General features: G+C 68.9%; 96 protein-coding genes, 1 tRNA gene and 1 pseudogene (1 of these 98 cut by a window edge). 44 read left to right on the top strand and 54 right to left on the bottom strand.

All coding sequences use genetic code 11. The annotated features are described in order from the left end of the window. Together EXE42_RS06150 and EXE42_RS06145 are read left to right on the top strand one after the other, a co-directional pair. Positions 1-649: hypothetical protein (locus tag EXE42_RS06150; protein WP_206750715.1), on the top strand; the 649-nt coding region annotated here is incomplete at its 5' end. Continuing rightward, complete coding sequence (locus EXE42_RS06145) at positions 649-1,158, top strand: hypothetical protein (RefSeq protein WP_137706107.1); 510 nt, start codon at positions 649-651, stop codon at positions 1,156-1,158. The genes EXE42_RS06150 and EXE42_RS06145, both read left to right, overlap by 1 nt. Here the strand turns inward: EXE42_RS06145 and EXE42_RS06140 are convergent. From EXE42_RS06140 to EXE42_RS06130, 3 genes are all read right to left on the bottom strand, one after another. Next, positions 1,117-1,767: a hypothetical protein gene (locus EXE42_RS06140; RefSeq protein ID WP_137706106.1), complete on the bottom strand. Its 651-nt coding sequence runs from the start codon at positions 1,765-1,767 to the stop codon at positions 1,117-1,119. The genes EXE42_RS06145 and EXE42_RS06140 overlap by 42 nt on opposite strands. Before the next feature lie 77 nt (positions 1,768-1,844). Further along, on the bottom strand, positions 1,845-2,180 hold the full coding sequence (locus tag EXE42_RS06135) for a repressor phrH2 (protein WP_137706105.1): 336 nt from the start codon (positions 2,178-2,180) through the stop codon (positions 1,845-1,847). Beyond that, positions 2,181-2,510: a helix-turn-helix transcriptional regulator gene (locus tag EXE42_RS06130; protein WP_137694916.1), complete on the bottom strand. Its 330-nt coding sequence runs from the start codon at positions 2,508-2,510 to the stop codon at positions 2,181-2,183. A 356-nt stretch (positions 2,511-2,866) separates the two neighbouring features. Here EXE42_RS06130 and EXE42_RS06125 point away from each other — a divergent pair, with 356 nt between their 5' ends. From EXE42_RS06125 to EXE42_RS06110, 6 genes are read left to right on the top strand one after another with little or no spacing between them, the layout of a single operon-like run. Next, positions 2,867-3,172, top strand: coding sequence for a helix-turn-helix transcriptional regulator (locus EXE42_RS06125; RefSeq protein WP_137706104.1), 306 nt, complete (start codon positions 2,867-2,869; stop codon positions 3,170-3,172). Then, a complete protein-coding gene (locus EXE42_RS06120) occupies positions 3,172-3,429 on the top strand; it encodes a hypothetical protein (RefSeq protein ID WP_137706103.1) in 258 nt (85 codons plus the stop codon). Before EXE42_RS06125 ends, EXE42_RS06120 begins: the two co-directional genes overlap by 1 nt. Continuing rightward, positions 3,426-3,701 (top strand): hypothetical protein, encoded by a 276-nt coding sequence (locus tag EXE42_RS06115; RefSeq protein WP_137706102.1) that lies wholly within the window; start codon positions 3,426-3,428, stop codon positions 3,699-3,701. The genes EXE42_RS06120 and EXE42_RS06115 overlap by 4 nt, the downstream gene beginning before the upstream one ends. Further along, on the top strand, positions 3,698-3,862 hold the full coding sequence (locus EXE42_RS18515; protein ID WP_158293696.1) for a hypothetical protein: 165 nt from the start codon (positions 3,698-3,700) through the stop codon (positions 3,860-3,862). The genes EXE42_RS06115 and EXE42_RS18515 overlap by 4 nt, the downstream gene beginning before the upstream one ends. Next, the gene (locus EXE42_RS20605; protein WP_255510179.1) at positions 3,859-3,987 is read left to right on the top strand and encodes a hypothetical protein; all 129 of its coding nucleotides are present in this window, start codon (positions 3,859-3,861) and stop codon (positions 3,985-3,987) included. Before EXE42_RS18515 ends, EXE42_RS20605 begins: the two co-directional genes overlap by 4 nt. 26 nt (positions 3,988-4,013) lie before the next feature. Further along, positions 4,014-5,075, top strand: coding sequence for a site-specific integrase (locus EXE42_RS06110; RefSeq protein ID WP_137706112.1), 1,062 nt, complete (start codon positions 4,014-4,016; stop codon positions 5,073-5,075). A 290-nt stretch (positions 5,076-5,365) separates the two neighbouring features. Here the strand turns inward: EXE42_RS06110 and EXE42_RS18510 are convergent, their stop codons facing one another. Continuing rightward, the gene (locus tag EXE42_RS18510) at positions 5,366-5,506 is read right to left on the bottom strand and encodes a hypothetical protein (RefSeq protein WP_158293497.1); all 141 of its coding nucleotides are present in this window, start codon (positions 5,504-5,506) and stop codon (positions 5,366-5,368) included. A gap of 148 nt (positions 5,507-5,654) precedes the next feature. On the opposite strand from EXE42_RS18510, the gene EXE42_RS06105 reads away from it, so the two are divergent. Next, entirely contained in the window at positions 5,655-5,873 is a 219-nt protein-coding gene (locus EXE42_RS06105) for a DUF2892 domain-containing protein (protein ID WP_092922030.1), read from the top strand. A 37-nt stretch (positions 5,874-5,910) separates the two neighbouring features. Here EXE42_RS06105 and EXE42_RS06100 read toward each other — a convergent pair whose 3' ends face one another. Beyond that, the gene (locus tag EXE42_RS06100) at positions 5,911-6,849 is read right to left on the bottom strand and encodes an SDR family NAD(P)-dependent oxidoreductase (protein WP_137706101.1); all 939 of its coding nucleotides are present in this window, start codon (positions 6,847-6,849) and stop codon (positions 5,911-5,913) included. Positions 6,850-7,106: 257 nt separating this feature from the next. Here EXE42_RS06100 and EXE42_RS06095 point away from each other — a divergent pair, with 257 nt between their 5' ends. From EXE42_RS06095 to EXE42_RS06065, 6 genes are all read left to right on the top strand, one after another. Then, positions 7,107-7,289, top strand: a complete 183-nt coding sequence (locus tag EXE42_RS06095; RefSeq protein WP_092922033.1) for a hypothetical protein — start codon at positions 7,107-7,109, stop codon at positions 7,287-7,289. 46 nt (positions 7,290-7,335) lie between these two features. Then, positions 7,336-7,572 (top strand): hypothetical protein, encoded by a 237-nt coding sequence (locus EXE42_RS06090; RefSeq protein ID WP_092922035.1) that lies wholly within the window; start codon positions 7,336-7,338, stop codon positions 7,570-7,572. A 248-nt stretch (positions 7,573-7,820) separates the two neighbouring features. After that, a complete protein-coding gene (locus EXE42_RS06085; RefSeq protein WP_137706100.1) occupies positions 7,821-8,165 on the top strand; it encodes a hypothetical protein in 345 nt (114 codons plus the stop codon). Between the two features lie 85 nt (positions 8,166-8,250). Then, positions 8,251-8,637, top strand: a complete 387-nt coding sequence (locus EXE42_RS06080) for a nuclear transport factor 2 family protein (protein WP_092922041.1) — start codon at positions 8,251-8,253, stop codon at positions 8,635-8,637. Between the two features lie 77 nt (positions 8,638-8,714). Beyond that, positions 8,715-9,452 (top strand): SDR family oxidoreductase, encoded by a 738-nt coding sequence (locus tag EXE42_RS06075; protein ID WP_137706099.1) that lies wholly within the window; start codon positions 8,715-8,717, stop codon positions 9,450-9,452. 274 nt (positions 9,453-9,726) lie between these two features. Then, positions 9,727-11,019 (top strand): MFS transporter, encoded by a 1,293-nt coding sequence (locus EXE42_RS06065; RefSeq protein ID WP_092922047.1) that lies wholly within the window; start codon positions 9,727-9,729, stop codon positions 11,017-11,019. Positions 11,020-11,174: 155 nt separating this feature from the next. Here EXE42_RS06065 and EXE42_RS06055 read toward each other — a convergent pair whose 3' ends face one another. Further along, positions 11,175-12,347 (bottom strand): alanine--glyoxylate aminotransferase family protein, encoded by a 1,173-nt coding sequence (locus tag EXE42_RS06055; RefSeq protein ID WP_092922050.1) that lies wholly within the window; start codon positions 12,345-12,347, stop codon positions 11,175-11,177. 175 nt (positions 12,348-12,522) lie between these two features. Between EXE42_RS06055 and EXE42_RS06050 the strand changes: the two genes are divergently transcribed. Continuing rightward, complete coding sequence (locus tag EXE42_RS06050; protein ID WP_137706097.1) at positions 12,523-14,043, top strand: ATP-binding protein; 1,521 nt, start codon at positions 12,523-12,525, stop codon at positions 14,041-14,043. 42 nt (positions 14,044-14,085) lie between these two features. On the opposite strand, the gene thrS is transcribed toward EXE42_RS06050, so the two are convergent. Continuing rightward, the gene (gene thrS, locus EXE42_RS06045) at positions 14,086-16,062 is read right to left on the bottom strand and encodes a threonine--tRNA ligase (RefSeq protein ID WP_174549005.1); all 1,977 of its coding nucleotides are present in this window, start codon (positions 16,060-16,062) and stop codon (positions 14,086-14,088) included. 187 nt (positions 16,063-16,249) lie between these two features. Here thrS and EXE42_RS06040 point away from each other — a divergent pair, with 187 nt between their 5' ends. Continuing rightward, positions 16,250-17,230, top strand: coding sequence for a PLP-dependent cysteine synthase family protein (locus EXE42_RS06040; protein ID WP_092922059.1), 981 nt, complete (start codon positions 16,250-16,252; stop codon positions 17,228-17,230). Positions 17,231-17,278: 48 nt separating this feature from the next. Here the strand turns inward: EXE42_RS06040 and EXE42_RS06035 are convergent, their stop codons facing one another. Together EXE42_RS06035 and EXE42_RS06030 are read right to left on the bottom strand one after the other, a co-directional pair. Next, complete coding sequence (locus EXE42_RS06035; RefSeq protein WP_092922062.1) at positions 17,279-17,701, bottom strand: CoA-binding protein; 423 nt, start codon at positions 17,699-17,701, stop codon at positions 17,279-17,281. A gap of 82 nt (positions 17,702-17,783) precedes the next feature. Further along, positions 17,784-18,383 (bottom strand): recombinase RecA, encoded by a 600-nt coding sequence (locus EXE42_RS06030; protein ID WP_092922065.1) that lies wholly within the window; start codon positions 18,381-18,383, stop codon positions 17,784-17,786. A gap of 345 nt (positions 18,384-18,728) precedes the next feature. Here EXE42_RS06030 and EXE42_RS06025 point away from each other — a divergent pair. The 5 genes from EXE42_RS06025 (at position 18,729) to EXE42_RS06005 (ending at position 27,243) form a co-directional block, all read left to right on the top strand. Then, positions 18,729-18,803: transfer RNA gene (locus tag EXE42_RS06025), tRNA-Arg, on the top strand. Positions 18,804-18,993: 190 nt separating this feature from the next. Continuing rightward, a complete protein-coding gene (locus EXE42_RS06020) occupies positions 18,994-20,235 on the top strand; it encodes a hypothetical protein (RefSeq protein ID WP_092922068.1) in 1,242 nt (413 codons plus the stop codon). A gap of 46 nt (positions 20,236-20,281) precedes the next feature. Next, positions 20,282-22,864 carry a PD-(D/E)XK nuclease family protein gene (locus EXE42_RS06015; protein ID WP_137706096.1) on the top strand — a complete coding sequence of 861 codons (2,583 nt, stop codon included), beginning with the start codon at positions 20,282-20,284 and terminating at the stop codon, positions 22,862-22,864. Further along, entirely contained in the window at positions 22,861-25,752 is a 2,892-nt protein-coding gene (locus tag EXE42_RS06010; protein WP_137706095.1) for an exodeoxyribonuclease V subunit beta, read from the top strand. The genes EXE42_RS06015 and EXE42_RS06010 overlap by 4 nt, the downstream gene beginning before the upstream one ends. A 126-nt stretch (positions 25,753-25,878) precedes the next feature. Then, a complete protein-coding gene (locus EXE42_RS06005; RefSeq protein WP_137706094.1) occupies positions 25,879-27,243 on the top strand; it encodes an MFS transporter in 1,365 nt (454 codons plus the stop codon). 27 nt (positions 27,244-27,270) lie between these two features. Here the strand turns inward: EXE42_RS06005 and EXE42_RS06000 are convergent, their stop codons facing one another. Beyond that, positions 27,271-28,380 carry a radical SAM protein gene (locus EXE42_RS06000; protein ID WP_137706093.1) on the bottom strand — a complete coding sequence of 370 codons (1,110 nt, stop codon included), beginning with the start codon at positions 28,378-28,380 and terminating at the stop codon, positions 27,271-27,273. Between the two features lie 90 nt (positions 28,381-28,470). Further along, the gene (locus EXE42_RS05995) at positions 28,471-28,899 is read right to left on the bottom strand and encodes a DUF2249 domain-containing protein (protein ID WP_092922083.1); all 429 of its coding nucleotides are present in this window, start codon (positions 28,897-28,899) and stop codon (positions 28,471-28,473) included. On the opposite strand from EXE42_RS05995, the gene EXE42_RS05990 reads away from it, so the two are divergent. Then, a complete protein-coding gene (locus EXE42_RS05990) occupies positions 28,898-29,638 on the top strand; it encodes a helix-turn-helix domain-containing protein (RefSeq protein WP_137706092.1) in 741 nt (246 codons plus the stop codon). The two genes, EXE42_RS05995 and EXE42_RS05990, sit on opposite strands and share 2 nt — an antisense overlap. A 41-nt stretch (positions 29,639-29,679) precedes the next feature. Here EXE42_RS05990 and EXE42_RS05985 read toward each other — a convergent pair whose 3' ends face one another. From EXE42_RS05985 to EXE42_RS05940, 10 genes are all read right to left on the bottom strand, one after another. After that, positions 29,680-30,672, bottom strand: a complete 993-nt coding sequence (locus EXE42_RS05985) for an ABC transporter permease (RefSeq protein ID WP_092922089.1) — start codon at positions 30,670-30,672, stop codon at positions 29,680-29,682. Then, the gene (locus tag EXE42_RS05980; protein ID WP_137706091.1) at positions 30,669-31,484 is read right to left on the bottom strand and encodes an ABC transporter ATP-binding protein; all 816 of its coding nucleotides are present in this window, start codon (positions 31,482-31,484) and stop codon (positions 30,669-30,671) included. Before EXE42_RS05980 ends, EXE42_RS05985 begins: the two co-directional genes overlap by 4 nt. Then, on the bottom strand, positions 31,481-32,989 hold the full coding sequence (gene nosD / locus EXE42_RS05975; protein ID WP_137706090.1) for a nitrous oxide reductase family maturation protein NosD: 1,509 nt from the start codon (positions 32,987-32,989) through the stop codon (positions 31,481-31,483). The genes EXE42_RS05980 and nosD overlap by 4 nt, the downstream gene beginning before the upstream one ends. Next, positions 32,979-33,797: a hypothetical protein gene (locus tag EXE42_RS05970; protein WP_092922098.1), complete on the bottom strand. Its 819-nt coding sequence runs from the start codon at positions 33,795-33,797 to the stop codon at positions 32,979-32,981. The genes nosD and EXE42_RS05970 overlap by 11 nt, the downstream gene beginning before the upstream one ends. A 4-nt stretch (positions 33,798-33,801) precedes the next feature. Further along, positions 33,802-35,721 carry a TAT-dependent nitrous-oxide reductase gene (gene nosZ, locus EXE42_RS05965; RefSeq protein ID WP_092922101.1) on the bottom strand — a complete coding sequence of 640 codons (1,920 nt, stop codon included), beginning with the start codon at positions 35,719-35,721 and terminating at the stop codon, positions 33,802-33,804. A 266-nt stretch (positions 35,722-35,987) separates the two neighbouring features. Next, positions 35,988-36,518 carry a halocyanin domain-containing protein gene (locus tag EXE42_RS05960; protein WP_092922104.1) on the bottom strand — a complete coding sequence of 177 codons (531 nt, stop codon included), beginning with the start codon at positions 36,516-36,518 and terminating at the stop codon, positions 35,988-35,990. 127 nt (positions 36,519-36,645) lie between these two features. Continuing rightward, the gene (locus EXE42_RS05955) at positions 36,646-37,188 is read right to left on the bottom strand and encodes a DUF2249 domain-containing protein (RefSeq protein ID WP_092922107.1); all 543 of its coding nucleotides are present in this window, start codon (positions 37,186-37,188) and stop codon (positions 36,646-36,648) included. A gap of 94 nt (positions 37,189-37,282) precedes the next feature. Next, entirely contained in the window at positions 37,283-37,969 is a 687-nt protein-coding gene (locus EXE42_RS05950; RefSeq protein ID WP_092922110.1) for an alpha/beta hydrolase, read from the bottom strand. Further along, entirely contained in the window at positions 37,966-39,030 is a 1,065-nt protein-coding gene (locus EXE42_RS05945) for a VOC family protein (RefSeq protein ID WP_137706089.1), read from the bottom strand. Before EXE42_RS05945 ends, EXE42_RS05950 begins: the two co-directional genes overlap by 4 nt. 86 nt (positions 39,031-39,116) lie before the next feature. Next, on the bottom strand, positions 39,117-39,482 hold the full coding sequence (locus EXE42_RS05940) for a hypothetical protein (protein WP_092922116.1): 366 nt from the start codon (positions 39,480-39,482) through the stop codon (positions 39,117-39,119). A 124-nt stretch (positions 39,483-39,606) separates the two neighbouring features. Between EXE42_RS05940 and EXE42_RS05935 the strand changes: the two genes are divergently transcribed. Together EXE42_RS05935 and menD are read left to right on the top strand one after the other, a co-directional pair. Continuing rightward, positions 39,607-39,993, top strand: a complete 387-nt coding sequence (locus EXE42_RS05935; protein WP_137694786.1) for a DUF5830 family protein — start codon at positions 39,607-39,609, stop codon at positions 39,991-39,993. Positions 39,994-40,077: 84 nt separating this feature from the next. After that, positions 40,078-41,985 (top strand): 2-succinyl-5-enolpyruvyl-6-hydroxy-3-cyclohexene-1-carboxylic-acid synthase, encoded by a 1,908-nt coding sequence (gene menD / locus EXE42_RS05930; protein ID WP_137706088.1) that lies wholly within the window; start codon positions 40,078-40,080, stop codon positions 41,983-41,985. A 26-nt stretch (positions 41,986-42,011) separates the two neighbouring features. On the opposite strand, the gene EXE42_RS05925 is transcribed toward menD, so the two are convergent. After that, a complete protein-coding gene (locus EXE42_RS05925) occupies positions 42,012-42,461 on the bottom strand; it encodes a hypothetical protein (protein ID WP_092922125.1) in 450 nt (149 codons plus the stop codon). Between the two features lie 180 nt (positions 42,462-42,641). Here EXE42_RS05925 and EXE42_RS05920 point away from each other — a divergent pair, with 180 nt between their 5' ends. Next, the gene (locus EXE42_RS05920; protein ID WP_174549006.1) at positions 42,642-43,469 is read left to right on the top strand and encodes a DUF2797 domain-containing protein; all 828 of its coding nucleotides are present in this window, start codon (positions 42,642-42,644) and stop codon (positions 43,467-43,469) included. Then, a complete protein-coding gene (locus EXE42_RS05915; RefSeq protein WP_092922128.1) occupies positions 43,466-44,125 on the top strand; it encodes a trimeric intracellular cation channel family protein in 660 nt (219 codons plus the stop codon). The genes EXE42_RS05920 and EXE42_RS05915 overlap by 4 nt, the downstream gene beginning before the upstream one ends. Before the next feature lie 48 nt (positions 44,126-44,173). On the opposite strand, the gene EXE42_RS05910 is transcribed toward EXE42_RS05915, so the two are convergent. From EXE42_RS05910 to EXE42_RS05895, 4 genes are all read right to left on the bottom strand, one after another. Further along, on the bottom strand, positions 44,174-45,220 hold the full coding sequence (locus tag EXE42_RS05910) for an ABC transporter permease (RefSeq protein ID WP_137706087.1): 1,047 nt from the start codon (positions 45,218-45,220) through the stop codon (positions 44,174-44,176). Further along, entirely contained in the window at positions 45,213-47,225 is a 2,013-nt protein-coding gene (locus EXE42_RS05905) for an ABC transporter permease (protein ID WP_137706086.1), read from the bottom strand. Before EXE42_RS05905 ends, EXE42_RS05910 begins: the two co-directional genes overlap by 8 nt. Next, positions 47,222-48,226 (bottom strand): ABC transporter ATP-binding protein, encoded by a 1,005-nt coding sequence (locus EXE42_RS05900; RefSeq protein ID WP_137706085.1) that lies wholly within the window; start codon positions 48,224-48,226, stop codon positions 47,222-47,224. Before EXE42_RS05900 ends, EXE42_RS05905 begins: the two co-directional genes overlap by 4 nt. A gap of 127 nt (positions 48,227-48,353) precedes the next feature. Further along, on the bottom strand, positions 48,354-48,869 hold the full coding sequence (locus EXE42_RS05895; RefSeq protein ID WP_092922140.1) for a CNNM domain-containing protein: 516 nt from the start codon (positions 48,867-48,869) through the stop codon (positions 48,354-48,356). A 447-nt stretch (positions 48,870-49,316) separates the two neighbouring features. Here EXE42_RS05895 and EXE42_RS05890 point away from each other — a divergent pair, with 447 nt between their 5' ends. Beyond that, a complete protein-coding gene (locus EXE42_RS05890; protein ID WP_092922143.1) occupies positions 49,317-49,775 on the top strand; it encodes a polyketide cyclase in 459 nt (152 codons plus the stop codon). Positions 49,776-49,812: 37 nt separating this feature from the next. On the opposite strand, the gene EXE42_RS05885 is transcribed toward EXE42_RS05890, so the two are convergent. Then, positions 49,813-50,295, bottom strand: a complete 483-nt coding sequence (locus tag EXE42_RS05885; RefSeq protein ID WP_092922146.1) for a VOC family protein — start codon at positions 50,293-50,295, stop codon at positions 49,813-49,815. Between the two features lie 173 nt (positions 50,296-50,468). Continuing rightward, positions 50,469-50,918 (bottom strand): DoxX family protein, encoded by a 450-nt coding sequence (locus tag EXE42_RS05880; RefSeq protein ID WP_092922149.1) that lies wholly within the window; start codon positions 50,916-50,918, stop codon positions 50,469-50,471. 69 nt (positions 50,919-50,987) lie between these two features. On the opposite strand from EXE42_RS05880, the gene EXE42_RS05875 reads away from it, so the two are divergent. Together EXE42_RS05875 and EXE42_RS05870 are read left to right on the top strand one after the other, a co-directional pair. Then, positions 50,988-51,368 carry a helix-turn-helix domain-containing protein gene (locus tag EXE42_RS05875; RefSeq protein ID WP_092922152.1) on the top strand — a complete coding sequence of 127 codons (381 nt, stop codon included), beginning with the start codon at positions 50,988-50,990 and terminating at the stop codon, positions 51,366-51,368. 340 nt (positions 51,369-51,708) lie between these two features. Beyond that, positions 51,709-52,194, top strand: coding sequence for a hypothetical protein (locus EXE42_RS05870; protein WP_092922155.1), 486 nt, complete (start codon positions 51,709-51,711; stop codon positions 52,192-52,194). A gap of 10 nt (positions 52,195-52,204) precedes the next feature. Here EXE42_RS05870 and EXE42_RS05865 read toward each other — a convergent pair whose 3' ends face one another. Continuing rightward, positions 52,205-52,483, bottom strand: coding sequence for an acylphosphatase (locus EXE42_RS05865; protein WP_137706084.1), 279 nt, complete (start codon positions 52,481-52,483; stop codon positions 52,205-52,207). Between the two features lie 83 nt (positions 52,484-52,566). Between EXE42_RS05865 and EXE42_RS05860 the strand changes: the two genes are divergently transcribed. The 5 genes from EXE42_RS05860 (at position 52,567) to EXE42_RS05840 (ending at position 59,702) form a co-directional block, all read left to right on the top strand. Next, positions 52,567-54,054, top strand: coding sequence for a phosphomannomutase (locus EXE42_RS05860; RefSeq protein ID WP_092922159.1), 1,488 nt, complete (start codon positions 52,567-52,569; stop codon positions 54,052-54,054). Positions 54,055-54,265: 211 nt separating this feature from the next. Then, positions 54,266-55,399, top strand: coding sequence for a BMP family protein (locus EXE42_RS05855; protein ID WP_092922161.1), 1,134 nt, complete (start codon positions 54,266-54,268; stop codon positions 55,397-55,399). Positions 55,400-55,679: 280 nt separating this feature from the next. Further along, a complete protein-coding gene (locus tag EXE42_RS05850; protein WP_092922163.1) occupies positions 55,680-57,356 on the top strand; it encodes an ABC transporter ATP-binding protein in 1,677 nt (558 codons plus the stop codon). Beyond that, positions 57,353-58,657, top strand: coding sequence for an ABC transporter permease (locus EXE42_RS05845; RefSeq protein WP_092922165.1), 1,305 nt, complete (start codon positions 57,353-57,355; stop codon positions 58,655-58,657). The genes EXE42_RS05850 and EXE42_RS05845 overlap by 4 nt, the downstream gene beginning before the upstream one ends. Next, entirely contained in the window at positions 58,650-59,702 is a 1,053-nt protein-coding gene (locus tag EXE42_RS05840; protein WP_092922167.1) for an ABC transporter permease, read from the top strand. The genes EXE42_RS05845 and EXE42_RS05840 overlap by 8 nt, the downstream gene beginning before the upstream one ends. 41 nt (positions 59,703-59,743) lie before the next feature. On the opposite strand, the gene fer is transcribed toward EXE42_RS05840, so the two are convergent. After that, on the bottom strand, positions 59,744-60,544 hold the full coding sequence (fer, locus tag EXE42_RS20655; RefSeq protein WP_137706083.1) for a ferredoxin Fer: 801 nt from the start codon (positions 60,542-60,544) through the stop codon (positions 59,744-59,746). Positions 60,545-60,702: 158 nt separating this feature from the next. On the opposite strand from fer, the gene EXE42_RS05830 reads away from it, so the two are divergent. Together EXE42_RS05830 and EXE42_RS05825 are read left to right on the top strand one after the other, a co-directional pair. Then, positions 60,703-62,073: a geranylgeranyl reductase family protein gene (locus EXE42_RS05830; RefSeq protein ID WP_137706082.1), complete on the top strand. Its 1,371-nt coding sequence runs from the start codon at positions 60,703-60,705 to the stop codon at positions 62,071-62,073. Positions 62,074-62,076: 3 nt separating this feature from the next. Beyond that, positions 62,077-62,526 (top strand): Rieske 2Fe-2S domain-containing protein, encoded by a 450-nt coding sequence (locus tag EXE42_RS05825; RefSeq protein WP_137706081.1) that lies wholly within the window; start codon positions 62,077-62,079, stop codon positions 62,524-62,526. A gap of 517 nt (positions 62,527-63,043) precedes the next feature. Here EXE42_RS05825 and EXE42_RS05815 read toward each other — a convergent pair. The 7 genes from EXE42_RS05815 to EXE42_RS05785 form a co-directional block, all read right to left on the bottom strand. Further along, complete coding sequence (locus EXE42_RS05815; RefSeq protein WP_137706079.1) at positions 63,044-64,324, bottom strand: amidohydrolase; 1,281 nt, start codon at positions 64,322-64,324, stop codon at positions 63,044-63,046. A gap of 394 nt (positions 64,325-64,718) precedes the next feature. Continuing rightward, positions 64,719-66,047: an OFA family MFS transporter gene (locus EXE42_RS05810; protein WP_137706078.1), complete on the bottom strand. Its 1,329-nt coding sequence runs from the start codon at positions 66,045-66,047 to the stop codon at positions 64,719-64,721. Further along, positions 66,034-67,149, bottom strand: a complete 1,116-nt coding sequence (locus EXE42_RS05805; RefSeq protein WP_092922179.1) for an ABC transporter ATP-binding protein — start codon at positions 67,147-67,149, stop codon at positions 66,034-66,036. Before EXE42_RS05805 ends, EXE42_RS05810 begins: the two co-directional genes overlap by 14 nt. Beyond that, positions 67,146-68,357, bottom strand: a complete 1,212-nt coding sequence (locus EXE42_RS05800; RefSeq protein WP_137694435.1) for an ABC transporter ATP-binding protein — start codon at positions 68,355-68,357, stop codon at positions 67,146-67,148. Before EXE42_RS05800 ends, EXE42_RS05805 begins: the two co-directional genes overlap by 4 nt. Continuing rightward, positions 68,354-69,274, bottom strand: a complete 921-nt coding sequence (locus EXE42_RS05795) for an ABC transporter permease (RefSeq protein WP_092922183.1) — start codon at positions 69,272-69,274, stop codon at positions 68,354-68,356. The genes EXE42_RS05800 and EXE42_RS05795 overlap by 4 nt, the downstream gene beginning before the upstream one ends. Further along, positions 69,274-70,227, bottom strand: a complete 954-nt coding sequence (locus tag EXE42_RS05790; RefSeq protein ID WP_092923237.1) for an ABC transporter permease — start codon at positions 70,225-70,227, stop codon at positions 69,274-69,276. Before EXE42_RS05790 ends, EXE42_RS05795 begins: the two co-directional genes overlap by 1 nt. Positions 70,228-70,293: 66 nt before the next feature. Beyond that, entirely contained in the window at positions 70,294-71,979 is a 1,686-nt protein-coding gene (locus EXE42_RS05785; RefSeq protein WP_158294263.1) for an ABC transporter substrate-binding protein, read from the bottom strand. Positions 71,980-72,190: 211 nt separating this feature from the next. Here EXE42_RS05785 and EXE42_RS05780 point away from each other — a divergent pair, with 211 nt between their 5' ends. Next, positions 72,191-72,937, top strand: a complete 747-nt coding sequence (locus EXE42_RS05780; protein ID WP_092922187.1) for a helix-turn-helix domain-containing protein — start codon at positions 72,191-72,193, stop codon at positions 72,935-72,937. 35 nt (positions 72,938-72,972) lie between these two features. After that, a pseudogene (locus tag EXE42_RS05775) lies at positions 72,973-73,466 on the top strand (hypothetical protein); the annotation flags it as partial. 182 nt (positions 73,467-73,648) lie between these two features. Here the strand turns inward: EXE42_RS05775 and EXE42_RS05770 are convergent. Beyond that, positions 73,649-74,173, bottom strand: a complete 525-nt coding sequence (locus tag EXE42_RS05770) for a pyridoxamine 5'-phosphate oxidase (protein ID WP_092922189.1) — start codon at positions 74,171-74,173, stop codon at positions 73,649-73,651. Positions 74,174-74,289: 116 nt separating this feature from the next. Between EXE42_RS05770 and arcS the strand changes: the two genes are divergently transcribed. Then, positions 74,290-76,131, top strand: a complete 1,842-nt coding sequence (gene arcS / locus EXE42_RS05765; protein WP_137706077.1) for an archaeosine synthase subunit alpha — start codon at positions 74,290-74,292, stop codon at positions 76,129-76,131. 31 nt (positions 76,132-76,162) lie between these two features. Here arcS and EXE42_RS05760 read toward each other — a convergent pair whose 3' ends face one another. Beyond that, positions 76,163-77,773, bottom strand: a complete 1,611-nt coding sequence (locus EXE42_RS05760; protein WP_137706076.1) for a SufS family cysteine desulfurase — start codon at positions 77,771-77,773, stop codon at positions 76,163-76,165. Between the two features lie 40 nt (positions 77,774-77,813). Here EXE42_RS05760 and EXE42_RS05755 point away from each other — a divergent pair, with 40 nt between their 5' ends. Then, positions 77,814-78,455, top strand: a complete 642-nt coding sequence (locus EXE42_RS05755; RefSeq protein WP_092922195.1) for a type 1 glutamine amidotransferase — start codon at positions 77,814-77,816, stop codon at positions 78,453-78,455. Positions 78,456-78,530: 75 nt separating this feature from the next. On the opposite strand, the gene EXE42_RS05750 is transcribed toward EXE42_RS05755, so the two are convergent. The 4 genes from EXE42_RS05750 to EXE42_RS05735 all read right to left on the bottom strand — a co-directional run bounded on the left by EXE42_RS05750 (position 78,531) and on the right by EXE42_RS05735 (position 83,500). Then, positions 78,531-80,075, bottom strand: coding sequence for an MATE family efflux transporter (locus EXE42_RS05750; RefSeq protein WP_137706075.1), 1,545 nt, complete (start codon positions 80,073-80,075; stop codon positions 78,531-78,533). 98 nt (positions 80,076-80,173) lie between these two features. Further along, positions 80,174-80,614, bottom strand: a complete 441-nt coding sequence (locus tag EXE42_RS05745) for an EamA family transporter (RefSeq protein WP_092922199.1) — start codon at positions 80,612-80,614, stop codon at positions 80,174-80,176. Between the two features lie 30 nt (positions 80,615-80,644). Continuing rightward, positions 80,645-82,435 carry a histidine kinase N-terminal 7TM domain-containing protein gene (locus EXE42_RS05740; protein ID WP_137694430.1) on the bottom strand — a complete coding sequence of 597 codons (1,791 nt, stop codon included), beginning with the start codon at positions 82,433-82,435 and terminating at the stop codon, positions 80,645-80,647. Positions 82,436-82,534: 99 nt separating this feature from the next. Further along, complete coding sequence (locus EXE42_RS05735; protein WP_137706074.1) at positions 82,535-83,500, bottom strand: hypothetical protein; 966 nt, start codon at positions 83,498-83,500, stop codon at positions 82,535-82,537. A gap of 178 nt (positions 83,501-83,678) precedes the next feature. On the opposite strand from EXE42_RS05735, the gene EXE42_RS05730 reads away from it, so the two are divergent. Continuing rightward, positions 83,679-84,446: a VOC family protein gene (locus EXE42_RS05730; RefSeq protein WP_092922208.1), complete on the top strand. Its 768-nt coding sequence runs from the start codon at positions 83,679-83,681 to the stop codon at positions 84,444-84,446. A 33-nt stretch (positions 84,447-84,479) separates the two neighbouring features. On the opposite strand, the gene EXE42_RS05725 is transcribed toward EXE42_RS05730, so the two are convergent. The 9 genes from EXE42_RS05725 to EXE42_RS05685 form a co-directional block, all read right to left on the bottom strand. Then, positions 84,480-87,326, bottom strand: a complete 2,847-nt coding sequence (locus EXE42_RS05725) for a PAS domain S-box protein (RefSeq protein WP_137706073.1) — start codon at positions 87,324-87,326, stop codon at positions 84,480-84,482. Between the two features lie 129 nt (positions 87,327-87,455). Next, positions 87,456-87,917, bottom strand: coding sequence for a Zn-ribbon domain-containing OB-fold protein (locus EXE42_RS05720; protein WP_092922214.1), 462 nt, complete (start codon positions 87,915-87,917; stop codon positions 87,456-87,458). Further along, positions 87,914-89,080 (bottom strand): thiolase domain-containing protein, encoded by a 1,167-nt coding sequence (locus tag EXE42_RS05715; RefSeq protein WP_092922217.1) that lies wholly within the window; start codon positions 89,078-89,080, stop codon positions 87,914-87,916. Before EXE42_RS05715 ends, EXE42_RS05720 begins: the two co-directional genes overlap by 4 nt. A 118-nt stretch (positions 89,081-89,198) precedes the next feature. Next, the gene (locus EXE42_RS05710) at positions 89,199-89,951 is read right to left on the bottom strand and encodes a proteasome assembly chaperone family protein (RefSeq protein WP_092922220.1); all 753 of its coding nucleotides are present in this window, start codon (positions 89,949-89,951) and stop codon (positions 89,199-89,201) included. 97 nt (positions 89,952-90,048) lie between these two features. Continuing rightward, positions 90,049-90,231, bottom strand: a complete 183-nt coding sequence (locus EXE42_RS05705) for an RNA-protein complex protein Nop10 (RefSeq protein WP_137694424.1) — start codon at positions 90,229-90,231, stop codon at positions 90,049-90,051. Between the two features lie 36 nt (positions 90,232-90,267). Next, positions 90,268-91,068: a translation initiation factor IF-2 subunit alpha gene (locus EXE42_RS05700; RefSeq protein WP_092922226.1), complete on the bottom strand. Its 801-nt coding sequence runs from the start codon at positions 91,066-91,068 to the stop codon at positions 90,268-90,270. An 18-nt stretch (positions 91,069-91,086) separates the two neighbouring features. Continuing rightward, positions 91,087-91,260, bottom strand: a complete 174-nt coding sequence (locus tag EXE42_RS05695) for a 30S ribosomal protein S27e (protein WP_004595868.1) — start codon at positions 91,258-91,260, stop codon at positions 91,087-91,089. A 2-nt stretch (positions 91,261-91,262) separates the two neighbouring features. Further along, on the bottom strand, positions 91,263-91,544 hold the full coding sequence (locus EXE42_RS05690) for a 50S ribosomal protein L44e (RefSeq protein ID WP_092922229.1): 282 nt from the start codon (positions 91,542-91,544) through the stop codon (positions 91,263-91,265). Positions 91,545-91,663: 119 nt separating this feature from the next. Further along, positions 91,664-92,338, bottom strand: coding sequence for a cyclase family protein (locus EXE42_RS05685; protein ID WP_199240735.1), 675 nt, complete (start codon positions 92,336-92,338; stop codon positions 91,664-91,666). Positions 92,339-92,495: 157 nt separating this feature from the next. Here EXE42_RS05685 and EXE42_RS05680 point away from each other — a divergent pair, with 157 nt between their 5' ends. After that, a complete protein-coding gene (locus EXE42_RS05680) occupies positions 92,496-94,646 on the top strand; it encodes a S9 family peptidase (protein WP_137706071.1) in 2,151 nt (716 codons plus the stop codon). A 63-nt stretch (positions 94,647-94,709) separates the two neighbouring features. On the opposite strand, the gene mce is transcribed toward EXE42_RS05680, so the two are convergent. After that, a complete protein-coding gene (gene mce, locus EXE42_RS05675) occupies positions 94,710-95,096 on the bottom strand; it encodes a methylmalonyl-CoA epimerase (protein ID WP_092922238.1) in 387 nt (128 codons plus the stop codon). Between the two features lie 118 nt (positions 95,097-95,214). Here mce and EXE42_RS05670 point away from each other — a divergent pair, with 118 nt between their 5' ends. Beyond that, positions 95,215-96,018: a formate/nitrite transporter family protein gene (locus EXE42_RS05670; protein WP_092922241.1), complete on the top strand. Its 804-nt coding sequence runs from the start codon at positions 95,215-95,217 to the stop codon at positions 96,016-96,018. Positions 96,019-96,067: 49 nt separating this feature from the next. Here EXE42_RS05670 and EXE42_RS05665 read toward each other — a convergent pair whose 3' ends face one another. After that, positions 96,068-96,221 carry the 3' portion of a methylmalonyl-CoA mutase gene (locus EXE42_RS05665; protein ID WP_137694421.1) on the bottom strand. The gene runs 1,520 nt beyond the window's last position, so 154 of the gene's 1,674 nt are visible here — the last part of the coding sequence; its start codon lies beyond the right edge, outside the window — the gene reads right to left on this strand; its stop codon occupies positions 96,068-96,070.

Here is a 96,221-nt window from a genome sequence, read left to right as displayed (position 1 = left end):
GGTCAGTGTCCGTAAAGCTAGCTCGGATCTTTCTCAGTGGGAGTCATCCCTACCGGGCTTGTCGAACGGACAACTCGTTATTACCTCGGTCGAGGTAACTGATGTTGTCCCGCTGTTCGAAGAATATCCATATAGCGATCAGCAAATTCTCAAAGCTCAATTCAAATACGAAACAACGAATCCCTTTGATGAGTCTGTGAAGAGGGAATACTCCGGAGAACTTTCCTATCGAAGTGGATCCGACATCATACTAGTGAGTACAGAGTCGGATACGCCATCCAGTGGAGAGATCATACAAAAACTGGGGAAAATTCTACCTGAAAATGTCGACATCTACCCCGGTCTGTTTCCCACTAGACAAGCTATCTGGAATTTCATAAAAGAAGCTGATGAGGTGTTGGAAGTCGAGGTTCTGTATAACGGAGAGATACGTTCGCATAGCGAGATTGACGATCTTAATCTCGCAGACATAGCGGGTGAATATATTGTAGAGAGAGCAGACATCGTATTTGAAAGAAATAAACAGAATATATTGGTTACATACGCCGATGACTCCCTTAACATACAGAACCAGGGAGAAAAAGGTGAAATCAATGATGATACAGAATTCATCACCCAGATATTTGAAAGAGAGGTTATTAATAAATAATGGCACCTGTCGAATCGATCTCGATAAAGACACCAGCTATTACTGACGGTGGCTCCTGGGGAGAGGGCAATGATGGCTCTGGAAATGGTGGATTTGGAAACGGAATTAGTATTGGGATAGATCCCCTGATAGATGGAGAAGAAGACGAATCTGATGAAGACAGTTCTAACAGGGATTTAGTCCGTATATATTCTGAAGAGAGTGGACTGGTAGGCCGCGCAAAGATTACATTTGTCGTTCCAAATGCCTGTGGGGATTTACCAATCTATTTCGAATCGGAAGGACCTCTATATTCAGGTGTTAGGGGTACCAAACATTCAACATTTGACACTGGTTCAAGAGTACTAAATCTACGTACCAACGAAGCCCTCTCGGATGGTGGAATCTTAGAAATTAGGGCTAACACGGAATACCTACCAAGAGATCGGTATTTACTCACGATATCGGATGTTAGGGCACAGGAGGTGCTAGAAGAAGTGGAATTGGTCAAGAATGCCGCCGTAGAATGATATAGCAAACTCGATCAATTGATAAAGCCACATTAGCCCATCCAGTATCGGTCCCCCAATGAATGATAACACAGTAACTGTAGCTCCAATAACGGCGATTAGTTTTAATTTTGTACCGTTTTCCTCCTGCCAAGAGTTTACATGGAAAGACGCCTCCTTATAATCCTGCCCAATATTCCCTTCTGTATCTTGGTATGTGAAAGTAATCGGAATTGTATAATTTCCAGGTCTAGCATCGTTCTTTGTTTCTAGCCTAACTAACAGTGGTGGGTTATGCCCATGATTTTTTTCACCACCGATTCTCCCAAATTCTTCCGATGAATCAGACGACATATCATATTCGAAGAGAGAGTCACTCAGTCCAATGGAGTATCCAACATCTGACGAACTTTCACTATTCACGTTGAGATCTCCGTTATCTATCACCGTTTCAACAAATTCACTCCCTCCCTGTTTGAATACATCACCAAATGGGAACTGAATATGAAGTTTATTATGCTCTATTTCTCCATTTCCAGAGAAATATATACTAAGATACAAATCCTCTCCACGGTCCAAGTGGGGATCTTCTATAATGGGGGTGACACTGAATTGAGCTAAGTCTGTCATTGAAACATACAAACACAACCCAGTAAATTAATCTTAACTTCGTCTGCCGGGTTTATGATATTGTTCTAAAATATATCTCAGAATCCTGCCCACCAGTCCGGTCGCGTCGCATGCGGCGGTCGCGGGTTCGGCACGGGCACATCGAGACTCGGGTCGACATCTTCGCTCAAGAATAATTCTCCCCATGTTGTGATCGACCATTTGACCTCAAAGCGACCATCAACGATCTCGCGCTCGTATTGCTCCACGAGCTCGGCATCCGCCAGCACTTCGCACCGGTCACTCACGCGATTCTTACTGATCCGTCCACGAATATCGAACGCGATCTCCCACGCATCCGCATCGCCTCCATCAGCGAGCCGCTCTAGAATCCGCTCATCGAGACCGCCCATCCATGGGACAGAATCGCGCATTCAGGTCGTGCCTCCATTCGAGGCCTCGCCGTTCGTCGGGTCCTGCGCTTCAACGGTCTCGCTGTCGTCGTCGATGTAAGTCCAATTCTCGGTGTCGAGCCGACCGTCGAGGTACGCCTCACCGTCGTCAGTAATGATGTAGACACCGTTTCCTAAGTGTTTAACAAGGCCATTTTCAGTCAATTTCTTACACCGACGGTGGACCTGCTGGCGAGAATATCGAATTGGACCTTCCCGCTTCATTTTCGCAGGTGATCCGGATTCGTGTTCAGATAGATACTCTAGAATACGGTCATCAACCGCAGTCATCCAATTTCCCGCATATCTCATATGTCTCTTTCTTGTATCAAGGTCTATATTACGGTCGTATATCTCACCAAAGCACCACCGTTACTTTGAAGTTACAAGGGTGTTTCTGAGCAACCACGGAGCCCGAGTGACGAACCCTCGGCTAGTGAGAAATTGTAGGAATCCCGACCGCGGTGCTGGAACACCCGGCCGGGTCGGGTTCTGTGCTGAAACCACAGAACCATGCTGACGATGGCAACTGCGGGGCTTAAGCCCTGCGTGACGAGCGGAGAATCGAGCGAAACCGACGGCGGCTGCGCGTTCTGCCCAGCGCCGGCTGACGGCTTCGACGCCCAGCGCGGCGTCGCTGTCTGTCGCGACTGCGCGGAGGACGGCTCATGAGCGCGGAGTGCGCCACGGACCGCGGTGCGCTCGCGGACCTCACCGCGTTCCAACGCGACCTGCTCTGGGCGCTCTCCCACGACAACGCCAGGAAGGGGCTCGCGCTGAAGACTGATCTCGCCGACTACTACGGCGAAGAGATCAACCACAGCCGCCTCTACCAGAACCTCGATAAACTCGTTGAGTGCGACCTCGTCGCCAAGCAGGCGCGCGACAGGCGCACCAACGAGTACAGCCTGACCGAGGCGGCCCGCCGCGCGCTCGAAGCGCGCCGGGCGTGGGAGGCCGGAGGTGACGCCTGATGCCCGGGTTCGACGACAGGGTCACGAACCTGACTCTGGAGAGTTACCAGACTCGGGGGGAGGACTTCGAGAACGACATCGAGACGAACTGGAAAGTCGACGCTCCCGGGCTTGAACTCCCGTGTTCGGGTGAGACGCCCGCGGAGGCGCTCCGCGTACTCGCTGCCTCGCTGGAGGAAGATGATGGAGCCGCCGACATCGAGGAGCTGCTCGACGCCGAGTCCGAAGGCGAAGACGAGCCGTGGGGTGAACTGTGAGGTTCACGCGCATCGCGGACGGCGAGGCGACCGCCTACACGGTCGGCGTGGATCGCCTCGATCCCGAGGCGACGCCCGAACTGGAGCCGGCGGGCTACCGCTCGCCCCAGCTGCTCTACGCGGTCATGACGCCGGGCGCCGTCGTCGCCGACTACGACGTCCACCGCCTCGCGCGCTCGCTTCCCGGCGACGCCGACTGGGTCGTCGACGAGCTCAGTGCCCTCGACTACGAGGATCTCGCCGATCCCGACGCGCCAGAGGTCGACCAGTGACCCGCCGCGTCGAGGTCGAACTCCACGCGGAGACCCGCGTGGTCACCGAGGCGGTCGACATCGGCGTCACCGGCACCGACGAGGCCGCGGTCGACATGGCCCGCGACCAGGCCGGGATCCGACCGGAGTGCTTCCGCCGCGGCGAGGTGGTCTCGCCGTGACCGGGAAGCTGTGGACCTGCGAGCAGTGCGGCCGCGCGGTCAACCGGTTCGTCAACGGGGCGACGTGCCCGGACTGCGGGTGGTACTGCGGCCGGGCGTTCGTCAGCGTGACTCGGGGACCGTGAGCCGAGAGCGTCAGGAGCCGTCGGAGATGTTCATCCGGCGGGCCATCCAGCGGTATCTCCGCCGCCGCCGGTCGGACTCAACCGATTCGAGCGTCGAGGCGTGGAAGTACCGCCTCAAGCTGTTCCGCGAGTGGTGCTACGGGATCGACCTGAAGCGCGTCGGCGAGCTCCGTGGGCTCGACTTCGACGAGTACTACGAGATCCGCGCCGGCGAGGTCGCGCCGGTGACGCTGGAGGGCGAGATGTGGACGCTCCGGATGTTCGTGAAGTACTTAGAGCAGATCGACGCGGTCGAACGCGGGCTTCACGAGTCGGTGCGGATCCCGGAACTCGACCGCGACGAGCGCGCCAGCCAAGAGGCTCTCGATGCCGAGCCGGCGTTGGCGCTGATCGAGTACTTCCGCAACTCCGACCGGGACCGAGCGAAGCGGAACCACGCGTTCCTCGAGCTCGCGTGGTACACCGGCGCCCGGCAGTCCGGCCTCCGCTCGCTCGACCTCCGCGATGTCAACTACCGGCTCGACAGCGACGAGCAGAGCTGGATCGAGTTCCACAACCGCGAGTCGACCGGCCCGCGACTGAAGAACGGCGTCCGGGGAGAGCGCCCCGTCGGGATACCCGACGAGACGGCCCGCGTCATCAGCGAGTACGTCCGAGACTATCGGATGGACACGCACGACGACGAAGGCCGGCAGCCGCTGCTCTCGACGCGAGAAGGGCGGCCTGCGGAGGCGACGGTCCGGACGTGGAGCTACAACGCGACGCTGCCCTGTCTCCACGGGGCGTGTCCGCACGGTAAAGAGAAGGAGACCTGCGAGTGGACCGACTACCACAAGGCGAGCAAGTGCCCGTCGTCGCGGTCGCCGCATCCGATACGGACGGGGTCGATCACCTGGCAGTTGAACATCGGGATCCCGCCGGAGGTCGTCGCGGAGCGGGTGAACGCGACGGTCTCGACGATCGAGGATCACTACGACTGGGCATCGGACGAAGAGCGGTGGCAGCGCTACCGAGATCGGCTCGGGAAGCGCCGCGAGTACGTCGAGCGACTCGACTCAGACTGGAGTAATCATGATGACGACAAGTGAGACACAGACCGAAAGTACAGGCAGTGAGGGGGACGAAGGGCGCAGTATATCCAATCGCGCCCGGCCCGTACACTGAACCGCAGAGCGACAGCGATGCGGTGAGGGAACCGGACGGAAGCGATTTGAAGTAGAGAAGTCGCAGCGCGAGCGAAGCGAGCGATCGTTTTTTCGTAGTTCACGATCGCGCCCGGCCCGCTTCTTCGAAATGGTGAGCGACGCGACCCGTCGGGCGGACCGCGTCTCGCCTGCGCCGGACCGACCGCGGTCTGAACCGCACCGCCTGCGGCCGGTCACTCGTCGCCGCCGTCAGTCAGGATCTCCACGTCGGTGGCCTCTTCCGGTTCGGAGAGCGACGGGTGCTCGACGACCTCTTCGGACTCCGCTTCCTCGTCGTCTCCGGACCATTCGTCTGCGTGGTATCCGTGGCACATGGTACGACACAACATACGAATTCCGGACGATTAAACTCTCGGTCGCGCCCGGGACGCGGCGCTCGCGGTCGGGTTCTGGCGGTCGGCACCGGCGCCGACCCGGGCGTCCGGCTCAACGCTTTTGCCGGCGCGGCACCGACGATCCGATGTGAAACGAAACGTCGGCCGGATCGACGCGATGGCCCGGATCGGCGGCGGCGTCGCCGTCGCGCTTCTCGCCGTCCTCGTCGCGACGACGGACGTCAGCGTGCCCGTCGTCTCCGCCGTCGGGCTCGCCGTTGCCGGCGCCGTGCTCGTCGTTGAGGGCGCCACGCGGCGGTGCCTGCTGTACCGCGCCCTCGGCATCGACCGCTGTCCGATGGACTGAGACGGGGGACCAGAGCGTGGGGGGCACCTCGAACTCGTCAGGGAGCCCTCTGCGACGCGTCTTGGCCGGGCTCCGCCGCTGCCAGCGGGAGCCCGACGCCGAGCAGCTCGGCGCTCACCTCCCAGAGCCGGCGCACCGCGGTCTCGTCGCGGGCGGCTCGCGACGGCGTCGCCGGGCGCCGGTCGGCGAAGTACCGCCCCGAGACGTCCGCCGTCTCCGGCGACAGCGCCGGGAGGAGGAGCTCGGCGGCCCCCTCCGCGACGCTGGTCACGAACGGGAGCCGGTCGAGCGTGCCCAGGAGACGCGGTACCGGTCCCGGGAGGAACCGGCTGAACCCGCTGCCCGGGATCGCACCCGGATGGACGCTGTTGGAGGTGACGTCTCGGCCGGCCGCGGCGAGCCGGGCGGCGAGCTCCCTCGCGAACAGGACGTTCGCGAGCTTGGCGTGGCCGTACGCCCACGTGGCGGAGTAGCCATCGACCGCCCGGACCCGCGTGAGGTCCAGCACCGTCCCCCGGTGCGCGGCCGATGCCGTGGTGACGACCCGGGCATCGGGGCGCAGGTGGTCGAGAAGCTCGGCGGTCAACAGGTACGGCGCGAGGTGGTTCACGTGAAAGGTGTACTCGACGCCGAGCTCGGTCGTCCTCCCGTCGCGGAAGAACCCGCCGGCGTTGTTGATCAGGACGTCGAGACCGTCGGTCCCGTCGCGCACGGTCGCGGCCAGTTCGCGCACGGAACCGAGGTCGGCGAAGTCGGCCCGGACGAACCGCCCGTCAGCGCCCGCCGCGGCGAGCTCGTCAACGACCGCTCGCCCCGCCTCTCGGTCGCGGCCGTGGACGATCACGTCGGTGCCGAGCCGTCCCAAGGCGAGCGCCGCGGTACGACCGATCCCGCTCGTCGAGCCGGTCACGAATGCCTGCCGGCCCGTACAGTCAACATCTTCGACGCCCGCGATGCGCTCCGGGTCACCGGTCATGCGGTCATTTTGTTCCGGAAGCACTTGAGCGCGACCACGATCGATCGAGCGCGTCTCTCTCCTCGCCTCACTTCGCGAAGTAGCTGGTGAAGAGGCCTGAGGGGAAGGAGCTGATTGCCACCGGCAGCGGGAGCTCCGCCGTGCCCTCTCCCTCTGTCGGCGGCCGCGCACCGGTCGGCGGCGGCTCGTCGCCGACCGGGCGTCAGCCACGCGCATCGCCGGTGGAGCATTTACCTGTCGAGGATGTACGGTAACACATGGCGTCCATCGACGCGGACACGATGATGATCTGCGCCGGGGTGCTGCTCAGCGCCTTGGCGTTCGCGGAGGTCTACTCGACTTGGAAGAAGACCCGACGGACCGGGCCGCGGGAACGCGACTCCGACCCGGGGAGCGCGTCGGAAGGGCCGACTCAGGAGGGGTCGAGTCCGAACGGCTGAGCCGGTCCGGGGAAACCTCTTTACGGTTATAGAACCACCTGAATATATGGTTGATTCAGACGACGTTCCGACCGAGGTCGTAGACGATATCGACGCGAACGGACTGGGAACCGCCGTGATCGCGTCGATCGGCTCCGTCGCGCTCGCCCTGTACTTCTACTACGTCCGCGGAGACAAACAGCGCGGACAGTTCGTCGGGCTCTGGCCCACGACCATCCTCGCGGTCGCGTCGTACTTCAAGCTCGAAGAGATCCGCCAGAAGCTCGACGAGCTGGACGCGTAGGCCGACGCCGCGCGACCGCGTTCGAAACGTAGCGCGGACGACCGACGCATCCTGTGACGCGACCGATGTCGTCCCGTGAGACGGCGATCGATAAGGCCTCTGGGGCGCCGCCAGTCCGACCCGCCGGGGCGTCGCGCTGTCGGTCCGCTGACTCGCCGTCATGCCCGACGTGCTGGCAGCCGGGAGTTCGGGTCGACTCGACGCCGCCCCGGCGCAACGTCTAAAGACACCCTAGCCTACCGGTAAATATGGAGTTAGAGACCGCGGAGGCGGCGGACCCGGACGTACTCCGGGATCGACTCCCGCCGGCGCCGGGAGAGTGGACGCGCAGCGCCGACATGACGGGCACGGTCGAGTATCGGCTCCCGAGCGGTGAGAGCCCTTGTACCGCGGCGAAGCTGACCGTCCGCCCGGACGTGCTCGGTGACGGGACCGTCAGAGTGGACAAGACGGTCGGCTGTCGCGGCGTCGGGACGGACCGATACGACGACCTCGACGCGGTCGTCGCGGCCGCCGACTACGAACTCGCACACGTCTTCCGCGGCCTCGGCGCGGACCGGTCACGGGAACTGACCTCTCGGGGCGACGGCTAGCGTCGCGGTCGCGGTCGGCGGGATCCGAGGGCGCGGACCGCCCGCGACCCCCGAACACTTCTCCGCACAGCGCGTGGCGTCCCGTATGAACGCACGCGAGACCGTCCGCTCGTACTACGACGCGCTCCGTGCGGGCGACCCGCTTGCGCCGTACGTCGCCGACGAGCGCGACGGCGACGACCCGTACGTCAAGTTCGGCGTCTCGGAACGGCTCATCGGGAGCGACCGGATCCGCGAGGGACTCCGGACGCAGACCGAGACCACGACGGACTGGCGCGTGACCAGCCGCGACCTCCGCGTCACGGAGCGCGGCGACCACGCGTGGTTCAGCGACGCGGTCGCGATGGCGTGGACGGACGCGGAGACGGGGCGACGCCGCGAGTTCGACACTCGGTGGAGCGGGACGCTCGCCCGACGGGACGAGGGGTGGCGCTTCGTCGGCCTCCACGTGAGCACCGCCGACGAGTTCTAACTGCGGGACTGCGGACCGCTCTGTGCGGGAGCGCGCGACGGTGATATTTTATCACCCCCGCTGCCGATCGAGCGTCCATGACGGACCTCGACGAGGCGGCGGCGGTGATAACCGGAGCGAGCTCTGGAATCGGCGAAGCGACGGCGCACGCGCTCGCGGAGCGCGGGGCGAACCTCGTCCTCGTCGCGCGGCGGCGCGAGGCGCTGGAGTCGGTCGCGGAGGACGTGCGCTCGGAATACGGCGTCGAGGCGGTCGTCGCCGACGGCGACGTGCGCGAGACGGCCACCTCGGCGGCGGCGGTCGAGACCGCGGTCGAGTCGTTCGGCGGCCTCGATGTCGCCGTCGTCAACGCGGGGCTCGCCCGCGGGAGCGACGTGGCGTCGATGACCGACGAGGAGTACTTCGCGATGCAGGAGACGAACGTCGACGGGGCGTTCTTCCTCACGCGCGAGGCGCTCCCGCACCTCAAGGAGAGCGGGGGGACGCTCGTCGCGGTCGGCAGCTTCGCCGGGGAGTTCCCCCGACCGTTCAACCCGGTGTACGCCGCCACCAAGTGGTGGATCCGCGGATTCGCCCACAGCGTCGCGGCGCAGGCCGGCGACGACGGCGTGGCGGTCTCGGTCGTCAACCCCTCGGAGGTCCGGACCGAGTTCGGCAGCGAGGACGGCGAGGCGTTCGAGGAGCGGTTCGAGCCGGGCAGCGCCACCGAACCCGAGGAGGTCGCCGAGGCCATCGCCTTCGCCGCGTCGCGGCCCGGCTCGTCGGCACAGGAGATCGACCTCTACCGGCGGGACAAGTACGCCGACACGATGTGAGCGAGGCGGTGCGAGGGCACCGGGGTCGGTCGAGGCGTCGGTTCAGCGGTCGGTCGAGGCGTCGTGGCCGCCGATTCGCGCCCCGCACTCCGGACAGATATCGTCGGCACGGGAGTCGGCGAGGTCGCACTCGGGACAGCGATCGCAGGCTGATTCGCCCGCACGAGCGCGTCTCTCCGAGGCGATAATAAATGCGACGGCGGTTCCTCGGTCTCTCGACGCCCGAAGGGTTTCGAATCGTAACCCCTTTTGAGGCGGTGGGCGGCGATCCGGTGTGAGCAACGCGACCGACGGGGCGAGTCGCTCGCAGTTCTGGGCGCTCTATCTCACCCGATTCGCGGAGGGATTCGGGTTCATTACGCTCATCACCCTGTTGGGGACGTACATCAACACGCTCGACCCGCAGGCGACGACGGTGCTGGGCGTCACCGTCTCGGCCGGGTTCGTCATCGGGATGTACACCACGGGATTCACGCTCGCGCAGACGGTCGCGGTCGTTCCGCTGGCGTGGGCCGGCGACCGATACGACAAGCGCACCGTCCTCCTGGCCGTGCTGGCGGTCGGCGCCGGCGTGTACGCGCTGTTCCCGCTCGTCGACTCCTCCGGTTCGTTCATCCTCGTCCGCGCCCTTCAGGGGTTCGCGGTCACCGGCGCGGGGCTGATGACGCTGTCGCTGGTCGGACAGATCGCCGACGTGGGCTCCCGCGCCGAAAAGATCGGGAAGGCGAACGCCGCCTCCTTCGCGGCCTCCATCGTCGGCTCGCTGTCGGCCGGGGGGATCTACGACGCGGTCGGTTTCGGTCCGATTTTCACGATCATCACGGTGCTGATGGTCGCGGCGTGGAGTGTCACCTGGGCCGTCCTCGACGAGGATGACACGCGCATCGAGGGGTTCCCGTTCTCGGATCTCGCCGTCAGCCGCCGGATCCTCACGATGACGGGCTTCCGCGCCCAGTACGCCTTCGCCGTGACGATGGTTCGGACGTGGGTTCCGATCTACGTCAGCACGGAGATGGCCGCCGGCGGCCTCGGCGTCACCGGTATCGCCATCGGCGTCACCGTCACCGCCGAGAAGGCGACGAACATGGTCGGGCAGCTGTTCACCGGCCGGCTCTCGGACGCCTACGGGCGGTCGCTGTTCGTCTTCGCCGGCGGCGGCGCTTACGGGGCGATCGCGATGGGGATCCCGTTTTCGGCCGCCATCGGAACCGCGGTCGGCGCCGGCGTGACGCTCCCGATCCTCGGTGAGTTGCCGCCCGCGTACCTCCCGCTGGTCGCCTTCTCGGGGCTGCTCGGCGTCGCCGACTCCTTCCGCGAGCCGGCGAGCATGGCGCTGTTCGCGGACGAGGGGACCGACGACGGCAGCGTCGCATCCAGCTTCGGCATCCGCGAACTGGTGTGGCGCCCCGGATCCGTGGCCGGCCCCCTCATCGCCGGCTGGCTGATGGTCGAGGTGAGCATGGGCTCCGTCTTCTACGTCGGCGGCGCGTTCGCGATCACCGGCGTCCTCACGTTCCTCGCGATCCTCGCCAACGAACACGGGCGCGCTGCGCTGACGGCGTGGTAGGACGCCTCGCGACTCGACCAGAGCACCGCAACTGTTCACCTCCGACGAAGTGGAACGCCTCGATCGGAGGGTCGCGCGTCTCCTCGCCGTCGCCTTGACGGAGCGGTCCCGTTCGCTCGCCGGGGTGGCGATCCCGGTGCGCCCTCGCCCCCGCTTCAGGCCTCGTGCCCCTGCGCCGCGAGCGCGTCCTCCAGCGCGGCGAGGACGTACTCGACGTTCTTCGGCCGGGCGGAGTAGCCCATACAGCCGATCCGCCAGATGTCGCCCTCCAGGTCGCCGAGGCCCGAGGCGATCTCCAGGTCGTACTCGTCGAGGAGGCCGTCGATGACGGCCCCGTCGTCGACGCCGTCAGGTACCTGTACCGCGTTCAGGCTCGGGAGCCAGTACTCGTCGGGGGCGTTCATCTCGAGGCCCAGGTTCTGAAGACCAGCCTTCAGGTCACCGGCGACCGATCTGTGGCGGGCCCATCGCGACTCGATCCCCTCCTCGGCGACGAGGCGGAGCGCCTCGCGGAGCGCGTACACGTTCGTGATCGGCGCGGTGTGGTGGTACGAGCGGTCGTCGCCCCAGTACCCCTCGAGCAGCGAGAGGTCGAGGTACCACGACCGAGGGCGCTCCTCGCGGTCCAGCACCTTGTCCATCGCGCGGTCGTTGAGGGTGAGCGGGCTCGCGCCGGGCGGACACGAGAGGCACTTCTGCGGACCGGAGTAGGCCACGTCGACGTCCCACTCGTCGACGCGCATCTCGACGCCGCCGAGCGAGGTGACGCAGTCGGCTATCACGAACGCGTCGTGGTCGTGCGCGATGTCGGTCAGCTCGGGGACGTTCGGCTGGAGGACGCCCGTCGACGTCTCCGCGTGGACGAACCCGAACACGTCCGGCTGGTGCGCGTCGAACGCGCGCTCGACGTCGACGGGGTCGAGGGGGTCGCCCCACGGCGCCGACACCTCGACGACCTCGCCGCCCGCGCGCTCGGCCATCGACTTCATCCGCCCGCCGAAGTAGCCGTTCGTCGGGACGAGCATCGTGTCGCCCGGCTCGACCAGGTTGCCGATGGCGGCCTCCATCGACGCCGACCCGGTCCCCGAGACCGGGATCGTCCACCGGTTGTCCGTCCGGAAGGTGTACCGCAGCAGCTCCTGGACCTCGTCCATGATCTCGACGAACGAGGGGTCGAGGTGGCCGACCAGCGGCGTGCTCATCGCCTTCAGGACGCGCGGGTGGACGTCGCTCGGACCGGGGCCCATCAGCGTGCGGTCCGGCGGCGTCAGCTCCCCGACCTCGGGCGCTCGCTCGTCGGCGTCGCGTTCGGTGCGGGCGTTCGACATACGTCGGATCGGGACGAGCGGCGTGAAAAGTCCGACGGAACCGGGGACGTTCGGCGCGAAACGGCCCCGCTCGTCGAGCGAGGCCCGTCGCGCGTCGGCAGGGAGCGCCGTCTGCGAGCCGGTTCCCCTCCGCGAATCCAGGGCACCTAAACCGCCGCGCCGCGTACCCGCTCGCATGTCCGACCCGGCGCGTGGATCGACCTCCGATCAGGACCTCCAAACGGTCCTCGATCGGATGGCAGACGGGTTTTTCGCCCTCGACTCGGGCTGGACGGTCACGTACGCGAACGAGGAAGGGCGTCGGATCCTCCGAGCCGCGATGAGCGACGACGCGGTCGGCCCGACGGGATCGGTCGAGGGGTGCCACCTCTGGGACTCGATCCCCGGATCCGCCGACACGGAGTTCCACGACGAGTACCACCGGGCCATGACGACCCAGGAGCCCGTCTCGTTCGACTCGTACTACGAGCCGTTAGACACCTGGTTCGAGGCGCGCGTCTTCCCGTCCGACAGCGGCCTCTCCGTCTATCTCCGCGACGTCACCGACCGCCGCGAGCTGGAGCAGCGGCAGGAGGAGAGTCTCCGCGCCATCCAACGGCTCTACGCGGTCTCGTCCGACCACGACCGCACGTTCGAGCAGAAGGTCGAGGCCATCCTGGCGCTCGGCTGCGAGTACCTCGACGTGCCGAACGGCTTTCTCACTCGGATCGAAGACGCGACGCAACACGTGGAGGTGTCGCACGCCGAACACCCCCTGTTACAGCCGGGCGAGACCTGCCCGCTCGACGAGGCGTACTGTAAGCGGACCATCGAGCGCGACACGCTGTTGACGGTGGTCAACGCGACCGAAGAGGGGTGGGCAGGGGACCCCGCTCACGAGAACTTCGGGCTCAAGACGTACATCGGCGGGAAGGTCGAGGTCGACGGCGATCGGTACGGGACGCTCTGTTTCGCCGCCACGACCCCGCGGGGCGAGCCGTTCACGGACACCCAGCGGACGTTCGTCGAGCTGCTGACGCGCTGGGTGAGCTACGAACTGGAGCGGCAGCGCGCGGCCGAGCGGCTCGAACGCGAGCGCGACCGGCTCGACGAGTTCGTGAGCGTCGTGAGCCACGACCTCCGGAACCCGATCACGGCCGCGAGGGGCCGGGTCGACCTCCTCGCGGAGGAGTCCGACAGCGAGCACGTCGAGCCGATCCGGCGGTCGCTCTCGCGGATGGAGACGCTCATCGAGGACCTGCTCGCGCTGGCGCGCGAGGGGAACGCCGTCGACGACCCGGAGCCGGTCGACCTCGTCGCCCTCGCGACCGCCGCCTGGGAGACGGCCGACAAGCGAGGCGGCACGCTCGGGGCGACCGTCGAGGAACTCGAGGTTCTGGCCGACGAGGCGCGGCTCCGACAGCTGTTGGAGAACCTGTTCCGAAACGCCGTCGAACACGGCGGCGACGACGTGACCGTCACCGTCGGGCCGCTCGCCGACGGCGACGGGTTCTACGTGAGTGACGACGGACCGGGAATCCCCGAAGACGACCGCGAGCGGGTGTTCGAGACCGGGTTCACGACGGCGACGGACGGAACGGGGTTCGGCCTGAACATCGTCGCGGAGATCGCCGAGGCGCACGGCTGGGACGTGCGCGCGGTCGAGTCGGAGGAGGGCGGCGCCCGGTTCGAGATCACCGGCGTCGAGTCGGCCTGACCCCGCCCCGCGTCACCAGCGACCCGGTCGCGACGCGGGAGTTCACTCGGCGTCGACGAAGTCCGGTTCCGTCCGCTTCTCGTCGCGTTCCTCGACGAGGTGGTCGACGAACTCGTCGAGGTCCACGTCGCCGCGCTGGTTCTCGAAGCGGTCGCGCACCGAGACCGTGCCCGCCTCCTGCTCGTCGTCCCCCACGATCACCATGTACGGGAGGCGGTCGTCGTGGCCCGCGCGGATCTTCCGGCCGACGGTCCAGTCGCGGTCCTCGACCTCGACGCGGAAGCCCGCGTCTTCGAGCTCGTTTTTCACGCGGTGGGCGTAGCCGAGCGTCTCGTCGGAGACGGGGAGGATCCGGACCTGCTCCGGCGCGAGCCACAGCGGGAAGTTGCCGTCGAAGTGCTCGATGAGGACCATGAAGAAGCGCTCGTAGCTGCCGTACAGCGCCCGGTGGATCATCACGGGCTGGTGGTCCTCGTTGTCCTCGCCCGTGTAGGTGAGGTCGAACCGGTCGGGCATGTTGAAGTCCAGTTGGACGGTGGGCCCGTCCCAGACGCGGCCCAGCGCGTCCTCGAAGCCGAAGTCGATCTTCGGGCCGTAGAAGGCGCCGTCGCCGGGCTCGACGTCGTAGTCGTAGCCGCCCGACTCGAGCACGTCGCGGAGCTGCTCCTCGGCGGACTCCCAGATCTCGTCGCCGCCGACGGACTTGTCGGGACGGGTCGCGAGGGCGACCTCGACCTCTAAGTCGAGCGTCTCGACGACCTCGAATATCATCTCGATCACCGACTCGATCTCTTGCCGGATCTGGTCGGGACGGACGAACAGGTGGCCGTCGTCGATGGTGAACGACCAGACGCGCGACAGGCCGGAGAGCTCGCCGCGCTGCTCTTTCCGGTACACCTTCCCGTTCTCGAAGTAGCGCTGCGGGAGGTCGCGGTACGACCACGACTGCTGGTCGAAGATCGTCGCGTGGCCCGGGCAGTTCATCGGCTTCAGCCCGTACTCCTCGTCGTTGACATCGAGGAGGAACATGTCGTCCTCGTAGTTCTCGTAGTGGCCCGACCGCTTCCACAGCTCCGTCCGGAACACGTGCGGGGTCTCGACCTCCTCGTAGCCGTTCTCGCGGTTGAGCTCGTTCGCGAACTCCGACAGCTCGCGCAGCACGGTCTTCCCCGGCGGGTGGTACAGCGGGAGGCCCGGCCCGGTCACGGTGGGGATCGAAAAGAGGTTCATCTCCTGGCCGATCTTTCGGTGGTCGCGCTCCTGGGCCTGCTCGCGCAGTTCGAGGTACTCCTCGAGGTCGGACTCGCTCGCGAAGGCGGTGCCGTACACCCGCGTCAGCGCCTCGTTCTCCTCGTCGCCGCGCCAGTAGGCGGCCGACACCTCCAGCAGGGTCGCGGCGCCGATCTCGCCGGTCGACTCGACGTGCGGGCCCTGACAGAGGTCCTCCCAGCCGTCTTGGACGTAGAAGGTGACCTCCTCGCCGTCGGCCTCCTCGTCGAGGATCTGGCGTTTGTACTCGTTGTCGGCGTAGATCTCTTTCGCCTCCTCGCGCGACCGGACCTCGCGCTCGATGTCGTAGTCGGCCGCGATGATCGCCGCCATCTCGTCCTCGATGGCGGCCAGGTCGTCCTCGTCGACGTCGACGTCCGTGACGTCGTAGTAGAAGCCGTCGTCGGTCGGCGGGCCGATCGTCAGCGTCGCCTCGGGGTGGAGCCGCTGGAGCGCCTGCGCGAACACGTGGGCCGCGGAGTGACGCAACACCGTGAGGTACTCGTCCGACTGGTCGGTGACGATCTCGATCCGGTCCCCGTCGCCGACCTCGGCGTGCTTCTCGACGAGTTCGCCGTCGATCTTCCCCGCGACGGTGTCGCGACCGAGCCCGGGGCCGATCTCGAAGGCGACGTCCTCGACTGTCGACCCCGCCGGAACGGTCAGCGCTGATCCGTCCGGCAGGACGACCGTCACCTCGGCCTCCGCATCGGTCTCGCTCATACAGTGTCGCAGCCGGACGACCGGCATAAGTGTGTTCGATCCGCGGCGCGGAGTCACACGGTCGGACAGTCGCGGCGGTTCGCGACGGTCGCGGCGGTCCGCCGCGATCGTCCGCGCGATCCCACTTCCCGGCAAGCCGCGCCGCCGCTTCGGATCCCCGGATCCGGACGGAGCGATGGCAACACACAAATCCGGCGGCAACGTTTGCCGGCCTATGACCGATCATCGGGAGCCCCTGTCGTCGGTGTCGGAGACGATCGGGGAGACGCCGCTCGTCGCCGTCCACGACGCGCCGGACGCGGTGCCGGTGTACGCCAAGCTGGAGTCGTTCAACCCCGGCGCGAGCATCAAAGACCGGATCGGGAAGTACATGCTCGAACGCATGCTGGAGCGCGGCGACGTCGGCGAGGGCGGCACCGTGGTCGAGCCGACCGCGGGCAACACCGGGATCGGGATCGCCGTCGCGGCCGAGCAGCTGGGGCTGAACGCGATCTTCGTCGTCCCCGAGCGCTTCTCGGTCGAGAAACAGCAGCTCATGCGCGCGCTCGGCGCGGAGGTCGTGAACACGCCGAGCGAGGACGGGATGGGGCTCGCGATCGACCGCGCGCACGGGATCGCCGAGGAGCTCGACGACGCGGTCGTCCCCCAGCAGTTCTCGAACCCGCTCAACGCCGAGGCGCACTACGAGACGACGGCGCCCGAGATCGACGAGGCGCTCGACGGCGAGGTGGGCGCGGTCGTCGCCGGCTGCGGCACCGCCGGGACGCTGATGGGGATGGCCCGCTACTTCCGCGAGCAGGACCCGGACACCCACGTCGTCGCGGTCGAGCCCGCCGGCTCGGCGTACCGCGAGTTCCTCGGCGAAGACGTCGAGCACGAGGCGTACAAGACCGAGGGGATCGGCACGCACGACGTCGAGCGGAACGAGCTGTTCGATCCCGACCTCGTCCACGAGATCGCGGCGATCGACGACCGCGACGTCCACGAGGAGATGGGGCGGCTCGCGGCCGAGGAGGGCCACCTCGTCGCCTCCTCGTCGGCCGCGAACGCCATCGCGGCGAAGCGGGTCGCCCGCGACGTGCGCGACGGCGAGATCGACGCTCCGCACGACGCCGTCGTCACCGTCTTCCCCGACTCCTCCGAGCGCTACCTCTCGAAGGGCGTCTACCGGAGCTTCGAGGAGTGGGAAGGGTAGGCGGCGCGCCGATCGCCCGCGGCGGCGCCGGCCTCAACCCGATCGGCGCTATCCGCGTAGCCGACCGTGTTCGACCTTGATACAGCGGTCCTGGACCACGTCGATCCCGTCGGCCTCGGCGGCCGCGGCCGCCTCGTCGTGGCTGATTCCCAGTTGGAGCCAGGCCGCACCAGCGTCGCCGCGCGCCGCGTGCCGCTCGCGGACGGCGTCGAGTATCTCCGGGACCTCGTCGCTCGGCCGGAACACGTCCACGAGGTCGATCGGGCCTTCGACGTCGCCGATCGCGTCGTACGCCGGTTCACCGAGGATCTCGTCGGCGAACGGGTTCACCGGAATCACCCGGTAACCCCGCTTCTGGAGGTAGGCCGGCACGTCGTGCGCGGCCTTTCCGGGGGTCGTCGAACAGCCGACGACCGCTATCGTCTCGGCGTCGAGCAGTCGGTCGAGCCCCGCGTCGTCGGTGATTGGCATGGTTCCCGCTTCGATCGCGAGGCGATTAAACGGATCCCCCGATCGTCGCGGCGAGGAGGTGGAGGGGTTTCACTGACCGCGATCAGGGGAGACGGATCTCGGGCTCCGCGTCCTCGTGGACGGTGACGATCCCGTCGAACAGCTGTTTGAGCGTGTTCATCGCCTGGTCCTCGTGGGCCGTCGAGTCGATGCTGAACAGCCCGAGGCCGTCGACGCTCTGGACCCGGCCGGTGAACACGTGGAGGAACCGGAACACGGTCTGGAGGTCGGCGTACATCAGCAGCGTCGACAGCGAGTGGACCATCACGCGGTTCCGCTCGATACCGCGGTCCCCGAACGCCTGGAGGAACTCGGAGAGCTTGATCCCGATCCCCGTCATGTCCACCGGGGAGGAGGCGTACTTGATCCGGTCAGACTCGCGCGCGTCGCCGCCCTGCTGGCGGGTGACGCAGTCGACGACCGCGACGGGTTTCCCCTCGTATGGCGTCCGCTTCTCGTAGTCGCGGAGCACCCGGTCGGCGCCGTCCTTCGTGGTGACGACGATGGCGCCCTCGTCGCGGTCCGTCCCCGCGGCGAGCGTGTCCATCATGATCGATCGCTTCCCGCTGAGCGGCGGCCCGGTCAACAGAATGTTGGTCCCGGGTTCGACCTCGGCGTCGAAGTGTGGCGTCAGCTCATACATGGACGCACCTCGAAGGCGACGACACCGGCGCGAACCACTCGTTCGGCTGGAAGGCCGTACGACCAGAACTCATCTACTACCGAAACATGCCCGCTCCGAATAATATTCTTTTTGATCGGCCCTTGCGAGGCGACGGCGCGCCTCGGCGCGGCGGTGGGCCCGATCAGCCGCCGGATTCGGGCGCCGACCCGAGACCGCACGCCGCCGGATCGCGGGGACGTGTCACGTGGACGTGTCACGTCCTCGAATCGATCGATCGTCGTCGCCGGCGCGGAACCGACGGACTGCGGGGCGGGGATTTCGAATCGCGGGACTTAACACCCGCTTAGGAGTAACGGGAACCGAGGGCGCTTAGCTCAGTTTGGACAGAGTGCTTGGCTTCGGACCAAGTTGCCACGGGTTCAAATCCTGTAGCGCCCATGATTCCTCGACGGACGGAGCGAGGGGCTACATCCGGCCCGAATGTTCTGAACGAGACCGCGGCGAGCTCTGCGGCTCGATCGTAGGAGGTCGTACTCCGAGTGCTGATTGCCACGTGGCTGACTGCTCGTTTTCTCCGGGCCGCACCGTTACCCCCACCTTCTTGAGCCGGTGATGACATCGTAGCCTCATGGCAAGCGCGGCGTCACCGCTCTCGGAACCGCGTGTGTTGGCGCACGCGAAGCGCCGCCTGTTCCCCGACGACGCCGACGACGGGTACGCAGTCGTCGATACCCAGTTCTCCTCCGACCAGTGGCTCGCCAACGAGTCCGTCGATCCGAATGTCACGGACGAGCTGGCGCCCTTCAACCACGTCCGCGTCGGCTCTGGATACCCGGATCTCGTCGGTGTGCGGCTGCTGAGCGACGAGTTACTGGCCGTGGACCGCCTCGGCGACGACCCACCGCTGATGGTCGTCGAAGCGAAGGGCCACACGAATCGGAGCGACGCCGACGTCGAGCGCGGAATCGTCCAGGCGTACGACCGGCTCCACGAAGCGAACGCCGCGTACGTTGCCGCGCCGGCGAACGCCGTCTCCCAGTCCGCCCGGACGCTCGCTCGTGAGTTGAACGTCGGTATCCTCGGCGTCACTCCCGACGGCACCGTCGATCCGGTCGAGACCCCGCGCGTCGTCGGGAACCGAACGACGACGGAGACGACGGCCATCCGATTCCAGGCCGGTGCCCAGGGCGTCGCCGGCAAGTCGTTCGGCCTCAACCACCCGAAGAACTACCTCGCGTATCCGCTCGCCGTCTCCCACGACCGGGACACGGAAGAGATCCTCGCGGAGCACGTCGTGCGCGCCACCGACGACGCCAGAACCGGGGCGGCCTTTCTGAACCTCATCGACGACCGACCCGCCCCGACTCGACTGACTCCCCTCGGCCGGGAGGTCGTCCGGTTCGCGCTGCGGGAGTACGGGTCGGTCGCGGACGCACTGCGAGCGTTCGACGACTGGAAGCGCTCTCGGGAGCGCTTCTGCGACCTGGCGCCGAAGTGGGGCATGCTCACCAGACGCGTCGTCTACGACTATCCGGCGACGCAGCTCCTCGTCGAGGAGCTCCAGCACATACACGAGGACGGGATCGGCGAGCCGAGTCTCCCGGACGTCGTCGAGTACCTCCACGCGCTACACCCGTCGTTCACGGTCGAACTGTTCGTCCGCGGGGACGACGACGTCCGGAGCCGCGTCCTGAACGCCGACGGGGAGCTACAGCGCGAGCCCCTCACCGACGGGAAGGTCTACCACTCACCCACCGTGTTCCAGCTGAAAGCCGTGCTGTATCACGCCGGAATCCTCACTTCACGGGGCGCGGAACCGTCGAATCTGGACCCGGCAAGCGACGTGTGGGCGTTACGCGAGTTGGTCTGATGTCGTCCCCGCTATCTTTTTGTGACTCGTCCGGGTCGCGGTAGTCGTGCCTATTCGGAGAGCGAAACCCGCGGAGTCACTCTACGCGGAGGTCGCCGACTACGACCTCGTCGTGACTCCCGACGCCGCGCTGGCGAGCGCGATAAACCGCCGCCTCGACCGCCCCCACTTCGGAACGTTCGCGACCACGCCGCGCCGCCTCGCAGCCGGCCGGCGCGAACAGGCGGAGGACCGCCGCGCGTTCCTCGAGCTGGTCACCGAGACGGACCACGACTGGAAGGCGGTCGCGTACGCCGTCGGGAACGTCCTCCAGTGTTGGGAACACACGGGCCGCCTCGGCGCGATCTTGGAGTACGACGCCTACGTCGACGACGCGACCCGCGAGGTCGTGGAGGTGATGCGGAGCCTCCGCACGACGTCGAAGCGCCTCAGCGAGTACACGGTCGACGGGGATCGGTCCGTCGCCGTCGTCGGCCACGATCAGCTGACCGAACTGGAGCGGAGCGTCCTCCCGGAGGAGTTCGACCGCGTCGACCCCTTCACCGACGAGGCGTTCGACTACCCGCCCTTCCACGTCTTCGAGTCGGCGACCGACGTCGTCGCCGCGCTCCTCGACACGGTCTCGGCGCGCAACGCCGAGCACGTCGCCGTCGTCCTCGACGGCGGCGGGAAGTACTCCTCGCTCGTCGAGTCCGCGTTCGAGGCGGCGGACGTCCCCTTCTACGGCGGCCCGGGGTTCGCCGACGACCCGCACCACCGGGCGTTCGTCCGGCTCCTCCGGCTCTGTTTCCGGGGATCAGAGACGACCGTCGGCGACGCCGCCCCGGTCCTCTCGCAGCTGGGGATCGACGCGCCGATCGCCGACCGCGAGCGGCGCCTAGAGGCGGTCGACGGACCGGGCGTGGCGTGGCTGCGCGCGTTCCGCGACGGCGTCGAGGACCGGACGTTCGCCGAGGCGCTCGACGCGTACGCGTCCGAGGCCGACGCCGAACTGACGCGCTTCGACGAGGAGTTAGAACGGCTGGGGCTCGCCGACGACCCCGTGACGGACGGCGCCGTCGACCGCCTCGCCTACTACCTCCAGACGTACGAGGTCCCGGTCGACAGGGACAACGAGGGCGTCCTCCTCGCCGACGCGAAGTCCTCCGCGTACGTCGACCGTCCCGTCGTCTTCCACCTCGGCATGGGCGAGGAGTGGACGCACTCGGCCCCCCAGCGGCCGTGGGTGGACGCCGAGGCGCAGTTCGACCGCTACGTCGGGAGCTTCCAGCGCCTGCTCCAGAGCGGCGACCGGCAGTACTACCTCGTCCAGGACGCGGCCGGCGGGGAGCCGATCACCCCCTGCCTGTATCTCGGCGACCTCCTCGACGAGGAATTCGAGCGGTTCAGCGACCTCGACTCGGTCGAACACCGGCGGCGTCCGCGGTCGACGGGCGCGAGGTTCGAGCGCGAGTCGACGGGGGTCGACGCCGAGACCGTCGAGACGGTCAGCCAGTCGACGCTCAACAGCTACGTCAACAGCCCTCGAGACTACTGCTTCGGGCGGCTCCTCGAAACCCCCGACCGGGAGCGGTTCGTCGAGGGGACCCTCTTCCACGACTTCGCTGAGTTCTACGTGAACCACCCCGACGTCGTCGCGGCGGCCGACGCCGACGACCTCGTTGACGCCATGATCGCGGAAGCCGAGGCGTTCTTCTCGGCGGCCGACGAGCCGCTCCGCCGCCGGACGTACCGCATCGGTCTGGACCTGATAACGGAGTACCTCGACGAGGAGGGGCCGGCGTCCGACGACTTCCTCACGCCGGCGTCGGGGTGGGGGACCAACTTCTTCGCCGACTACTTCGACGAGCCCATCGATTCCCCGCTCACCGAGCGCTGGTTCGAGGACGACGCCCTCGGCGTGAAGGGGAAGATCGACCTCGTGCGGTCGCCGACCGACCTGCTCGATTATAAGAGCGGGCGCAAGAAGCGACAGACGCAGGTCGTCAAGAGCGCGGCGCTCGACCCGCCGGCGGACGCGCCCGACTTCCAGGCCGCGCTGTACCTGACCTACTACCGGACGGTCCGTCCGGACGAGCGGCTGGAGTTCACGTTCTTCCACTTCCTCGAACCGATGGCCGACGCCGTCGCGGGCGACGCCGACCTCGACGACGCGCTCACGACCGTCACCTACCACCCGAACTCCTTCGACGAGTACGTCGGCTCCCGGGAGGCCTACGAGACGCTGCTCGACGGGTACAACGACTGCCGAGAGACGTTCGAGGACCTCGGCTACGCCGCCTACCGGGAGATCGCGGCGTCGCTGACGTTCCCCGAGACGACGGACCGAGACGACCTGCGCGCCTCCGAGTTCGCGGCCGAGTTCACGGCCGCCGTCGACGCGGCGACGTCCGCGGAGGTCGACGCCGAGAAGGGCGCGGACCAGGCGGTCCGGGAGCTCAACGGGGTCCGCAAGCGGGCGCTCTTCCGCGAGGACCTGGACGCGTTCGAGTCGTTCGTCGACGAGCGCCTCGACGAGCTCAACGCCCGGCGGGCGGGCGAGGAGCGGTTCCCGGTCGACGGGCTCGCGGGCGAGCCGAACTACCGGCGCGTGGACAACCGCGACCTGCTGTTAGAGGGCGACCGATGAGCGGGCCGACGCCGAACGACGCCCAGCGGGAGCTCATCGAGCGCACGGAGGGCTCGTACCTCGTCGACGCCGGCCCGGGCACGGGGAAGACGTTCGCGATCACCCGTCGCTACGGGACGATCGTCGACCGCCCCGACGTCGAACCGGCGGACGTACTCCTGGCGACGTTCACGCGGAGCGCAGCGACGGAGATGAAAGAGCGGATCGTCGACCACAGCGCGTACGGGCTGCGGGAGCTGGCCGACGCGCCCATCCGGACGTTCCACTCGCACTGCCACGAGATCCTTCGAGAACACGGGCACGCCGCCCCGACGCACCTCGGCCTCGACGAGCGGATCACGGGCTCGACGCGGATCGTCGAGGACGACCTGATCGAAGGCGAGCGGTTCCGCGAGTTCCTCGGCGGCTTCCGCGACGACCACCCGGAACACGCCGACTTCTATCGGGCGCTCTCCGCCCCCGGCGAGCTGCTCGACCTGATCGAGGAGCTCGCGTCGAAGGGGATCTTCCCGACGACGGACGGGTGGTACCGGGACGGCGAGTCCCACCTCGACGGGGAGTTCGAGGCGTTCGAAGCGCGGTTCGACGAGGCGAATCAACCCCGGAACGACGGCCGGAAACAGTCGAAGCTGCGCGAGGACCTGAGTCGGTTCGGTCGGGACAAGGCGTACCGCGCGGACGCGCCGTCGAAGTCGACGCTCCGGGGCGGCCGTGGGACGAAGCGGCTCGACGACGACGTGGCGCGGCAGGTCTTCTACGAGGAGCGCGACGGGCTCAAGGCGTTCGTCCACGACGTCTACGTCGAGTACCTGCGGTTCGCGCTGCGTCGCAACTACCTATCCTTCAGCTTCCTCCAGCTGTTCGCGTTCGTCCTCCTCTGCGAGGACGAGCGCGCCCGCGAGGCGGCGGCGTTCGAGTACGTCATGGTCGACGAGTTCCAGGACACGAGCGAGGTCCAGTTCAAGCTCGCGCTGCTGTTGTCCGGGACGGACAACTTCTGTGCGGTCGGCGACTGGAAGCAGAGCATCTACTCGTTCCAGTACGCGGACGTTGACAACATCTTGGAGTTCGAAGCGCGGCTGGAGCGGTTCGCCGCGGACCTCAACGACGACGCCGACCGAGTCCCGTTCGAGACGGCCGATCCGACCCGGATCGAACTGCGCGAGAACTACCGGTCGACGGAGTCGATCATCGACCTCTCCGAGCGGGCGATCGCGACGCCGGCGTCGAGCGGCGAGACGGTCGAGGCCCCCCTCGACGGCGTCGTCGAACTCTCCGCGAACGCCGCCTTCGACAACACCGTCGTCGAGGGGATCCGCCACGAGGACGAATACGAGGCCGTCCTCTCGAAGGTCCAGGAGATAGTCGGTAACGACGACTACGCGGTCGAGGGCGAGGACGGCGAGCCGCGCCCGCCGGAGCACGGGGATATCGCGGTGTTCACGCGCACGCGGGACTACGGCCGAGAGCTGCTCGACGTCGCCGCCGAGTACGAGTTCCCGATGGCGTACGACGGCGGGATCGAGCTGTTCCGGACCGATCCGGCGAAGCTGCTGCTCGCGTGGCTCCGGATCCTCGACTCGGACGCCGACCGCGGCTGGGCCGTGGTGCTCGAGCGGGTCGGGTACGCGTTCGACGAGATCGATCACGTGCTGGAGACGGAGTCGTACCCGACCGACACGGCGGAGTTCCGCGATTCGCTCCGCGAGTTGGAGTCGGTCGGCGCGGTGGCGCGCCGCGTCCTCGACCGGTACGGATTCACGGGCGACGTCGCGGACGTCCTCCTCCATGCGATCCAGTCGGTCCACGACTCGACGACGGTCACGCGCGGCGAGCTGATCCGGTTCATCGAGCGGGGCGTCGAGACCGGCAGCACGGTCGACGTCCGCGCGACCGCGGGCGACGACGCGGTGACCGTTCAAACGATTCACACGGCGAAGGGACTGGAGTATCCGATCGTCGTCATGGCGAACATGAACGAGGGGCGCTTCCCGCCGCGGACCGGCGGATCCAGCGTCATCGAGTACCGGGACCCGGTGGGACTCCGACAGCGGAAGCTGTACTCGGAGGAGGGCGCTCACCCGCACGTGTACGACAACTGGCGGCACGACGTCATCAGGCGCTGTCTGCCGCGCGAGTACGACGAGGAGCGCCGCCTGCTGTACGTCGCGGTGACGCGCGCGGAGAGCCACGTCGTGTTCGCGGCCGGTGAGGACCCGAACGCGTTCCTCGACGGGCTCCCGGTCGAGGTCGAAGCGATCGAGCCGCGCGTCGAGCCGGTCGACCGCGGCGACCCCGCCGACGCGGAGCTGCCGTTCGCGGTGACGGCGCCGGACGGGCCGGTCGGCCACACGCCGCACTCGCTGATGGACGAGACGGTGTTCGAGGCGGCCGGAGAGCGCCGGGAGGCCGGCCCAGATCACGAATCCGAACCGGAGACGCGGGGGACGGAGTTCGGCTCGCGCGTCCACGACTTCGCGGAGGCGTACGCGCTCGGCGACGACGTGACGCCGTCGAACGACCACGAGCGACGGGTCGTCGAGTTCGTCGACGGGCTGTCGGGCGAGCCCTACGTCGAGGAACCGGTCACGCTTCCGATCGAGGTCGACGACCGTCGGGTCACCGTCTCGGGGATCGCGGACCTCGTCCACGAGACGCCGGATCGGATCGAAGTCGTCGACTACAAGACGGACTCGACGCGGCGCGCCCAGTCGGAGTACGAAACGCAGCTCAGCGTCTACTACCACGTCCTCGACGAGTGGTTCGCGGGGAAGGAGGTCTCGACGAGTCTGTTCTACACGACGGACGGGACGCGCGAGCGGATCGAACCGCTCTCGCTCGAGGAGCTGCGCTCGCTCGTGCGAGCGACCGGGTCGGGCGGTGACTGACCCCGACCGACGGAGGTGGATTTTTGCCGGCTCGAACCGGAGATCAGGTATGCTCGCTTCGCTCGGCCCGCCGACTCCGGTCGGGGCCGGCGACACAGACCGTCTCGAACCGCGGGGACGCGACGCGTGAGCGAAGACGCCCCCGCGACCGGCGCGACGTCGTCCGGAGCGCTGGACGCGTTCCGGCGGTTCTTCGCGTTGGAGCGGGACGTGCTCGTCCTGTCGGCCGCGATGTTCGCGTTCAGCCTGGGGTTCCAGATGACGAACCGGTTCCTCCCGGAGTACATGGTCGCGCTCGGCGCGTCGGGGTTCGTCGTCGGCCTGTTCGGCACGTTCGGCAACGTCATCTCGGCGCTGTACCCGTACCCGGGCGGCGCGGTCTCCGACCGGATCGGGTCGCGGTACGCGCTGACCGTCTTCGGACTGCTGTCGACCCTCGGCTTCGCCGTCTGGGTGGTCGCGCCGGGGATCGGTTCGGTCGCCGTCGCGGGCGTGACCGTCGAGCCGTGGGCGTGGATCTTCGTCGGCCTGACCCTCGCACAGGCGTGGAAGTCGTTCGGCCTCGGCGCGACGTTCGCGGTGGTCAAGCAGGCGACCGACCCCTCGCGGCTGGCCGCGGGATTCGCCAGCACGGAGACGTTCCGGCGGACGGCGTTCCTCGTCGGCCCGGTGCTTGCCGCCGTCCTCATCGGCCTGCGTCCGGAGTTCACCGTCAGCTTCCGGTTCGTCCTCGGTGTCACGGTGGTATTCGGCGTCCTCGGCACGCTCGTCCAGCACGTCCTCTACGACGCGAGCGGCGACAGTTTCGGCGACTCGTTCGCGGGGCTCGACCGGATTCGTCGGGACCTCCGCGAGATGCCCGAACCCCTCCGCCCGCTGCTCGTCGGCGACACGCTCGTGCGGTTCGCGAACGGGATGGTGTACGTGTTCTTCGTGCTGGTGGTCACCCGGTTGTTCGAGGTCGGCCTCGACGCGACCGTCGCGCTCGGCGGGTTCGCGTACGACGTGAGCCTCTCGTCGCAGGCGTTCTTCGGCTACCTCCTCGGCGTCGAGATGCTCGTCGCGTTGCTTATCATGGTCCCCGCGTCGAAGCTCGCGGAGCGGGTCGGGCTCAAGCCGGTCGTCGCGGTCGGCTTCGCCGTGTACGCCGTCTTCCCCGTCGTCCTGATCTACGCGCCGGCGCTGGCGGGCTCGGCGCTGCCGCTGTCCGCGGTGATGGTCGCCGTCTTCGCGTTCTCCGGCCTCCGGTTCGCGGGGCTGCCGTCGCACAAGGCGCTGATCGTCGGGCCGGCGGAGCGCGGCGCCGGCGGCCGCGTCACGGGGACGTACTACCTGCTCCGGAACACGATCGTGATCCCGAGCGCCGCGGTCGGCGGGTACCTGTGGGACTTCGTCAGCCCGGAGGTCGCGTTCACCGTCGCGGCCGTCATCGGCCTCGTCGGGACCGGCTACTTCCTCGCGTTCGGCCGGGAGTTCGAGGCGTACGCCTGAGTTCGAACGCGACCGTGCCGCTCGCACTCAGTCCGCCGGCTCGGGCGGGTCGCCGCCGTCGCCCGCGCCCCGCTGCCACTCCGGGAGCGGCCCGTCGTACCCCTCGGGGACGTACGGGCACAGCGGGTCGCTGCCGGTCGGGTCGCCGGTGGCCGCGTACGCCCGGGACCGGCTCCCGCCGCAGACGTGCCGGTACTCGCAGGCGCCGCACTTCCCCGAGAAGCCGTCGGGGTCGCGGAGCGACTCGAAGAGGTCGGAGTCGCGGTAGACGTCGACGACCGACCGCTCGCGCACGTTCCCGGCCGACTCGGGGAGGAATCCGGACGGGTACACTTCGCCGGTGTGGCTCACGAACGCGAAGCCGCGCCCGGCCGTGATCCCGCCGCGGCGACCCGCGGCGCCGTCCGTCTCGCCGTCGCTCGCGCGTTCGATTCCGACGCGGCGGTAGAACGGCGCCTCCGTCGTCTTGACGCCGAACCGCTCCCCGTCGGACACCTCGTGGAGCCACGCCATCGCCTCCTCGGCGCGCTCGGGCGAGACGGGGTCGAGGACGCGGCCGCGACCCACCGGGACGAGGAAGAAGACGCTCCAGAGGACGGCGCCGAGCTCGCGGACGCGGTCGCGGACCGCGGGGAGGTCGTCGACCGTGTCCGCGCAGACGGTCGTGTTGACCTGAAGCGGGATTCCCGCGTCGCGGGCGGCGCGGGCGGCCGCGACGGTGTCCTCGAAGCTCTCCTCGCCGCGGAACGCGTCGTGGCGCTCGCGGGTCGAGCCGTCGAGGCTGAGCGCCATCCGCGCGATCCCGGCGTCCCCCAGCTCGCGGACGCGCTCGGGCGTGAGCGACCGCGTCCCGCTCGGCGTGATCGTCGTCCGGAGGCCGAGGTCGTCGCCGTGCGCGACCAGCTCCGTGAGGTCGTCGCGGGCGAGCGGGTCGCCCCCGGAGAGGACGACGAGCTGCCCCTCCCCGAACGCGGCGGCGTCCTCCAGCAGTCGCTTCCCCTCCGCGGTCGTCAGTTCGTCCGGGTGCCGCTCCGGGCGCGCGTCGGCCCGGCAGTGGCGACAGGCGAGCCCGCAGGCCTGCGTGACCTCCCAGACGAGGACCAGCGGCCGCCGGTCCGTGTCGAGGTCGTCGAACATCGCTCGCGTACCGATACGACCCCGAGCCGTTTGGGGTCGTTCCCGAACGTGTTCACCCGCCCTCTCGGTGCGCGGAGTCGTCAGGGTCGATCAGGGGTTCGACGCGCTCCCGGGCGACGGATCGGTCGCGCCGGGGTCGCCGGCCGGGGTCCCTTCGTCCGTCGACACACCGTCGCCGTCGTCGGCCGGCCAGACCGCCGTGACGACCGCGTCGGTCGCGTCGGTCTCGACCGCGGCGTAGGCGTAGCCGCGGTCCGCCAGCCGCGGGAAGAGGAACTGCGGCGTCCGGTCGTTGTACTGGACCAAGACGTCGCCGTCGCCGAGCGCCTCGACGCGTTCGAGCGTCTCGCGCAGCGGCTTCGGCGGCCCGAGGTTCCGCACGTCGAGGGAGACGGTCTCCCCGTCCGTCGGCGCGTCGGTCCGCTCGGTCACCGCCCGTTCGACCGCCGCCGGATCGCCGGGTTCTCGGCTCATATCCTGGGGGACGAACCTGATCCCCGGGTCGTTTGTGACGAACATGTTCCGACGGGCGCGGAGCCGAAGGTACTTCCACGCCGGCGCCGAACTCGCGCGCATGGCACAGGCACGCCTCCGCGTGACGATTCCCGACGGGCCGTGGGTCGGAGACGTCTCGCGGGAGTTCCCCGACGCGCGGTTCCAGGTGATGACTGCGACGCCCACCGACGGCGCCGGATTCGCGCTGGTCCGGATCACCGCGGACGATACGGACCCGATCCTCGACGCGATCGACGACCACGAGACGATCACCCACTCGTCGGTGATGGCCGAGGACGACGGGATGGTCACCGTCCAGGTCGAGGCGCTCGTCCCGCTCCTTCAGGCCGTCGCCCAGCGGGCCGGAGTCCCCATCGAGATGCCGGTCGAGATCCGCGACGGGATCGCCCGCGTCGACGTCACGGGCGACCACGAGCGCGTCGCGAAGTTCGGCGACGCCCTCCGCGACGTCGGCGCGGAGTTCGAGGTCGAGTACGTCCAACAGCGCGTGAACCTGGGAGGGTCCCTCACCGAGCGCCAGCGCGAGGTCCTCTTCGAGGCGGTCGACCGCGGCTACTACGACGTCCCCCGCGAGTGTACGCTCACCGAGGTGGCCGAGCACGTCGGCATCGCCAAGTCGACCTGTAGCGAGGTGCTCCAACGCGTCGAGCGCACCGTCGTCCGCGAGTTCGTCGACGACCTCCCGCGCCGCCCGGTCGACTTCGAGTCGCCCGAGGACGACGGTATCGAGCGGATCCAGTAACGCGGTCGGAGTCGATCACCGTCGGACGCGACCGACCCCTCTCAGAGCCGACGGCGACGGACCAGCCTCGCGGCGACCGCGACGGGGACCACGCACCACGCGCCGAGCGCGGCCGCGAGGGAGACGGTCGAGAGGCCGCTGCCGGCGAGGACGGCCGTGAACCCGCCGCCGGCGGTGGTGCCGAGCCCGCTCAACACGAACACGCGGAACGCGCTCACCGGGTTCGACAGCACCAGCGCCGAGAGCGCGGCGTCCGACGGCTCGGCGGCCGCGACGATCCCGAGCGCGAGCAGGTCGTGGACCAGCACGAACCACACCCACGCGAGCAGCGCCGCGCCGAGCGCGTGGGTCTTCTCGCGGGCGACGGTCGACAGCAGCAGCGCGACCGCGAGGAACGCGGCCCCGACGGCGAGCGTCCCGCCGAGGAACCCGAGGAACGCGGAGAGCGAACCCGTCCCGAACTCGCGGACTATCAGGGCGCCGCTGAAGCCGAACCCGAGCAGCGTCGCGCCCGCCAGCACCGCCAGCCGGCCGAGGTACGTGCCGGCGACGACCTCGCTCCGGCGGACCGGCAGCGAGAACACGACCGCGAGCCACCCCTCGTCCTCGCGGCCGACGATCGCGTCGTAGCCGAGCGCGAGCGCCGCGAGCGGGACGAGGTAGGCCGCGAGGCTCGTCAGCGACGCGACGACGCGCTCGGCGCCCGCGGGCCCGACGGCGGAGCCGCTGAACGTCAGGACCGTCCCGCCGAAGACGACGAACAGCCCGGTCAGCGCGAGCGCCCACCGGCTCCGGACCGCCAGCCGGTACTCCGTGACGGCGACGACGAACACGTGTCGGAGCGCCTCGCGGGCGCCGCCGCTCGTCGCGGTCTCGGCCGCGTCGACGGTCGCCGTCGACTCCGACTCGGTCGCGTCGACCTCGCTCTCGCCGTCGAGCGCGCCGACCGCGGCCGTCGCGTCAGGGTGGCCGCCGTCGGGACGAGTCTCCGCTTCCCCCCGCTCCTCGGCGGACCGCTCGCACGGATCGCTCACGGCGCCACCTCCTCGGTGTCGGTCCGCGCGCCGCGCGCGGCGTCGTCTCCGATCGCCCGGCGGAACGCGGCCCGGAGATCGCCGCGACCGCGCCCGGAACGGGAAGCCGCTTCGCCGTCGCCCGTCTCGGGGTCTCCCGCGTCCGCCCCGGCGGCGAGTTCGTCGACCGGGCCCGCCGCGCGCACCCGCCCGTCGTGGAGGACGGCCGCGCGGTCGCAGAGCCGCTCGACCTCGGGGAGGACGTGCGAGCAGAACACCACCGTCGCGTCGGTCTCCGCGGTGATATCCTCGACGATGGCGTGGAACTCGTCGACGCCGCGGGGGTCGAGCCCGGCCGTCGGCTCGTCGAGGACGAGAACGTCCGGATCCGGGAGCAGCACCGTCGCCAGCCCGAGCCGGCGCTGCATGCCGTTCGAGTAGCCCGAGACGCGGCGATCGGCCTCGTCCGCGGTCAGCCCGACGCGCTCGATCGCCTCGGCGATCCGCCCGTCCTTCGGGAGGCCGCGGATCGCCCGGTGTACCCCCAACGCCTCCCGGCCGGTGAGCCCGTCCGGGAAGCCGACGTGTTCGGGGAGGTAGCCGACGCGCCGGCGGACCCGTCGCCCGTCCTCGGTCACGTCGGTGCCGCCGACGCTCACCGTCCCGGCGTCCGGCCGGTCGTGACCGACGAGCAGCCGGAACAGCGTCGACTTGCCCGCGCCGTTGGTACCGATGATCCCGAACGTCGAGCCGCTCGGGACCGACAGCGAGAGCCCGTCGAGGGCGGTCACGTCCCCGTACGTCTTCCGCACGTCGGTCGCGTCGATTCTCATGGTGTGTCCTCCGTGTCCGCGGTTCGGTTCGCGGCGCGGGTCGCCTCGCCGCCGGTGTCGCTCCCGCTCGTTCCAGACCCGGTCGGCTCGTAGGCCCGCCAGTCGTGGTTCGGCTCGACGAGCGGGTGGCGGTCGACCACGCCGGGCGTCTCGATCACCGGGAAGGAGCTCTCGGCCATCCGCACCGCCTCGAACGCCGGGCTATTCGCGAACGCCGCGGCCTGCGGGTGGTCGGCCACGAGGTTCTCGACGACGCCGATCGGTCGGTGTCGGATCTCGCTCACGCCGTCGCCGTCCCGGTCGACGACCCGCGCGCCGGACCAGTAGTTGCCGCGGTCGGTGCCGTTCCACTCGACGAGCGAGTTCCGCGCCGTCTTGGCGGCCCGGTCGTTGCGGACGAAGCTGTTGCCCGCCACCACCGCGTTGTTGCTCTCGGCGGCGCTGTGGATCCCGATCCCGTTGCGGTAGATCAGGTTGCCGACGAGCCGGTTCCCCTGCGCGTTGTAGAGGTACAGTCCGTTCCGGTTCGCGACGAGGTGGTTCCCGGCGATCGTCGAGTCCTCGATGTCCTTCGCCAAGATCCCGTGCCCGCTGGTGCCGTTGCTGCGCAGGGCGGTGTTGTTGCGAACGGTCAGGCCCTCGCTCACCATCAGCGCGTAGCCGACGCCGTTGTCGGCGGCGACGTTGTCGACGAGGCGGTTGTCGTCCGAGTACATGTAGTGGACGCCGTACCGGGTGTGGCGGATCGTGTTGCCCTCGGCGAGCACGTTCGTCGCCCACGAGAAGTAGATCCCGTCGCGGGTGTGGGCGATCTCGCTGTCGCGGATGACGGTCCCGTTCGTCTCGAACAGATGGATCCCGTTCCCGCGGTCGGTGACCGGGTACACGTCCCTCCGGCCGTCGATCCGCACGTTCTCGATGACGGCCCGGTCGGCGCTGTCGATCCAGATCCCGTACGCCGTGTCGGTGATCCGGACCGACTCGATCCGGGCGCGGTCGCCAGCGACGAAGACCCCGGCGTCCTCGGTGCCGAGGTCGCTGCCGGAGCCGCGGATCCACACGCCGGAGACGGTGACGTTGTCGCCGGCGACCGTGAGCACGCGCCCCTCGCCGCCGCCGTCGATCACCGCGCCGTCCTCGCCCGCGACGATCCGCAGGTCGTCGACGCTCGCGTTCACGCGCTCGTCGAACCGCCCGTCGAGGACGACCGTGTCGCCGGGCTCGGCGGCGTCGATCGCCGCCTGCGCGGAGGCGAACGACTCGCCGTCGACGGCGGCGGTCCCGTCGCGTTCGGGCGCGGTCACGCCGGTCGCGGCGAAGTCGGTCGCGACGGTGAGACCGGGCGCCCCGGACGCGGTCGTCGCGGCGGCCGCGGCACCCGCGTCCGCGGCGCCGCCGCCGATGCCCGCCCCGGCGACCGGGAGCGCGACCGCGAACCCGACCGCGATCAGCGCCGCGACGCAGGCCGCCGCGAGGAAGCCGACCTCGAGGCGATCACCCGACATGGTCGCCCCCGCCGACGTCGCGGTCTCGGTCGGTCTCTCGGGTCGTGTCGGTGCCGTCGCTCGCGCCCCGGTCCCGGTTCGCGCGGTCGTCGGGGGCGCCGTCGCCGCCTCCCGACCGACGCTCGCGGATCGCGCCGGGGAGCCCGCGGGCCAGCGCCGGGAGCTCGTCCACGGTCGCCTCGATGTCCCGCGCGAGGTACGCGGTCGCGAGCAGCAGGACCGCGAGGACGGTCATGTACCCGCCGGGACCGAACCACGCGAAGCCGCTGATGTTGGCCACCTCGTAGGGGCCCAGGAGGGGCGGGGTGAACGGGTCGATCCCGCGAAGCGGCGCGTCCGGGTCCAACGAGTGGCCGGCCTGGTAGAGCCGGTACTGGATGAACGCGAACATCCCGACGAAGACGGTGATCGTGCCGACGAGCTGGGCGGTGAGCCCGGCCTTCAGCTTGCGGACCGTCGGGGCGAACGCGACGAAGGCGCCCGTGAGTGCGAGGCCGACGAACACGACCGGCCCGAGCAGCCACTCGGGGACGTCGATCGCCGCCTCGCTGACGTCGTAGTTCGGTTCGATGAACACCGGGTCGGGGTAGTGGAACCCCGCGTACTTGTTGAGCCCCTGTACCTCGGCGAAGTCGCCGCCCAGACGCGGGTAGGCGTACAGCTCGATGAGCAGCTCTTGACCGGGGTACTGCGGCGCCGTGAGCGTGATCGTCCACACCGGAACCAGCAGCGCGCCGACGAGCAGCGCGGCCGCTGCCAGCGGGAGCGCGCGTCGGATCTCGGTCAGCCGCGTGAGCGACGAGGCCATGGCGTTATTCCTCCGGTTTGACAATGAGCCGCGAGCGCATCTCCAGGTGTAACGCGCTGCAGAAGTGCGCGCAGTAGATCCAGTAGACGCCGGGCTCGTCCGCGGTGAACGTCGCCTTCCGCGTCTCCTGGGGCGCGACCCGCATGTGGACGTCGTGGTCCGGGATCGCCACCGAGTGGAGCATGTCGCTCGTGGTCTCGACGTTCGTCACCTGCATCTCGACCTCGTCGCCCTCCTGGACGACCATCTTCTGGAACCCGTAGTGGTTCCGGGTCGAGTACATCTCGATCTCGACGCGGTCGTCGGAGACCCGCTCCATCGTCTCCTCGCCCTCGGCCGTGTGGCTGAGTTCGAGGTCCTCGGGGTCGTAGACCGCCTTGGGATTGATCTTCGACCTGTGACAGATCGACGCGTCGTGCGGCTCGGCCTGCGCGGGCGAGTCCTTCACCAGCTCCATCCCGTTCTCGTCGTCACCGATGTAGATCAGCTGGTCGTTCTCGGGGTGTTGCGGACCGACGGGGAGGAACCGGTCCTTCGAGAGCTTGTTCAGTGAGACGAGCCAGTCGCCCGCCGGGTCCTCGGTGTACGACTCCGCGGCGATGAGGTGACCGGGGTTGTAGTGGACGTCGATCTTCTCGATCACCGGACTCTCGGAGCGGGGCTCGGCGTTGACCGCCTCCTCGATGTCCCACTTGACGACCTGCGAGTCGATGAACAGCGTCGTGTACGCGTGCCCCCGGCCGTCGTAGGCCGTGTGGAGCGGACCGAGACCGAGTTTCGGCTGCCCGACGATCGCGTCGGCCGGGTCGTCGACCTCGGCGATCGCCTCGATGTCGATGACCGTCGCGGTCGGGTCGAGCTTCCCGCTGACGATGGCGTAGCTGTTGTCCGGGGTGACGCTGACCCCGTGCGGGCTCTTCGGCGTCGGAATGTAGTGAACGATCGGTTCGTCGCCCCGGTTGAGCGGGCTGTCCTTCCGCCCGTCGACGACCGGGACCCCGTTCAGCATCTCGTAGTTCCCGGCCTCGACGGCCGCCTCGATCCGCGGGATGTCGAAGGCCTTCACGTCGTCGCGGTCGGCGCGTGTCATCCCCGACTCGGTCGCTGCCTCCTCCGTGTTGTAGGCGCTCGTGAAGAAGTACCGGCCCTCCTTGCTCCCGTCGCCGTTGTCCATGTTGCCGTCGATGAGGACCTCCCACTCGACGTTCATCGACTCGGGGTTGATCGCGGCGAGAACGGAGCCGTACGAGTCCGGGTCCTCGAGGTCGCCGGTCCCGTCGTTGGGGATCGGGGTCCGGAACTCGCCGACGCCGAAGATGAGGTCGGTGTCCGGCAGCTGCGCACAGGCGCCGTGCGTCCCCTGCTGGTTCGGGATGTTGACGATCGCGTCCGTCTCGAAGTACGTCAGGTCGATCCGGGCCATGCGCCCGTTCGCCTTGTCGTTGACGTACGCGAACCGCCCGTCGTAGTCCCCGTCGGTCTGGCTGATCCGGGGGTGGTGGGTGTCGCCCCACGTGTAGCCGCCGGCGTCTTCGAGCATCTGCTTGCTCTCGTCGTCGAAGCCGTAGCCGCGCGAGGCGTCCCGGTTGAACACCGGGATCCGGATGATCTCCCGCATCGACGGGAGTCCGTACACGCGGACGTTACCGTCCTGCCCGCCGCTGAGAATCCCGTAGTACTCGTCGTGTTCGCCCGGCGGCACGGTGTTGTCGACCCCGCTCGCCGAGGCCGTCCCCCCGACGTCGTCCTCGCTCAGCAGGCTGGTACAGCCGGCAAGCCCGCTGAGTCCGCCGGCGGCGGCGCCGGCCTTCACGAAGTCGCGGCGACGGACGCCGGGGAGCATCGAGTCGAACCCGTCCGTCGAGCCGGTCGTCTCGTCGCCCGATTCTCCCGCGTCCGTGGACCGCTGTGTTTCGTTCGACATAGTGAATCCGCGAGCGGCGATTCCCTCGCGACACGCGGACGTTTCGGCCTCCGATATATAGGTCGCCGAGCGGCTTGCTGGGCGGTAGGAAGCGCGCGAACACGTTCGGCGGTCGCCCCCGGCGTTTCGAGGACGTGGGAACGCGGGCCGGGCACGGTCGGCATACGTCCGAACCCCCGACCGGAAAAAGCGATCGCGCCGCGTCGCGTCGCGGACCGACGCGCGTTTCGGCCGCGACCGAAGCGCGGCTCAGTCGCGTCGCGCCGTCACCGAACGACGACGGCGCCCTTCATGCCGACCGCCTCGTGGGGCGTACAGACGTACTTCTGTATCCCCGTCTCCTCGAACGTGTACTCGAAGGTGTGCCCCTGCTCCTGGGAGGTCTCGCTCTCGAAGTCCCCCGACTCGGCGGAGACGTTGTGACCGCCGCCCTGGCCGGTCCACTCCCAGACCACGGTCGTTCCGGTGCTCACCGCCACCGCGGCCGGGCCGAACGAGAGACCGTCTCCCGCGCCGACCCGGACGGTGACCTCGTCCCGGCCGGTGGCGTCGACGGTCTGTTCGTAGTTGTTCGCGTCGTCGAACCAGCCGCCGTAGTCCGGCTCCTCGCTGAGGTACTGCGTGTCGCCGCCGGAGCCTCCGCCGCTTCCGCCGTCACCGCCCCCGCTTCCGCCGTCACCGCTTCCGCCGCTTCCGCCGCCGCCCCCGCCGGAACAGCCGGCGAGCAGGAGGGTCGCACCCGCGGCGGTCGTCGCCTGTACGAACCGTCGTCGATCGAGTGTCGTGTCGTCCGTCATGTGTTCGGTCGTTGGTGGCATCCGTTGTAACGTCCTGCGACCCGGCCCGTCGTCCGGGAATTCGAGCGAACATGTTCGGTCCCCGGAGCCGCGAAACGCCGTCGGTCGGTTCCCGTCGCCCGGACGGCTACGACTCACTTCGCGGGGCCAACACGATCAGCGCGGTCCCGTCCTCGCGCGCGGTCGGCTCCACGCTCCGCTCGCCGTCGAACCGGAGTAGTTCGCCGGCCTCGACGGAGTGGGTCTCGCCGTCGAGCGCGACGTCGAAGGCGCCCTCCAGCGCGTGGAACAGCACCGTTCTGTCCGGGTGATCGTGTTCCGCGACGCCCTCGCCCGCCGCCAGCGAGAGGCGGACGGTCTTCGGCTCCTCGCCCGGGAACACGGACGCGTGCGGCTCGCCGTCGAGGTCGTCGATCCGGACCGTCTCCGGTTCGCCACCGGACTCAGCCTTCGGCAGTTCGGCGACGAACCGCTCCGGCCCCTCGCGCTCGACCGCGTACGCCTCGTCGTCGAACGCGGGGACCTCCGCCGACAGCTCGTAGTAGAGCGGCTTCGGGTCGTGGTCGTTGACTATCGTGAGCGACTCGCCCGGCTCCAGGGCGGCGAACGCGTCGTGGATCCGGTCGTGTCGCTCGTTCGGCGGGATCTCTCTGACGTCGAGTTCGGACATGCGTCTCGCCTTCGACGCCGCAGCCGCATGTCGAGCGGCGCGAACACGTTCGGGAGCGAGACGGCCGAGCGGGGACGCCGGTGCGAGCCGGGCGTCAGTCGCCGCCGAGCAGTCCCTCGATCCGCTCGCCGATCCGGTCCATCGTCGCGTCCGAGAGGCCGTGACCGTCCCCCGGATCGATCCGACACTCGACCGCGGCGCCGGCGCGCTCGAAGGCCCGAGCCGTCGCCCGGACGCGCTCGGGGGGCACGTGCGGGTCGGCCTCGCTACTGTCGAGCGCGACCGGCGTCCCGTCCAGGGGCCCGTCCGCTTCGCTCCCCGGACTCCCGACCTCGCGCGAGTCGAGGTCCTCGCCCGGCAACGCGGCCGAGACGACGAACGCGCCGCCGTACCGGCGCGGCCGACGCCGGAGGAACTCCGCGGCGACCGCGCCGCCCTGCGAGATCCCGACGAGGACGACGCGCTCGGGCGGAACTCCGGCGCCGCGCGCGACCTCGACCGCGCTCGCGACGCAGTCGACCGCGGAGGTGAGCGCGGGCTCGTTGGCCGACAGCGACGCGTCGTGCGGCGCCGGGACCCACGTCGACCGGACCGCGCCGGGGGCGAGGAGGGTCGCGCCGGAGCGGTAGAACTCGTCGGCGAGGCGGACCAGTCCCTCCGCCGTGCCGCCGCGGCCGTGGACCAGCACGACCGCGACCTCGGCGGCCGCGGCGGGAGCGCCGCCGGTGACGAGCGTCGCGTCCGCGTGCGGACCGGAGACGCCGGGAATTCGGCGGCTCATCGCGAGGACTCCGCGTCGTCCGCCCGAGAGTCGGCGGACGCCGTCGCCTCCGAGTCCGCCGACTCCGACCCCGGCCCGTCGAATCGCGGCAGCTGCGACTCGATCAGCTCGCGGTCGTCCCCGAACCGGGGCGGGAGGTAGAGGTCGGTCGCGTGCCCGGTCGCGTTCGGATCGGCCAGCCCCGGACCGGGCGGCCCGTCGGCGGTCGGCGCCTCGGTCGCGAGTTCGACGAGGAGCCCGCCGGGGCCGCGGACGTACAGCGAGTGGAAGAAGTGACGGTCCTTCACGCGCGACACGTCGTATCCGCGGTCGCGGAACAGCCCGTGCCACTCCAGCAGCGCCTCGCGGTCCGCGACGCGCACCGCGGCGTGGTGGAGCGTCCCCGGCCCTTCCCGGAGGTACGCGGCGTCGCGGTCGAGCAGGTCGACGACGGTCGCGCGGTCGCCCGGCGCGCGGTACCGAACCCGGTCGCCCGATTCGGCCTCGTACTCGAAGCCGAGCGTCTCCAGCACGCTCGCGGTCCCGTACGGGTCTGCGGGGAGCGCGGTCACCCCGTGAAGTCCGCGGATCGCGTGCGCGGTCGGGACGGACCCCTCGGTCCAGAGGTCGAAGCCGTCGTCGGTCCCGTCGCCGTCGGCTCCGTTCCCGTCCGCGTCCGGCGTCGCGACCAGTTCGACCCGCGTTCCGGACGGGTCCGCGAGCGTCAGCCCGCGGTCGCCGAAGCGCTCGTCCGCGTCGAGCGGCGCGGCCTCGACGCCGCGGTCCGCGAGCCGGTCGCGCCAGTAGCCGAGCGACGCCGGCGGCACCGCGAAGGCGACGGCGTCGTAGCCCGGCTTCCCGGTCCGTCCGGGGTCGGCGTTCGGGTCGGGGAAGGCGGTGAACACGGAGCCGGGCGAGCCGGTCGCGTCGCCGAAGTAGAGGTGGTACTGGAGGCGGTCCTCGTAGTTCACCGTCCGGCGGAGCAGGCGGAGCCCGAGCGTCTCGCCGTAGAAGGCGGCGTGGCTCCCGGCGTCGCCGACGATCCCCGTGACGTGGTGGAGTCCGGGAGTGTCAGAGAGCATGGGATCGGATCGGGGCCGTGCGGGAAAGTCGGTGTCGGTGGGGGCGATCGCCGGCGGCCAGCATCGGCGGGGCGGCGCGCACCGACTCACGCGACCCACAGCAGCCGCACGTTGCTCGCGGTGAGGTACGCGCCCGTCACGGTGAGCACCACCGGCGGGAAGTAGTACAGCAGGCCGTCGCCCTCGCGCGCGCCCTCGACGCTGATCCAGAGCATCACGAGGTAGACGACGATCTTCAGCGCCACGAGTCCCGAGAGCCCGAACGACTCCAGCGCGAACCTGACGACCGGGTTCGCCTCCCGAATCGTCGGCACGTATTCGAGGAAGGCGATCGTCGAGACGAGGTCGCCGACGCCGTACGTCGCGGTCGCCGCGATCCACAGCCAGCGGAACTCGTTCGGCCGGCGGCGGTACGCGGGGCGACGACGGGATCGGTCGCGGGATCGGACCACGACCCGAGGTGTCGGCCGACCGACGTGAATCTGCCGGTCCGGCGAGCTCTGTATTCGGTGCGCCGGTCGCAAGCGCCGCCCGCGGTCCAGCCGACTTAAGTCGGATCGCGCCGTCTCGCCGGCCGTGACGGAGCCGCCGACCCGCGAGGCGAAGCTGGAGCTCGGCGTCGAGCTGCTGGCGCACCTCGAACGCGAGGAGCTCGACCTCGCCGCGGCGGTCGACCGGATCGAGACGATCACGACCAGCCCGGCGCTCACCCGCGACATCCTCGACGCCGCCGAGAAGCGCGGGGTCATCGACCGCGACGGCGCCCGCCTGCGAGTCCTCCGAGGCGGAACGTACGTCGAGTACGACAGTCAGGTCGTCGCCCGCGAGGGCGACTTCGAGTGCCGGCGGTGCGGGGCCTCGATTTCGACGGGCCACTTCGTCCGGTTAGACGCGGGCGAACTCGGACCGTTCGGTTCCTCGTGCGTCCGGAAGGTGACCGGTCGGGAGTCGGACGCGGAGTGAGCGCGGCGCCGACGGGGGGCGGTCGACGGGCGGCGGTCGACCGAACCCGCCGGAGTATTTAGGTCGGCGGCCGAAGCGACGGTAATGACCGCGCCGAACCGGAACGTCCTGTGGGCGACCGCGCTCGTCGACGAGCTCGTCGCCGCGGGCGTCGACGCCGTCGTCGCCTCGCCGGGCAGTCGCTCCACGCCGCTGACCGTCGCCGCCGCCGGCCACGACGAGCTCCGCGTGTTCTCGCAGCTCGACGAGCGCGCCGCCGCGTACTTCGCGCTCGGCCGCGCCCGCCGGACCGGCCGCGTGACGCCGCTGATCTGTACCTCCGGCACCGCCGCCGCCAACTACCACCCGGCCGTGATGGAGGCGAGCGAGGCGCGCGTCCCGCTCCTCGCGCTCACGGCCGACCGCCCCCCTGAACTCCGCGACTCCGGCGCGAACCAGACCGCGGACCAGGAGAAACTGTACGGGGACGCCGTCCGGTTCTACAAGGACCTCCCGGAGCCGGCCGCGAACGACCGGGCGCTCCGCTCGCTGCGGACCACCGTCGCCCGCGCCGTCGCGACCGCCGAGGGCGCCGACCGGGGACCGGTCCACCTCAACGTCCCGTTCGCGAAGCCGCTGGAGCCGACGCCGGTGCCGGGCGACGTGCCCGACGACATCCCGGCGGCGGCCGAGCGCGGGCGCGACGGCCCCTACGTCGACGTGACGCCCGGCGCCCCCGAGCCGGGCGACGACGACCTGCGCGCGCTCGCGGCCGAACTGGGCGAGGCGGACCGCGGGCTGATCGTCGCCGGCCCCGCCGACCCGCCGGGGATCGATCCGGAATCGGTCACGGCGCTCGCGCACGCGACCGGGTTCCCCGTGCTGGCGGACCCGCTCTCGGGGGTCAGATACGGCGGCCACACCCGCGTCGCACCCGTCGTTGGGAGCTACGACGCGTACCTCTCGGCCGACCTCGCGGGGGACGGGTCGGAGGGCTGGAGCGACCCCAGCCTCGTCCTTCGGCTCGGCGCCTCGCCCACGTCGAAGCGGCTCCGGAAGTACCTCGCGGCGACGGGCGCCGACCAGTACCAGGTCGACCCGGCCGGGCGTTGGCGCGAGGCGGAGTTCGCCGCGACCGAGCTCGTCGTCGCCGAGCCGAACCGGCTCTGCGCCCGCCTCTCGCGGCTCGTCGCCGGGGGGAGCGGAGACCCCGACTGGCGCGCGCAGTGGGAGGAGGCGGACCGGACCGCCGAGGCGGTTCACGACCGCGAACTCGACGCGGTCGAGGAGGAGTCGCTCGACGACGAACCGCTCGACGACGAGGGCGACGCGGGGTTCCACGAGGGCGACGCGCTCCGCGCGGTCGCGGGCGCGCTCCCCGACCCGGCGACGCTGTTCGTCTCCAACTCCATGCCGGTTCGCGACCTCGACCGGTTCGTCGGGCCGACGACCGCGAACGTCACCGCGCTCGGCAACCGCGGCGTCTCGGGCGTCGACGGAATCGTCTCCAGCGCGCTCGGCGCGGGGAGCGCGACGACGGACGACCTCACGCTCGTCGTCGGCGACATCGCGCTGTACCACGACTCGAACGGGCTGCTCGCGATCGACCGCTGCGAGGTCGACGCAACGGTCGTCGCGGTCAACAACGACGGCGGCGGCATCTTCCACGAGCTCCCGATCGAGGCGTTCGAGCCGCCGTTCACCGAGTCGTTCGTGACGCCGCACGGGCTCGACTTCGAGCCCCTCTCGGAGCTCCACGGCCTCGGATACGCGCGGATCGACGCGCGACCGCCCGCCCAGTCCGACGCGGCCGCGGACGGCGGCGAGAGCCCGGCGGAACGCGCGGCGGCGGTCGCCGCCGACGTCGCAGCCGCCGTCTCGCGGGCGCACGAGGCGGCCGGGTCGCACCTGATCGAGGTCCGGACCGACGCCGAGGCCAGCCATCGCACACGCGAGCGACTGGCGGCCGCGGTCGAGCGCGCGGTCCACGGCGAAGAGGCGGACTCGGCGTAGTCACGCGAGCGTCCGACCCGCCGGGATCAGGGCAGGGCCGAACTCGGTCCCCCGCGGCGGCTCTCGCCGAGCGCGACCCCCGCGTACGCGACGACCGCGAACTGGATCCCGACGCCGAGGCTCGCACCGAGGGCGAAGACGGCGGTGACGACGGGGCCGCGGTCCGGACTGAGGTACCACAGGACTGCGACCGAACCGAGCAGGAATGAGCCGGTCGCGCTCGCGCCCGTCGCCAGCGCGGTCGACGTCGGGGAGGCCTCCGCGTCCCGGAGTCCCGACGCGAGCGCGGCGCCGAACAGCAGGCCGTAGACCAGCAGGAATGCCGTGAACTGGGCGCTCACGAGGTACCTCGAGAGCGCCTCTGCCGACGGGATCGAGAGGGGCGACTCGAGGAGGATCGGCGAGAGCCGTCTCATTCCGCTGACCGCGAGCGCGACGACCGCGGCGACGATCGGGGGGAGGGCTGCCGTGCGCATGCCAGATGCGCGACGCCGGTATTAGTTATAAATCTCGGTCGTGAGGGGGCACCGGACGGCCCCGATTCCGGCTCGTTCCACGCCGCCGATCGCCGCCGCGCGCACATCACGGCGCTCTCCAGGCGCCGAGACGAGACGGCCGACGACGGCTATAAGCCCCGCCTCCCCCTACCCCGCGGCGTGCAGGTCGTCGGCTACGAGACGGGCGTCGCGAGCGGCTCGCCGGAGTCGGAGTCCGACGGGGACGCGGGTCCGATCGCCGAGGCGAGCGGACCGATCGGCGGCGGGCTCTACGTCGCGAGCGGGGGGACCGTCGACTTCGTGGACGCGAGCCCGGGGACCGAACTGGCCTTCGGCCTCGGCGAGCGCCGCTGCGCGGGGACGGTCCACGAGGGGGACCACGTCGCCTGCGACGCCGCCGACGCGCCGTACTGCGACGACCACAGTCACGTCTGGGTGTGCGCCCGGTGTACCGGGACGTGCCTGAAAGACGAGATGGACTGCGGCGAGACCCACGCGATGTACCTCGCCGCGTTCGCGCCCGACGTGCTGAAGGTGGGCGTCACCCGCGAGTGGCGGCTGGGGACCCGCCTCCGCGAGCAGGGCGCTGACCGCGCGGCCCACGTTCGGACCTTCCCGAACGGCCGGATCGCCCGTGAGGTGGAGGCCGAGCTGGCCGCGGGCGACGACCTCGTCGACCGCGTCCGCGTCCCGACGAAGCTCGACGGGTTCGGGCGCGCGGTCGACGAGGCGGCGTGGGCGGCCCTCCTCGACCGGTTCGACCCGATCGAGCGGTTCGACCTCGACTACGGGCTCGACCTCGACGACCGCCCCGTCGCGGAGACGATGGCGGCGGGGACCGTCCGCGGCTGGAAAGGCCGAGTGCTGGTGCTCGACCGCGGCGGCTCGACGTACGCGGTCGACGCGCGCGACCTCGTCGGCTACGAGCTGACCGACGCGGTGCCGGAGCGGGAGCTCCAGTCGAGCCTCGGGGCGTTCGGCGGATGAACGGGGGCGTCCTCGCGGCGCTCTTCGGCGACCCGTTCGCCGTGATGAACACCGTCGGACTCGTCGCGTTCGCGCTGGTCGGCGCGAGCAAGGCGGTCCGCGAGGAGTTCGACCTCTTCGGCGTCGCGGTCGTCGGGCTGGCGATGGCGTTCGCCGGCGGCGTCACCCGGGACCTCCTCGTCGCGCGCGTCCCGCTGGCGCTGCGCTCGCCGGTCGAGATACTCCTCGGACTGTTCGGCGTCGGGCTCGCCGTGGGTCTGAGCGCGTGGCTCGCCTCCCCCGACGAACACCCGGTGACGCTCGTCGCCGACGCCGTCGGCCTCGCCGCGTTCGCCACGACCGGCGCCATCGTCGCGACTGACGCCGGGGTGTCCGCGTTCGGCGTCGTGGCCGTCGCGACGATCAACGCCGTCGGCGGCGGCGCGCTCGCCGACATCCTGCTCGACCGGTCCCCGTTCATCCTCTTCGAGGACTTCTACGCGAGCTGCGCCGTTGCCGGCGGGATCGCGTACTGGGTGGTCGGTGCGCTCGGTGGTCCATCCGGGGTCGCGGCCGCGACGTGCGCCGGGGTGACGGTCGGGCTCCGGCTCGTCGCCGTCGCGCGCGGTTGGCGGCTCCCGACCGCGAAGCGACTTGGCGACGAGTTCGGCCGATAGGAGCGAGGCGAACGCCCGGCGACCGATCCGCCGCCAGAACCGAACCCTTCAGCGACCGAACCCCTCGACTGCGACCACGCGCCGGACGCCGAGGTACGCGGCTCCCGCGATGACGGCGTACGCGACCACGAGGACCCCCGTCGTCGCACCCGCGCTGTCGATCGCCAGTCGCGCGACCGCGTTCGCGGGGCCGCCGGCCATCGCGGTCGCGCCGCCGAACAGGACGAGCACCGCGACCGAGTAGAGCAGCTGGGCGGCGCGGCGGTCGGGCGCGACCGCCGAGACGCCGACCGCGACGGCGACGACGAGCGTCGTCAGCGCGGTCATCAGCGCCAAGATCGGGCCGACGTTCGCGACCGACGTGCCGTTCGCCTCCAACAGGAGCAGCCATAACAGCGCCTGTCCGGGGGCGATCCCGATCGCCGCGGCCGCCTTCCCGTCGACGATTTCGGGGAGCGTGACGGGCGCGACGCGGAGCAGCTCCATCGTCCCCCGATCCAGCTCCTCGGTGATCGAGTCGACGATGAGCGATCCGGAGATGAACACCGGGAGGAAGACTAAAACCGGGATCAACACGGTGTAGATGAACGAGAAGTACGGGCTGGTGTCGCTCCGCTCGGGGAGCGGGAGCGGCGACTCCTCGAGGAACGCGGATCGCCGGTCGCGCTCGTTCAGCTCGTAGGTCCGCAACAGCTCGCGCAGCTGCACCACGATCACCGTCGTCTGGACGGTCGCGTCCGGGGCGGTGACGACGGTCGACACCCGCCCGCGCTCCGTGTGCGTGGCGACCACCACCGCGTCGGCCGCGTTCCGCTCGAACGCCCTCCGGGCGGCGTCCGCGTCGGCGTACGGCGTGACGGAGGCGCCGGGCACCTCGGCGGCGGCCCGCTCTAAGCCCTCGACCGCGTCGCCCGCGGCCGCGACCTCGATCTCGGCGCCGTCGAGCGCGCCGGGGTCGTACATCGAGACGAGCCCGACGACGAGGAACGACGAGAACGCCGCGATGAACAGCTGGATCGCGATCGCCAGCAGGATCGTCTTCTCGGCGCGAAGCCCCGCGAGCTCCCGTCCGGCGATCGTCAGGCGGCTATCCAAGGCTCACCACCCCGACGTTGTAGGCGGCGTGCCCGAGCGTCGCCGCCGTCAGCGCCAGCGCGTAGGCGGTCCGGCCGCGGCTCGCGCCGACGCCGGCCGCGCCCGTCGTGACGACGTGGAGGACGAGCGGCGCGAAAAAGAGCGCCGCCAGCGCGACCGGGGGCAGCCCGGAGAGCCCGGTCACGTCCCCGAAGGCGGCGCGGCCGAGGAACAGGTCGGTGAGCCCGACCGCCTGAACGACCGCCGTGACCTTCTCCGCGAGGAAGAATCCGGTTCCGGAGGCGAGGCCGACCGCGAGCGCGACGCGGAGCGTCCCCCCGCCGTCACCGTCGCTCCGCTCGAAGACGCCGCGCTCGAACCCGGCGTACAGCCCGACGCTTTTCGCGACCTCCTCGATGAACGCGATGGTCACCAGAAGCACCGGAATCGATACCGTGATCGGCAGCGCAAAGAGCACCGCGACGGCCAGCAGCTCCGCGACGAACACGAAGGGGATCGTACAGGCGGTGAGGAGCGCGACCGACCCGAGCGCCCGGCGGCGGTCGCGCGAGAGGATCCCGCCCCCCGCGGGCACGGGAGACAACCGCACCGCGAGCGCGTCGAGGAACTTCCGCGTCACGGGCTTTTGCGAGAACATGTCCTCCTCGCGGTAGACGCCGAGCCCGAGACCGAACAGCAGCGCCGCGCCGACCGCCATCGGGGCGGTCGAGAAGAGGACTTCGCCCGCCGAGACCGCCTCGCCCTGGAGGTCGAAGACGACGAGCGTCAGCGGCGAGACGAGCGCCACGGGCGTCACGTTCGTGAAGACCGCCGGCACGAACGCGTAGGTGGTCAACAGGACGCTCACGCCCACCGTGACGAAGGTGAGCTCCTTGAACGACCGCGCGAACATCGCGCCGACGAACGTGGCTCCGAGGAACGCGGCCGCGATCGGCGCCACGGCGACCACCGAGAGCGCTCCGCCGCCGACGAGGAGCGCGATGAGGGTCGTGACGACCGCTGCGGCCGCGGCGTACGGCAGCGTCTTGCCGGCGACGATCTCCGCCGGCGACAGCGGCGTGACGAGCAGGGGTTCTCCCCGCCGGTTCGTGCGCTCGTCGAGGATAGAGGAGCCGTACGCCTGGATCAGGAAGTTCATCGGCACGAGGAAAACGAACGCCAAGAGCAGCGACGTGAACGGGAACGGCGGTGTGATCGACCCGGGCGAGCCCACCGTGTCGGCGCCGAAGGCGCCGCCGCCGATCGACGGCACCGCGAAGCCGCCGTCCCCGCTCGACCCGGTCCCGGCGTCCGTGGAACCGGAGTCACTCGCGTCCGTTCCGGCCCCGCTACCGCCGCCGCCGTCGCCGCTCGCGCCACCGTCTCCTCCCGTCTCGCCTCCGCCGTCGCTCCCCCCGTCCGAACCGCCCGCCGAGCCGCCGTCGCTCCCGCCGAGCGTCGCGCCGTCGTCGATCCCGGTCGTTCGCCCGACGTACCGGAGCGTGACGGTGACGGGGAACGCCGCCGTCCGGTTCGGCTCGGCGCGCATCAGTCGCTCGTTGTGCGCCTCGACCGCCTCCCGGACCGACGCGGCCGCGGCTTCGCCCTTCCGCGTGTCGCTCGCGCGGACGATCACCTCCTCGACCTCCCCGGAGTCGATCGCGCCGTCGTCGCCGGCTCCGGGTCGTACCACCGTCACCACGACCGCGTCGGCGGCGTCGCCGAGCGACGCCGTCCCACCCGGGACCGGGCGCAGCGACGGCGCGTCCTCGATCGCGTCCGCGTACGGCGAGCCGTCGTCGACGCCGACGCGGTAGATGTCGCCGTCGACGTCGAGGCCGGCGACGCCGGTCGCCACGCCGACCCCGACGACGCCGCCGGCGACGACGAGCAGGGCGACTCCGGCGGCGAGCGTTCGGCGGTCGACGCCGCCCGACGCGCGGGCGGACTCCCACCTCGCGACTCGGAGAACCCGACGGACGCCGACCGCGAGCCGCCGGCCGACGCGGCGCAGCCGATCGGTCACTCGGTCGCCTCCGTCGCCGTCGCTCTCGTCTCCCCGTTCTCGTCGGCCTCCCCGTCGCCCGCGGACTCGCCGGGGTCGCCGGAGTCGCCGGTGTACCGCCCGGGCATCGGCCGGCCGACGATGTCGAGGAACACGTCTTCGAGGCTCGGCTCGCGGCTCCGGATGTCGACGACCTCGCCGCCGGCGTCGGTGACGGCCTCGCGGACGGCAGCGACCGCGTCCATGCTCGGGACGGTCGTTCGGAAGCGGTCGCCCACCTCCTCGGTCGTCGCGTCGAGGTCGTCGAGGGCGGGCGTCGCCGTCGGCTCGATGTCGGTGAACACGCGGTACGTCGTCTCGCCGTGTCGCTCGCGGATCCCGTCGACGCTCCCGCGGGCGACGATCCGGCCCTCGTTCATCACCACGACGCGGTCGCAGACCGACTCGACGTGGTAGAGGTTGTGCGCGGAGAAGACGACCGTCTTCCCCGTCTCGCGGAGCTCGCGGGTGAACGCAAGCACGGAGTTCGTCGTCACCGGGTCGAGCCCGGAGGCCGGCTCGTCGTACACCAGCACGTCCGGGTCGTTGACGAGCGAGCGCGCGATGGCGACCTTCCGTTTCATCCCCTTCGAGACGTCGCCGAGGCGGCGCTCGCGGTGGTCGAGTTCGAGCCGGTCGAGCGCGGCCTCGATCCGCTCGTCGGCGACCTCCCGGGGCACGTCGTAGAGGTCCGCGAAGAAGCGCAGGTACGACAGCGCGGTCATCTCCTCGTACAGCGGCGACTCCTCCGGCAGGAACCCGAGGTGCCGGCGCATCTCGGGGTCCGAGGCGTCGAACCCGGCGACGGTCACCTCGCCGTCGGTGGGCTCGACGAGGCCGGCGATCACCTTGAGCGTCGTCGTCTTCCCCGCTCCGTTCGGGCCGACGATCCCGAACACCTCGCCGTCGTCGACGGCGAAATCGCTGTCGACGACGGCCGCGAAGTCGCCGTAGGTCTTCCGCAGCCCCGACACCTCGATCATGCGTGCGATTCCGCCGGCGGCCGGGTTAAACCCACGCCCGCGGTTATCGGCGGCGAGAACGCAGGCGGGCGAGACGGGAGCGGCGCGCGAGGCGAGCGCGCTGCGAACCGTCGGGAGTCGGCACGATTCACTCCGTGTACGGCTTCTCGATGCTCGCGTCGCCGCTGATGTACGCGTTCATGCGACGGGTGATCCCGTCGAAAAACGTTATGACCGGCGAGAGAACGCGTTCGACGAGTCGGATCGGCGACGCGACCCGGAGCGACCACGTCTCCGCGTTTCCGAGCCCGAACGCCTTGGGGACGATCTCGCCGAACACGAGGACGAGGAAGCTGGTACACGCGGTCGTCACCGCGACCGCCGCGCCGGGGGGGAGATAGCTGGCGACGAGGAGCGTCACGATACTGGAGATCGCGATGTTCACGACGTTGTTGCCGACGAGCAGCGTCACCAGCAGCCTGTGGGGATCGTCGCGAAGTTCCTTCAGCGCGAGCGCCCGCGGGTCTCCCGTCTCCGCCCGTCGATCGAACCACGCCGCCGGCAGCGAGAAGATCGCGGTCTCCGAACTGGAGAAGAACGCGCTGACCGCCAGCAACACGGCGACCGTCGCGACTCCGACGACTCCGATCGTGACTCCGACCATACGGCGTATTTAAAAACGAGGACAAAGAGAGTGTCGGCCGGACGCCGGGTATCGATGCGTTCGCGCCTCGCTCGCGGTCGGCGTGTAAACCGGCGTCACTCAGCGACTCGGGCGGTGTTCGGGAGACGAGCCGTCGGGTTACTCCTCTTCTTCCGCTTCCTCGACCGGCCCCCGTCCTCGCTCCCAGACGGCGTCAGCCGAGGTGTCGTTCGGCGCTGTGTGAGAGACGTCTTTCATGGTGTCGCGATCGCTTGCCATATTGACTCCTGTTACCTCGGAGTCCCGTATTAACCCTTCGTGGAAAGAGATAATGAGTCCTCATACCATATAAGGTATTAATATGAAACGATGCGGCGACGACTCGGTCGATAAACGTACTTCGAATTGGCACCGATACGGACCTCCGAAACCGGACGAACGTCCGTATTCGAGCGGGAGACCGCAGCGATGAGGCGTCCCGCCTCCGAAAGACACGGCGTGTCCGGAGATTCCGGTCGCGACGACGGAGCCGCCGTGGTCCGCGAAGGGGCAACGCTCGCGGTCGGCCGCGATGTCGACGCGCCGCCCGAGCCGACCGCGAAGGCGCTCCGCGACACCCGGCGGTGGCCCGACTGGAGCCCGTCGATCCGCGGCGTCGAGAGCACTGACCGATACGTCGAGACCGGGACGACGGGACGCGTCCGAGTCGCCGGCGCCTGGGCCCCCTTCCGAGTGACGGGCGCGACCCGGCTCCGGTGGGACTGGCGGGTCGCCGGAGTCCCCGCGACCGGCCACCGCGTCGACCGGTACTCGGGGGAGCCGGAGCGGTGTCGGGCGGTGATCGAGGTCCCCCTGCTCGCGGCCCCGTACGTCCCGGTCTGCCGGCGCGCGCTCGACCGGTTCGCGGCGCTCGTCGAGGGGGAGTGACCCCGACGAGGCCCTCCCGTTGCGACGCCCGGGCGCCTCAGTCCTCGTAGCCCTCCTCGAACGGGTCGATGACCTCGCTGCCGGGCTCGTCTTCGTCGCGGGTGAATCCGGGCCCCCGCGTCGCCAGCTCGAAGACGAGCCCGTCGGGATCGGTGAAGTAGACGCTCTTGAAGTAGGTTCGGTCTTTCACCTCCGAGACCTCCACGTCGTGGGATTCGAGGTGGTCTCGCCACTCGCGGAGCGTCTCCTCGTCCTCGACGCCGAACGCGAAGTGGTGGCTCGCGCCCGGGCCCGGAGTCCCCTGCGAGTCCGGGTACTCGAAGTAGGTGACGTTGGCCCCCGGTTCGCCCGTCGGCGTGGGCGAGAAGTAGTAGTGCGGCGTCCCGGGGTCGTCGTAGTTCTGGGTCCGCTTGACCGTGTGCCAGCCGAGGACGTCCTCGTAGAACGCGGTCGTCTCGTCCATGTCGGTACAGATGTTCGTGACGTGGTGGAGTCCGGTCGTCGGCGGCGCGTCGGTCATGATCTGCGTGAACGGTTGTCGGGAAGGTAGTTAGTCGTACTGGCGGCTCGAGAGGTAGTCGGACGGCGGCGCGAGAATGGATGCGTCCTGTGCGCGTCGGTCGCGCGTCGACAACGGTCAGTCGGAAAACGGTTCGATCGCGGCTCAGAACGGCCGAACGGTTCGATCGCGGCTTAGAACAGGCCGAGGCCGACCGCGTACGGCCACGCGGTGCCGCCGACCGCGAGCAGCGCGAGCGCGGCGCCGGCGCCGTAGACGTTCTTCAGGAAGCTCGTCATCTCGTTCTGCTTCTCCTCGGGGTCGTCCATCGACCAGAAGTCGTGCATCGTCACGGCGGAGACGAGGAGGAAGAGGGCGAGGCCGCCCGCGGCGACGACGGGGAACGCGCCCGCCGCGACGCCGAGGCCGCCCAAGACGAGGACGGCGCCGGAGGCGATCACCGAGAACTGCGGCGCGGGGAGGCCCTTGAACTCGGCGTAGCCCGCCATCGTCTCGAGGTCCATGAAGTGGTTGAGCCCCATGAACGCGAGCGTCGCGCCGAAGACGATCCGGCCGAGCAGGAAGAGTTCGCCCGCGAGGGGGGTGTCGAACTGGAGCGGTGTCGCTGCGATTTCAGCTAACATCGTGTAACCTGCTATACGCACGTAACCTATTTATCGCTTCCCGGACAATAGGGTAAGCAGGTAACACCGATGTCATCGCAGGAACTCGCCGGCTCCGAACCGGCGGAGACGACCGACGCAGAGTCCCGGAACGCCGCCCCCGACACGCCGTGTCCCGTCGTGGACTCGCTCGAACAGATCGGTTCGCGGTGGCGGCTCGTCGTCCTCCACGAGCTGTTGAACGGCGAGGCGCGGTTCAACGAGCTGAAGCGGGAGACGGACGCGAACGCCCGCACCCTCTCGCGCGTACTCGACGACCTCCAGGAGACCGGCTTCGTGGATCGGCGGTTGGAGGAGGACTCGCCGGTGGCGACGTACTACAGTTTAACTGATAAAGGCGAGTCGCTCGCCCCCGTCTTCGAGGAGATCGACGACTGGGCCCACGAGTGGCTGGCCGAGTGCGACGCGTAAGACCTGAATCGCGGGGATCTTCGATTTTTCACGGGGATCGTCGTTCGGTTTCGGCCCACTCGTGAGTCGCTGACCGCGGATCGACCGCGAACGCCTCTAAAGCCCCGCGGCTGGCCCTTTGAATCTCACCCGACCGCACCGCACGGCACCTCACGCCTCCCCAGCCTCGCGGTTCGCGCTCTGCGAGCGCTCACCGCGTCCCTCGCGCGTGCTGGCTCGCGACCGCCTTCGGCGGCCGCTCGCAGGCACGCGCCGCCGCATCGTCTATTTATCACCCGTACCGCCGCGATCGCGTTCCGCCGGCGAAACGCACACCCCTCTCGGGCGCGTACGGATCGGCGTGTACGCCGGACTGAAGAACACCCCCTGTTGCCTGTGCGGCCGGGACGACACCCACACCCGGATCGCGGTGCCGCCGCGGGCGCTCCGGCTGATGGAGAACGGCGGGCCGATCGCGTGGCGCGACGTGGTCGGGACGGTGACGCTCCGCTTCTGCGCCGACGACTGGGCCCTCGTGAGCGACCTCGCGGTCGAGATGGACACCCATCCGCTCTCTCGATGTAACGCGGCCCACGTCTCCTTGGACCTCCGCGAGGACCACGAGGCGCTGCTGTCCGCGACGAAGGACGAGACCGACCAGACCGAGCTGGAGGCGCGGCTCGCGAGCGAGGCCGAGGCGACTCTCGACGCGGTCGACGACCCCTACACCGAGGAGCGCGACGTGGTCGAAGCCGTCGTCGTCCTGCGCGCGCTGGAGGAACTCGGCGTGCGAGACGGGCCCGGCCGCGGCGCTACCGGGTCGACGGCGGCCGCGGACGACGACTGAGCCGACCGCCTCACCACCTGACCTCGAACCCCTCTGCGCCCTCCGGCTCGCCGTACTCGACGTCCACGTCCTCGACCTCGGCGGCCTCGCTTCCGGTCTCGCACCACGCGACCATGTCGCGGACATCGCCCTCAGACCCCTCGAAGACCGCCTCGACCCGGCCGTCGTCGAGGTTCCGCACCCAGCCGTCGACGCCCTTCTCGCGGGCCGTATTGCGGGTCGTCGCCCGGTAGTAGACGCCTTGAACGCGACCCGAGACGAACACGTGCGCGCGAACGCGGTCGGTCATCGGCCGACCCTGGGACCGCGACCCGTTTAAGTGACCCGCCCGCAACCGACGCCTACTAACTCCCGGGCGCCGAGGTGGGCGACATGGACCTGTTCGGAACCGCCGGGATCCGCGGCGGCGTCGAGGACCGCGTCACGCCGGCGCTCGCGCTCGCAGTCGGGCGGGCGGTGGGCGCCGAGATCCGATCGCGAACCGCCGGGCCGGACGCCGAATCGACCGACGAGTCGGCCGCCGGGTCGAGCCCCGAATCGACCGTCGTCCTGGCCCGCGACGGTCGGGTGACGGGCCCGGCCCTCGCGGCCGCGACGGAGGCCGGCTTGGCCGCCGGCGGCGTCGCCGTTCGCCGCGCCGGTCGACTCCCGACGCCGGCGCTCGCGCACGCCTCGCGCGGCCGCTACGGCGTGATGCTCACCGCCTCGCACAACCCCCCCACGGACAACGGGATCAAGCTGTTCCGGGACGGCGCCGAGTTCGACCGCGACCTGGAGCGCGCCGTCGAATCGCGCGTCGCCGCCGAGGAGTCGGTCGCCCCGTGGGACGAGTGGACCCGGGCCGCCCGGACCGACCCGCTGGAGGGTTACCTGGACGACGTGTGCGAGTACGCCGCGGGGTTCGGCGCCGACCTCGACGGCCTCCGGGTCGCGGTCGACTGCGGCAACGGGATGAGCGCGCCCGCGACGCCGACCGTCCTCCGCGAACTCGGCGCCAGCGTGGTCACGCTCAACGGGAACGTCGACGGCCACTTCCCCGGCCGGGGGAGCAAGCCGACCCCGGAGACGCTGGCCGACCTGCGCGCGTTCGTCGCCGACGCCAACGAGGGCGTGGACGACCCCGGCCGCCCGAGGCCGGACGCCGAAGGCGACGGCGACGCGGAGGGATTCGCGTTCGCCATCGGCCACGACGGCGACGCCGACCGGATCGTGATCGTCGACGCGGACGGGGAGGTCGTCCACGAGGACACGGTGCTCGCGGTGCTCGCGGAGCGATACACCCGTACGAGCGGCGCGGCGGACCCGGTCGTCGTGACGACGCCGAACGCCTCCGGACGCATCGACGAGCGCGTCCGCGAGGCCGGCGGCCGCGTCGAGCGCGTGCGACTCGGCGCGCTTCACGAGGGGATCGCCGCGGTTCGCGGAGAGAGCGCCCCCGGCGACGATACCCGCGTCGTCTTCGCCGCCGAGCCGTGGAAGCACATCCACGTCGGCTTCGGCGGGTGGATCGACGGCGTCACCTCCGCGGCGGTGATCGCCCGTCTCGTCGCTGACGAGGGGCTGGACGCGCTCCGAGAACCGGTCACCGAACGCCCGTACCGGAAGGTGAGCGTCGCCTGCCCCGACGACGCGAAGGCGACGGCGATGGACCGACTGGAGACGGCCCTCCCCGAGGCGTTCCCCGACGCGGCGGTCGACACGGACCACGGCGTCCGGCTGGAGTTCGACGACGCCTCGTGGGCGCTGGTGCGTCCCTCCGGCACGGAGCCGTACGTCCGCGTGTACGCGGAGAGCGACGACGTCGACGCGCTCGTGGCCGAGGTCGAGGAGATCGTCGAGGACGCGGTCGCGGCGGCGTAGAGCGGCAGGCGGTTCGAGCGGCGAGACCCGGTGTTGATCCGTGTCGTTCTCCGCTCCGTTTACGACCGGTATCAATCCGGATTTGTGGATCAAAATCGCGACATTCGCCGGTGATTCCCCAGGTATTCGGCCGCTTCTTTTCACGAACGTGTCTCCTCAGTGCCGAGGGAACGACGAATTTATGCCGCGTTCCGACGGGGATACAGACGAGATGGCATCCGACTTCGAGCGGCGGCGGTTCATCAAGGCGGCAAGCGCAGCGGGCCTCATCGGTCTCGCCGGGTGTAGCGGCGGCCCGAGCGGGAGCGGCGACGGGTCGGGCGGCGGGAACGCGTCCGACGGCTCTTCGGGTTCGGACGGCGGCGAGGGGTCGGACGAGCCCCCGGCGACGGTCGGCATCGTGTACTCCGACGGCGGCCTCGGCGACAACTCGTTCAACGACGCCGCACAGCAGGGAATTCTCCAGGCCGAAGAAGAGTTCGGCATCGCGTACGACGAGTCCGAGCCGGACGGGGCCGGCGAGTTCGGCCAGTTCCAGCAGCTGTACGCGAGCTCGACGGATCCGGACTACGACCTCGTCTCCTGTATTGGGTTCAACCAGGGCGACGCGCTCTCCGAGACCGCGCCGCAGTTCCCCGATCAGGACTTCATGATCGTCGACACGACGGTCGACGAGCCGAACGTCGCGAACTACCTGTTCCGCGAGCACGAGGGCTCGTTCCTGATGGGCGTCCTCGCCGGCCGGCTGACCGAGACCGACTTCTCCGCCGGCGCGGGGGCGACGGCGCCCGACTCGACGAACGTCGGATTCGTCGGCGGCGTCGACAGCCCCGTCATCCGCCGGTTCCAGGCCGGCTTCGAGGCGGGCGTCGACTACGCGTCCGACGACGTCGACGTCATCACGAGCTACGTCGGCAGCTACGCCGACCCCTCCGGCGGCCGGGAGCAGGCGCTGTCGATGTATCAGAGCGGCGCGGACATCGTCTACCACGCCGCGGGCGCGACTGGCGTCGGCGTGTTCCAGGCCGCCCAGTCCGAGGGTCGGTTCGCGTTCGGCGTCGACCAGGACCAGTCGGTCTCTGAGCCGTCGTTCGCCGACGTGATCGTCGCGTCGATGGTGAAGCGCGTCGACACCGCGGTGTACGAGTCGATCTCGAACGTGATCGACGGCAGCCATCAGGGCGGAAACACGATCGCGCTCGGCCTGGAATCGAACGGCGTCGAGTGCGTCTACGGCCAGGAGATCGGCGGTCAGGTACCGGAAGACATCAAGACCGCGGTGGCGGACGCGCGCGACGAGATCATCGCCGGCAACATCGACGTGCCGGAGACGACGAGCAACTGAGCCCGGGAACGCCGGCTCCCGAGCGCGCTCCGAGGCGGCTTCCGGTCCCGGAGCCCGAGCCGACCCGCCCCGGTTTCGGAGTCCGGACTGACCTGCCCCGGTCCCGGAGTCCGGACTGACCTGCCCCGGTCCCGGAGTCCGGACTGACTTGCCCCGGTCTCGGAGTCCGGACCGACCCGGCGGACGCGACGTTCTCGACCGCCGGTCGCTCGGCGACCGCTCGGGGTGCGTCAGCTCGGAATCCGCGCGTTTTTAGGCTCCGGCGCGGAGTTACGGGTGAATGAACCCGGCGGTCCACTTGGACGGTATCACGAAGCGATTCCCCGGGGTCGTCGCGAACGACGACGTTGATCTCGCGGTGGAGCGGGGGAGCGTCCACGCCCTGCTCGGGGAGAACGGGGCCGGCAAGACCACGCTGATGAACGTGCTGTACGGCCTCTACCGGCCGACCGACGGGACCGTCCGCCTCGACGGCGAACCGCAGTCGTTCGACTCGCCGCGTGACGCGATCGACGCCGGCGTCGGCATGATCCACCAGCACTTCATGCTCGTCGACCCGATGACGGTGTGGGAGAACGTCGTCTTGGGCAACGAGCCGACGACCTGGGGCGGACTGCGCGTCGACAGGGAGGCGGCTCGCGAGGCCGTCGTCGAACTGAGCGAGCGCTACGGCTTCGACGTCGACCCGGACGCGACGATCGCGGACATCTCGGTCGGGGAACAGCAGCGCGTCGAGATCCTGAAGGCCCTGTACCGCGGCGCCGACGTGCTCATCATGGACGAGCCGACCGCGGTGTTGACTCCGCAGGAGGTCGAGGAGCTGTACGGCGTCTTCGAGGAGCTCACCGACCAGGGCAAGACGATCATCTTCATCTCGCACAAGCTCGGCGAGGCGCTCTCCGCGGCCGACGAGATAAGCGTCCTGCGCGACGGCGTCAACGTCGGGACCGTCGCTACGTCGGACGTGACGCGGGAGGAGCTCGCGAAGATGATGGTCGGCCGGGAGGTGCTGATGGACCCCGCGACGACGCCCCAGGAGGCGGGCGACCGGGTGTTGGAGGTCACCGACCTCAGCGTCGACGACGACCGGGGCGTGGAGGCGGTCTCCGACCTCTCCTTCGAGCTCCGCGCCGGCGAGATCATGGGCGTCGCGGGCGTCGACGGAAACGGTCAGCTACAGCTCGTGGAGGCGATCACGGGCCTCCGCAGACCGTCGTCCGGAGACGTCCGCTACCGCGGCGAACCGATGGCGGGGAAGACCCGCCGCGACCGGATCGACCGCGGGATGGCGTTCATCCCCGAGGACCGGCAGGAGCGGGGCCTCGTGATGTCCTACGATCTCACCGAAAACGCCATTCTCGGAAGCCAACACGACCCCCCGTTCGCCGAGAGGGGTCGGATCGACTGGCGGGCGTCCCGGGACCACGCCGAGTCCGTCATCGAGCAGTACGACGTGCGACCGCCCGACGCCGACGCCGAGGCAGAGTCGCTGTCGGGCGGTAACCAGCAGAAGTTCATCGTCGGCCGCGAGTTCGAGCGCGACCCCGACCTCGTCGTCGCGACGCACCCGACCCGCGGCGTCGACATCGGATCGACGGAGTTCCTCCACGATCGGCTGCTCGACCTTCGTTCGCAGGGGAAGGCCGTGCTTCTGGTGTCATCGAAGCTCGACGAGGTACAGGGGCTCTCCGACCGGCTCGCGGTGATGCACGAGGGCGAGTTCACCGGGGTCGTCGACCCCGCGACCGTGACCGAGGAGGAGATCGGTCTGCTGATGGCCGGCGAGTCGCTCGACGACGACTCCGTCGAGGGGGCGGCGCTTCACGAGGCGGCAAGCGAGGAGGTGGGGGGCGAGGAGACGGCAAGCGAGGGGGCGGCAACCGAGGAGGTCGAGGGCGAGAAGGCGGGCGAGGGGATCGACGACACGACCGCCGGCGACGAGGGGGTGGACGCGTGAGCGAATCGGACGCGGACGGGCGCCCGTCCGTCGTCGCCCGCCTCGTCGCGCCGTTCGTCGACCGGAGCGTCGCGGAGCGGCTCGTGATAAGCGTCGCCGCGATCCTGCTTTCGATCGTCATCGGCTTCGCGATCGTGCTCGTCTCGGGCCGGATCGCCGAGTGTACGACCGCGGCCTGGACGATGCCGCTCACGGGACTGGGGTTCTGTTACGACCCGGTCGAGGTGTACGTCGTGCTGTTCAACGGCGCGCTCGGCTACCCGTTCGCCGTCGGTGACCCCGGCCTGTTGAATCCCGAATGGACCCCGTTCAACCTCTCGTTCGGCCTGACGCTTTCGGAGACGACGCTGCTGATCTTCACGGGGCTGTCGGTCGCCGTCGCCTTCCGCGCCGGCCTGTTCAACATCGGAACGCAGGGGCAGCTCGTCGTCGGCGCGCTCGCGACCGCGCTCTCAGTCCTCGCGGTCGCGCCCCTGCTCCCCGCCGGTCGGATCGCCGGGGTCGTGCTGGTCGTCATCGGAGCCGCCGCCGGCGCCGTAGCCGGCGGGTTCTGGGGGGCGATACCCGGGGCGCTCAAGGCGTACGCCGACGCCAACGAGGTGATCACGACGATCATGCTCAACTTCGTCGCCGCGAACGTCGCGTACGTGCTCGTGTTGGAGGTGTTCCGCGCCGAGGGCTCCTCAGTGGTCGCCACCAGGTACGTCCCCGAATACGCCCAGTTCCTCCCGTGGCTGTTCCCGCAGTCCAGCGACTTCGCGCTGATCGCGCTCCTCGTCGGTGTCGTCTTCATCGGGGCGCTCTACTACTTCGTCGAGCACACGTCGCTCGGGTACGACCTCCGGACGAGCGGCGTCCAGGCGGCGGCCGCCGAGTACGGCGGCGTGAACGCGAAGCAGACGACCGTGCGGGCGATGACGCTGTCCGGCGCCCTCGGCGGCCTCGGCGGCTCGGTGTGGGTGCTGATGTCCGAGGGGCGGTGGATGGCCTCGGTCCCCGACCTCGGCTTCGACGGCATCACCGTCTCGATCCTGGCCGGAAACAACCCGATCGGCGTGTTGCCGGCGGCGTTCCTCTTCGGGGTCCTGAAGGGCGGCGCCCTGGAGATCGGCTTCCGGACGGACGTCCCCACGGAGCTCGTCGCGGTGTTGCGCGGGCTCATTATCCTGTTCGTCGCGATGCCGGAATTCTTCCGGATGATCGGGCGATACACCGGGGTCGGCGGGCCCCCCGGCGGCGTCCCGGGGACGACCGAGCCGGACGAGACCGCCGGCGGTGACCGGGGTGAGACCGATGCGTAACCCGCTCGCGGCCGCGTCGATCCCGATCCTCGACGACCTGATCGAGTCGGACTACGTGCGCTCGCTGGTCGTCGGCACCGCCGGGCTGCTCGCGCTGCTCGGCGCGTTCGGGCTCGCGTTCCCGGGTTCGGTCGCGGGCGACCTCGCCGGTATCGTCTTCTCGACGAGCACCGCGACGTCGACGGCGCGGCTCGCGGCGCCCATCGTGCTCGCCGGGCTGGGCGGCATCTTCGCCGAAAAGTCGGGCGTCATCAACATCGGGCTGGAGGGACTGCTCATCATCTCGGCGTTCGTGTCGGTGTACGCCGCGTCGGTCGTCGGCATCGGGAACGCCGTCCTCGGCGTCCCGGCGCTCGCGGTCGGGTTCCTCGCCGGCATCGCCGCGTCGACGCTCCTGTCGGCGCTGTTCGCGGTCGTCTGCATCGAGTTCAAGGCCGACCAGATCATCGCCGGGCTGGCCGTCTGGCTCATCGCGTTAGGGCTCGCGCCGTTCATGTCGACCGTGTTCTTCGGCGGCGTCAACACGCCGAACCTCGGCGCGAACGTCGGATGGCGGTACTCGACCGCGATGGTGATCGTCGCGACCGTCGGCTCGTGGTGGCTGTTGAACCAGACCGGCTTCGGGAAACACCTCCGGGCGGCCGGCGAGAACCCGAAGGCGCTCGACACGGTCGGCGTCTCGGTCTCGAAGGTGCGGTACGCCGGCGTCCTGCTTTCGGGCGTCCTCTCCGGGGTCGGCGGCTCGGCGCTGGCGCTGTCGATCGGGCAGTTCGTCGGCTCCGGCGAGACGATGGTTCAGGGGAAGGGGTTCATCGCCATCGTCGCGTACCTGTTCGGCAACTACAACCCGCTCGGGACGCTCGGCGCCGGCGTGCTGTTCGCCGGCCTCGACGCGACCCAGATCCGCCTCCAGCAGCTCGGCTACGCGATTCCGGACACGCTGGTCCAGACCATCCCGTACGTCATGGTGATCGTCGTGCTCGCGCTGGTCGGCCGGACCCAGATCCCCGAGGCCGCGGGCGAACACTACGAGACCGAGGAGTAGAGACGGCGAGGGGAACGGCCGCCGCGAACGCCGCCCCGCGGTCAGTCCGACGCGCTCGGGCCGTCGGCCGGCGACGGCAGCCGCAGGTCGGCGAAGTCGTCGGCGTCGCCGACGCCGGTGACGATCTTGACCTCGTCCGTGATCGGGACGCCGACGCAGGAGAGGCGCGCGTTCTCCTCGCGGATCTGCTCGTCGGAGAGGACCGACTGGCCCGGCATCGCCACGTCGCCCTCGACGACGATCACGGCGCAGTTCGAGCAGGCGCCGCCGCGACAGGCGTACGGCCACGAGCGCCCGCCGCGTTCCGCGGCCTCGAGGATCGACTCGCCGGGCTCGACGAGGAACCGACCGTACGCCGGCAGGTCGAGGTCGGCCTCGGCCGCCTTCTCGAAGAGGTCGTCGTCGTCGACCGCCCAGCCGCGCTCGGCCATCACGTCGCGGTCGAGGTGGTAGACGGTCGACGGCGTGCCGGTACGCACCGGCTCGACCGACCCCTCGGCGTACCGCCGGACCACGTCCGCCGCTTCCGGGACCGGTTCGTCGGCGAGGCCGTCGAACCAGTCACGGACCGTCGCGGGCGCGAGGTTCGACTCGGCGGCGACCGCCTCGATGTCGACCCCTTCGAGCCGGGCGACGGTCGAGACGAACCCCGACGAGTCGAGCGTCGCTATCGTCTCCTCGACCCACTCCTCGGAGCGACCGTACCACGAGGCGAGTTCCGCCGTGCCGATCCCCCGGTCGTACGCGACGGCGGTCATCAGCGCCGCGGTCGCCTCCGACGACCTGACCTCCGGGAGCCACGCCCGGATCCGATCGGCGTCCGTCTGATCGAGTTGGCCCATACCCGTACCACGCGGCTCCGGGGCGTTAAACGGTGAGCCTGAACAGTTAGGCCTCGCGGGCGCGTCCGTCGGACCGCGGTCCGCCCCGGAATCCGTCGCCTCCGACGCGACCGAAACGGGAGCAAAGAGTTTTGCCGGGCGCACGACACGGTCCGGTAATGGATATCGACGAGTACGACGTCGTCGTGGCGGGCGCCGGGACCGCCGGCTGTTACGCCGCCGCGACGATCGCGAACGAGGGGCTCGACGTCGTCATCGTCGAGCGGAAGGACGAACAGGAGGCCGGCCACATCGCCTGCGGCGACGCGCTGAAGGGGGCCGACGCCTTCCCCGAGGCGATCCCGAAAGACCGGCTCGAACCCGCGTTCACGAACACCGGCGTCGACCACGGTCGGTTCGAGATCCCCCAAGAGGACACGGTCTTGGAGATCCCGGTGCCCGGGGAACTCGCCGTCATCGACCGCTGGGAGTACGGCCGACAGATCATCGCCGGCGCCGAAGACGCGGGCGTCGACTTCCACTACGACACCGTCATCAACGACGTGGCGCAAGACGAGACGGGCCGCGTCACGGGGCTTCACGCGGTGCGAAAGGGCGACCCCCGGACCTACGCCGCGGACGTCGTGATCGACGGCGCCGGGTCGCTCTCGTTGCTCCAGGACAAGGCCGACTTCGAGGGGACCACCTTCGACACGAACGTCCGGTACTCGCAGTTCTGCTCGGCGTACCGCGAGATCGTCGAGGTGCCGGAGCCGGTCGAGTGGGACGACGCCTTGGTGTTCAAGGCGACCGACCGCGCCGCGGGCTACCTCTGGTACTTCCCGCGGACCAGCACCGAGATCAACGCCGGGCTCGGCTTCCAGATGACCGAGGAGCCGATGCAGCTCGTCGAGTCGCTGAAGGAGGACCTCCGGGACCGGCCCGAGTTCGAGGGCGCGGAGGTCACGGACAAGCTCGGCGCCGCCCTCCCCACGCGTCGCCCCTACGACTCGGCGGTCGCGCCGGGGTACATGGCGGTCGGCGACGCCGCCGGCCACGTGAACCCGACGACGGGCGGCGGGATTGCGGGGGCCGCATACGCGGGCAAGTACGCCGGCGAACAGGCGGTGAAGGCGGTCTCCGACGGCGACGTGACCGAGGAGAACCTCTGGCGGTACAACACCCGCGTGATGGACCACTTCGGCGGGCGCTACGCCGGTCTCGACGTGTACAACGTCCTCTCGACCGCGGTCGACGTCGACGACCTGATGGGGCTGCTCGCGTCGCTGCCGGGCGAGAAGCTCGCGGAGGCGCTGTACGAGGGGTCGACCTCGATGTCCTTCGGGCTGAAGGTGAAGGCCGCGATCAAGAGCTTCGGCTACTGGGGGACGATCCGGAACTTCTACCAGACGAAGTCGCTGGCCGACGAGCTGCTCGCCCACTACGAGGAGTACCCGACGAGCCCCGCCGCGATGGCCAACTGGACCCGCGAGCGCGACGCCATCATGGACCGCGTGTACGAGACGACCGGCGCCGACGCGAAGTACTGAAGCGTGAGCGGCTACCGACTCACGACCGTCGAGACGGTGCGCGAGGAGGGCTCGTGGGCGTTCACCGCCCGCGAGGGCGACGAGGACCGCGAGGTGTTCCTCGTGCCGTGCGCGGACGAGCCGGGTGAGGCCGACGATTCCGTCGATCCGCCCGTCCGCGCGTGGATCAACCGCTGTACCCACGAGGAGCAGCGACTCCACCGGGAGGGGGTTGGCGCCGTGACGCGGGGCGGCTCCGTCGTCTGCCCGAAGCACGGCTCGGCGTTCGATTCCTGTGAGGGCTCCTGCGACAACGGCGAGGCCGCGGGCACGACGCTCCGCTCGATCGACGTCGAGGTGCGCGACGGCGCGGTGTTCCTCACGGACGACGACCTCACGTACCTCTACGAGGGGTTACCCGACGACGAGGGCGACGACGAGGGGCCGGCGTCGAGCTCGCACCTGACGTTCTGAGTTGCGAAGATCCGAGAGGCAGACTCGTGGTCGGCTCTTTTTAAATAGGCGACTGTGCGGTGACGTTCATCGAAGCCCCAGCCACTCGGCTGTACGGTTTTGTATATAAATGATCGTTCGACACCAACACCGACACCACCGAAGTCTCAACCGCTCGGCTGTACGCGGCTGTTTATAGATGACAGATCGATACCGACACCGCCGAAGCCCCAGCCGTGAGGGCTCGGTGCGCTCGCTGCGCTCCTCGTCGCTCGTTTCACTCGCTCCTGCGGTGCTTTCGTCGCGCGCCTTCGCCCTCACGGCTGCCCCTTCGAGTCCCGCCCGGCACCGCACCTCACACCTCCCCAGCCTCGCCGCTCGCTCCGGGCTCCCTACGGTCGCCCGTCGCTCACGGCGTCCCTCGCACGCGCTCCTCGCAGCCGCCTAGGCCGGCCGCTCGGAGGCGCGCGCTACCGCAGTTGTTTATAAAAGCCGTCGCGGATGCTTTTAAATATCGGCAGAGAAGCGCGCCAGGGTCTTACGGCCGCGTCTCGGCGACCCGCCGGATCGCGCCGGCGATCACGTCGATGCCGATCCCGATGTCGTCCTCGACGACATCGAAGTCGCTCGTGTGGTGGCCGCCGGGGTGGTCGGTACCGACGCCGAGGTAGCAGGCGAGCCCGCCCTGCTCCTGGACGTAGTTCATCAGGTACGTCGCGTCCTCGGAGCCGCCGAGCTCGTCGCTGTCGACGATGTTCGTGACGCCCGAGACGTCGCCCGCAGACTCCCGCACGAGCCCCGCGAGCGCGTCGTCGCTCGTCGCGCTGGGCGCTTCGCCGAGCGTGGAGACGTCGACCTCGCAGTCGTGCATCTCCGCGGCCGAGTCGAGGACCCGGTCGGCGTGGTCGGACATGTACTCGGCGAGGTCGGTCGTCTGCCCGCGCACTTCGCCCTCGATGTACGACTCCTCGGGGATGATGTTCGTCGCGGTGCCGCCGCCGACGAGTCCGGCGTTCACCCGCGTCGGGCCGTCCGCGTGCCGCGGGATGGCGTAGAGGTTCTGGATCGCGGCCGCCATCGCCTGAACCGTGTTCCGGCCCTGCTCGGGGCGCGCGCCGGCGTGCGCGGGTTCGCCCGTGAACTCGGCGAGGAAGTGCCGCACCGCGAGGAACCCCTCGATGCCGCAGACGACCTCGCCGGAGGGGTGGTCGAGGCCGACGTGGACCGCGTACAGGTAGTCGACGTCGTCGAGGTGGCCCGACTCGGCCATCGGCTTGCCGCCGACGATCTGCTCTTCGCCCGGCTGGAAGAACACCTTCAGCGTGCCCGAGAAGTCGGAGTCGAGGATCGCGTCGAGCGCGCCGAGCCCCATCGTCGCGTGGGCGTCGTGGCCGCAGGCGTGCATGAACCCCTCGTGTTCGGAGCGGAACCCCTCACCGGCCGGGACGTGGTCGCCCGACTCCGACTCCGTGATCGGGAGCCCGTCGATGTCGACCCGCAGACCGACCACCGGGCCGTCGCCGCGCTCGACGACCGCGACGCAGCCGGTGTAGCCGCCCGAGAGCTGTTCGAGGACTTCGGGATCGGCGCCCGCCTCGCGGGCCCGCTGTTCCCACTCCGCCAGCTCCTCGTCGTCGGGGACGTTCAGGCGCTCGTCGGCTGCCAAGGCGTCGGGCCCGACGTGGAGACCCGTCAGGTCCCGCTCGCGGAGGGCCTCGACGATGCGCGCGGTGGTGTAGAACTCGCGCCACGCGGGCTCGGGGTGGCGGTGGAGGTCGCGGCGGAACGCGCGGTACTCGTCGTCTTCGAGAGCGCTCATACGTCCGGGTGGCCCGGCGACCGCTTAAACGATCGCCTGTCGGAGAAAATGGGTAACCTTAGCGTGAAGAGTGCGGCCGAGCAAGGGTGAGTTGGTGACTCGAAGATGCTCGACCGCGTGGTCGCGAAAACACGCGATCAGAAAGTATTTTTTCGTGAAGATACCCCGACCGAACAGCGTGTCGAAGCAGCGTTTTTGTATTAGCCGATCTCCCGTATCGGCGCGTTGAGCGGGTAGTCTGGCGCTCATACGAGGCCCTGCGCCGGTGGTATCAGGAGACCGCTGGGTCAAATCCTTCGCAGCTCTCCACAATGCCATCCCCTAGCCTTGACCCCCTCCTCGTATGAAGGGCCCTGTTCAAATCGTAATCGGGCGGGCGAGCCAACAGCTACGTTCAGTCCTGCTTTTCGCCAGGGTTCACAGCGCTACCAGTTGGTCTCACAGGGTGTTTGGTAGGCCTTTGGAGTGCTAATGCACTCACCCCAGCACCGATAGCGAGGACAGCTCCGATACCAAAGGTAAACGTCCACGAAGTAACGGTTACCAGCCAGCCGGCGACCGCGCCACCGAAGATACCACCCCACATTTTCCCAGAGTAGAGTAGCGCATAGTTCGACGAGGAGTGAGCCTCTCCATAATACTCACCGACCAAGCTTGGAAACAGCGTGTACTGCGGACTCCAGAAGAACGTTGCTAACACGACACTCCCCACGAACAAGACCGTTGACCCCGCTTGAGCGGCGAAAACCAGGCTGCCAACGCCGATTCCACACAAGGCAAATGAGACCGCCATGATGTATCGTCGGTCAAACCGGTCGGAGAGGTCGCCCATGACTAGGCGACCGATCCCGGCCGCAACGGGCAACATTGTCGCCGAGAGCGTGGCCGTATTCTCGGTTAACGACATCGCCTGCGCAAATGAGATCACCTTCGCAGTCACCATGAGACCAGCTCCGCTCACCGCAACGAACATTGCGTACATAAGCCAAAACTGCCAGGTTCGAGCTGTTTCGCGCCATGTATACTGAAAATTCGCCGCTGAGGCCTGATCGGCCGGAGCCTCGTTCGATTCTTTACTGTCCCTGAACCAGTTTGGCGGCGGATCCCGTAGCAGCACTGCCGTCAGGAGGACAACGACAAAGATGAGGACACCCATCAGTCGCAATACTCTGCTGTACGCGTCAACAGCAGCGTTGGCACGAACGAACGGGACAAACAGTGCTGCGCCACCGGCGAAAGCCATTGTCCCGACACCAGTGGTCAGCCCGCGGCGGTCGGGGAACCATTTCAGGGCTGTGTTCACCGCGACGGTGTACACGATGCCAACGCCGATCGCCCCCAGCGAGTACAGTACGTAGAGGTGCCACACTGTCGTTGCGTACGTGATACCGATGTATCCACCACCGGCGAGCACTGCTGCGATGGCGGTCAGGTTTCGCGGCCCGTGTCGGTCACGCCACCAGCCAACAGGAAACTGTGAGCCAGCCTGAAATATCACGAACAGCGTGAACACGAGCCCCAGTGCGGGCAATGCGATCCCGAGATCTCGCGCCAGCGGTCCTTCGATCGACGACCAGACGTATTGGTAGGGACTCACCACGCCCATCGAGCCCGCAGCAGCGACGATTAACCACCACCGCGAGAAACCCAAGTGGTCATGAGCTGCTGTGCCCGGATCGTCGGTCGTAGACCCAGCAGACGCGTGGGAATCATCCCCCGACATCGTTTCCGTACGGACTCTGTGCTGCGCGGTCAGCCTCGTCACGGTCGTTCCAGTGACACGCCGACCGGTGCCGCTCGGGGTCGGACTCGGCGCTCTGCTCGACCGGTTGGAGCGCTGGCTCATCGGCTTCGCACTCCTCGTCGATGTACTCCGGACAGCGGGTATGGAACGGACATCCCGATGGTGGGTCGATAGGACTTGGTGGATTCCCATCGAGATGGACGGTTCGCCGCCCCATTTCGCCGGTGATACTCGGAATTGCTGCCAGCAGTGACTTCGTGTAGGGATGAGCCGGTGCCTCAAAGATATCGTGTGTCGGCCCCTCCTCTACGATCTTTCCCAAATACATGACTGCGATACGATCACTGACGTGCCGCACCACTGATAGGTCGTGTGCGATAAAAACGTACGAGAGGCCGTACTCCTGTTGGAGGCGTTTCATTAAGTTGATGATCTGTGCCTGGACGCTCACGTCGAGTGCGCTAACCGGCTCGTCGGCAATGATGAGTTTCGGTTCCACGGCAAGGGCACGCGCGATACCGACACGCTGGCGCTGGCCGCCGGAAAACTCGTGTGGATAGCGGTCGCGCAAGTCGGGTGAGAGGCCAACCTCCTCGAACAACTCGGCGACACGTTCGTCTTTGGCCTCACCAGTCGCGATGTCGTGGACCGCCAGCGGCTTGCCGACAATCTCCCCGACTGTTTTTCGTGGGTTCAGCGATGAAAGCGGATCCTGAAAGATGACCTGAACATCTTTTCGGAGCGCTTTCAGCCGGTCCCCTTCGGCGTCAGAGATCTCTTCACCGTCGAAATGGATGGTCCCAGCAGTCGGTTCGTAGAGTCGAGACAGTGTGCGCCCGAGGGTGGACTTCCCACACCCGGACTCACCGACCACACCGAGGGTTTCCCGCTCGGCGAGCGTCAGGTCTACCCCGTCGACGGCGTGAACCCACTCGTCATCACCGAACAGGCGGTCGAGGAAGCTCTGTTCAACTGGAAAGTGCTTTTTCAGGCCCTTCGCACTCAGCAGCGGTTCACCGCCCGACTCGGCTGACTGACCACCTGTGGTATCGGTGACTGATGATTCGAATTGGCTACTCATCTGTACTCCCCTCCGAAGTTGGGCCGCTGCGGGGTGACCAGATCGTCGCTGGCCTCGTGTTCTTGGATGAGTTGTTTCGCCTCCGCGTCGTCGACACGCTGGACCTCGTCCCCGTCGTTGGCAACCGCATCGTTATAGAGGTGACACCACGTTCGATGGCCGGGCTCCTCCGCTGAGTAGGCGACAAGCGGCTCCTCACAGAGAGAGAATGCGGCGTCACACCGGGTTCGAAACGGACAGCCCTGCGGTTTGGCCGTCGGGTCGGGAACGTTGCCTTCGATAGCATCGAGCCACTCACGGTCGTCGTCCGTCCGGGGGATGGAATCTATCAACCCTCGCGTGTACGGGTGGCGAGGATCTTCGAAGAGCGTCCTGGTATCAGCCGTCTCCATCATTTCGCCCGCGTACATCACGGCCACGCGGTCGCACGTTTCGCGGACGACTGCTAAGTCGTGCGTGATGAGCATGATAGAGACGCCGAACTCATCGCGCAGATCGAGCAGTTCGTTGAGGATCTGGGCTTCGATCGTCACGTCGAGAGCGGTAGTCGGCTCATCAGCGATAATCAGGTCAGGATCGCCGGCGAGCGCTTGCGCGATCATCACCCGTTGTTTCATCCCGCCGGACAACTGGTGCGGGTACTCGTTCGCCCTGTCGGCCGGGTCTGGAATGCCGACGGTGTCCAGCAACTCGACCGCTCGTTGCCACGAGGCGCTTGACTCGCTGGTGCCGGTGACGTACTTCCGCCGGAGTTCTGCGAACAGCGACTGCGATTCACCGACATCACCGTGGTGGCGAACGACCTCAGCGATTTGCTCGCCAACGGTCATCACCGGGTTGAGCGACGACATCGGATCTTGGAAGATCATCGAGATGTCGTTGCCACGGATCTCGCGGAGGGCTGCCTCATCTTTGGTGAGGAGGTCTTCATCCCGGAAGCACAGCCGATCGGCGGTAACGGTCGCGCCGTCAGCGAGACCCAACAACGAGAGAGCGGTGACGGATTTTCCGGAACCTGACTCACCGACGATGCCGAATACCTCCCCCTCGTTAATCGCGAAGGAAACCCCGTCAACGGCCGGGACATCTCCACGTTCTGTGGTGAACGTCGTGTGGAGATTATCAACAGCCAGCAGCGGCGGTTCCTCGGTGACAGTAGTCGATACGGACGGACCAGCCCGCTGTGTAGGACGTGGTTGCGAGCTCATGTTTGACCAGTCTCTTTCACGTCGAAGGCATCACGTAGTGCGTCGCCGAAGAGGTTGATTCCAAGCACAGTCACCATGATGGCGATCCCCGGAATGATGGAGATCCACCACGCCTGCGTGATGAATCCGCGACCCTGTCCCAGGAGGGCTCCCCACGTCGGTGTCGTCGGTTTAACGCCCAGTCCGAGGAACGACAGGGTGCTCTCAGCGAGGATCGCTCGCGCCGTGAAGATTGTGAATTGGACAATAAGCGGCGCAACCGTGTTCGGGAACACTTCTTCGAAGATGATCTCATAGTCTTCGAGCCCGACGCTCTTCGCCGCCATGGTATACTCCTCTTCACGGATCGCCAGGACCTCGCCACGGGCCAACCGTGCGAAATCATCGATATAGGCGAACCCGATAGCGACCATGACATTCCAGAACCCCTGGCCGAAGATCGCGACTAGCATAATGGCGATGAGTAGCCACGGGAACGCCCACATGACGTCGACGGCCCGCATCAGCAGGTCGTCGATGTACCCACCGTAGTAGCCTGCGAACAAGCCGATCAGGATTCCGAGGACCGCTCCAAATGTAACCGCCCCGAGGCCAACGGCCAGCGAAATCCGGGCGCCGTACATCAGCCGTGACAGGAGGTCCCGGCCGAATGAGTCCGTGCCGAGTGGGTTGGCACTCAACGGGTCCGGTGGCATCAGTATCGGGAACTGTTGGGACATCGGGTCGTACGGCGCCAGCATCGGCGCAAAGATAGCCGACAGCCCGAACAGCGCGACAACGAGGAACCCGATCTTCGCTCTGAGGTCACGCCGAATCGTTTTGATGAACCGCTCAAGCAGGTCAGACCGGATTCCAAAGGTCTTCCCGCTCTCACTCGAGCCGCTGAACGCACTTTCGACGAGATCAGAGACCGACATCACTCACTACCTCCGTACTTGATCTGCGGGTTGATCGACGTGTATAACACGTCCACGAGCAGGTTCATGAACACGAACACGAACGAGATGAGGATCACCGCTCCCTGGATAGCTGGGAAATCCCGGCGTTGGATCGACGCAATCAGCAGCCGGCCGAGCCCCTGGATCCCGAACACGATTTCAACAGCGACGACGCCGCCGAGCAGCACGCCCAGCAGGATACCCGCGACGGTAACGATCGGGATGAGAGCGTTCTGTAACCCGTGTTTAAAAACGATCAGCCGGCCGTCTAACCCCTTGGCTCGCGCCGTTCGCATGTAGTCTTCGTTCAGCACTTCCATCATTGACGACCGAGTCATCCGCATCAAGATCCCGCCGTAGGGGAGCCCGACCGCCAAGGCCGGCAGAATGATGTGTTTTAGCCAGGGGATGATCCCCTGCCGGAACGACACGTAGCCGAACGCCGGCACCCAGCCGAGCCGGTCAGCGAAAATGATCAACAAGACAATACCGATCCAGAACCCAGGCATGCTGATACCGATGAACGAGACCGTCGTCGCGACGTAGTCTTCCCACTGGTACTGTTTGACGGCGCTGGTGATGCCAGCGGGAATAGCTATCAACAGCGCAATTAGCATCCCGAGCCCAGCAATACTCAGCGTCGGTTCAGCCACACCAATGAGCATCTGGAGGACACTCTGGTCGCTAAACACCGAGGTGCCGAGATCTCCTTGTAAGATCCGGCCCATCCACCGGATATACTGAACGTACAGCGGTTCCGTGAGGCCCATCTCCTCCCGGAGTGCCGCAATGGCTTCGGCGCTGGCGTCGCCGCCGAGCAGGACTCGTGCTGGGTCGCCAGGGATGGCTCTGACGGCAAAGAACACGATTGTTGCAACAATGTAGATTACCACCAGCGCGTGAGCGACTCGCTTGGCGATATAGCGACGCATCCCCATTACGGATCACCCCTAACGAGCCAGGTTGACATCGCCCGAGCTGTCAGTGTGAACAGCATGTTACTCCTCGAGGTAGGCGCGATGGAAGTTGCTCAAGCCAATCTGGTTGCCTACATTTTTGAGCTGTGTCACGCTCCCTTTCGGAGTGAGGGGGAACGTCGTCATCGCGAACGGCGCGTCTTCGAGGAAGATTTGCTCGGCCTCTCGGACGTATTCGATCCGTTCGTCCTGGTTCGGTGTATTGAATGATTTTGAAAGCGCTTCGTCGAAATTCTCGTTGGAGTAGAGGTTCTTTTGCCACGCACCCGAGGATCCCTCCTCCATCGGCGTGCGGAGCTGTTTCCACCACGACATCCACGGGTCGATGTCGCCGCCACCGCCGTACATCATGAACATGTGATTGTATCGGTAGATGTTATCCCAGTAGGACGACTCCTGCTGGACGTCGAGTGTGGCATCGATACCGACGTTCGATAGCTGCTGTTGTAACACGGTCATCACCCGTTCGTCGGTCGGAGTGCCAAGAATGCTTCCGGAGAACCGTGGTTCGCCGGTGTACCCGGCTTCGTCTAATAGTTCTCGAGCTCGCTCGGGATTATACATTTGAGCGTTTTCCGGCTGTTCTTGATATGCCCAGGCAATAGCAGGGTTGATCAGGCTGTGTGCGGGCTCAGCGAAGCCAAAGTACGCGGTGCTGACCAGCTCCTCTCGGTCGATGGCCATCGCTACCGCCTGCCGGACTCGCCGATCCGTCGTGGGGATATCCGTTCCCTCCCACGCATCGGTCGGCTGGTCGTTACCGCTCGCGTACGACTGCCGTTCAGCCCACTCATCGGAGGCCGGATCATTACACAGCATCGCCAAACACGACCACTCGCCAGAGCTGACCCCCGCAACATCGACACTTCCACCCCCGCCCTGTACCTGCCGCGCGTTCTGAGGTGGGAGTTCGTCGGCATACTGGATCCCGTCGGTCGTAATTGCGCTCCACATTGTGGAGGGTTCAGGAATGAGGTTGATGACAACCTCGTCAAGGTACGGGAGACTATTGCCCTCTGAGTCGGTCTCCCAGTAATCGTCGAACGCCGTCAGGGTGAGCGACTCTCCCGTGGACCGTTCCGTGAGTTCGAATGGGCCCGACCCGACGGGGTAACGCCGGTAGCGTTGGGGGTCCTCCTCGACTGCCGTTTTATTGACGATGGTTCCAGCCCGTCCCGGACCGCGCGTGAGGAATGTGATAAACGGAGCAACGGGCCTCGAGAGATTAATTCGGAGCGTCGTCGCATCCGGCGCCTCCACACTTTCGATATCAGCTACCTTCCCGATATGAGGCGAGTCATCGAGCCCCATCAATCGCTCAATGGACCACTTGATCGCGGAGGCGTCGAGTGTGTCTCCGTTGTGGAACGTCATTCCCTCGCGAATGGTGAACTCGTAGGTCGTGTTGTCAGGCAGCGTCCAATCGCTTGCCGCATCGCCCACGATCTCACCGTTGCGGTCCAGTTTGACGATACCCGAAAAGATGTTTGAGAAAATCGTGATCTGCTGGTAGAGATCAACGTAGTGGGGATCAAGCACCTCCACCGCGTTGAATGCCCAGCCGGCCTCAATAGAGCCGCCCATATTGGAATCACTATCGCTACCATCACCACCGTCCCCACCGTTACTGCCGTCAGACCCTGGCTGACTACCATCACCAGTACAGCCGGCCACACCGGCCAAGCCCGCTGCGCTCAACAGTTTCATCGTTGTACGACGGTCAATACTCGGACCTTCTAGTTGATCCTTGTCAACGCCTCGCATGACGGGAGGTGACAGTAGATAAACTGACCTAAATATTCGGCCAGATATATCTGGCTTCATTTCTCAGCGTAGACATTATTGATCCGTTCGGTTAATCCTGTTATATGGTAACTGATCACAAACATATAAATACACGGACCGACGGCACCCAACCATGTGGGAAGCAGAACTGGCCGTAAGACACTACGGCTGCCCCGTTTCAGACGTGTCCTCCTCCCACTCGTCGGTCAGAATCGAGAATGTCTCTCGTGTCAGGCTCACTGGCGGTGAAGCGAAGCGATTGCTTGCGGTCGACGGTGCGGAGAGTAAAGTAGCGGCATTCGCAGAGAACTATCGGGATCACGACGCTACGGTCGAGTTCGAGCGCGTCTCAGCTGGTGACGCGAATCGAGCGTACTTCATTAGTGAGGTCAATTACCCAGCCAATAATCCCTCCATCCTCAAGCTCATCGACGACGCCGGCTGCTTCCAGTACTCGACAGTTGTAGTCGAACACGGGATCGAACACTGGGTTGTCTACACTCGACATAAGGACGCACTCCGGAGACTTGTGGACGCCATCGAGGAGCGGAGCAACAACGTTCGACTGGCCCGGAACGTCGATGTCGGTCCCATCAGCGACGAGGAGGCCATTCATTATCACGCGCTCCGATCTGAGCTGACGAAACAACAATTAGCCGCCTTTGAGGCAGCGCTCGAATTGGGGTATTACGCTGAGAATAATCAGGCCACGATTAGCGACATCGCTGCGTTTCTTGATGTTCACCACTCAACGGCAGGGGAACACATTAAACGCGTAGAAAACACGCTTCTCTCGGAAGTTGGAAGACATCTGTTCCCTGACGTGGTCAACCAAAACACGCAGCCTGAGACATTACGGAGTGACCCCTCCGAGTGTTAATCGCTACACTGGTGGTGTTTACTTCCGCAGTTTGGTACGTGGTCCGGCGGACGATGACCGAAAAGCCCTACACCGACGGGGGTGGGACGACTGAGGACGTCCGCCAGACAATGCGTGGCTTCTACGAGAAGGCCAGCCGAGACGAACCGGACTACTTCCCGGCAGATGAGTCAGCCGAAAAAGAGTACAACACGAGTCAGTTGATGCCGCAGCGGGATATCCAGGGTGGTCGCGTCACATTCGAATCTGAACCGGGGCCCTCACAGCGAATTTCGATCGGGAAGGGTACGAGGTGTACGATTGCGAAAAACGACTTGTAAAACGGTCCATGTCGGAGAAGTCAGCGACGAGCGTCTATATTGGAGCCCCCGAAGAGTTCGCGGAGTGGGTCGGATTCTCGGTGGGTGAACTGCTGACCAACGAGACAGCGGTCGCGATAGACCGAAATACTTCCGAGTCTAAACACGGGGAGCCCACCGAAGCAGAAGACGGATCCAGTAGATTCCTGTCCCGGTTGCTCGGATGGTAGGCCGATATCGGCAGAAAGTATATCGAGAGATTCGCACGCCGGATGTGCTGATGGCAAACTCGGAGTCCCCGCAGGAAGCGTATCTCAAAGCCTTCGCAACTCTCCACAATGCCATCCTCTAACCTTGACACCCTTTCGGAGAACCATGGAAACCCGTCGAAACTCGACCGACCGCGATCGGCTCACTCGTCCGCCGGTCCCGTGCGCCCCGACCGGTCGGTCGATTTCATGCGCTCCGAGTAGTCCCACGCGTGGAGCCGCTCCGGTTCGATCCGGATCTCGACTTCCTCGCGCTCGGGCCGCAGCAGTCGGTCGGCGGTCGCGTTGTCGACCCCGCCCAGATATCTGCGCAGGAGCGTTCGAAGGAGTCGCTTGTCGTCGTCCGGCGCCACCGTCGCGTGACCGCGGCCGCGGACGCCCTTGTACGGGGGGTCGTTCGTCGACACGTCGAAGGAGACGTGATCGTCGTGTTCGACGAACTCGACGAGGTCGGCGCTCGCGCTCGTCGCACAGCGGATGGCGCCGGTCGGCTCGCCGGAGCCGCCCTCGGCGCCTTCGCCGCTCCCCGCCTCCGGTTCCCACGCGAACCACAGCGAGACGATCCACGGGCGGTCGCTCGGCGTGCGGCAGCCGAGTCGGACCGGGACTCGCGCGCTGCCGAGGAACTCGTCCACGCGCTCGCGGTCCCACGGGCCGGTCGGATCCATACCGATCCATCGGCCGCGTCCCGCCTAACAGTTGCGCCGGGGCGCGTCGCCGGTCCTCGGTCCGCGGCGCGTCCGCGGAACACAAGAGAATTGACCGTCCCCGCGCGAGTGGCGGTATGACCGACTACTTCGAGGTCCACGAGCGCGACGGCGCGGCCCGCCTCGGGGCGGTCCGCCTCGCCGACCCCGTGACGACCCCGGCGCTCGCGGACCCGTTCCTCGACGACGCCGGGAGCCTCTGGGCCGGCGACCGCGAGGTGCCGGACGGCGACGAGTCCGCGCTGACGGTGCTCCCCCACCGGTCGTTCCCGGCCGGCACCCGCGAGGAGGTCCGCGAGTCGTTCGCGGTCGACCACCCCGATGTCGACTTCCCCTCGGCGGCGGTCGTCGACAGCCGGAGCGCCCGCGACCTCGGCGCCGACGCCTACCTCCTCTCGGACGCGCAGGGGTTCGTCGGCCACGGCGAGGCGTTCCGCGACGCGATCGTTCGTGCGAAGGAGGGCCTGCCCCCGGACGCCGCGCTCGGCCTCTCCGGCGTCGCCACGCCCCGGAACGTCGCGCTCCTCGCGTACGCCGGCGTCGACCTCGTCGACGCGACGCTCGCGCGGACGAAGGGGACGCAGGGGATGTACCTCACCGCCGACGCCGAACACTTCCTCGAGGACCTCGACGAACTGCCGTGCGCCTGCCCCGCCTGCGCGAAGGCCCGGAGCGAGTTCACGCGCGCCGACTGCGCCGACCACAACGCCAACTCCCTCCGCGCCGAACTCCGCCGGGTCCGCGAGCGGATCCGGAGCGGCCGCCTGCGCGACTACGTCGAGGGGCAGGCCCGCCACGAGGGGTGGCTCACGGCCGCGTTCCGCGAGTTCGACGACCAGTGGGGGTACCTCGAAGAACGGACGCCGCTCATGCGCGACGCGGAGCTGACGGCGGCGTCGGCGGAGACGCTCGACCGCGTCGAGATTCGGCGGTTCGCGGACCGCGTCACGAGCCGCTACCGCAACCGATTCACCGACCAGCCGCTCGTGTTGGTCCCCTGCTCGGCCACCAAGCCGTACAGCGACTCCCAGAGCCACCGCCAGTTCCACGACGCGATCCAGTGGCGCGGCCACACCGTGTCGATGACCTCGCCCATCGGCGTGGTCCCGCAGGAGCTGGAGACGACCTACCCCGCCCAACACTACGACTCGGTCGTCACCGGCGACTGGAGCGAGGACGAGATTTCGTTCGTCGCGGAGGTGCTGCGACGGTACCTCGACCGCAACGACTACTCCCGCGTCGTCGCGCACGTCCCCGAGGACGGCTACCGCGAGATCTGCGAGCGCGTCGAGGGCGCCGTCGACGTCGAGTTCGAGTACACCTGCGTCGACCACCCGACGACCGACGAGTCGCTCGGCGAACTGAACGCGGCGCTCGAAGGCGAGCCCGCGTACAGCAAACGCGAGCGCGAGCACAACACCGTCCGCGCCATCGCGGACTACCTCCTCGGAGACGGCGCGGGCGACGACCTCTTCGGCGGGCTCGGCGCGGGCGGCGGTGAGGCCGGCGACGGCGACGAGGCGTACGGCGGGGAGGCCGACGTGCGCACCACCGGTCGCTACCCGAAGCTCCAGGTGTGGGGCGACGACCCCGACGCCGGCCGCGAGGGCGAGCCGGGCGAGCAGCTGGCGACGATGGTTCCCCAGTACGGCACCCTCTCGTTCACCCTCGCCGGCGCGCACCGCTGGGTCGCGAGCGACGCGCCGACGAAGCGGGTCGAGATCGACTCGTTCGTCCCGCACGGCTCCGTCCTCGCGCCCGGCGTCGTCGACGCCGACGACGGGATTCGGGTCGGCGACGAGGTCGTGGTCGAGGGCCCGAAGGCGTTCGCGGTCGGCCGCGCGGCGATGTCCGGCCCGGAGATGGCGGGGGCGACGCGGGGGGTCGCGGTCGAGGTTCGACACGCCGACGAGAAGTGACCGAGCCCCGAAAGACGACGCGGTAGCGGTCCTACGCGCTGTTCTCCTCGACGTACTCCCGAGCCGCCTCTCGGATGACATCCTCCGGGCCTTCGACGCACTCGCGTCGGAGGTCGGGGTACTGTCCGTCGAGCTCGCGGGCGACGTACCCGTCGAGGTCGGCGACCGCCTCGACCGACATCCCGGCGAGGTGCTCCGAGAGGAGGCTGGCGACGGCGCGGCTGACCGCACAGCTCCGGCTCTCGAAGGCGATCTCCTCGATACGGCCGTCGGCGATCGCGACGTGGAACTCGCCGTCGTCGCCGCAGGTCGTCTCCTCGGAGGACTTCACGAACGTCGGATCGGTGAGTGCGCCCGGGTTACGGGGGCGGTGGTAGTGTTCGCTGACGAGATCGTGGTAGCGATCGGAGGCGAGGTACGCGTCCAGGTCGTCTCGGGCGGTGTCGACGACGTCGAGGAGGCGGTCGATGTCCGCGCGGGTGTTGTAGACGTAGAACGACGCCCGCGCGGAGCCGGGGATGTCGAGCCGGTCGTGGAGCGGCTGCGTACAGTGGTCGCCGGCGCGGATGGCGATGCCTCGATCGTTGAGGAGGCTGGAGAGGTCGTGCCCGTGGACGCCCTCGACGTTGAACGAGACGAGGCCGGTGCGCTCCTCGCCGACGCCGGGACCATACGTCCGGACGAACTCTCGGTCGGCGAGTTCTCTGAGGAGGTACTGCGCGAGTTCGTTCTCGTGGTCGCGGACGGCGTCCATTCCCAGTTTCTCGAGATAGTCGACGGCCGCGCCGAGCGCGATACCCTCCGCGATCGGCGGCGTACCCGCCTCGAACTTCCAGGGAAGCTCGTTCCACGTCGAGTCGGTGAGCGTGACGTTCCGGATCATCTCTCCGCCGAACAGGAACGGGTCGAGCTCCGCCAAGATCTCGCGTTTCCCGTACAGTCCCCCGACTCCAGTGGGCCCGGCGAGCTTGTGGCCGCTGAACGCGAAGAAGTCCGCGTCCATCGCCCCCACGTCGACGGGCCGCGTCGGGGCGGACTGGGCGCCGTCGACGACCGCGTACGCGTCGTGGTCGTGTGCGAGGGCCGCGAGGTCGGCAACGGGATTGACCGTCCCGAGCACGTTCGAGACGTGGGGGACAGAGACGACCGCGGTGTCGTCGGTGACGAGGTCGCGGGCGGCGTCCATGTCGAGGTGGCCGTCGGCCGTGACGGGAATGTGGCGGACGGTCGCACCCGTGCGCTCGGCGATCTGCTGCCAGGTGACCAGCGAGGCGTGGTGGTCCATCTCCGTCGCGACGATCTCGTCGCCCTCGCTGAGACGCCGGCTGAGACCGTACGCGACGAGGTTGATGCTCTCGGTGGTGTTCTTGGTGAAGACGATCTCCTCGCGGCCGTCTGCGCCGAGGAAGTCGGCGACGCGGTCGTGCGCCTCTTCGTAGGCGAGCGAGGCCTCGTGACTGAGCTCGTGGATCCCGCGGTGGACGTTCGCGTTGTACCCCGCGTAGAACTCCTCGAAGACGTCGTACACCTGCTGGGGTGTGTGCGTGGTCGCGGCGTTGTCGAGGTAGGTGAGCGGATGCCCGTTCACGCGTCGGTCGAGCACGGGGAAGTCCGAACGAACCGCTTCGGCATCGAAACTCATGTAACTACCAAGAGATCAGTTCTATTTAAATAACTCCCAAATGATATTGGTACTCGATAACGCGGTCGACGGCGGCTACATGGCCGACGAGATCGTCCACTTCCTGCCCGACGCCCGCGTGTACAACTACCCGAACGAGGACGGCGACCCGGCCCTCGATAACGTGGACGGCGTCGTCATCGGCGGCAGCGAGGTCGGCGTGTACGACGAGCCCGACCAGCCGTGGATCGCGGCCCAGAAGCGGTTCGCGCGCCGGCTCGTCGAGGAGGACGTCCCGACCCTCGGCATCTGCTTCGGCCATCAGATTCTGAACGCCGCCCTCGGCGGCGAGGTCGTCGACAGCGGGACCTCCCGCCTCCGGCTCCACGACGCCGAACTCGACGCCGACGAGCCGCTGTTCGACGGCGTCGAACCGAGCGTGCCCGTCCTTCACTCCGACGTCGTGACGGAGCTCGGCGACGGGATGGAGGTCATCGGGCGCGCGGACTACTACGAGTACTTCGCCACGCGCCACCGCGACCGGCCCGTCTGGTCGGTCCAGTATCACCCCGAATTCACGCCTCGGATCACAGACGAGTACGACGACTGGGAGGCGGCCGACGGCTCTTTCGAGGACTCCACCGCCACCCGGACGCTCGCCAACTTCGCGGACCTCGTCGAGTCGTCCGAGAGCGAATCGTAGCGTCCACTCCACTTCTCCGGGACGGCAACCGCAGACGACTCGCGTCGAAAAGCCGCCGGACGACGGGTCAGCGGCTCAGTCGTCCGCGGTCGCCCCGGGGCGGTACGCCTCGCTTATCTTCTTCCACTTGCCCGAGCGGAACCGGAGGTAGTTGATCGCGGCGGGGATCGTCGTCTCCGCCATGAACGCGAGGTAGAGTCCCCACAGGCCGATCGCGGGGAGCGCGACCTCCGGGACCGTGACGCCGACGAGCGGGAGGTCGATAGCCGGGGTCGAGCTGTGGGCGCCGACGTACGCGAGGGGAATCGACACGCAGAACATCCCGAGGAACTGGCTCGCGAAGGGGATCTTCGTGTCGCCGGCGGCGTCGAGGGGGCCGGCGGCCCCGCCGGAGATCCCTTGGAAGATCACCGCCGCGCAGGCCGCGTACACGAGGTTCACGGCGATCGGTATCTCGGGGCTGTCGGGCGACTGGGCGAACAGCGAGACGATGTCGGTCGCGAAGACGGCGATCAGCACCGCGGAGACGGCGTACGTCGCCACCGAGAACCGGATGATGTCGCGGGCGTACGCCTCCGCCTCGTCGGGCCGCTCCACGCCGAGTTCCTGGCCGACCAGACTGGAGGAGGCGAGGCCGAACCCCCAGCCGGGGGTGTTCATGATCCCCCAGATGCGACGCGCGATGACGAACGCGGCCACCGTGTTCTCGCCGAACACGTCGAGGATGGCGAGCATGGGGAACTCGGCGGCCGTCCACACGAGGTTGCGCGCGCCGACGGGAACCCCGATCTCGACGAGGTCGCGTAGCATTTCGGGATTGAGATACGAGCCGGCCGGGTCGATCGCGACCGGGAACTCCCCGACCAGCGGGGCGCTCCCGCGGACGAGTCCGACGGTGAACCCGGCGACCGCGAGGACGTTCGAGAGGACGGTGCCGACCGCGGCGCCCTCGACGCCCCAGCCGAGGCCGAAGATGAACAGCGCGCTGAGGACGATGTTCGCGACCGCGCCGCCCGCCCGGACCCGCATCGCGGTGTACGCGTCGTCGCAGCCGACCAGCACGCGGCTGCCGACGAGGTTGAGCGCGGCGAAGGGGACGCCGAGGCCGACCACGCGGAGGTAGTCGGCGCCGTAGGCGATCGCCGCCTCGTTGCTGCTCAGCGCGTCGATGAACGCCGGCGCGTACAGCCAGAAGGCGCCGCTGACGGGGACGCTGATCGCGATCACGAGGAGGACGCTCGACCGGACCGCGTCCCCGAGTTCGACGAACGCCTCGGCGCTGTACCGCTGGGAGACTAAGGCGATGGTGCCGCCGGCGACGCCGCCGCCGAGCGCGAACGCGAGCCCCCAGTAGGGGCCGGCGAAGCCGACGCCGGCGACGGCGCTGGTGCCGACCGCGACGCCGACCATCGCGACGTCGACCGCGTTCTTCGACATCCGGGCGATCCCGGTCACGATCCGCGGCCACGCGAGGTCGGTGGTCCGGACCACGCGGTGGCGGTCGATCAGCCCGATCCTCGCGAGTGCGAAGCCGATGTAGAGGATGAGCGCGCGGAACGGGTTCGGGAGGTCGGCGACGTACGAGATCAGCGCGCGGAGGGAACTCGGAAGGCGAGACACGGCGGGTGCGCTCCTTTCCCGCTGGCGGCTAAAGGGGTTTCGTCACGCGGCAGGCCGTTCCGGATCGCGGGGTCGGCGGGCCGGGATCGACCCACCGGTCAGGCGCCGGAGACGAGGTACACCGCGGCGGCCGCGAAGACGATTCCGAGCCCCTTCCGGGCCGTGAACGACTCGCCGAGGAACAGGAAGCCGATCACCGACGAGAAGACGAGGAACATCGCGAAGATGGGGGTCACGACGCTCACCGGGCCGAGCGAGAGCGATCGGTACAATGCGAGGATGCCGATCCCGAGGAACACGCCCGCCGCGAGCACGTGGGGCAGCTTCGGCGACGCGAGGTGGGTCGCGAACCCCTGCCCGGTGTACGCGATCACGCCGACCGCCATGGCGACGAGCAGGGTGTTCGAGACGACGACGGCGACGTCGCTCGGGATCGCGTTCGGACCGGTCGTTGCGACGCGCATCAGCGGCGAGACGAGCGCGTACGCGCCCATCGCGAGCAGCGCGTAGGGGAGATAGGTCGTGGCCGTAGCGTCCATACCTCGGGGTCGCCGCCCGGCGTCAAGTGCCTATCGACCCGCGTCCGGCGGCGGCCCGAGCGAGCCCGACTCGTCGCTCGGCGCCGGGTCATCGAGGTGCGGATCCGGGGGCTCACCGTCCGGGCCGGCGCCCGGCGTCTCCGAGCGGTCGACCGGGACGCAGACCGTCACGACCGTCCCGGTCGGCTCGCGCTCGTCGAACGAGATCCGCCCGCCGAGGTGGTCGACGCCCCACTTGACGATCCACAGGCCGATCCCGCTGCCGTGGCGCAGGGGGGTCTCCGTGCCGCGGTCCAACACGTCGTACTCGGCGGGGTCGATCCCCGGGCCGTCGTCAGCGACGGTGACCTCGACCCAGCCGTCCGCGACCGCGGCGTCGATCCGCATCCACGGCGTCGCCGCGTCGTTGTGCCCGACCGCGTTCGTACAGAGGTTCCCGAGGACGACCGCCAGCACGTCCGGGACCGGGACCGGTGCCACCTGCCCGACCTCGATCCGGGCCTCGGGGGCGACCGCCCGCGCCTCCCCGACGGCCTCGTCGACGACGTCCGGGAGCGGCACCGACCGCGACTCCTCCGTCGGGTCGAACAGCTCGCCGGCGGTCCGGGTGCGCTCGCTGAGTTCGAGCATCCGCTCGGCGCTCTCCTCGATGACCGACAGGGCGCGCTCGTCGGTCGGGTCCGAGCGGAGCTGTTCGGCGTACCCCTGGATGAGGTTGGTCTCCGTCCGAACGTCGTGACGGAACACGCGGTTCAAGACGTTGAGCCGCTGCTGTTGGCCGAGGTACGCCCCGACGTCGTGGAGCGTGACGACTCGGGCCGTGGTGCGGTCGTGGTCGTCGATCACGTCCCTGACCGTCGCCTCGTACGGCCGTTGGCCGTCGCGGCCGACGATCGGTATCGGCCGCGGCTTGTCGGCGTCGGCGCCGTCGAGCTCGCGGATCGCGTCGTACTTCGGCACGACGGTCGCCGCGGGCTCGCCGATCGCGTCGCGCCGGTCGATCCCGAACGTCTCGGCCGCGCACTCGTTGAGGTCGACGAGGAGCCCCTCGGCTCCGACGACGAAGACCGGGTCGTGGAGCTGCTCGAAGACGAGCTGGCGCGCACGGCGGCGCGGGGCCGGCGCGAGCGTCAGCAGCCGGAACCGCGAGAGCGCGAGCAGGTACGCGACCCCCGAGACCCCGAACACGAGCGGAGTGGGATCGAGCCCGGGGATCGGCACCGCGCCGGAGAGGTGCGCGAGGTTCCCGGCCCACGGCGCCGCGGTCCCGACGAGCAGCGCCGCGCTCTGTCCCCGGAACGGGCGCGCGTCGTCGCGGATCAGCTGGACGAGCGGGACCGACCCGGCCGCACCGAGGAGGTAGGTGTACCCCGCGATGACGTAGTACAGCGGCCCCGGAACCACGCCGAGGAACGTCCCGACGGCGGTCTCGCGCACCACCCGGTCGACCGCGAGGAGGTTCCCCGGGTCGCCGGCGGCGGCGACCGCGACGGTCGCGGCGGGCACGACCGACACCAGCGCGACGGAGAAGGGAGTCACGTAGCGGTCGTAACCGGTGTACGCGAGCGCGAAGAAGAGCCAGCCGACCGGGATGACCACGACCCCGACCCACTGGACGTCGTACCACAGCGCCTTCGCCGGCAGCGTCGTCGCCTCCAGTTCGAAGACGAGGAACGTCGCCCACCAGACCTGCCCGGCGAGGAGCACGGCGAGCCACGTCGCGCCCGGCTCCGGGCGCTCCCGCCACGCGAGAATCGCCGCCGCCAGTCCGACCGTCACGGCGACGAGGAGGGCGACGGACAGCGGACTCAGCGCTGCCATGGAGTTTTTTACGCAGATTGGATTTATAACTCATTGGGTCGAGTTATCTCATTGAAAAAATCGGTCGCTGCGCCGCTCGGAGTCGGGTTCCTCGCCGCCTCACCCGCCGATCGCGAGCAGGACGGCGCCGGCGACGAGGTAGCTACAGTCGGGCGCGACGCCGAGCGCCGCCCCGCCGAGCCGGTCGGCCAGCGCGGTGACGGCCACGGAGACCGCCAGCCCCGCGGCGAGCGCGGCGAGGACCGGACGCGGGACGGCGTCGATCGCGGCCACGGCCCCCAGCAGTCCGGCGGCGACCGCGTCGACGCCGAGCAGGATCCGGCGGGTCCCGGCGGTCCCGTACACGACCGGGAGCGTCGCCGTGCCCCGCGCCGCGTCGGCCGCGACGTCCCTGACGTTCGGGACCTCGACGTCGACGAACGATCGCACGGCGACGTACGCGAAAAGCAGCGCGACCGTCGGCGCACCGACCGCCTCGAGCGTGACCCCGGTGAACGCGAGCGGCGCGGCGACGACGGCGACCGCCCACGCGATCGCGACCGCGGCGGAGTTGAGGAGGAAGACGTCCTTCAGCCGCGGCACGGAGACGGTCCCGAGCGGTGCGGCGAGGTCGCCGGCGGCCGCCAGCCAGTCGGTGGCGTACCCGACCCACACCGCCCCGGGGACGAGGGCGAGCGCGAGCGCCGCGGGACCGGCGCCGACCGCCAACGCGACCGCCAGCCCGTAGCTCACCGCGGCGGCGGTCATCAGCTGATCGCCGTAACGTAACGCGATCCGCGCCCGAGACGGGGTCGAACTCACGTCGCCCTCGGCGTCGGCGACGTGGTCCGCGGCGTACACCGCGAACGCGATCAGTCCCACCGCGACCGGCGCGGCCGACCGCGGGACGCCGAGCGCAACCGTCACGACCGCCACCTCGACGGCCGCGACGAGCGCGGTGAACGGGGCGCCCGCGGCGAACGCGGCGACCCGCCGTACGGCCCCCGAGTCGGGGGGAGTCGATTGCGAGCGATACTGCGCCGTCGTGCCGTCCGGCGCGGACGGCTTCGTCGGTTCGTTCGCCATGGAGACGTCCGCCGCCGGTGGGCGGCGAACGTCAGGTATGGGGGATCGAGACGTATCTATCCACTCCGTAAGGTGTTAATAAAACTCGAATCGTCGCGGTATCAGTTTCTCTCGGAGGCGTCGCGGGCCGGCTTCGGGCTTCAGTACGCTTTTGACCCGAGCGGCCGATCGCTCGCGTATGGACGGAACGCTCGACCACGTGATGATCCGCGTCGAGGACTTAGAGGAGAGCCTCGACTGGTACCAGACGCACCTGAACTACGAGGAGAAGGGCCGCTGGGAGGCGGACACGTTCACCAACGTCTTCCTCGGCCCCGAGGACGTCCACGAGGACGGCGCCCTCTTGGAGCTCACGTACAACCACGACGGCCGCAGCTACGAGATCGGCGACGCCTGGGGGCACATCGCGGTCCGCGTCCCTGAAGACGCGCTTCAGGAGTCGTACGACCGGCTGATGGACGAGGGCGTCGACGACTACCGCGACCCCGAGTCCTGCGGGAACCGCTACGCGTTCGTGAAGGACCCCGACGGCCACGAGATCGAGATCGTCAAGCGCGACTACGGCGCGAAGTGGAGCATCGACCACACGATGATCCGCGTCGAGGACGCCGACGAGGCGCTCGGCTACTGGACCCGCAAGTTCGAGTACACCGAGGTGCCCGGCCGCTGGGAGGCCGACAGCTTCTCGAACTACTTCGTGGCCCCAGAGGACGCCCCGGAGGAGGCGATGAAGATCGAGCTCACCTACAACTACGACGGCCGCGAGTACACGATGGGCGACGCCTGGGGCCACGTCGCGGTCCGCGTCGACGACCTCGACGACGCGTGGGACGACCTGCTGACCCGCGAGGCGCCCGACTACCGCGACCCCGCCTCCTGCGACCACAACTACGCGTTCACGAAGGACCAGGACGGCCACGAGGTCGAACTGGTCACCCGCGACTGATCGCCGCTCGAACCGGCGACCCGTCGCGCGGGGTCACTCCGCGAAGTCGACCCCGGTGATCTCGAATCGCGCCCCGCCCGCCTCGCTCTCGACCGCGCGCACCGACCAGCCGTGCGCGTCGGCCACCTGCTCGACGATCCGTAACCCGAACCCGGTCCCCGACTGCGACGTCGAGTGGCCGGCGTCGAACACCGCCTCGCGGCGGTCCGGGTCGATCCCCGGCCCGTCGTCCTCGACGTAGAAGCCGTCGGGGAGCGTCCCGACCGCGACCGTCACCGACTCGCCGCCGTGCTCGACGCTGTCGTCGGGCTCCGCCCGACTGTCACCGGGCGGAGCCCGGTTGCCCGAGGGACTCCGTCCCTCGCTGCTCGTGGAACCGTGTTCCACGCTGTCGCCGGACTCCGTCCGGCTGCCAGTCGAGCCGTGTTCCACGCTGTTTCGGATCAGGTTCTCTAACAGCTGTTTGAGCCGCCCCTCGTCCGCGACGACCGTCGCGTTCGCCTCCGCGCGCAGCGTCGCCGCCTTCGTGTCGACGGTCCGCCAGCAGGAGTCGACGACCGCCCCGAGGTCGACCGGCTCGGCGTCGGTCACGGGGTCGCCCTCGCGGGCGAGCGTGAGCAGGTCGTCGATCAGCGCGGTCATCCGGTTGTGGGCGCGCTCGACCGACTCCAGGTGGTCGCTGTCGCACTCCTCGCGGGCGAGCTGCGTCCGGCCGCGCGCGACCTCGAGCGGGTTCCTGAGGTCGTGCGACACCACGCCAGCGAACTCCTCCAACCGGTCGTTCTGCCGCTCCAGCTCCGCGGTCCGCTCGGCGAGCCGCCGGGTGCGCGCCTCGGCCTGGAACGCCGTTTCGGCCGCTGTCGCGAGGATACCGGCGAGGTACTCGTCGACGCCGTCGAACACCTCCGGCTCGGACTCCCCGATCGCGATCGTCCCGTGGTCGCCGACCGGGACGATCAGGAGGCTCCGGAGCGCCGTGTCGGCGTCGAGCGCGTCCGTCTCCCGGATGTCGTCGTACATCTCCGGTTCCCCGGACTCGAACACCGCCCAGTTCAGGCTCCCGCCGTCGGGCGTGAACGTCTCGCGCTCCGGCAGCAGCTCCTCCGCGTGCGGCGAGACGGCCATCGGAACCAACCCGCCGGCCGCCTCGTCGTGGATCCGGACGGTGACGATCGAGAACCCCAGCACGTCGGTGGCCGCCTCGACCGCCCGCCGGGCAATCTCCTCCCGGGACTCCGCCCCGACGAGCGTCCGCGTGGCCCCGTGGAGCCGCTCGACGCGGCGCTCCCGTTCGATGCGGTCGAGCGCCGCCTCGAGGTGGCCGGAGAGGATCTCGGCCACGAGGACGTCGGTGTCGGTGAACTCGCGCGGCTCCGGCGAGGAGACGACGAACAGCCCGTGGTCGCCGATCGGGCGCAACACGAGACTCTCCGCCGGCGAGGACTCGTCGAGCGGCTCGTACGTCGAGAGTTCGTCGACGACGACCGACTCCTCGCCGTGAAAGGCCTCCCACGCCAGCGCCGCCCGGCTCCCCTCCGGCGCGTCCCGGTCGTAGGACGGCTGCGTCTCGAACAGCGCGGGGACCGACTGGCCGAGCGCGGCCGGTTCGAGGCTGTCCCCGTCCGCCGTTCGCAGGTGGATCCCGCTGAGCCCCGCGTCGATCAGGTCGTCGACCGCCTCGACCGCCAGTTCGGCCGCCTCCTCCGTGGTCCGGGTGTAGTTGAGCTCCCGCGTCCACTCCCGGAGCCGGGAGAGGGTCCGCTCGCGCTCCTTCCGTTCGGAGACGTCGCGCGTGGTGACGACGTACCCCTCGACGCCGTCGGCCTCGATCCGATCGCTACCGACCGATTCGAGCCATCGGTACCCGCCGTCCGCCGTCCGGAACCGGTACTCGGCGCTCGGGGGCGTTCCGCCGGGGTCGACGCTGGCGAAGGCCGACTCGACGGCCTCGCGGTCATCGGGATGGACGTAGTCGAGCGACCGTTCGCCGAGCAGTTCCGACGGGGCGTGGCCGGTCACGCGCTCGCAGGAGGGGCTCAGGTACCGGAACCGCCAGTCCCTCGACAGCACCGCGACCACGTCGCTGGCGTGCTCGATGAACGCCCGGTGTCGGTCGCGCTCGGTCTCGTCGCGGATCACCCCGACGAACTGCCGCTCCCCGTCGACGGCGAACTCGCCGTACGACAGGGAGACGGGGACCTCGTCGCCGTCGCGGCGGAGCGCGTTGAACCGAACGTTCGACCAGTCGACGCCCCGCTCGCCGGTGTCGAGGTACCGCTCCATCGCCTCGCGGTGGTCGTCGCGGTGTCGCTCGGGCATCAGCGTCGTCAGCGGTTTCCCTTCCAACTCCGACGGTTCGTACCCGAGCACGGACTCGACGGCCGGGTTCGCGAACCGGATCACGCCGTCGGTGTCGATCGTGACGATCGCGTCGGACGCGCCCTCCGCGACCGCGCGGAACTGCTCGACCGCCTGCTCGGCGTCCCGCTCGGCCCGCCGCTTCTCGACCGCCTCGACGATCCGGTTCGCCAGCCGCTCGTACCGCTCCGTGCCGCCGCGCTTCTGGAGGTAGTCGGTGACGCCGGCAGAGATGGCCTCGCTCGCGACCTCCTCGCTCCCGCGTCCGGTGAAGAGGACGAAGGGGAGGTCGGGGTCGCGCTCGCGGACCGACTCGAGGAACGCGAGGCCGTCCTTCCCGGGCATCTCGTAGTCTGACACGATACACTCGACCTCCCGGTCCGCGAGGACGTCGAGCCCGGCTGCGGCGTCGGCCGCGGTCTCGACCGCCAGCCGGTCCTCCTCGCGTTCGAGGAAGGAGGCGGTGACCGCGCGCAGGTCCGGGTCGTCGTCGACGAGGAGGACCGGAATGCGGTCGGACATACGTCCCGAATACCGAACACCCGGATATAACGGTTTTGGCGTTGACAGGCTCTGTCTCCGAACTTCGCCGGGAGGGGGACCGATTCCGTCGCGTTTCGCCTCGTCGACGCGGCCCGTCGACTCCCCGTCTCACTCGTCGGTCGCAGGGCGGAAGACGACGAGCCGTTCGCCGTCGGTGACGCGCTCGCCGACGCCGACCGTCACCGCGTCCCCGATCGCCGCCTCGGGCGGGGCGTCGTCCGCGTCCTCGCCGTCGGTCGCGCCGCCCCCGTCGCCCTCGCCCCGGACGATCCCCGTCAGGCGCGTCGGGCCGAAGTCGGCCACCGCGGTCGCGTACGGCGCGTCGTCCGCGAAGCGCGGCGAGGGGACGTGGACGACGCTGTACGTCGCCACCGTCCCCGTCTCCGCGAGGGGTTCCCGCGAGAGTTCGGTCGACCCGCACTCCGGACACACCCGTCGCGGGGGGAGCGAGCCGTGCCCGTTCGGGCAGACCAGGGCGAACCCGTCGCCGTCGGCCAGCGCGTCGAGCCACTCGGCGTGGTCGCGGTCGGTCGGCGGCGAGCCGCCGGCCGCCCCGTCCCCGTCGCTCATTCCGCCACCTCCAGCACGTGGACGACCGCGCTGGCGACCGTGCCGCCGGCGTTGTGCGCGACGCCGACCTCGGCGTTCGGAACGTGCTCGCTGTTGGGGTGGTCCCCCCGGAGGAGTCGGGTCAGCTCCGCGATCTGCGAGCCGCCGGTCGCGCCGACCGGGTGCCCCTTCGCCTTCAGGCCGCCGGAGAGGTTCACCGGGAGGTCGCCGTCGGCGGTCGTGATCCCCTCGCGGGCCGCCGAAATCCCCTCGCCCGGCTCGAACAGCCCCAGCGACTCCAGCGCCAGCACCTCCGCGATGGTGAAGCAGTCGTGGACCTCCGCCACGTCGACGTCGGTCGCCTCGACGCCGGCGTCGGCGTAGGCCGCGTCGGCCGCGTCGTCGGCCGCGGGCGTCCGCGCGAGGCGCTCCCGGTCGCCGAGCGCCATCCGGTCGGTCCCCTGCCCGGTCCCCGTCACCGCGACCGGCGCGTCGAGGTCGTGACGCTCCGCGTACTCCGCGGAGACCAACACGATCGCGCTCGCGCCGTCGGTGATCGGGCAGGCGTCGTAGAGGTGGAGCGGCTCCGCGACCGGCGGGGCGTCCATCGCCTCCGCGACGGACACCTCCTTCCGGTACTGGGCGTACTCGTTGGGGACGGCGTTGGCGTGGTTCTTCGACGCGACGTGCGCGAGGTCCTCGCGGCTCCCGCCGTACGCGTCGAAGTAAGCGTTCGCCATCAGCGCGTAGGCGCCGGGGAACGTGACGCCCGAGCGCACCTCGAAGAGGTCGTCGGCCGCGATGGCGAGCCCCTCCGTCACCTCGTCGGTCGGGAGGTTCGTCATGCGCTCCATCCCGCCCGCGAGGACGACGTCGGCGTCGCCCGCCGCGACCGTTCGGACCGCCTCGCGGACCGCCACCCCGGCCGACGCGCACGCCGACTCGTAGCGCGTCGCCGGGCAGCGGACCCCGGCGGCCTCGGCCATCAGCGGCGCCTGATGGCCTTGGTGTTCGGCGAGCGCGCCCATGAAGTTCCCGTAGTTCAGCTCCTCGACGTCGGCCCTGTCGACGTCGGCGTCCTCGAACGCCCGGAGCGCGGCCTCGCCGAACAGGTCCCGGCCGGTCCGTTCCGGGTGGCTCCCGAAGCGCGTGAGCCCGACCCCGGCGACGCGTACGTCCGTCATACACGGACGGTGATCGGGGATGCGGTTTAGCTCTGCCGGAACCGGGGGTTCCGAGGCGCGACCTTCGAGCGCGGTTCGCCGGACGGAAAAGCGGCCGCCGGCTCGAACGCGCCCCGACTCAGCCGATGTACCGCAGGTCGTCGTCCGGCACCGCCGGCCCCTCCTGCATCTCGCGGATCTTGCCGACGACTTCCTCCATCTCCTCGGCGCGGTCCTCCAGGCTCTCGTAGTCGACGGACATGTCGAGGACGGTCTCTAAGACCTCCAGCACGGCGCGCGCGCTCTTCGGGTCGACGAGGTAGCCGCTCGTCTCGCCCATCAGGCAGGCGGCCTCGACCCCGCGGCGGCCGCCGAGCCCGAGCACGAGCCCGGAGACGCCGACGATGCCGCCGGCCGGCTCGTCAGCGCGGAACTCCACGCCGGCGTCTTCGAGGTCGTCGACGAGATCGGCGTCGGAGACCGCGCCGAGGACGGTGTACTCCTCGACGAGCTCGCCGGTGGGGACGCCCCCGAGCGCGAACGCCCGCTCGGCGCCGAACTCCTCGGCGATGTCGAGGAACGTCGAGGTGAGCCGGTAGTGACCCGCGTTCGAGCCGGCCTGGTGGTCGCCGGTCAACACGAGCAGGTCGGCGCCGTCGGTCTCGACGGCGTGGAACTCGGCGCAGGTCAGCGCCGCGACGCCCCCGTCGTCGACGCTCACCTGCGGCGGGAACTCCGTGGCGTACACCCGGCGGACCAGCTCCCCGTCGAACTCCTCCAACAGGTGTTCGGCCGCCAGCTTCCCCACGTGGCCGACGCCCGGCAGCCCCTCGATCAACACCGGGTCGTCCAGTTCCGGCGTCGCGACCGCGTCTATCTCGATGTCGTCCATACCGTATCCGTCCGAGCGGCGGTCACAAGAGCGTGGCTATTCCGATGGCTCGCGGTCGCGTCGGGACGCCGACCCGCGTCGCCGCGTCCACCGGCGACTACTCGGAGCCGCGTCGCCGCGCGCGCCGGCGGTACTCGCCGTACGGGTCCTCCGGGCCGAACGGGGCCGGCGCGCTGTTCTCGGTCGGGCCGTCACATTCGGGACAGCGCTCGCCGAGCGCGTACACCGGGCGGTCGTGAGCGGTCTCCCAGTTCGCGCAGACGCGGATATCTGATTTCACGGGTGAAAAGGCGTCGTGGCGTCGGGTCGCTCTGGGTTACTCGTCGTCTTCGCGCCGCTCGCGGTGGAACTCGCCCACGCCGCCGGCGGCCTCGATGGATTCGCGGGCGCGCTCGGCGGCGGACTCGAGCTGGGCCTCCGCCAGCTTGTAGTCGGGTGCCCGGACCTTGATCCGGTACTCCGGCGAGCCCACGTAGCCGACGTCGAGCTCGACGCCGTCCGGAATCTCGCCGTTCCCCTCGGCGGCGGCGAGCGCGTCGCGCACGTCGTCGACGCCGTCGGGGGCGGCCGATTCGAGGTCGACGTATCCGGTCACGTCGACGTACGGGACGGAGACGTTGTTCCGGGCCGCCTGGACGATGGCCGCGGCGGCCTCCTCGTCGACGTCGACGTCGTCGAGCGCCTCGTTCCCGCTGATCGCGGCCGCCTCGAAGGCGTCGTAGAGGCTCTCGTACTCCGCGAGGAGCGCGTTCGCGACCGTCGCGTAGCGGTCGTCGTCGACGTCCTCGCCGAGCGCGATGAGCATCCAGTTATCGGCCTTCTGGGCGTTCTTCCAGTCCTGAATCGTCTCCTTGCGCTGGTGTTCGTTGACGTCTTTGATCGAGAGGTCGATCTGGTTCGACGACTCGTCGATCTCCAGCACCTTCGCCACGACCGTCTGCCCCTCGCGGACGTGGTCGCGGACGTTTTTGATCCAGCCGGACGCGACCTCGCTGATGTGACAGAGGCCGCGCTTGTCCTCGTACTCCTCTAAGTCGACGAACACGCCGAAGTCGGCGATCTCGTCCACCTCGCCGACCACTAGCTCGCCGGGTTCGGGCCAGCCGCTGTACTTCATATCGGGGAAGCGAGGCGGTTACCGCGCCTCAACGGTTTCGACGATCTCGCCGTGAAGCTCCGCCTCCCCGCCGGTCGGGGTCGCGAGGGTCGTGCCGCAGACCGCACACGACACCGTCGAGGAGGCCTTGCCGAAGACGACCTGTTCGTTCTCGCAGTCGCCGCAGGCGACGCGGTGGAAGTCTCCCGCCATGCTTACTCCTGGAACGTGAGACGGCCGGCGCGCCATCCCTCTCGCATGTGGGCCTTTCCGCAGTCGCCGCAGCGGTACTTCAGGTGGGTCTTCTTCGTCGGCTTGTCGCCACCGGGGACCTTCGAGTACCCGCCGGCGTTGCCGATCGTCGCGAGCGCGCGGCGCTGCTGCCGCGCGTCGCGCTTCATTCCGGTCGCGCGACCCGATCGGACCTTCTCCACCTCGTGCTCGTGGTGGGAGTCACAGTGGGGACAGTACGTGTTGAAGCGGCGTGGCATTTCCATGGATATCGACCTTGAGTCGCGGTTCGTCTCCGACGCTTAAAACGGGTTTGGTCTCGGGCGCCCGCGACCCGGCCCGTGACTTGCTCCCTCGCGGAGGATGTCCGGCCGCAGTCCCGAGGTCAGTCCTCCCACTCCGCGACCGCGCGGACCGGCGACCCGTCCCCGTCGCGGAGCCGGAGCGGGAAGGCGTACAGCCGGAACCGCGCGGGGAGCCCGTCGAGTCCGCACAGGTTCTCGACGATCGGGAGCGAGCCGCGTAAGAGGGCGTCGTGGGCGGGGGTGCCGTCGGGCTCGTCGGGAGTATCCGGGTCCGGATTCGCTCCACCCGCGGCGGGCGTCGGATCCGGCCCGAACGTGTCAAGCCCGACGCCGACGCCCGCGGCCCGACAGCGCTCGGCGGCCGCAGCGGTCAGGTACGGGTGGTCGCGGTACCTGTCGGTCCCCCAGTGCGCCGCCCAGCCGGTCCGGACGACCAAGAGGTCGACGTCGGGGTCGATGGCGTCGGGGTCGGGCAACGCCTCGGCCCCGATCGGCTCCCGCGGCGTCAACGGCCGGGGGTCGACGAGACGCGCGTCGAACGCGAACTTCCCGACGCCGCGCTCGTCGATCGCCTCCCCCTCGGGGAGCGTGTGCCGCGGCGCGTCGACGTGCGTTCCCGCGTGGGTTCCGGTGCGGAGTTCGCTCGTGGCGTAGCCATCGGCCTCGTGGGTCGCGTCCGGCGCGAGCGACACGTCGGGGTCGCCCGGGTACGTCGGCATACCCGTCTCGATCGGTCGCGAGCAGTCGCGGAACACGGCCGGCGGTCGAACCGCGGCGGGGTTAAGTCGGTCGCCGGCGCTCCGGGTCGGCCCGCGGCCGCGAACCGAATCGGTCCGCGCCGGACCGTCCCCCACCGCCCCGCGAGGTTCCGCGGCCCGAACGTATTTCCTCCGCCCGCCGCTGCTTCGGTCCATGTCGGAACTGCCGCTGGACGCGTATTACGATCTGACGCAAGTCGGCGAGGTCGCCGTCTCACCGACCGGCGACCGCGTCGCCTTCACCGCGACCGAGTACGATCAGGCCGCCGACGAGGCGGTCTCGTCGCTGTTCGTCGCCCCGACCGACGGCTCGCGAGAGCCGCACCGGCTGACGAGCGCGTCGGGCGCCTCCGCGCCGGCGTGGGGGCCGGACGGCGACCGGCTCGCGTTCCTGGCCGCCCGCGAGCGCGACGCGGAGCGGCGGGTCGGCTGGCGGGACCGGGACGAGGAGGACGAGGAGGGCGCGGAGGTGAAAGCTGACGAGACGGAGGACGACGAGGCCGACGACGCCGAGGACGACGAGCCCCTCGAAAACGGCGACGAGGAGCCGAAGCCGCAGGTGTGGATCTTCGACCTCGCGCTCGGGGGCGACGCGCGCCAAGTGACGGAGCGCGACGAGGGCGTCGCCGGCTTCGACTGGTCGCCCGACGGGGACCGGCTGGTGATCGAGTCGCGCGACCCGACGGACGAGGAGTCGGAGTACCTCGATCAGGTGCGCGAGGAGGGGGGCCCGATCGAGACGACCCGGCTCCAACACAAGGTGAACGGCGCCGGCTGGACCGACGACGTGACGCGGTACCTGTTCGTCGTCGACCCCGACGACCCCGAGAGCGACCCCCGTCGGCTCGACGACGCGTACGGCGGCGGGGCCTTCGAGGACCTCGCCGGCATGGACCCCGCGTGGGGTCCGGACGGGCGAATCGCGTTCACGTCCTGTCGACTGGACCGCCCCGACGACACCACCGTCCGCGACCTCTACGCGGTGTCGCCCGAGGGCGGCGACGCGGAGCGGCTCACGGGCGGGGACCTCACCCACGGCGCGCCGGCGTGGCGTCCGGACGGCGACGGGATCGCGACGGTCGCAAGCGACCCCGACGACCCGCCGGCGCCGGCGGAGGTGTACCTCGTCGACGCCGCGACGGACGCGGACGCCCGCAACGACCCGGTTTCGCTCACCGGCGGCCTCGACCGGACGGTCGCCCGCGGCGGCGGGATCGAGTGGGTCGACGGCGCGATCTACACCCGGATCGCCGACGAGAGTCACACGCGGCTGGTCCGCGTCGAGACCGACGGCACCGCGGAGCGCGTCTTCGAGGCGCAGGGCCGCGACCGGGCGTTGGCCGGGTTCGACGTCGCCGACGACGGGTCGACGGCCGTGACGGTCCTCTCGGAGCCGGAGGCCGGAACCGACCTGTACGCGGTCGACGTCGACGACCTCGACGCCGCCGGCGGACCGGAGTCGTTCCGGCGGCTCACCGAGGTCAACGAGTCGCTCGTCGACGAGTTCGCGATGCCGGAGGCCCGCCGCGTCGAGTGGGAGTCCGACGGCTGGACGCTCGACGGCGTGCTCTACCACGACCCCGACGTCGACCCAGAGGACGGCGACCACCCGCTCGTGGTGGCGATCCACGGCGGCCCGATGTCGTACGACGAGCCGGTGTTCAGCTTCGGTCACGCCGCGCTGACGAGCCGGGGGTACCTCGTCTTCCGCCCGAACTACCGGGGCGGTACCTCCCGCGGCCGCGAGTTCGCCGCCGAGCTGACCGGGAAGTGGGGGACCGCCGAGGTCGACGACATCGCGGCCGGCGTCGGGTCGCTCGCGGACCGCGGCTGGGTCGACCCCGACCGCGTGTTCGGCCACGGGTTCTCGTACGGGGGGATCGCGCAGGGATTCCTCGTCACGCAGGAGCCGGACCTGTTCACCGCGGCGGCGCCCGAGCACGGCATCTACGACCTCCGCTCGGCGTTCGGCACGGACGACACCCACGTCTGGCTGGAGGCCGAGTTCGGGCTCCCGTGGGAGAACCCCGAGGCGTACGACGCGTCGACGGCGGTGCTGGACGCCGGGAACATCGAGACCCCGCTACTGGTGATGGCCGGCGGCGAGGACTGGCGGTGCCCCTCCTCGCAGTCGGAGCAGCTGTACGTCGCCGCCCGGAAGCGGGGAATCGACGCCGAGCTGGTCGTCTACCCGGACGAGCACCACAACATCGGCGACCCCGACCGAGCGATCCACCGGTTAGCGAAGATCCTCGACTGGTACGAGACGCACGACCCGGCGGTCGAGGCCGAGTCCGCGGACTGAGCCACGACCGGTCGGTGACGGTCGCGGTCGGACGGTGACGGTCGCGGTCGGCGCGACCCCGCCTCAGCGCTCGACGAACTCCACGAGCACGCCGCCCGTCGAGCGCGGATGGCAGAACGCGACCTCGTGGCCCCACGCGCCGGGGCGCGGCTCCTCGTCGACGAGGTCGATGCCGAGGTCGCGCGCCTCGTCGAGCGCGGCCGGGAGGTCGTCGACCGCGAGCGCGACGTGGTGGACGCCGGGGCCCTCCCGGTCGAGGTAGTCCGCGATCGTCCCGCCGGCGTCCGGTTCGAGCAGTTCGAAGTAGCCGCCGCCGTCGAGTTCGAGGAAGACGATCCGCATCCCGTCGAACGTCTCCTCGTGGGCGACCGGAGCGTCGAGCAGGCCGCCGAACAGGTCGGCGAGGGCGGTGGCGTCGCGGGTCGCGACGCCGACGTGATCGAAGCGCATACGAACCGGATCGGGCGCCCGCGACTTATAATGAGCGAGCGAAGTGGAACACCACTCGCCTCGCCGGGATCCAAAGGCTTGGGTGCGATCCGGGAGTACCGATCGTAGGCCCCCATTAGTGAGCGACTCACAGTCCGACGCTTCGACGGAGCAGATGACGTCGCGGAACATCCTCGGATCGCTGCTCGATAGCGGCCTCCACGAGATGAACCGAGAGCGGTCCGGACTCCTCCTCTCGGGGGTGTCGGCGGGGCTCGACATCGGCTTCGGCCCGCTGATGATGGCGGTCGTGTTGACCCTCTCGCCGGGGACGTTCGGCGACCTCACGACCGAACTGCTGCTGGCGAGCGTCTACTCCATCGGCTTCATGTTCGTCATCTTGGGCCGCTCGGAGCTGTTCACGGAGCACACGACGCTGGCCGTGATACCGGTGCTCGACCGGCAGGCCTCGGCCCGACAGTTGGGCCGGCTCTGGGGCCTGGTGTACGTCGGGAACCTGGTCGGCGGCCTCCTGTTCACGCTGCTCGTGACGCTGTTGCTGCCGGAGCTCAGCGTCGTCGACCCTCAGTCGTTCGAGACGATCGCCCTGAAGCTCGTCGACCACAGCCTCCCGTGGCTGTTCGTCGGCGGCGTGTTCGCCGGGTGGCTGATGGGGCTGCTGGCGTGGCTCGTGACCGCGGCGAAGGACACGACATCCCGGATCCTCCTCGTGTTGATCGTCACCGGAACGATCGGGCTCCTCCACCTCCCGCACTCGATCGCGGGCAACGTCGAGGTGCTGTTCGGGCTGTTCTCCTCGCCCGCGATCACGGTCGTCGACTACGTCGGGTTCCTCGTGTTGTCGACGATCGGTAACGCCTTCGGCGGCGCGGTGTTCGTCGCGCTGCTGAAGTACGGCCACGTCGTCCGCGGCGCGGAGTGAGCGCGCTCCGCGGGACGAGTTCGCCCCGCGAGCCGATCCCCTCCCGGATTCACCGCCCCGGCTTGTACTCCCCGAACTCGTCGCGGAGTACGTCGGAGATCTCCTGAACCGTCGCGTACGACTTCACCGCGTCGACGACGTGTGGCATCACGTTCTCGGTCCCCTGCGCCGCCTCGCGGAGGCCGGCGAGCGCGTCGTCGACC

This window comes from Halorubrum sp. SP3 (assembly GCF_005435195.1).
GTDB lineage: Archaea > Halobacteriota > Halobacteria > Halobacteriales > Haloferacaceae > Halorubrum > Halorubrum sodomense.
Note: the sequence above shows the minus strand (reverse complement) of the source record. Positions and strands in the feature narration are given on the sequence as shown.

Bases quoted from the DNA above. Each gene is read 5' to 3' on its own strand.
- EXE42_RS06145 (WP_137706107.1), top strand. From the start codon at position 649: ATGGCACCTGTCGAATCGATCTCGATAAAGACACCAGCTATTACTGAC.
- EXE42_RS06140 (WP_137706106.1), bottom strand. From the start codon at position 1,767: ATGACAGACTTAGCTCAATTCAGTGTCACCCCCATTATAGAAGATCCC.
- EXE42_RS06135 (WP_137706105.1), bottom strand. From the start codon at position 2,180: ATGCGCGATTCTGTCCCATGGATGGGCGGTCTCGATGAGCGGATTCTA.
- EXE42_RS06130 (WP_137694916.1), bottom strand. From the start codon at position 2,510: ATGAGATATGCGGGAAATTGGATGACTGCGGTTGATGACCGTATTCTA.
- EXE42_RS06125 (WP_137706104.1), top strand. From the start codon at position 2,867: ATGAGCGCGGAGTGCGCCACGGACCGCGGTGCGCTCGCGGACCTCACC.
- EXE42_RS06120 (WP_137706103.1), top strand. From the start codon at position 3,172: ATGCCCGGGTTCGACGACAGGGTCACGAACCTGACTCTGGAGAGTTAC.
- EXE42_RS06110 (WP_137706112.1), top strand. From the start codon at position 4,014: ATGTTCATCCGGCGGGCCATCCAGCGGTATCTCCGCCGCCGCCGGTCG.
- EXE42_RS18510 (WP_158293497.1), bottom strand. From the start codon at position 5,506: ATGTGCCACGGATACCACGCAGACGAATGGTCCGGAGACGACGAGGAA.
- EXE42_RS06100 (WP_137706101.1), bottom strand. From the start codon at position 6,849: ATGACCGGTGACCCGGAGCGCATCGCGGGCGTCGAAGATGTTGACTGT.
- EXE42_RS06095 (WP_092922033.1), top strand. From the start codon at position 7,107: ATGGCGTCCATCGACGCGGACACGATGATGATCTGCGCCGGGGTGCTG.
- EXE42_RS06090 (WP_092922035.1), top strand. From the start codon at position 7,336: ATGGTTGATTCAGACGACGTTCCGACCGAGGTCGTAGACGATATCGAC.
- EXE42_RS06085 (WP_137706100.1), top strand. From the start codon at position 7,821: ATGGAGTTAGAGACCGCGGAGGCGGCGGACCCGGACGTACTCCGGGAT.
- EXE42_RS06080 (WP_092922041.1), top strand. From the start codon at position 8,251: ATGAACGCACGCGAGACCGTCCGCTCGTACTACGACGCGCTCCGTGCG.
- EXE42_RS06075 (WP_137706099.1), top strand. From the start codon at position 8,715: ATGACGGACCTCGACGAGGCGGCGGCGGTGATAACCGGAGCGAGCTCT.
- EXE42_RS06055 (WP_092922050.1), bottom strand. From the start codon at position 12,347: ATGTCGAACGCCCGCACCGAACGCGACGCCGACGAGCGAGCGCCCGAG.
- EXE42_RS06050 (WP_137706097.1), top strand. From the start codon at position 12,523: ATGTCCGACCCGGCGCGTGGATCGACCTCCGATCAGGACCTCCAAACG.
- thrS (WP_174549005.1), bottom strand. From the start codon at position 16,062: ATGCCGGTCGTCCGGCTGCGACACTGTATGAGCGAGACCGATGCGGAG.
- EXE42_RS06040 (WP_092922059.1), top strand. From the start codon at position 16,250: ATGACCGATCATCGGGAGCCCCTGTCGTCGGTGTCGGAGACGATCGGG.
- EXE42_RS06035 (WP_092922062.1), bottom strand. From the start codon at position 17,701: ATGCCAATCACCGACGACGCGGGGCTCGACCGACTGCTCGACGCCGAG.
- EXE42_RS06030 (WP_092922065.1), bottom strand. From the start codon at position 18,383: ATGTATGAGCTGACGCCACACTTCGACGCCGAGGTCGAACCCGGGACC.
- EXE42_RS06020 (WP_092922068.1), top strand. From the start codon at position 18,994: ATGGCAAGCGCGGCGTCACCGCTCTCGGAACCGCGTGTGTTGGCGCAC.
- EXE42_RS06010 (WP_137706095.1), top strand. From the start codon at position 22,861: ATGAGCGGGCCGACGCCGAACGACGCCCAGCGGGAGCTCATCGAGCGC.
- EXE42_RS06000 (WP_137706093.1), bottom strand. From the start codon at position 28,380: ATGTTCGACGACCTCGACACGGACCGGCGGCCGCTGGTCCTCGTCTGG.
- EXE42_RS05990 (WP_137706092.1), top strand. From the start codon at position 28,898: ATGTTCCGACGGGCGCGGAGCCGAAGGTACTTCCACGCCGGCGCCGAA.
- EXE42_RS05995 (WP_092922083.1), bottom strand. From the start codon at position 28,899: ATGTTCGTCACAAACGACCCGGGGATCAGGTTCGTCCCCCAGGATATG.
- EXE42_RS05980 (WP_137706091.1), bottom strand. From the start codon at position 31,484: ATGAGAATCGACGCGACCGACGTGCGGAAGACGTACGGGGACGTGACC.
- nosD (WP_137706090.1), bottom strand. From the start codon at position 32,989: ATGTCGGGTGATCGCCTCGAGGTCGGCTTCCTCGCGGCGGCCTGCGTC.
- EXE42_RS05970 (WP_092922098.1), bottom strand. From the start codon at position 33,797: ATGGCCTCGTCGCTCACGCGGCTGACCGAGATCCGACGCGCGCTCCCG.
- nosZ (WP_092922101.1), bottom strand. From the start codon at position 35,721: ATGTCGAACGAAACACAGCGGTCCACGGACGCGGGAGAATCGGGCGAC.
- EXE42_RS05960 (WP_092922104.1), bottom strand. From the start codon at position 36,518: ATGACGGACGACACGACACTCGATCGACGACGGTTCGTACAGGCGACG.
- EXE42_RS05955 (WP_092922107.1), bottom strand. From the start codon at position 37,188: ATGTCCGAACTCGACGTCAGAGAGATCCCGCCGAACGAGCGACACGAC.
- EXE42_RS05950 (WP_092922110.1), bottom strand. From the start codon at position 37,969: ATGAGCCGCCGAATTCCCGGCGTCTCCGGTCCGCACGCGGACGCGACG.
- EXE42_RS05945 (WP_137706089.1), bottom strand. From the start codon at position 39,030: ATGCTCTCTGACACTCCCGGACTCCACCACGTCACGGGGATCGTCGGC.
- menD (WP_137706088.1), top strand. From the start codon at position 40,078: ATGACCGCGCCGAACCGGAACGTCCTGTGGGCGACCGCGCTCGTCGAC.
- EXE42_RS05925 (WP_092922125.1), bottom strand. From the start codon at position 42,461: ATGCGCACGGCAGCCCTCCCCCCGATCGTCGCCGCGGTCGTCGCGCTC.
- EXE42_RS05915 (WP_092922128.1), top strand. From the start codon at position 43,466: ATGAACGGGGGCGTCCTCGCGGCGCTCTTCGGCGACCCGTTCGCCGTG.
- EXE42_RS05900 (WP_137706085.1), bottom strand. From the start codon at position 48,226: ATGATCGAGGTGTCGGGGCTGCGGAAGACCTACGGCGACTTCGCGGCC.
- EXE42_RS05895 (WP_092922140.1), bottom strand. From the start codon at position 48,869: ATGGTCGGAGTCACGATCGGAGTCGTCGGAGTCGCGACGGTCGCCGTG.
- EXE42_RS05890 (WP_092922143.1), top strand. From the start codon at position 49,317: ATGAGGCGTCCCGCCTCCGAAAGACACGGCGTGTCCGGAGATTCCGGT.
- EXE42_RS05885 (WP_092922146.1), bottom strand. From the start codon at position 50,295: ATGACCGACGCGCCGCCGACGACCGGACTCCACCACGTCACGAACATC.
- EXE42_RS05880 (WP_092922149.1), bottom strand. From the start codon at position 50,918: ATGTTAGCTGAAATCGCAGCGACACCGCTCCAGTTCGACACCCCCCTC.
- EXE42_RS05875 (WP_092922152.1), top strand. From the start codon at position 50,988: ATGTCATCGCAGGAACTCGCCGGCTCCGAACCGGCGGAGACGACCGAC.
- EXE42_RS05865 (WP_137706084.1), bottom strand. From the start codon at position 52,483: ATGACCGACCGCGTTCGCGCGCACGTGTTCGTCTCGGGTCGCGTTCAA.
- EXE42_RS05860 (WP_092922159.1), top strand. From the start codon at position 52,567: ATGGACCTGTTCGGAACCGCCGGGATCCGCGGCGGCGTCGAGGACCGC.
- EXE42_RS05855 (WP_092922161.1), top strand. From the start codon at position 54,266: ATGGCATCCGACTTCGAGCGGCGGCGGTTCATCAAGGCGGCAAGCGCA.
- EXE42_RS05850 (WP_092922163.1), top strand. From the start codon at position 55,680: ATGAACCCGGCGGTCCACTTGGACGGTATCACGAAGCGATTCCCCGGG.
- EXE42_RS05840 (WP_092922167.1), top strand. From the start codon at position 58,650: ATGCGTAACCCGCTCGCGGCCGCGTCGATCCCGATCCTCGACGACCTG.
- fer (WP_137706083.1), bottom strand. From the start codon at position 60,544: ATGGGCCAACTCGATCAGACGGACGCCGATCGGATCCGGGCGTGGCTC.
- EXE42_RS05830 (WP_137706082.1), top strand. From the start codon at position 60,703: ATGGATATCGACGAGTACGACGTCGTCGTGGCGGGCGCCGGGACCGCC.
- EXE42_RS05815 (WP_137706079.1), bottom strand. From the start codon at position 64,324: ATGAGCGCTCTCGAAGACGACGAGTACCGCGCGTTCCGCCGCGACCTC.
- EXE42_RS05810 (WP_137706078.1), bottom strand. From the start codon at position 66,047: ATGTCGGGGGATGATTCCCACGCGTCTGCTGGGTCTACGACCGACGAT.
- EXE42_RS05805 (WP_092922179.1), bottom strand. From the start codon at position 67,149: ATGAGTAGCCAATTCGAATCATCAGTCACCGATACCACAGGTGGTCAG.
- EXE42_RS05800 (WP_137694435.1), bottom strand. From the start codon at position 68,357: ATGAGCTCGCAACCACGTCCTACACAGCGGGCTGGTCCGTCCGTATCG.
- EXE42_RS05795 (WP_092922183.1), bottom strand. From the start codon at position 69,274: ATGTCGGTCTCTGATCTCGTCGAAAGTGCGTTCAGCGGCTCGAGTGAG.
- EXE42_RS05790 (WP_092923237.1), bottom strand. From the start codon at position 70,227: ATGCGTCGCTATATCGCCAAGCGAGTCGCTCACGCGCTGGTGGTAATC.
- EXE42_RS05785 (WP_158294263.1), bottom strand. From the start codon at position 71,979: ATGAAACTGTTGAGCGCAGCGGGCTTGGCCGGTGTGGCCGGCTGTACT.
- EXE42_RS05780 (WP_092922187.1), top strand. From the start codon at position 72,191: ATGTGGGAAGCAGAACTGGCCGTAAGACACTACGGCTGCCCCGTTTCA.
- EXE42_RS05770 (WP_092922189.1), bottom strand. From the start codon at position 74,173: ATGGATCCGACCGGCCCGTGGGACCGCGAGCGCGTGGACGAGTTCCTC.
- arcS (WP_137706077.1), top strand. From the start codon at position 74,290: ATGACCGACTACTTCGAGGTCCACGAGCGCGACGGCGCGGCCCGCCTC.
- EXE42_RS05760 (WP_137706076.1), bottom strand. From the start codon at position 77,773: ATGAGTTTCGATGCCGAAGCGGTTCGTTCGGACTTCCCCGTGCTCGAC.
- EXE42_RS05755 (WP_092922195.1), top strand. From the start codon at position 77,814: ATGATATTGGTACTCGATAACGCGGTCGACGGCGGCTACATGGCCGAC.
- EXE42_RS05745 (WP_092922199.1), bottom strand. From the start codon at position 80,614: ATGGACGCTACGGCCACGACCTATCTCCCCTACGCGCTGCTCGCGATG.
- EXE42_RS05740 (WP_137694430.1), bottom strand. From the start codon at position 82,435: ATGGCAGCGCTGAGTCCGCTGTCCGTCGCCCTCCTCGTCGCCGTGACG.
- EXE42_RS05735 (WP_137706074.1), bottom strand. From the start codon at position 83,500: ATGGCGAACGAACCGACGAAGCCGTCCGCGCCGGACGGCACGACGGCG.
- EXE42_RS05730 (WP_092922208.1), top strand. From the start codon at position 83,679: ATGGACGGAACGCTCGACCACGTGATGATCCGCGTCGAGGACTTAGAG.
- EXE42_RS05725 (WP_137706073.1), bottom strand. From the start codon at position 87,326: ATGTCCGACCGCATTCCGGTCCTCCTCGTCGACGACGACCCGGACCTG.
- EXE42_RS05720 (WP_092922214.1), bottom strand. From the start codon at position 87,917: ATGAGCGACGGGGACGGGGCGGCCGGCGGCTCGCCGCCGACCGACCGC.
- EXE42_RS05715 (WP_092922217.1), bottom strand. From the start codon at position 89,080: ATGACGGACGTACGCGTCGCCGGGGTCGGGCTCACGCGCTTCGGGAGC.
- EXE42_RS05710 (WP_092922220.1), bottom strand. From the start codon at position 89,951: ATGGACGACATCGAGATAGACGCGGTCGCGACGCCGGAACTGGACGAC.
- EXE42_RS05700 (WP_092922226.1), bottom strand. From the start codon at position 91,068: ATGAAGTACAGCGGCTGGCCCGAACCCGGCGAGCTAGTGGTCGGCGAG.
- EXE42_RS05695 (WP_004595868.1), bottom strand. From the start codon at position 91,260: ATGGCGGGAGACTTCCACCGCGTCGCCTGCGGCGACTGCGAGAACGAA.
- EXE42_RS05690 (WP_092922229.1), bottom strand. From the start codon at position 91,544: ATGGAAATGCCACGCCGCTTCAACACGTACTGTCCCCACTGTGACTCC.
- EXE42_RS05680 (WP_137706071.1), top strand. From the start codon at position 92,496: ATGTCGGAACTGCCGCTGGACGCGTATTACGATCTGACGCAAGTCGGC.
- mce (WP_092922238.1), bottom strand. From the start codon at position 95,096: ATGCGCTTCGATCACGTCGGCGTCGCGACCCGCGACGCCACCGCCCTC.